The sequence below is a fragment of the Shewanella sp. 5_MG-2023 genome (assembly GCF_030547465.1).
GTDB lineage: Bacteria > Pseudomonadota > Gammaproteobacteria > Enterobacterales > Shewanellaceae > Shewanella.
Window position 1 is genome coordinate 1 of record NZ_JAUORC010000013.1, and the last position, 115,343, is coordinate 115,343.

The following is a 115,343-nucleotide window of genomic DNA, read 5'->3' on the forward strand; positions in this document are numbered from 1 at the left end:
ACCCTAACGCTGACTGATAGCGCTGGCACAGTGCAGGTCATCACTGGCGTCACTGTTGATGCCAATGGCGATTACAGTATTGCGGGCGTAGACATTTCAGGCCTGGTTGATGGCGACATTACTGTAGATGCCTCAGCTGTCGATCAAAACGGCCAAACAGTCACTAATGATGACACTGATAACATGGACGCCACTGCGGGTTCAATTGATGTAGCCCTCACCATTAATGATGGCGCTGAAACGGCTGACATTTCAGGTAGCACGACTGATGTCGCGCCAAACAGCACAGTCACCCTAACCCTGACCGATAGCGCTGGCACAGTGCAGGTCATCACTGGCGTCACTGTTGATGCCAATGGCGATTACAGCATTGATGGCGTAGACATTTCAGGCTTAGTTGATGGTGACATTACCGTTGACGCCTCAGCAGTCGACCAAAACGGTCAAACCGTTACCGATGCTGACACCGACAATATGGATGCGACACCAGGCTCAATTGATGTAGCCCTCACCATCAATGATGGCGCAGAAACCGCTGACATTTCAGGTACCACTACTGATGTCGCGCCAAACAGCACAGTCACCCTAACGCTTACCGATAGCGCTGGCACAGTCCAGGTCATCACCGGCGTCACTGTAGATGCCAATGGCGATTACAGCATTGATGGCGTAGACATTTCAGGCTTAGTTGATGGCGACATTACCGTTGATGCCTCAGCTGTCGATCAAAACGGTCAAACAGTCACCGATGCTGACACCGACAACATGGATGCGACTGCGGGCTCTATTGATGTAGCCCTCACCATCAATGACGGCGCAGAAACCGCCGACATTTCAGGTACCACTACAGATGTGGCGCCAAACTCAACCGTCACCCTAACGCTGACTGATAGCGCTGGCACAGTGCAAATCATCACTGGCGTCACTGTTGATGCCAATGGCGATTACAGCATTGATGGCGTGGATATTTCAGGCTTAGTTGATGGCGACATTACCGTTGATGCATCAGCTGTGGATCAAAACGGTCAGACTGTCACTAATGATGACACTGACAACATGGACGCCACGGCGGGTTCAATTGATGTGGCTCTTACCATCAATGACGGCGCAGAAACCGCCGACATTTCGGGTAGCACCACCGATGTCGCAGAAGATAGCACTGTCACCCTCATTCTCACCGATAGCGCCGGCAACATCCTTGAGGTGACGGGCGTCACTGTCGATGCCAATGGCGATTACAGCATTGCAGGCGTGGATATTTCAAGCCTGGTTGATGGTGACATCACAGTAGACGCTTCAGCAGAAGATAGGAATGGTAATACTGTTGTCGCTGATGCCATCGATAACCTGGATGCCACAGCGCCGACACTAGATATTACTATTGCCGATGCAAATTTAGGATTTGGAGAAAGCACTCTCGTTACATTTACATTTAGCGAAGAAGTCACAAACTTTAACCTTGTCGACGATATTATTGTTAATGGTGGCACATTAAGTGGCCTTGTGAGTAATGATGGTGGTGAGACTTGGACTGCTACCTTTACGCCAACTGATGGCTATAGTGGTTCTGCTAGTATCATTGTTAATGATGATAGCTACACTGATTTATCAGGTAATTTAGGTACTGGTGATAATGAATCACTCATAATTGCAGGCAACACTGTTGATGCTGTCGATGATGCTGTAGGGACCACTTTTTCAACCACTGCTGACTCAGCCAACGGTTGGGTAAGTCCTACAAATGCTGATGGCGAAGCTGATTTTGTGATTAGCGCCAGAAATGCTGACGGTAGCACTGGAACACTGACTTATAATGATGGCACTAATCAATTAGGTGTGGATGGGTCTCCAAGATCCACAGACCAAATTACAAGTCAGATTGAGTATGATTCTGCATCAGGAACATCAGAAGCGATTGTCATTGATTTCAATGGCCTAGTTAATGAAGCAACCTTTAGTGTTTCTAGAATGTTTGCTGATGAAAATAGTGGTGAGCAAGGTACTTGGTACGCTTATTACAATGGTCAATTGGTCGCAACCGAAACCTTTTCAACAACTAGTGGCACAACCGGCACATTTACAATTAATACTGGCAACCTTGTATTTGACCAGCTGGTATTTGAAGCTGCACCAACTATTAGTGAAGTAAATGGAGGGCCAGATCTCACTGACTCCTCAGACTACTACTTAGACTCTGTCACTGTCACAGGACCTGCACTGGTTGATGCTTATGTTGTTCAAGAGGATCAGATATTAACCATTAGTGATATCACAGAAGGTTTATTTGCTAATGATACTGATGCCCAAGGTCATAGCTTCAGTATTAGTCATGTCAATGGTTCGAGCTACACATATGGACAAGCAATCACGTTAACCAGTGGTGCTATCGTCACTATCAATGCTGATGGTACTTACAGCTATGATGTCAACGGTGCTTTTGATTCGTTAACTGCGGGAGAATTGGATACCGATACTTTCACATACACGATTACCGATCAATATGGTGCCGTAGATACTGCAACCGTTACCATTAATATCGTGGGGATTAATAATAACCCTGTATCAGGTAGCGATTCATTCTCAACGTCAGAAAGTGAGTTACTCACATTTACAACCAATGATTTAGTGAACAATGATACCGATGCTGAAAATGAGACTTTAACCATCAGTGGTTTTGCGCCTGATGCATCTGATACAAGTAAGATTGACGCGACCGAAGCGGGCGCCTCATTCACAACCACATTAGGTGGAACGATTACCATCAATGCTGATGGCACCTACAGTTATCAAGCGCCGAGCTTAGTGCACAATGCAGGCGATGTGATAGTGGATACTTTCTACTATCAGGTCACTGATGGAACAGGAAATTCAAGCTGGACAGCTATCACTATCGATGTGGTAGATACTGCGCCAACCGCTTTAGATGACTTAGATAGTATTGGTTTTGGTGGCACAGCCTATGGCAATGTCATCACTGGTGCTGGTACTGATGGCAGTGGAATAGATCAACTTGGTGCTGATGCTGCCTCAATTATAAGTTTCAATTTCCAAGGCACGACCTACTCCAATTTTGATCCTGATGGCAATATTACTATCGTAACCGACAAGGGTATTTTGATTGCCAATCAGGACGGAAGTTATACCTATGAATCGACTCAAACAGATACTATTGCAGAAAGTTTTGATTACAACGACCTACTCAATAGTAACGGTATTTCATTAAGTGGCATCAATAATGTTAACAATCTAGATTTAACCAATTTAGGCGCTCCTGGTAATAATATTGGAAACAATGGAAGCCGTGTTGGTGTTGGAGGCAATGTAATCAATGGCAACGAAGCCATGATTATTGATTTAGGCACCAACGACAGCTTTACTCAGGCGACTATTGGATTAAATGGTGGTACTTTCGAGGCCACTTGGACTGCTTATGCTGCCGATGGAACTACCATTGTCGCCACCGGAAGTACCACCAATAATAGTATCAACATTATTAGCAATACCGCATTCCAATACATTGTCTTAACATCTGCGAGTGGCAATTATGGCTTAAACAGCTTAACTGCGACATCTGTCGGTGACGGCATCCTCGTCTCTGAAGAATTCAGTTACATTCTCGAAGATATTGACGGAGATACTTCTGAAGCGACATTAACGGTAAACCAAGACTCTACTCCAATTGCAACAGCTGACAGTCAAACCGTTTCAGAAGCAGGGCTGGTTCAAGGTACAGAGGAAGGCAGTAATTCTCATATTGCTACGGGTAATTTATTCGACAATGACTCTGGCGTTAGTGCTTCGACTATCATTGCCAGCATTGAAGGCCAGAGCCCATCCGATGGCATCATTACAATCAATACCACTAATGGCACATTAACTGTCTATACCGAAGATGCAGTGGGTATACGTGCAGGTGATTATCAATATGAACTTAATAATACCAACAACACAGGCACTGATTTACTCGAAAACTTTAATTATATTATCGAAAATAGCAGTGGTGTTACCAGTGACGCTAATCTTGAAATAACCATTGTTGATGATATTCCTATTGCTAATGATATAACCCAAAATCTACAAACAAGTGCAGAACCTACCACTACTAACTTAACCTTTGTACTCGATGTTTCTGGCAGTATGGGCAATTCGGCGGGCAATGGTAAAAGCTATCTTGAAACTGCAGTTGAGTCACTCACCGCACTGATTAAAGAAGTTGATCAAACAGGTAATGTTAATTTACAAATCATTACTTATTCAAGCGGGACCGCAAACTCTGGTTGGTTACTGGATGATATTGATGGCGCGATTAATTACTTAAACAGCTTAGTCGCAAATGGCGGTACTAACTACGCAGCAGCCATTAATACTGTTATGGATAGTGGAGATTTACCCACTGGCGCCGATCAAAACTTTGTTTACTTTATCTCTGACGGTGTACCATCATCTGGGCAAGAAGTAGATACGGACCAACAAACTGAATGGCAAACTTACGTTCAAGATAATTATGATATTTCTTTCGGAATCGGTATTGGCAATGCCAGCTTAGATGAGCTGCTGCCTATTGCTTACCCTGAAATAAATGGTAATGAAGAATATGCCATTGTCGTAGACGACGCAGACGACCTTACTACTACCATTCTTAACTATTTCGATAACAGTACGATTGTTGGAGACTTAGGCATCATAACGGGAGATAGCACCACTGGCGTATTGATCGGCGCCGATGGCGGCCGTGTTGATAGCATCACCTTAGGGGGTGCCACCTACAATTATGACCCTGCTAATCCTGAGCAAGTACTCACCACAAGTTTTGGTGGCACATTTACCATAGATTTTGAAACAGGCGTATATAACTACTTCATTGATGTTGATGAAAATATTCTCAATCAACAAGAAAACATAGACATTGAAATTCTGGATAATGACGGAGATAGCAATTCACTCTCTTTGGTTATTGAACTTGATTACTATGCCGGACTTGATGCAAACGTAAATAATATCATTACTAATCAGGCTGATGGTTCAACACTCAATATTGATACAGCCTATCTAACTCATGGAGACGCAACGCCAAGTTCTGCGGCTATAACCTCCGTTGACGGTGGCGCGAGCTTATCCAATGGCGTCGTTACTGTAAATGCTGCCAATGATGGCGATAACTTTAATTACACCCTTGAAGGCAATGGTGCATCTGACAGTGCTGAAGTTACCGTTGATTATCAAAATTCAACCACACTTACAGGCACCCATGAAAACGATATCATCATTGCAAATTCAACCAATAGCGGCGGTACGCAAGCCATTGTTAATGCCACTGTAAGAGCGGGTGACACTTATAATGCGACTAACCAATTCGGATTCCAAGTCGCTGCACTTGCCGCAGGTTTATCAATTACTCAGATTCAAATTGATTTAAGAGCAGGCACAGATACAAATGCAGAATTTGATATCAGTGACACGACAATAGCTGTTGGTAGTGACTCGGTTGGTATTACTGATTCAGCTAATGATATTTTTGCTGCCATGACTAATGATAATTCGGTATTAACCATGAACTTTAGTAATGGAGACTTCACTGAAGGAGATTCATTCTGGTTTGCATTCGATACTGATAGCCTTGGTTCTGATAATGGTAGTGATCTAGCAGCGCAAGCCGCCACATTCACAATTACCCTCAGTGATGGTTCAACTCAAACAGCAACCTATATTAGCGATGGACAAAGTGGTTCAACTGGTCAGATATATGTCTCTGATAGTGTCTTAGATGGCGGCGCTGGCGACGATGTACTAATCGGTGGCAGTGGTAACGACTTGCTCATTGGCGGTGAAGGCGATGACCTGTTAATCGGTGGTTTAGGTGATGATTTACTCATTGGCGGCGAAGGTGATGATACTTATACCTGGTTAGCAAATGATATTGGCACCGACACCATTAGTGGTTTTGACATCAACGCTGACAAATTAGATTTGAGTGACTTATTGCAAGGGGAAGATACTGACACCCTAACAGACTTCTTAAGCATCTCTTTTGCTGATGGTAATACCACGATCACCATAGATGCCGATGACAACAATAGTGTTGATCAAGTCATTGTACTCGATGGGGTAGATTTATCTGATAATAGCAATTATGGCACCACTGATGAGGGTGTTGTTATTAGTGGTCTGTTAGCAGATGGGGCGTTAATTATTGACTCTGCTGCAGATGAAAGTGCTGCCGTAGCTAGTAATCAAGCTACAGGCATATTCCAGATACAAAGTGATGAAAATATTATTCCATAAATACAACACTTTGTTGGCGTCACGTTGTATCATAACGGCGCTAACAAGGTAGTTACTTTTATAACAATAATTCTAAAGGATAAGCATTAGGTGCCAGCAACTGCATCAAACAATCAAGAACAGTGGACTATTTCAGCGTCCCAACGGACCACTGTTGATCCATTACTTGATTGCTTAGTCTTAATGACTGAACATTTTGGTTCGCCATGCTCAAGTGACTCACTTGCGGCAGGCTTACCATTAACTGGCGCTAACATCACTCCAGATTTACTACCGCAAGCTGCCTCGCGTGGTGGTTTGTCAGCTAAATTAACCCGTAAAGATCTTAATCAAATATCAGCTATTTTACTGCCTTGTATTTTACTGCTTAAAGATAAAAAAGCCTGCATATTACATAGCCTTGATATCGATGCTGACAAAGCAACCATTCAATTACCCGAAACCGGTGGAGAAGAAGTTCTCACCATTGAAGAACTAGAAACCCTTTATGTGGGTTATCTATTTTTAGTTAAACAAGAGTTTCGTGGCGATAACAGCTTTGATGTTCACATTCACGATAATAGTACTCACTGGTTACTACAAAGCATTAAAGACTCAGCACCCATCTATCGAGATGCCCTGATTGCATCTGTGCTAGTTAACTTATTCGCATTGGTATCACCATTATTCATCATGAATGTATACGATAAAGTGGTACCGAATTTAGCCTTTGAGTCATTATGGGTACTCGCCATTGGCGCAGGAATTGCCTATTTATTTGATCTTATTTTACGTCAGTTACGCAGCTACTTAATTGATGTTGCAGGTAAAAAAGTCGATATCATTGTTTCTTCAAAATTATTTGCCAAAGCAATTGGGATTCCACTATCAAAACGCTCCCCTAGCGTGGGCGGCATGGCAAGGCAATTAAGTGAATTTGACAGTATTCGAGAAATTTTAACCTCTGCAACCATCACCACCTTAGTGGACCTTCCGTTCGCCCTACTGTTTGTCACCATTATTTATATTGTTGCCGGCGACCTAGCGGTTATCCCAGTTCTTGGGGGGATTATCATTATCGGCTTTACGTTCTACATCCAACCAAAACTTAAGGCCGCAATTGAAGAAAGTAACCGCTTTTCAAGCCTCAAGCACGGCCATTTGATTGAAAGCTTAACGGCATTAGAGTCCATTAAAGCTAATGGCGCAGAAGGCCTAGTACAAAAAAGTTGGCAGCAGATGATAGGCCACACCGCTAACTGGCAGCTTAAATCTAAAAAACTCACTAATGCCGTCAGTAATGTGGCTAACTTTATTGTGCAGCTTACCGTCGTCTGCGTGGTGATCCTTGGGGTGTATCGGGTGGCTGATAATGCTATCTCAATGGGCGGCATTATCGCAGCGGTGATGCTTTCAAGCCGCGCAATCTCACCGATGGCGCAACTTGCAGGGCTAATTACTCGAGGCAACCAAACAGCAAGCTCGCTACGCCAACTTGACGAGGTAATGAACCAAGAAGAAGAGTTTGAAAACAAAGGCCATTTGGTTAGCAAACAGCGCTTACAAGGTAAAATTGATGCTGACAACATCGCTTTCAGCTTTCCTGAAGCCGAAAGACCTGTGCTACATCCGCTTTCCGTCCACATAAAACCCGGTGAGCGTATTGCTATTATCGGCCGTAATGGCTCAGGCAAAAGTACCTTAGCAAAACTGTTAGTTGGCTTGTATAAACCCACTCAAGGCAGCCTGCGTTACGATGGCTTAGATGCGGGTCAAATTCACCCCAGTGATTTACGTAAAAATTTCGGCTATTTGCCCCAAGATGTGACCCTTTTTCATGGTTCTATTAAAGATAATATTCTTTTTGGCACCCGTCAGGTGACAGAGCATCAACTTATTCGTGCAGTGCAGCTTTCTGGGGTCAGTATGTTTACTAACCTTGAGTCTGAAGGTTTAGATCAGCAAGTAGGTGAAGGCGGCTTGTCATTAAGCCGAGGGCAACGTCAAACCGTTGCATTAGCAAGAGCAACCTTAAATGACCCGCCCATCTTATTAATGGATGAACCAACAGCCAGTTTAGATGCTCGCGCTGAAAAACAGTTTATTCGCTCAATGGAGCATGTCAGTAAAGACCGCACTTTATTACTGATCACCCATAAGATGCACTTATTACGTTTAGTTGATCGCATTATCGTACTTGATAAGGGCCATATTGTTGCCGATGGCCCCAAAGATCGCGTGCTTGAAAAACTCAATAATGGCTTACTTGCAGGAGGGCGCAGTTAATGACTAACAAGCTCTCTAACCATGATTTAGACATGGTCGATGATGTTTATGGTGCCATGATGACCGAGTCACCACGTGGTCATCACCTAATCATTTGGTCAATTGCGGCCATGTTTATCTGCTTCTTTATTTGGGCCTATTTTTCTGAATTAGATCAGGTAACTTCAGGAATGGGCAAAGTTATCCCCTCTTCCCAAGTGCAACTCATTGATAGTTTGGATGGTGGCGTACTACAAGAAATCTATGTCCAAGAAGGCATGATAGTCACCAAAGGTCAGCCATTAGTCAAAATTGATGACATTCGCTTCCGCTCAGATTTCGCTCAACAAGAACAAGAGGTTTATAGCTTACAAACTAATGTGATCCGCCTGCGAACCGAGCTAGATAGTATTGTTATTTCTGACATGTCTTCAAACTGGCGCGAGCAAGTTAAAATCACGAAGCAGCCATTAGTTTTTCCTGATGAGATTATCAATGATGAGCCTAACTTAGTTAAAAACCAACAAGCTGAATACAGCGGCCGTTTAGATAATCTCAGCAATCAGTTAGAAATTTTGGTGCGCCAAATTCAGCAGCGCCAACAAGAAACTGAAGAGTTAAGCTCTAAAATTATCACCCTAACCAAAAGCTATCAGCTGATTTCACGGGAATTAGAACTCACTAAACCCCTAGCACAAAAAGGTATCGTTCCTGAAGTTGAGCTATTAAAACTTGAACGTACTGTTAATGACATTCAAGGCGAGCTTAAAACCTTACGTCTACTGCGGCCTAAATTAAAAGCCACTATGGATGAAGCTATCCTTAAACGCCGTGAGGCGGTATTTGTTTACGCTGCTGATTTACGCGCCCAATTAAATGAAATGCAAACTAAGCTATCTAGGATGAACCAAGCGCAAATAGGCGCGTTCGATAAGATCAGCAAAGCCATTATTACCTCACCCGTTAACGGCACCATTAAAACCTTACACATGAATACCTTAGGGGGTGTGGTACAACCAGGTGAAGAGATTATTGAAATTGTGCCATCAGAAGATCAGCTACTGATTGAGACTAAGATAACCCCACAAGATATTGCATTTTTACACCCAGGATTACCCGCAATCGTCAAAGTGACCGCTTATGACTTTACCCGCTACGGCGGCCTCAAAGGCACCGTAGAGCACATTAGTGCCGATACCAGTTTAGATGAAGAAGGCAACAGCTTTTATACCATCCGAGTACGAACCAAAGAATCAAATTTGATAAAAAAAGATGGCACACAGATGCCAATTATTCCGGGAATGCTTACCTCAGTAGACGTAATAACCGGACAAAGAACAATCCTTGAGTATATTTTAAACCCTATTTTAAGGGCTAAAGAAACTGCACTTCGAGAGAATTAAACAAAAAACCTGGAGGGTTTTTTACATGAAATTGAATATAACCCAGTGTCGTAAGTTAAGTATTTTGGCATTGGCAATGTCTGCATTTTTTGCAGTACCTACTCTAAACGCGCAATCGTTAGAACAAGCTGTCGCCCATACTTTGGATACTAATCCAGAGTTGCGTATTGCCTTTAATCGCTTTAAAGCCCGTGAGGAGCAAGTTAATCAAGCTGTGGCAGGTTATATGCCAACAGTTGATTTAACCGGCGCCTATGGTTGGGAGCAAACGGACAGCCCCTCAACCCGACGTAAAAGCCAGCCTGGTAACGATAATTTAGATGATGGCGTTATGGAGCTCGAACGTGGTGAAGCAGGTTTTAGCATCAAACAGATGTTATTTGACGGCTTCTATACCAGCAGTGAAGTTGATCGCTACTCATTTGAAGCCAGTGCTGAACAGTGGGCATTATTTGCCGCTGCTGAAGATATCGCTTTAGAAGTAAGTAAGGTTTACACCAATTACATTAAAGCTGAGCAGCTATTAGTGTTATCGGAAAAAAACCTCAGAAGTCATGAAGAAATATACGACCAAATTAAGCAGCGCACCGAATCAGGCTTAGGCTCCATTGCTGATTTATCGCAAATATCAGGTCGATTAGCTCGTGCTAACGCTAATGTTATGGCAGCTAAAAATAACCTATTAGATGCGAAAGCACAGTATATTCGTATTGTCGAAAAAGAACCTGATAACTTAGTTGCACCAGTGCCAGATATGGATTTGATGCCTGATAATATCGCTGAAAGCGTGCTGATGGCCCAAGAAAATCATCCGATCCTTAAATCTGCCAATAGCGATATTAACGCCGCAGATAAAGAACGAAAATCAGCGCAGTCAAATTACTATCCAAAGTTCTCATTAGAATTAAATGGTAATTGGAATAATGATGTAGATGGTGAAGATGGTTACGGCACTGGCAGTGCTCTCAACCCTAATGTCGGCGGCCATAATAACGATTTAGTCGGCATGGTACGAGTTAAATACAACCTTTTCTCAGGTGGTAAAGATCTCGCACGGGAAAAGGAAGCTGCTTACAAAATCAATGAGGCCAAAGAAATTCGTCAACGGGCACATCGCCAAGTTATTGAAGGGGTGCATTTATCTTGGAATGCTTATGAGATGCTAGCACCGCAAAAACGCTATATTCGCGACCATGTGATTGCCTCTAAAGATACCCAAGTAGCTTATTCTCAACAGTTTAATTTAGGCCAACGTAGCTTGCTGGATTTACTCGATACTGAAAATGAGCTGTTTCAAGCCCGTAAAGATTACCTGCAAACTGAGTTTGACGAAACGGCGGCAAAATATCGGCTGCTAAATGCAACGGGTAGATTGCTTGACTCGTTGCGGGTCACACGTCCAGATATTTGGCAAGGTGAACGTGATTATGAAGGTGGAGTAAGATGATGAAATATTTGTTTTTGCTACTTGTAATAAGCTTAGCGACTGGCTGTTCGATGCGAGACACTGTCACTATGGATACGGCCACGCAACAAGAGTTTGATCTTAATGATAATGATAATGACGGTGTGATTATGGCCCGTGAGCGCTGCTTAGAAACGGTCATTGGTGCTGATATCGACAATTATGGCTGCGCCACCGTAAGCAAAATTAATGAGCGCCAGGAGTTACACATTCTGTTTGAAAATGACTCAGCAGACATTAACCCACGCTTTTATCAGCAAATTGAACAAATTGCGCAATTAATGAAGCTGTACCCTAGCACCAATGTCACCATTGAAGGCCATTGCAGTAAAACCGGTAGCTATGAGCATAATCTACACTTATCTCAAGCCAGAGCACAAAACGTTACCCAAATATTAGCTGACACTTTTGCTATTAATCCGTCAAGGCTCAATGCCATTGGCTATAGCTACGATAGACCTATTGATGAATCTGACTCAGCCGAGGCTAATGAGGCTAACCGCCGGGTTATTGCTGAAGTGACTGGCGATGATTCAAAAACAGATATGAAGTGGCACATTTATACTGTTGATCAGTAAAAATTGTCATTGAGGTGCTAACAGTTGCCTGATAATGGCCGTTCGAGGTTAGAACGTATAAAACAATGTTGTCATTATTCACTGCTAGCATCTGCTTTGATGGTATCGGGGCTTTTTGCCGCGCCACCAGCGCAAATTGATGCAAAAAAAACCATTAATGCTTTAACTGAGCATTACGGTGAAAGAGCTGGAAAACGCGCCACAGCTTGGTTCAACATCATCAATGAAGCACCGCAACTTGATGAGCTTGCCAGGCTAGAAAAGGTTAACCGTTTCTTTAACTTATTTAAGTTTGTTGACGATAAAGCCTTATGGGGCGAGTCTAATTATTGGGCTTCTCCGATGGAGTTTATTGGGGTCAATGCTGGTGATTGCGAAGATTTTTCTATCGCTAAATACTTTACCTTACTCCAAGTTGGTATACCTGAAGATAAACTCAGAATTACCATGGTAAAAGCCAAAACAGTAAACCAGTACCACATGGTGCTAGCTTACTATGAAACACCAGGCGCGGTACCACTGGTTTTAGACAATCTAGACCCGATAATAAAACCCGCGACAATGAGAAATGATTTAATACCTGTTTATAGTTTTAATGGTAAACAGTTATGGCTCAACAAAGAAAAAGGCCGAGGTGTGCTTGCTGGCTCCTCGTCACGTCTTGAAAAATGGAATGATTTAAAACTTAGATTGGGTATCGACCGCTTGCGTCAACCCAAACAAAAAATGGAGCAGTGACCAAGATGACCCTCTTTCGTCAAATCTATGCGTTACTTTTTGGTTTATTTTTACTGGTGGTGATCAGCTTAGGTTACGTGCAGTTTACTGAGACCCAAAGTTTCTTGAGTAAGCAGATGGAATCAGATTTAAATAATGCCAGTCATTCCCTTGGTATTATGCTCGTCCCTGCCCTTGAAAATGGTGATGATGTTGGCGCAGAAACCCTAGTCAATGTGATATTTGAAGGCGGTTATTACCAGCAAATTAAACTCACTTGGCTGGTTGATGGTAAGCAACAAGTGTGGAATAACGCCATCAGAATCGACGGTGTACCGCAGTGGTTTATTGACCTTGAGCTATTTAAAAGCATCACCAAAGAGACTGTCTTAACCTCAGGCTGGCTGCAATTAGCTAAAATAGAAATTACCGCTCACCCTGGGTTTGGCTACCATGAACTGTGGCGGATTATTTCTAATACCATTATCATTTTTTCCATTCTATTTTTATTGGCTATCGTCTGCGCTCGCTTTGGCTTAGGCTTTATTTTAAAACCGTTACACGACCTTTCAATTCATGCAAAAAAAGTGGCTAATCAGCAGTTTGGACCTGATATGCCAATGCCTAAAACTAAAGAGCTGCAAGAGTTAGTAAGTGCATTTAATAGCATGTCGGCACAACTTAAACAGGTATTTAACTCACTGGATGAAGAAGTCTCAGCCCTACGTAAGAAAAACCTCGTCGACCAGGTTTCAGGGCTGCCAAATCGACAATATATGGTCAGTCGAATTAATGGCTGGTTAGCAGAGCCTAGCAGTGGAGCAATATTCTTAGCCAAATTTGACTGGTTAGAAACAGTGCACAGTAAATATGGTTATCAAGTACGTGATGAAACCATTAAATTGCTGTCACAAAAGCTGCAGCACCATTTAGATGAGGTAGCACCTTCTGTTATTGGCCGTATTGCCGCCTATGAATTTGCTTTTTTGATCGCCGATGTTGAACATGAACAGCTAACTAAATACTTACAAACCTTACTCAGAACCCTTAATAAGGAAATATCAAAAGCAGGTTGTAAGCCCAACGAAGGCTTTGCGATTGGTGTTGCAGAGCGCATTGGTCAAATGACCGTCAGTGATATTTTAGCCCAAGCTGACAATGCACTGCAGCAGTCACTAAAAGACAATAAAGTGTTTCATTGGTTTGAAACCGACGAACAACAATTATTTAGCCGTGAGCAATGGCGCACTAATCTCACCGATGCGATTCGAAATAAAAAATTCCAGTTCAGATGGCAGCCTATTTTGCTCAATCGCAAAAAAGAGGTATGCCAGCGGGAAGTTTACTGCCAACTTACCGTCGACGACAAATTGCAACACGCAGGTCAATTTATGCCTTATGTTGAGTTATTGTCATTAGGCACCTTGCTGGATCAATGTTTAATTGAAACTGTGGTAGAAAACCGACTTTTAGAGCGAAATTATGAGCCACTCGCTATTAACCTCACCTTTCAAAGTATTAGTGATATTCATTTTCACACTTGGTTGCAGCAGTTTTTACGTCATTGCAATTTCCCTGAAAGGATCTGTTTTGATATACCTGAAGCCAGTGTTTATAGTGATTTAGAAAACTGTGAAAAGTTATGCCATATTATTCGTGATAACGGGGCAACATTTGGTATTGATCATTTCGGCCGTCAATTTGGTTCAATGGCCTATTTACAAAGCCTGCGCCCAAGTTATGTCAAACTGGATCAATCCTTTGCCTATATGGAAGATGACCAACACAATATTGAGCTATGTAGAGCCTTATCGAATGTGGCCAAAGGCTTAGATATTCAAGTCATAGTCACCGGAATACAGCAGCAAACACAGTTAGAACGTTTTGCCTCCATGCGACTTGATGCTTACCAAGGCTTTATTTCACCACCGGTTTCCATCAACATTTAATTTATCAGCCAATAAGGTAATTCATACCCAAAAAACCACATGCAAATGTGGTTTTTTATTATCTGTAACCTGCATTAATGTATAACAAACCCAGCGATGCTAACTAAACGTACCAACCATTGAGGTAACAAGGGAGTAGCTAAAGGGGATGATGCTGCACAAGGAGTTTATTTGAAATACAAAAAAGCCACTCATTGAGTGGCTTTTTTGTTAAATGTGGTCGGTGATAGAGGATTCGAACCTCTGACCCTCTCGTCCCAAACGAGATGCGCTACCGGGCTGCGCTAATCACCGAAATTTTTACTGATATTCTAAGTCTTATAAGGTCAACCCTTTGCTTCACTCTAAAAGAGTGAGTGACGCGTTATCAACAACGCTATTCACTGAATGTAACTTTTTATACGGTAGGCCAATCTGATAGGATCAAAATAAATCACTAATTGGAATACTAAAATTTGGTCGGTGATAGAGGATTCGAACCTCTGACCCTCTCGTCCCAAACGAGATGCGCTACCGGGCTGCGCTAATCACCGAAGATGTTGCAATTACGACACTTCTAAAAGAAGTTAAATTGAATGGGGTGACTGATGGGGCTCGAACCCACGACAACCGGAATCACAATCCGGGGCTCTACCAACTGAGCTACAATCACCACTGACCTTTCAATTTTGCTAACAAGCTACTGTACCGAATGGTGCGCCCAGAAGGATTCGAACCTTCGGCCTTACCCTCCGGAGGGGTACGCTCTATCCAGCTGAGCTATGGGCGCTCGCCTTGGTTAGCGACGCACATAATAGGGATAAATCAGCTTCACGTCTACCTTTGTTTTTAATTTTTTTTCTGTTTGCTCATGTTTTGACTGAATTGGGATATTTTTGAGCATTTTTAATTATAAACTCATGTTGGTTCACATTATTGGTTAAGTTTCATATACTGAAACGTCAGTAAAAAGTCTTAAAGGAATTAAGGGCGTGCTATGGAAAAGGGAACCTTCCCCATATTTAGTTCAGATAATGTTGAGCACCTCAAAAGAAGAGTGTCACGACTAAGGCGTTTGCTAAGCAAATACAAACGTGCTGAAGTAATCCAAAATGCATTACTGGAAATTTCCAACATTGCCACTAACGCCATCTCCCTTGATGCTTTTTATCATGGCGTTCACTCTCACCTGCAAAAACTTATCCACGCTGATAACTTCTTTATTGCTGAACTCGATACCGACAGCAGTATTATTAGCTTGCCTTTTTTTGCCGATGAAAAAGATCCCCATCCAAGTGAGCTTTATCCCGATGAAGAAATATCAGCGCTGCTCAAACGGGGGATTACTGGCTACGTACTGAGAACTGGCGAGCCATTATTGTGTGATGATCAAGGTTTTGAGTCACTGGTAAAAGCAGGCGAAATAGATGACTTAGGTTCAGCCTGCCTGCAATGGTTAGGGGTACCAATTAAGCATAATGATAAGGTCACTGGCGTATTAGTTGTTCAAAGCTACAGTGATGACATCATATATGGTGAATTAGAATTAGAATTAATGGGCTTTATTTGCCACCATATCTCTGGGGTAATGGAACGTTTGCGTCATAATGAAGAGCTCGAAATTGCCATTGTGCAGCGAACTAAAGAGCTCAGTGATGCCTACGAAAAAGTAAAACAAGAGGTACAAGAGCGCGTAAAAGCTGAAAAGTTGCAATCAGCACTGTTTCAAATTGCAGATCTGTCGACCTCTGATGTTAGCCAATCTGTATTCTATCCACAGATCCACAAAATCATCAGCCAACTTATTCCTGCAGAAAATTGTTTTATCTCTTTAGTTAATAAAGCAAGCAATACGCTTTCTTTCCCCTTTTATGTCTCTAAGATGGCTTCAGAGCCGCCTAAGCCTCGTCCAATGCAAGATGGGCTAACAGAATATATTCTTAAGCATAAAAAGCCGCTACTGCTGCGCCAGCAAGATATTCAAGCATTAATTAAAGCCGGTGACATCTACGGCCATAATCCAGACTTAAACCACACTCACGCAATGGTGCAATGGATTGGTATTCCATTATTCATCCACGGTGAAGTCACCGGTGGGTTAACGATATACAGCTTAAGCGATAACGACTCTTTTGCGGTTAAAGATCTTGAGTTACTGACCTTTGTGTCACAACACATTGCCAATGCCATAGAAAAGAAATTAGCCGCAGAGCAGCTAAAAAGAAGTCATGAATTATTAGAAGACAAAGTCCAAAAGCGCACCCATGCTATCGCTGAAATGAATGACAATTTGCAGCGACAAATTATGCAGCGTAAAAAGATCGAAGCCCAATTAGTCTTTGATGCCAAACATGATAATTTAACCGGCTTACCCAATCGTAGCTTCTTTATGGAGCGCTTATCCCAAACCATTAAACATCTTAGGCGTAATAAAAATGAACAATGTGCATTATTGTTTATCGACTTAGATGGCTTTAAACAAATTAACGATACTTTAGGTCATTTAGAAGGGGATCGATTTTTAATTGAAACCTCAAAAAGATTAAAAGCGTGTATCCGTGATAACGATACCCTTGCACGTTTAGGCGGTGATGAATTTGTGATACTGCTAGACTCAATTCATCGTAAACAAGATGCTGAAGATGTCAGTGAACGCATACTTAAAGCCATCGCTCAGCCGTTTACATTAACCAGCCAACAGGTAATCTCCGGCGCTAGTATTGGCGTGGCTTATAGCGCAAAGAACACCTCCTATGACAGCGAGTCTATTTTACGTCATGCTGACACTGCTATGTATCAGGCAAAAGCCAAAGGTAAAGGTTGTTATGTGGTGTTTGATCAGCACATTGAGCAACACTTTAATCAAAGAGTGAAATTAGAGCAGGACTTCCAGCAGGCATTAGAAAATCACCATATAAATGTTAATTTAATCCCCGTGGTCGATTTTGATGGTCTGAGCATTTTGGCTTATGAGCCCATAGCCTCTTGGCAACACGCTACACATGGTAGTATCAGTCACCAACAACTGCAGTCATTGGCGAGTAAAACCCAAACTATCACCATTTTTGATGACTATATATTTAAATATATCGATAGTGGCTATAAGGCGTTAACTGACACCCTGGGCCACGCGCCACAAATTCACATGTCACTATCAAGCAAGCATATTAAGTTGAAATACGACTTACGAAGCTTAAAAAACACCATCAAAAATAGCCAAATCAGTCCAAGCCATTTATGGGTATTTTTCCATGAAAAAGCCTTCGTTAAAGACCGAAAAAACCATATCACGGCCTTTGATACTTTAACTGAGCTTGAGGTTAATATCGGCATTAATGGTTATGGCACAGGTTATAGCTCGTTAAGCAGCCTCAGCTTCTTGCCAATAAAAGCCCTTAAACTCGATGCTGACGCGAGCCAACACTTACTGAATAGCAAACAATTGCAATTGGCTAAAGCATATTGCCTCATTGCATCGACCTTGGGGTTTGAAATGTTTGCTGATGGAGTTAATACTGACGAACAACTCACAGCGTTACGACAGCTGGGGTACTACCAAGGTCAAGGGCGCTTATTCTCTGCTAACGACATCTGTATAAAAACGCAGTTAGAGAAAATAGCTGACACCCAACAAGAAGCGGAGTGTCAGTTAGCTAAGCTTACTTCTTAAACATATCTCGCAAGTTAGCGATATTGCTTTTACCGGTTTGCAGCCTTTCTTGCTCAGTTTGCTTTGGTTTACGGTTTTCCCAAATCAAGTCATCTTGAGGCAGTTCCATCAAAAAACGGCTTGGCTCACAGCGCATGGTTTCACCAAATTGGCGCCGTTCACGACACATAGTAAACCATAACTCTTTCTGTGCTCGGGTGATCCCCACATAAGCGAGTCGGCGCTCTTCATCGACATTGTCTTCATCAATACTCGACTGATGCGGCAAGATGCGCTCTTCGGTGCCCACCATAAACACATAAGGGTATTCGAGGCCTTTCGATGCATGTAGGGTCATCAGCTGTACTTGATCGCCGCCTTCATCCTCTTGGTTACGTTCCATCATGTCACGCAAGGTCAAACGGGTAACGACTTCAGGTAAGGTCATTGGTTCGTCCAAATCATCACCTTCAAGCATTTGAGTCACCCATTTATACAGCTCTGAAATATTCTTCATCCGCATTTCAGCTGCTTTAGCGCTGGTGCTGGTTTCATACAAATAATCTTCGTAGTTAATTTTACGAATAAGCTGCTTAATGGCGTCTACCGGTTCACCGCGGCTAGCCACTTCGCCGGTATCGACTATGAATTTACCAAACTGATATAACGACCCCATTGCCGCTGGCGACAGATGATGGTTTAGCTCAGCTTGAAAAATAGCTTCAAATAACGAGATGTGCTTTTCATTGGCATAACTGCCTAAACGCTCCAGTGTTGCAGGGCCAATACCACGTTTAGGAAGGTTAACAACCCTTAGGAAGGCATTATCATCATCTGGATTCACCACCAAGCGCAGGTAAGCCATAATGTCTTTAATTTCTGCGCGTGCAAAAAACGAAGTGCCACCTGAAAGCTTATAAGGAATGCGGTTAGTCATTAATGCACGTTCTAATAACCGCGATTGATGGTTACCCCGATACAAGATGGCATAATCACCAAACTGAGTACGGCCAACGAATTTGTGACGAATAATCTCCGCTACCACCCGCTCTGCTTCTTGCTCTTCATTGGCAGCAAATAGCACCCTAAGCGGCTCACCATAGGCTAGCTCACTGAATAAGGTTTTTTCATACACATGGGGGTTATTAGCAATTAAGATATTGGCCGCACGTAAAATACGTTGGCTAGAGCGATAATTTTGCTCTAGCTTAATCAAGCGCAGTTGCGGAAAATCTTTCCCTAGTAACACCAAATTTTGCGGTTTAGCACCACGCCATGAATAAATCGATTGATCGTCATCACCTACCACGGTAAATCGCGCACGCTCGCCAACTAACAGCTTCACCAGCTCATATTGGCTAGTATTAGTATCTTGATACTCATCCACCAGCAAGTATTGAATACGGGTCTGCCAGCGGGTTCTTACTTCTTCATTATGACGCAACAATAACGTCGGCAATAAAATCAGATCGTCAAAATCCAGCGCATTGTAGGCTTTCATTTGCTGGGCATAGCGCTGATAAAGCTTGGCAAATAATTGAGTTTGTTCGTCACCGCCACGTTTGAGCGCTTGATCAGGTACGACTAAATCACCTTTCCAGTTTGAAATGGCGCTAGCAAGCGCTTTGATGAGGTCTTTATCTTCTTCAAGCTCATCTTCTGTGAGCTCTTTTAATAATGCAAAGGTGTCTTGGTCATCAAACAGTGAGAAGCCAGCTTTTAAGCCCACCACTTTATATTCACGTTTAAGAATTTCTAAGCCTAAGGTATGGAAGGTTGAAATCCACAAACCGCGAGCTTCTTTACGCCCCATTGACTGCGAGACACGCTCTTTCATCTCACGGGCGGCTTTATTGGTAAAGGTCACGGCAGCAATATTGCGCGCCTTGTAGCCACACTTTTCAACTAAGTATGCAATTTTGTTAATAATTACCCGAGTTTTACCACTACCCGCCCCCGCTAAAACCAAGCAAGGTCCAGAAACATAGTGAACGGCATCATTTTGCCCAGGATTTAACTTCATGCTAACTAGATCACCAATAACGAAAATAAAAGGATCGTGATCATACCAGAAACCGCCAAGCTGCAATTAAAAATATCGATCGTTATGGTATTTTCGATCGTAATACTAAAAGTGACAAATGAAGGAGCAAACAATGGTGATTGCTTTGGAAAACGCCTCCGCCTCAGGTACAATCGAGCTAACAAACAGCTAATTTTAATATGGAATTGATAATGATTAATCCTAAAAAACTTGAAGAAGTTGCCAAGCAACTGAGTGATAATCTTCCTAGTGGCGTAAAGCAATTTGCCGGTGAATTTGAAGAACGTTCAAAGCAAATTCTACAAAACCAATTAATGAAATTAGATGTGGTCTCTCGCGAAGAGTTTGAAGTTCAGCAACACGTGTTATTAAAAACCCGTGAAAAGCTTGAAGCACTGCAAGCCCAAGTGGATGAATTAGAGAAAAAGTTCTCAGCTGAGTAGAAAATCGCTGGTATTTTCAGCCATCACCATGGCTAAAAAGCAATAAAAATGGCATCCAATTGGATGCCATTTTTATATAACATTTACATCAGCCTGCTTAGTTCAGCGCTTCTTCTAAAGCACGTAAACACAAGGCAACATTTTCGCGTCTTGCGCCGTAGCCCATCAAACCAATGCGCCAGGCTTTACCCGCCAATGCCCCAAGACCAGCACCTATTTCTAGGTTATAGTTTTCCAGCAACTGTTTACGCACTGCAGCGTCATCAACACCTTCAGGGATAAACACCGCATTGAGTTGTGGTAAACGGCACGCTTCATCAACAACAAAAGTAAGCCCTAGTTTTTCAAGGCCGGCACGCAGTAACTGATGCATATCAGCATGACGTTGCCATGCGTTTTCTAAGCCTTCATTGGCCAAAATACGTAATGACTCATGCAGTGCATAAAGGGCGTTTACAGGCGCGGTATGATGATAGCTGCGTTTTGCGCCACTATCTTTACTACCCCAATAACCCATTACCAAGCTTTGATCGAGGAACCAACTTTGAACAGGTGTTTTACGTTGCTTTAATTTCTCAACCGCTTTGGCTGAAAAAGACACTGGCGAAATCCCAGGCACGCATGATAAACACTTTTGGCTACCTGAATAGATGGCATCAATGCCCCAATCATCCACTCGTAATTCAACGCCGCCCAGTGATGTCACCGCATCGACAATGCTTAAGCAATCATGTTGCTGCGCTAATGCGCATAAGCTTTTAGCATCAGATACTGCGCCAGTAGAGGTTTCGGCATGGACAAAGGCTAAGAATTTGGCATCAGGGTTGGCTTGCAGCGCTGCTTCAACTGCGGATACTGAAACAGGTTCGCCCCATTCGTTATCAACCACAATCGCAGTCGCGCCAACGCGTTCGACATTCTGGCGCATACGTTCGCCAAACACCCCGTTACGACAGACGATGACTTTTTCACCTGGCTCAACAAGGTTTACAAAACAGGTTTCCATACCAGCGCTACCTGGCGCAGACACAGCTAGGGTCATTTCATTTTCAGTTTGAAATGCATATTGAATCAGCGCTTTTAGCTCATCCATCATGGCGACGAATAAAGGGTCTAAATGACCAATGGTGGGTTTTGCTTGCGCAGCAAGCACTTCAGGATAGACATCTGAAGGCCCTGGCCCCATAAGGGTGCGGCGAGGTGGATTAAAGGCACTAATTTTTGTTACAACATTAGATGGTACAGATAACATCAAAGTCTCCTTGGCTAGGTCTCACTATTTTATTTTAAAATATTATTGGTCAAATAATTACCCTACATAGAAGTATTAATTACAACCCACAAGTATTTTCTCGTTTAGGCTGTCACTGATGAGAACTGAGTCGGTTATTGAGCCTCACAAGTAAAAGCACCATAACATACCGACATAGCAAAAGGTGATGCCATAGATAACTTTTAGTCACTTACATTAACGTTCACTACTTTAACTAATCAGAAATAGAGACTGATAAATTTAAAAAATACATATAACGATGCCTAAAAAATTTCAACTATAATCACTATAAGTAAAGCCTTAATATTAATTTAATTCATTTATATATTATCTGCTTAATTTCAGCCAACTGAGGATTATTTTCATTTTAAATTAATAAACCACCTATCCATAATAATTAATTCACTAATTATATAAAGTGCAATTACTATATTGAATTCGATAAAACTCCTGCAACTCTAAAATAAGTTGTTTAAGGTTTGCACGCATAAATTCTCGTGTTCTATACACTAAATATAAATCTTGACATTGATAAATTTGACAATCAAATAACGCTACTAACTCTCCTGATTTAAAATAATGATTTAACTGAGTACCAGGCAGAGAAGCGACGCCCATTCCTTTAATTGCTAGCGTTGCAGCAATATCTATTGAGTCGGTAGAAATTGCCGGAAGGATTTTAGACACCCCTTTATTCCCACATTTCGAATGCCAGTGCCAACTTTTTTCATTCTTATTTACCGATGAATTAACAATACATTGATGCTTAGTTAAATCATCAGGATGTTTAGGTAGCCCATTAATACGAAGGTAATCGGGAGATGCACAAAAGTAACGCTTAAACTTATGCAATTTTTTAGCTATTAAAGCTATATCCTCAGGCAGTATAGGTGAAACCATTAGGTCACAGCCTTCCATCTTAACCATATCTTTCGGGCTTTTTGATACTAAACTTAGGTAGGTATTGGGATGGCGCTTACTATAATCTTCGATAAAACTCTCACTAAGCCAACGCGCCATAGGATGGGTTAATCCCAATACAATATGGCCTTTAGTGTCATTTATGTCACTTGATATTTCATCTCTCACTGAATCATGTTCAGCTAAAATGCAATCTGCTGATTGTAAGAATCTTACCCCTTGCGGTGTCAGTTCAACTTTGCCACCACTGCGATGTAATAGTTTTACTGAAAGCTCGTCTTCTAATTGCTTAATCCGTCGGCTTAATGCTGGCTGACTAATATCCAATATAAGTGCTGCTTGAGTAATGCTCATATAATGCGTCACTGATTTAAACATTCTCATACTCTCTATATCCATAAAAACCCTCACAAAGTTAAAAAATTATAAAAAGCACTCCCCAGTTAACATAAACACACCAAAATGAGATATATCTCAAAATTTTTAATTCAACATTTGCATAGCGGCAATACAATTAACAATAAGCGGATACTTTTTATTATTCATACCATATCACTCAAGCATAATAATTAACAAAAAAAGTGATTTAAAATATGAATAATAAGAGATTGATCATGCTTGGTATGGCTACCTTAAGCATTACACCACAGGTCACAGTCGCAGCTGAAAATGCAAACTGGTTACCAACACTTTATGGTAGCACCCAAGCTCAGGTACGATACCAAAGCAATGAAAGCTTAAATGCGCAAATAGCCGAAGCCAACCTTGGCCTTAAAGGCTTATATAAAAGTGATGGTCTGACACTGAGTTATAACACTCGGCTGCAATACTCAGATAACTTTACCGATACCACCACTTTTAATGATATTGAGCTGTTAGATGCCGGCATGCGTATTGCCTATAAAAATTATGGTGGTATTTATATCGGTGAAGGCGTTACTGGAACGTGGAAAGATCTTTATTCAAAAGTAGACATCCATGCCAGCAACAATATGGAGCTATCAAGTGGCGGGAGTCTATTTGAAACAGGTAAATACGGTCATAATGCATTTGCCTATTCGACACCTAAAATCTCAGGCGACTTAGGCACTCTTTGGTTCAAGGCCGCCGTTATCACTCCCAATCAACACAATGATACTGATATCGATATTTTCGGCCTCCGCGCCTTATATCACGGTGAAAATTACAACCTGATCATCAACCGTGCACAAATCGATAAAAAAGTATTCGGCAGTGTTGATGAAAACTGTGTTCGCTGGACTATAGCTGCAGATTACCAGTGGGATAATGTCACCCTTGCCGCCCTTGCTGAACTGACTGAAAGCTCGCCAAGTCAAGCAAAAAGCGTTTACTCAGCTGCACTAACATATAACTACAATAACATTGATTTCGGTATCAGCTTTCAAACTAAAAGCTGGGAAGATGAAGCGCAAAACCCGGATCAAAACTTAACTATCGCCACCATTAAATATCACTTCAGTGACAATATCACCTTGTATACCGAAGCGGCACTCTACAAAGAGCAACCTGTCGATATCAATCCAAATGATGCCCATGATGACAACGTCAACATTGGTTTCATCTTCCATTTCTGAGGTAAATAATGAAAAAACTAATGATTTTAGGATCCTTGCTTGTTACAAGTATGAGTCATGCTAGCGTCAATATTGAAAACTGTGTCATTCGGGAGAGTATTCCTGGAGCTACATCAACTGCAGCTTATGTCGATATTAACTATGACACAAATGCCGATGCTAAAACTTACCGCTATCCAGGTGCAGAAATGCTACAACGCGTTGAAGTTAAAGGCTTATCAAAACAGGTTGAATTACACGATGTTAAAATGAAAAATGGCACTATGAGCATGTTTCAAATCACTCGTGTCATCTTGAATAAGCCACTTACCCAACTCAAACCAGGGGCAGAACACATCATGCTAATGGATCTAAATCAGCCTGCAGTAGTAGGCGAAACTTATCAGATGAATTTTATTTTTGCCTACGGTCCAGAGATAAGCTGCGAAGCCGTAGTCAAATCAGTGGCTGACATTAATCAAGCTTCTGCTCACCATAAAGGACATTAATTATGAAATTCAACCATCTGATTTCGTTATCAGCTTTAGCTGTCAGTCTGTCCATTTGCGGTAGTGTTTCTGCAGAGATGGCTCATGGGGATTATAAAGTCACTCGCACCTATAGCGACTTAACCCCAGAACAAATAGCCCGCGCTGAAAAGCTGGGCATGACTTGCTACCAGGGGTGTCATCGCCAAGCCCGCGAAAACGTTGTTGAAACCTTAAGCCCTAAATTAGAAGGCTTACCCGCACAATACTTTTTGGATCAATGGATCGACTATGATGCTGAAAGGTTTGGCGGCATTGCCTCACAAATGAAATTGACCGTGTATAAGTATCCAGTTGATGTAATGGAAGAAATTGCAATTATTTATGCCAATAAAGAAATGAGCTTTAACCCCAACCCTGAAGTTGTGGCTAGCGAGGCTTATAAACGCGGCAAAGTTAAATACGATAAAAACTGTAAAATGTGTCATGGCGAGCAAGGGCTAAGCACTAAAAAGGCAAATCCAACTATTCGTGGCCAGATGCCGACCTATGTATTTGAAACTATGCAAGCTTATCGTGATGGTATTCGTACCAATCGCAAAGCCAGTATGATGAAGCGCGTTGCGAAATTGCATACTGAAGATGATTGGCGCGACATGATCGCTTATACCAGTGGCGAGTTTGTAAAACACATCGACAGAGTCGAGTTCCCTACAGGTAAAGGGATGCCTGCAACCCCTGGATTCAAGCTGCCTGATAGCGGCCAAGTTCAAGACTTCACCGACACCAAAGGTGAAGATAACGATACGATAAAAAACCCGCTAAGTTACACCATCAGTGATTCTGGCTTAACGACTCTAGACAACAATACTCAGTTAACTTGGGAACGTAAACCCTCCCGTTTATGGATGAACGCCGCTGAAGCGGTAAATTATTGTGATTCATTAGAGCTCGAAGGACAAAGCGATTGGCGCTTGCCATTTATGAAAGAGCTCGTTTCCATTGCAGATTACGGTGAAACCCTCCCTGGAATTGATATGAATGCCTTTTTAAATATGCCTCGTTTTGCCTCTGGTACTTGGGCACTGCCTGTCAGCGACCACAAGGATCACGTCTGGCATGTGGGCTTCCATGATTCGCATATCATGGGTCAGCATAGCGCCTCAACCAAATTGGTTCGTTGTGTCAGAGCAGAGCAAGATAGCGGTTTCCATACTAATGACTTTATCGACAATAACGATAAAACAATTACTGACAAACTAACTAATCTACAGTGGCAGCAAGAGGTTGGAGCTAACCGTAGAAACTGGGAAGACTCTATCCAATATTGTGAAAATCTTGAATTAGCAGGTAAAAAAGATTGGCGTTTACCACAGGTGAAAGAGCTGGTGTCTATCGTCAATTACAACAAGTTTAATCCGTCTATTGATGAAGAATTTTTCCCTAATACGCCCTATAAGTACTACTTCTGGTCAAGTACATCCCATCTTGGTGGACCTATGTTGGTATTTAGGCCATTAACGGCAAGAAAATTAGAGCAGGCAACCGAAGAGCAAAAAATCCGTGGTGAACATGGGACACTTGCTTGGGGTGTCGGTTACCAAATTGGTGATGGTTTTGGCCAAGATAAAGGTTCTTTGTTCTGGAACCGCTGTGTACGCGACTTGTAATAGTACTCAAGCCTTCTGCATCCTCGCAGAAGGCTTTCTTCCTAAGAGATAACGACTATGCTCAGACAGCTAAAAGTGGCTTTAAGCCTTTTAACTATGCTCTTTTGTGCTTCGGTACAAGCCCAACAGACCTACGACGACGGAGCCCGCTGGGCCTTTGTCACAGATGCTAAATCAGCGCAATTAGCAATCATTGATACCTTTAATTTTACCTTAGTGGAACACAAGAAACTCGCGGGGATCCCCGTTGATATGGTTGTCAGTGATGTACAAAGTCTATTGGTATACGCCATTAAAAATGACCCAAGCCTGTATATTTGGGACTTAAGCAATAATAAAACATGGTCAATGGCATTAGGCTTTCAAGCCCAGTCGTTAAAGTTTCACTCAAATGGTGCAATGTTGGCTGTCGCAGGTAAAGATCAAGTTACTGTGGTAGAACCATTAACTCAAAAAGTGGTTAAACATATTAATAATCTTGCTAGTCCAATCTCACTTAATTTCTCGTCAGATGGATACCGGCTGATGATCACTCAAGAAACAAATGGCGCAACACATATTTGGAATGTTTATCACGATAGTTTGAAAACTATTACCATGGGTAATGGTAATCCCGTCAGCGAAATAACCCTAACCCCAGACTCACGCTTAGGTATGGTATCGATTCCTAAGGATCATAAAGTCCATATTTGGGACTTTATCAGTAATAAAGATTGGAAATGGCTTGATTTTGATGCCGAAGTCGCACGGCCATATGTAACCTCTGATAGCCAACATATCGTACTAGCCGCCAATAATGGCAACATAAAAATCATTGATTCCTATTCAAGAAATACTATCAAAGAGCTCAATATTGGCGCTAAAGCAAACAAAATTCGCACCGGCTGGTTAGAGCAAGTCGCTGCTGTTGAATCTCGTAAGGGCTTACATATTTTTAATCTAAAAGGAGATAATAAAATTACCCTACTACCTACTGAGGGACACACTCGCGACATGGTGGTGGTATCAGACAGTAAATCGATGTTTTCCTCCCATGACAACTCAAGCGACATTAAGGTCGTTGATTTACGTAAACTCAGCGGTAAAACCGACATCAAGACACAGCTCATCCAGCCCAATCATATTGTTATGGGCCTAACGAACACCATCTGCCATTAGTTAATTATAAGAGGCCAATATGCGTATAATTTTTTGCTTGTTAAGTTTTGTTTTTTACAGTGCAACTGTTGCTGCAGAGACGCTTGAGTTTAATATGCTCAATAAACATGGCGATCCTGTCACAGCACAGTCTTATCCGGATAAATATTTACTTCTGACTGTAGGTTACACAACTTGTCCGGACATATGTCCAACCACTTTACTTACCCTCAAGAGTATCTTGCAAAAACTCGGTGACAACGCCAAGCAAGTGACCCCAGTCTTTATCTCTATCGACCCCAACAGAGACACCCATCAAAAACTAAATCAATATGTGGGCTTTTTTGATGACGCCATAGAAGCGTTAGTGGGTAATAGCCAGCAAACCGCTGCGATCGCCAGCAATATTGGTGCTAGCTACGGCTATCAGATTGATGGACTTCCCGCCAGTGAGCCATTACCTAAGCGCTATGAAGTTTTTCACTCTTCTTATTTCTATTTATATGGTCCAGACCAACAACTTATTGATGTTTTTGGCTATGGCATGAATGGCAGTCGTATGGCTGAAGAAATTATTCAATACTTACCGAGCGTGGAGGCAAACCATGGTTAATCGTTTACTCGCTGGCGTAGTATTTAGCGTTATGAGTCTCGCGAGCCAAGCTACTGATGCAGATAGCATCAGCGGAGAGAAATTATTTCATGATTATGGCCGCGGTGGCTGCGTCAATTGCCATGGCGCAAATGGACAAATACCGAAAATGCCACTGATCCCAAAAGTTGCCGGCCAATCTGCAGCTTATTTGGATTCACAATTGCGTGACTATAAATACCAAAGACGGATTAATGGTTTATATATTCCAATGCAAAATGTGATGGAAACTTATAGCGACACTGAAATTATGGCGATGGCAACATATTTACAGGACATTAAGATCTGCGCCAGTGAATAACGGCTAAGTAGATAGTTAGAATCTATGCTGGCCTTTAAGGTTAAACAGGCACCATCAAGGTGCCTGTTTAATATCCTATTAACGGTTAGAATCTAAAAACAGCTGATAGGCTGGACTTTGGGTTTCTTCTTGATAAACAAAACCAAGCTCAGTTAAAAATTGCTGAAACGCTTCGCCGTCACTGGCGGGCACTTCAAAACCTGCTAACACACGACCGTAAGCGGCGCCGTGGTTACGATAATGGAATAGACTGATATTCCATTGGCTTTGCAGGGTAGTTAAAAACTTAAATAACGCCCCTGGATGCTCTGGAAACTCAAAGCTGAATAAGCGTTCATCAAGTGGCTCAGGCGGGTGACCGCCGACCATATAACGCACATGCAGCTTAGCGGTTTCGTCATGGGATAAATCTTGTACTTCAAAGCCATCGCTTTCTAGATTTGCGATAATATCATCAAGCTCAGCTTGGCCATTTGACAGGCGAATACCTGCAAACACCACCGCTTTATCACGGCTGGAGAAACGATAATTAAACTCAGTCATGGCACGTTTCTCTAACAGCTCACAAAAGCGTAAAAATATCCCCGGACGCTCAGGGACTTTAACCGCTAAAATAGCTTCTTTTTGCTCGCCTAGCTCGCAGCGCTCAGATACATAACGCAAGCTATGAAAATTGACATTAGCACCAGACAAAATCGAAGCCACTTTTAACGGCTTATCTGCATCATTGGCCACATGCTGTAGATACTTTTTCATCCCCGCGGTTGATAACGCCCCAGCAGGTTCAGCAATGGCGCGGGTGTCTTCAAAAATGTCTTTTACTGCGGCGCAGATTTCGTCTGAGGTAACGGTAATGACATGGTCAACATAGTCTTTGGCGACTCTAAATGGCTCTTCACCAATACGCTTAACCGCGACGCCATCAGCAAATAAACCCACTTGGCTTAGTGTTACTGGCTCGCCCGCAGCTAATGCTGCTTTTAAACAAGCTGCATCTTCAGGCTCTACGCCAATAATTTTAACCTGTGGCATAACAGCTTTATAATAAGCCGCAATACCAGCAATTAAGCCACCGCCGCCTACAGGTACAAACACCACATCAATATCACGCTGCTGTTGCAGCATTTCTTGAGCTATGGTGCCTTGACCTGCGATCACCGCTTCATCATCAAAAGGGGCAATATACACTCGGCCTTCTTTTTCAGATAAGGCTTTGGCGTAATCATTGGCTTGATCAAATGCCTGCCCGTGGAGCAGCACATTGCCACCTAAGCGCTTTACCGCATCGATTTTAATTTCAGGGGTTGTCGTCGGCATAACAATCACCGCACTAATGCCAACGCTTGCCGCCGACATTGCCACCCCTTGGGCGTGATTACCTGCAGAGGCGCATACCACACCTGCAGCAGCTTGCTCAGGGGTTAGCTGCGCAATACGATTATAGGCACCACGCAACTTAAAAGAATGCACTGGCTGCATGTCTTCACGTTTTAAATACACGTCACAGCCAAAGCGTGCCGATAGCTTTTTCATGCTCGATAGCGGCGTTACTTTGGCGACGTCATACACAGACGACAATAGGATCTTCTGTAAATATTGCTGAGCTAAGGGCATGGGCGTTAACTCCAGTTGCGTTGCTGATGCCAAGGATTGCATGGATTAACCTTCTAATTTACTGCGATCGCGCACAGCACCTTTATCGGCACTGGTGGCTAATAATGCATAAGCTTTAAGTGCCAAAGATACGTAACGCTCACGAGATACAGGCTTCCATGCAAGTGGCCCCTTTGCTTCCATAGCAGCGCGGCGACGCTCAAGTTCACTATCTGCAACGGCTAATTTGATTGAACGTGAAGGAATATCGATTTCAATGGTATCGCCATTTTCAACCAGTGCAATGGTGCCACCAGCAGCAGCTTCTGGTGAAATATGACCGATTGATAATCCTGAGGTACCACCAGAGAAACGACCATCAGTAATCAATGCACATGCCTTACCTAAACCGCGAGATTTAAGGTAAGTGGTTGGATAAAGCATTTCTTGCATACCAGGGCCGCCTTTAGGGCCTTCGTAGCGAATAACTACCACTTCACCAGCAACCACTTCACCACCTAAAATACCTGCTACGGCATCATCTTGGCTTTCATAAATGCGCGCTGTACCCACAAAGGTCAGGTTTTCTTCATCCACACCGGCCGTTTTTACAATACAGCCATTTTCAGCCACATTGCCTGAAAGTACCGCTAAGCCGCCTTCTTGGCTAAAGGCATTTTCACGGGTACGAATACAACCTTCTTTACGATCATCATCGACACTGTCCCAATAACAATCTTGGCTGAAGGCTGTTTGTGTTGGAATACCTGCTGGGCCTGCACTATAAAAGCGTCGTACAGCGGCATCTTGGGTTTGGGCAATATCATATTTAGCCAATACTGACTTTAAATTGCCGCCATTATCCGCTGCCACATGGGGAACGTCGGTATGCAGTAAGCCTGCTCTATCTAGCTCACCTAGAATACCCATCACCCCACCAGCACGATGAACATCTTCCATATGGTACTTTGGCGTTGAAGGCGCGACTTTACAAAGGTGCGGCACCAGACGCGACATTCTATCGATATCAGCCATAGTGAAGTCCACTTCACCTTCTTGTGCTGCAGCAATAAGATGTAATACGGTATTTGATGAACCGCCCATGGCAATATCTAGCGCCATGGCATTTTCAAAGGCTTTAAAAGAAGCAACATTACGCGGCAGAACACTGGCATCGTCATCACGATAATAACGGGTAGCGATATCCATGATGCGTGTGCCAGCTTCTAAAAATAAGTTACGACGCGCAGCGTGAGTCGCTAATAACGAGCCATTACCAGGTAGTGATAAACCTAAAGCTTCTGTTAAACAGTTCATAGAGTTGGCAGTGAACATACCTGAACAAGAACCACATGTTGGGCATGCACTACGTTCAATCTGCTTACTGTCTTCATCACTGACATTGGTATCAGCGCCAGCAACCATGGCATCGACTAAATCAAGTTTGATAATTTTATCTGAAAGCTTGGTTTTACCCGCTTCCATTGGCCCGCCAGAAACAAATATCACTGGGATATTGAGCCTTAGCGCTGCCATCAACATGCCAGGAGTAATTTTATCGCAGTTAGAAATACACACTAGCGCGTCTGCACAATGTGCATTAACCATGTATTCAACGCTGTCAGCAATCAGCTCACGAGATGGCAAGCTATAAAGCATGCCGCCATGACCCATGGCGATACCATCATCGACGGCGATGGTGTTAAATTCTTTGGCAATACCACCTGCTTCTTCAATTGCGCCAGCAACCAATTGGCCCATATCTTTTAAATGCACATGGCCTGGTACGAACTGAGTAAACGAGTTCGAGATGGCAATAATTGGCTTACCAAAGTCAGTTTCTTTTACACCTGTTGCACGCCAAAGGGCGCGTGCGCCAGCCATGTTACGACCTTCGGTACTAGTTGCTGAGCGTAGTTTAGGCATTGTCTTATCCTTTCCTTGTAATACTGCTTTAACCATTTTATTTGAGTCATTTACATGATGCGGTAACCATTGAAAGTAAACTGATTCAAATTGTAATAGTCGTTTAATTTATAATTATTTTAAATGGATTGAAGCTGTTTATTTAGCTCATAACTCTCGATTTAGCTCAAGGCTGCTTATTAAGCTCAAGGCTATTGAGTTAGCGGCTCTAGCCAGCCCCACTTATCTTCTGTCTCTCCGTTAAATAAACCAAAGAAACTTTGTTGTATTTGTTGTGTCACTGGGCCACGTTTGCCTGCGCCAACCTCAATACGGTCAACGCTTCTTACTGGCACTATTTCTGCGGCGGTGCCGGTCATGAAAATTTCGTCAGCAACATATAAAAATTCCCGCGCCATGGCTTCTTCAATCACTTCGTATCCAAGCTCTTTGGCTAACACCATAATCGTGTCACGGGTAATGCCTTTTAAGATGGCTGCGGTTGCAGGCGGGGTATATATTTTGCCATTTTTGACAATAAACAAATTGGCCCCAGCGCCTTCACTAACTAAACCGTTAGTATCTAATGCGATACCTTCATCAAAACCGTTACGCTTTGCTTCTGTAGAAATTAGCTGTGATGATAAATAATTACCGCCGGCCTTTGCCCCTGTCGGTATGGTATTAGGTGCTAGGCGCTGCCATGATGTCACTGCGACATCAACGCCGGCATCCATGCTCTCTTCGCCAAGGTAGGCGCCCCACGAAAAAGCCGCTACGACCATATCACATTGTGCGTCAATTGGCGGGGTGATCCCCATCCCTACATCACCCATAAATATTAATGGACGAATATAAGCGCTGGGTAAGTTATTTTTTAGCACAGAATCACTGCAAGCTTGCATGACTTGCTCAAAGCTAAAAGGCACATTCATTCGATAAATTTTGGCGGAATCAAATAAACGCTGCACGTGGTCGGTTAGCCTAAACCCTGCTGGGCCTAGATGAGTATCATAAATGCGAATACCTTCAAATACTGAAGAGCCATAATGCATTGCATGTGTCATCACGTGTACCTTAGCATCTTGCCAAGGCATAATTTCACCGTTAAACCATATAAGTTCTGATTGTGTCGCTGCCATAGTCTGTCCCTTAATCTATATCGATGAAATTGTTTATGCTTGCGCGGTCGTCTTTTGACTAGCTGCTGCGAATATTGGTGTATTAACATCGATAGCGGCAGGCACAGTCACTGCTTGGCAATCGATGACATCAATGAGTTTATTTAATTGATGGGTAAGCAATTCAATCACTCGCTCACTTTTGACATCAAAATGCAGTGTGACGCTACCTGCCTCGTTGAGCTGCATATTCATATTGATAATGCTAAAGCCCCGATGACGAGTCACTCTCAGCACTCGCTCCATTACTTCCGGTTGGTTGTGTAAGGTTAATTCAACTGAATGCATCATGTTTGCTTCTCCATTTGATCCATCATGTCGCTATTACATGCCCCTGGCGGAACCAATGGCCACACGTTAAACGCATCATCAATGGCTACGTGTAGCATGAAAGGTCCTGGGGTATTTAACATTTCATCGAGTGCGGCTTCGACTTGATCGGCGTGATGAATAGTTCTGCCAGGAATATCAAAAGCCGACGCCATTAACACAAAGTCTGGGTTATCTGATAAATCGGTTTCGCTATAACGTTGTTCAAAAAACAGTTGTTGCCACTGCTTAACCATGCCCAATTTTTGATTATCAATCAGTAATATTTTTACCGGCAATTTGCGGCGCTTAATTGTGGTGAGCTCTTGAACGTTCATCATAAATGAACCATCACCAGATACCGTCACCACTGTGGCATTTGGACGCGCCACTTGCGCGCCAATAGCCGCGGGTAAACCAAAGCCCATAGTGCCAAGACCTGCACTGGATAAATGATCTTCAGGGCGGCGAAACCACATATGCTGTGCCACCCACATTTGGTGTTGGCCCACATCGCAGCTGACAACACTGTCTTCTGGTAATTTGTTTGCTAGACGGCGTAACATTGCTGGGGCATAAATCAATTCACCCGGATGTTGATAATCCCATTGGTGTTGCTGATATAAATCTTCAATTTCTTGCTGCCATGGCGCTAATGAAAGCGGCATTGATAACGCGGGTAACACCTGTCTTAAATCTGCTGAAATTGATACATCAGCTTGGCGGAGCTTATTGATTTCTGCGATATCGATATCAAGGTGCAGCACTTTGGCATCTTGAGCAAAGGTGGCTAATCGCCCGGTGACCCGATCATCAAATCTTGCGCCAACGACAATCAATAAATCACAGGCTTGCACGGCTAAGTTTGCCGCTTTACCACCATGCATACCGAGCATACCTAAGTAACCTTTGCAGCCATGTTCAATACTGCCAAGACCTTTTAAGGTCGCCACTGAAGGCATACCCGTTTCATTGATAAATTGACGTAAATGATCAACTGCTCCCGCCATACCTACCCCGCCGCCAACATACAAAATAGGCTTTTTAGCTTGTTGTATTAAAGCTTTAGCAGCATCTATCGCGCTTAGCTCAGCTGCGGGTTCTTCAGTAAAGCTGAGTATTGGAGTTTTGTATTCAAGCTCAGCTATTTGGATATCTTTGGGAATATCAACTAACACAGGGCCGGGTCTGCCAGATGCGGCAATTTCAAAGGCTTTATAAAGCGTCGGGATAAGCTCATTGATATCCGTCACCATAAAGCTGTGTTTGGTGCACGATAATGACATACCAAGAACATCAATTTCTTGAAAAGCGTCAGTGCCAATCACTGCCGTTGACACTTGGCCTGTAATCGCCACCAAAGGCACAGAATCCAGTAATGCATCAGCAAGCGAGGTGATTAAATTAGTCGCACCTGGGCCTGATGTGGCAAAACAGACTCCCGTTTTACCGCTGGCTCTAGCATAACCCACAGCGGCAAATGCAGCGCCTTGCTCATGGCGACTCAGCAGGTGGGTAACAGGGCTACCATACAGAGCATCATAAATTGGCATAATAGCGCCACCTGGGTAACCAAATACTGTGGTTGCACCATGTGCGGCCAATACTTTAATGACTGCGTCCGCGCCTCTCATTTTTTGCCCTGATTCCATATGCATCTCTCACGCTCTGTATTGTTAATGTGCCCAGTATTTGCAGCCCTAAAACTAAAAAACCCCCGTTCCTTTCGGAGCGGGGGTTTTTGCAAATGTTGACTTTCTAACTCAGTCTTTTTGCCAAACTCCACCCCCGCGGTGATTTAATAATCACGACGGTAATAATCACAATAATGAGCTGGGCAGCTTGGTTAAACATAAATGACTGAATCCTAAAAATGTCTTAAAAAATATTTGTTAATGTTGCTATAAGGTCTCGCACTTTGCCAGACTGTTTATAATTCATCCTTTATATGAGTACCATAAAGCGATTTATAAACACAACATAAAATTGTGTTGTCAAAAAAAATTCAGCTTCCCTGCCGAGACAATGCAAACAACAACAAAATCTAAAACTATGATGGTCAACACAAATCCGTGATAACCACCCTAAGCTTTTGATTGATTGTTTCTACTTTATGCAAGTTTTAACTTTACAAAAGTTTGATGCCTGCCCGAAAACCTAGCTGAACAGGTACTTCACAACACAATCAACAAAAATTAGTTAGCTTCAACAATACCTTTCATATCAGTCATGTAACCGCGTAATTCTGCACCGATAAACTCAACATTGGTATGACGAATCGCTTCATTCACTTCAATTAAGCGCTTGTTATCAACGCTATTTGAACCCGCAGCTAAACCAGCACCTAATAACTCTGGTGACATTGCTTTTACGTAGTCACGTAATAGCGGCACCGCTGCATGGTTAAACAAGTAACAACCGTATTCAGCAGTATCTGAAATAACTACGTTCATTTCATATAAACGTTTGCGTGCAATGGTGTTAGCAATCAATGGCGTTTCATGTAGTGATTCGTAATAAGCTGACTCTTCAATAATACCTGCTGCAACCATGGTATCGAACGCTAGCTCTACACCGGCTTTGATCATGGCAACTAAGAAGATACCTTGGTCAAAATACGTTTGCTCATCGATGTGTTCATCTGATACTGGTGAATTTTCGAATGCTGTTTCGTTGGTTTCTGCTCTCCAACGAAGTAAGTTTGCATCGTCATTGGCCCAATCTGCCATCATAGTGCGAGAGAACTCACCACTAATAATGTCATCCATGTGCTTTTCAAATAATGGTTGAAGAATTTCTTTCAACTCTTCAGCAACTTCAAACGCCTTCACTTTGGCAGGGTTTGATAAACGATCCATCATGTTAGTGATGCCGCCATGCTTAAGTGCTTCAGTGACAGTTTCCCATCCTTGCTGAATTAACTTACTTGCATAACCTGGCTCAACACCGTCAGCGACCATTTTTTCATAACCAAGAATGGCGCCAGTTTGCAACATGCCACAAAGAATTGTTTGCTCGCCCATTAAGTCAGACTTAACTTCTGCAATGAATGATGACAATAAAACACCCGCTCGGTCGCCACCAGTTGCACTTGCATAAGCTTTAGCAATGGCAAGGCCATCACCTTTCGGGTCATTTTCAGGGTGAACCGCAATCAGTGTTGGGACACCAAAACCGCGTTTGTATTCTTCACGTACTTCAGTACCTGGACACTTAGGCGCAACCATAACAACAGTGATATCAGAACGAATCTGCATACCTTCTTCAACGATATTAAAACCGTGAGAGTAAGATAATGTGGCACCTTCTTTCATCAATGGCATTACTGCATTAACAACATTTGAATGCTGTTTATCAGGTGTTAGGTTAAGCACTAAATCTGCAGCAGGAACAAGCTCTTCGAAAGTGCCTACTTTAAAACCGTTATCAGTTGCTTGCTTCCATGATGCACGTTTCTCAGCAATCGCTTGCGGACGTAATGCAAAAGAGATATTCAAGCCTGAGTCACGCATATTCAGACCTTGGTTTAGGCCTTGTGCCCCACAACCTAAGATCACGATATTCCAATCTTTAATAAAACTACAACCGTCGCTAAACTCAGTACGATCCATAAAGCGGCATTGTGCTAATTGAGCTAATTGTTGACGTAAATTCAGAGAGTTAAAATAGTTAGCCATCTGAGATACCACCTTTAATTCAGAAATTTGAGACACTCCATTCTGGCAGCCAAACTATCCAGAAGTTGTGATTGAGATCACTATAGCGTAAGCTCATGATTGCTCAAAATGATATATTCGGCACACTATGTTTCACTTTTTGCAACGTTATTGATATATCCCGCATATCTGAACAAATTGATTTCAAGACACTGATTTTATTAAGGCTACAACATGGATATTCGTGCATTAAAACTGTATTTACACTTATGCGACAGCCTGCATTTTGGCAAAACAGCCCAGCAAACCCATGTGAGCCCGTCAACATTAAGCCGCGCATTGCAGCGCCTTGAAGAAGAAGTGGGTTGTAAATTGTTTGAGCGGGACAATCGCAGTGTCAGCATTACCCATGCGGGCAATGAATTTAAGCAATTTGCCGAACACACCTTAGCTGAGTGGTTAAGTTTGAAAAGCCGCATTGACCCCGAGCAGCCCTTACTTCACGGTCGTATCAACTTATATTGCTCAGTCACTGCCGCATACAGTCACCTACCTGCATTGCTTGACCGCTTTAGACGTGAGCACCCTCATGTGGAAATTACCTTGAACACGGGGGATGCGGCCAATGCAGTAGCAGAGATCCAACATAATCGCGCCGATGTTGCCATTATCGCCTTGCCAGACTCATTGCCTGCAAGCCTACATTTTGAAGAAATCGGCCAAGTGCCGCTGCATCTATATGCGCCCACCATAAAATGCCAAGCCCAAAGCATGATTAAGCAACAACCCATAGACTGGGCGCAGCTGCCTTTTATTGTCCCCGACCATGGGCCTGGCAGACGCCGCGCTGATAATTGGTTTAAAGCCATGGGCTTCAAGCCCAATATTTATGCGCAAGTCTCGGGGCAAGAGGCAATAACCTCGATGGTGGCCTTGGGCTGTGGCGTCAGTATTAGTCCTGATGTGGTAGTCGAAAATAGCCCAGTGCGAGAACGCTTACAGCGGCTTGAGTCGCCACAAAAAATAGCCCCATTCCAATTAGGTTGTTGCTGCAAAGAAAAACGCACTCAAGAGCCTATTTTAAAAGCTTTTCTTGAAGTTATTTAGGTGTAGTTTTAAAAATAACAAAAGCAATTCAATCGATAAAATTACCCCCTTGAACACTAATAGCCCTTGCAAGATGCAAACGAAACAGAAATAACACTTTAGTTGCATAAATATATTGATTTATTAATAATTTCCCTTTCTAATATGGCTCTTATTCCAACGGAAGGAAATTAACATGAGCCAATTAGACTCATCAGTACAAGGTAGTACCCCTAAATTTTCAACTACATCTTCAACTAAAGCTTCAACCTCATTTAAGTTTCACGGCATAGGCGGAGAATTCTTCGGGATTTGGATCGTCAACGTGTTACTCACTATAGTCACATTCGGTATTTATTCTGCCTGGGCTAAAGTTCGCACGAATAACTATTTTTACGGTAACACTGAACTTGGCGGCGATAGATTTGAATATTTAGCCAAACCCATGCAAATTTTAATCGGTCGTATTATCGCGGTTGTTCTACTTATTACTTGGTCAATACTCAGCAGTATTATGCCTCTAGTTTCTATAGGACTAGCAGTAATACTGATGTTGGCCATCCCATTTCTTGCAGTTAGAAATGCCCGTTTTGATGCTCGTATGACTCGCTTTCGTAATGTGCGTTTTGACTTTACCGGTTCTTACAGCGGTGCTTATATCAACTTATTATTAAAGCCGTTACTTGCCTATATTGTGGTATTTGCATGCGCCTTTGGATTTGGTTTTGTAGCAAGATTCATAACTGATGACCCTATCGTACTAGGCGTTGCCATTACTGCTGGTGTCGTATCTTTCTTTGTGGCCGCGATTTACAGCTATGCTTGGGTTAGCGCCAGCGTAGCTCAATATTTAGTGAATGGTTATCGTTATGGTGACAAAGCATTTGCTGCAAATATTGAAATACGCGAGTACGTAAAAATCGCACTGACTGCTTTAGGGTTGTTTTTTGCAGCCTCATTCGTTTTTTCATTAGTTGCATTCGGACTTGGATTTATGGGCTCAATTGTGGAGCTCATTCAAAGTGGCGCTTCTGAAGCAGCCTTGCAAAACAATGTCGCACTGATGGGAATGCTATTCGCTGGTTATTTCGGCATGTTTATTTTATCAATGTTAATTGCAGCTTATGTACAGGTGCGGGTTCGAAACTACGTTTTCAACCAAACCAAACTTAACGATAATCTACAATTGGCATCAACAATGAAAACATCAAGCTTCTTATTTTTAGTGGTCACCAATTTTTTAATTGTGGTATTTACTTTTGGTATGGGTGTCGCGTGGGCTGATGTACGTATGGCTAAATATTTAGCAGACGTTACCGCTATTGAAGGTGATTTAGCTCAGTTCAGTGCGCAAGATCATAATCAACAAAGCAGCGCTGCGATTGCAGATGAAGTCGCTGACGCCTTTGATATTAATATTGGTATTGTTTAATCACAGCTTAATATAAACCGGAATTTAATTGTGATAGAACAAGTAAGTGGGCATATTCTTGCCCCTAAACAAGCCACCAAATACCCAGCAACATTAGTGCTGGGTCAAAATGGCATGCTGACATTAGCTTCAGAAATCCACAGTGGTCAATTTCAACTTGATCAAACCTCTGTCACTGATGCTATTGGCAATTTAGCACGTAATATCACCTTTGCTAGCGGGCATGTTTTTGTATCAGCTGAACCTACACTGCTAAATAAGTGGTTAGCTATTCATACGAAAAAAAGCTTAATCGCCCAGCTAGAAAAAAATCTCGGTTTAATTTTTATCGCCACCATAGTGTCATTAGCGGTGCTGTATACCAGCATCGTTTATGGCGTTCCCGCAGCATCTAAGGCCATCGCTAATGTATTGCCTGATGCTATCGTTCAAGAAGTTGGCGAACAAACTTTCGCTTTAATAGAACCGATGGGATTTACTGAAAGCGAACTAACCAAACAACGACAAAAAGAATTACAGCAACTGTTTAAGCTCACTTTAGCTAAGCTGCAACAACAAGACATTGTATTCACTCAAGAACCTAGGTTACTCATTTATAGTAGTAAAGATGGCGCCAATGCTTTTGCACTCGCTGATGGGCATGTCATTTTAACCGATGCGATGATCAAGTTAGCCACTGATGACCTACAAGTTGAAGCGGTTATTCTGCATGAGCTTGGACATGTGCAACATCGTCATATTCTCACTAACTTAATCCAATCTTCTATATTATCCGTTGCTGCGGCATTAGTTGTCGGTGATGCTAGCGGCATATCAGACATGTTGGTCAGTGTAACGGTATTAGGCACTAGCTTAACCTACTCACGGGATCATGAACGCGAAGCTGACCAATTCGCCGCAATACATCTGAAGGATTGGTATCAAAGCACTGACTCAATCGTAGACTTGTATCAATTGCTCCAAGCTGAGCATGATTTTGATATTCCAGACTGGGCTAGCACCCATCCTAATATTGAAGAACGCATTAACACTCTAAAACAATAAGGTCACCCAAGAATACAAATATAAATACAAATCCTGTTACGAAATTCGGTTTAATCGCAGCTAATTTTTTACCTGCTACACTTAATGAGCTCAAACAAAATCATAAGTGTAAATAAATATCTGAATACGAAAACAAAAGGATTTGTTAATGGCTATTGCCTGCGTAAACACCCGCGCTTGTTGCGGCGTAGAAGCACCTAAAGTCACTGTCGAAGTACATCTTAGTAATGGTTTGCCTGCGTTTAATTTAGTGGGGTTACCTGAAACCTCAGTAAAAGAAGCCAGAGAGCGAGTTCGCAGTGCCTTAATAAACGCTGGTTTTGAATTCCCCATGCAGCGAATAACGGTCAATTTGGCTCCGGCTGATTTACCCAAGCAAGGTGGCCGTTATGATTTGCCTATCGCCATTGGTATTTTGGCCGCCTCGGGGCAAATTCCTAATACCCAGTTAGCCCAATGTGAGTTTATTGGTGAGCTAGCCTTGTCAGGACAAGTCAGGCCCTGCATTGGTATTCTTCCGGCAATTATCGCAGCTAAAAATCAACAGCATGAATTATTCATCCCTTTAGATAACCGCCATGAAGCAGAGTTAGTGGGTTACCCGCAAACCCACTTAGTCGCTCACTTGCAAAACCTCGCAGCCTTTATGCACGGCCAAGCAAAATTACCACTGGTTGATCAGCAATTGGAATGGTTTGAAGAACCTTTAGCAGAAAACGCACTCTGCCTCAGCGAAGTGATTGGTCAATACCAAGCTAAGCAAGGGCTGGAAATCGCAGCGGCAGGTGGTCACAACACCCTATTTATTGGTCCGCCCGGTACAGGTAAAAGTATGCTGGCCAATCGGATAATCCCGCTACTGCCCAAGCTTACCTATGAAGAGGCCATTGATGTTGCTGCGATTCATTCGGTTGCAGGACTTAATATTAAACCCCAAGCCTTTTTAGAGCGGCCTTTTCGAGCGCCACATCATACGTGTTCATCAATATCCTTAGTGGGCGGAGGCAGCGTGCCAAAACCTGGGGAAATATCCTTAGCCCATAGAGGCATTTTATTTCTTGATGAAATTGCGGAATTCCCTCGCAAAGTATTAGATTGCCTGCGTGAGCCAATGGAGTCTGGTGAAGTGGTTATCTCGCGGGCTGCCGCTAAAGTAACCTTTTCTAGTCGCTTTCAACTCATCGCGGCGATGAACCCTAGCCCTTGCGGTGATGTTGAAAACTCTCGCGCAACGCCTGACCAAATTCAACGTTACTTATCCCGTTTATCAGGGCCATTTTTAGATAGATTCGATCTCACGATAGAAGTCCCTAAACTGCCTGCAGGCACCTTAACGCAAACCCAAGAAATAGGCGAAAGTAGCCAATCCATTGCTAAGCGAGTGCAGCTAGCGCGGGAAAAACAACTCAGCCGTGCAGGCGTGATTAATTGCCAGTTAAGCCCAACCCAATTGAAACAACACTTAGCCATGAGCCAAAGCGATTTAGAGTTTCTCGAACAGAGTATTCATCAATTGGGCTTATCCGTCAGAAGTTTCCATCGAATTCAGCGGGTGTCACGCACCATTGCAGACTTGCAACAGTCTGAAACCACCGAAAGAAGGCATATAGCACAAGCACTTGGCTACAGGGCAATGGACAGGTTAATGAATCGTTTGAGCCAACAATAAATAGCTAACGCATTAAAATATCGAGTGATTACCTGAAAAATCACAAAAAGTTTCGATATTATTGTTCAGTGGATTGAGCCGAAGGCTATCACGGAGTAACATAAGCTTCCATTTACAGGAGAGCTAGATGCCGCTGTTAGCAAAAATTAAAGGATCTATAGCATTTATTTGCTATGTCATAAATACGATCGTCTGGGTTACACCCATTCTAATTTTTAGTATTTTCAAACTATTACCCATTAATGTTATTCGTAAAATATGCAGTTATATTTTAGATAACTGTGCCAGTGCGTGGATCAGTGTTAATGGTGTTATCGAAGCCATTTTTCATCCCGTTACCATAAAACTAAGCGGTGATGATCAGTTTTCTGAAAAAGAATGGTACATGGTTATAGCTAACCACCAGTCATGGGTCGATATTTTAGTACTTCAGCGTGTTTTTAATCGTAAGATCCCATTTTTAAAGTTTTTTTTAAAACAAGAGCTCATATTTGTTCCCATATTAGGGCTTGCTTGGTGGGCGTTAGACTTTCCCTTTATGCGTCGTTATTCGACAGCACAATTGAAAAAGAACCCAAAACTTAAAGGTAAAGACATTGAGATTACCCGTAAGTCGTGCAACAAATTTAAGCATAAGCCTGTCAGCGTGATGAATTTCGTTGAAGGCACCCGTTTTCATCCGCAAAAACACCAAAAGCAAGCTTCGCCTTTTCAGCACTTGCTGAAGCCCAAAGCCGGTGGAATGGCCTTTGCTTTAGATGCTATGGGTGAACACATCAACAAGTTAGTTAATGTCACCATTTACTACCCTAATAAAGTGCCAAGCTACTGGGAGTATATTTGCGGCGAGTTAACTGAGGTTTATGTCGATATTCACATCTCTGATATCCCAGCGACCTTAAAAGGTGACTATAGTAATGATAGGCAGTTTAAAATTGATTTTCAGTCTCAGTTAAATCAACTTTGGCAAGAAAAAGATAAAAAAATCAGCATTATGGCTGAAGAAAACAAATAAGAGGTATTTAGCTACATGCTAGGTTTTTTACCAGGTCCAGTCATCTTTTTTATTAGTAGCAGTTTATTGATCATCAATACCACACTATGGGCAGGTCTCATTAGTATTGGTGGCGTCATTAAGCTGGTCGTTCCTGTAGTTGCAGCAAGAAACGCACTTACTCGCTTAATGAACCGCTTTATGTGGGCATGGGCAAGCTGTAATGGCGGTATTTTATTTCTCATTGCTAAAATAGAGTGGGATATTGAGGGGCTTGAAGGCCTGGATGAACGCGGCTGGTATTTGTTGATCAGTAACCATGTCAGTGGCTTTGATATTGCAGCGCAAACCTATATCTTGCGTAACCATATTCCTATGTTGAAGTTTTTCCTTAAAAAAGAGCTAATCTTTGTGCCCTTTCTGGGTTTAGGCTGCTGGGCATTAGATATGCCGTTCATGAACCGAACTAGCCCTGCTAAGCTCAAGAAGAATCCAAAACTTAAGGGTAAAGATTTACAAACCACCCGCAAGGCATGTGAAAAATTTAAGCATTTCCCAACATCAATTATTAATTATGTGGAAGGCAGCCGTTTTACTGCAGATAAACACAAGCGCCAACAGTCGCCTTATAAATATTTGTTAAGGCCAAAGGCTGGCGGCATTGCCTTTACCCTTTCGGCAATGGGCGAGCAATTTACTGGGTTACTTAACATGACCTTAGCTTATCCTGATGCTGACACAGAGAAAGGCGCTTTGTATGAGGTCATGTCTGGGCGTGTTAAAAAAATTGTGGTCAGAATTGAGCAAATGCCAGTACCTAAAGTGGATGCTGAAGATTATTTCTCTAATCCTGAAACCCGAGTTGAATTTCAGCGCTGGTTAAACCAAGTTTGGTTCGAGAAGGATCAGCAGTTAGATGGTATTTATAAAAAATACCTTAATGACACATCTACGCCCAAATAGTACTGTTTAAAATCAGCCTAAAAACACGCTTAATTGCGTGTTTTTTGTTTTTAAACCAACAAGCTTCATCAAAACAGTTAAGCCAACAACAGTTTCTCAACAAGCATAAAATCAGCAAACTTAAATGTAATTTGAAAAAAACTATATTACTCGCGTAATATGGTTATAATTCAACAATAAAAACTTTAAATCGCTGGCAACATATACAAATAAACTAGCGGTACGCCCTGTTGTAAGCATGTTTATAAATTAGATATTAATTAACAATGTGCAATTTGGCATCATTCTTTACCCATTATAATTATTACAGGTGCAGATTGAATTTACGTTTTTCCTTAGCCTTGAAAACATGCTTATGCATTTTGGTGCTCTTCACCTCAATGTCAGCTTCCGTCTATGCAATTAGCCCACTTAATGACAATCACCTGTTAGCGTTTGAACAATTTGAAGCCTCTAACGACTTAAATCAAAACTCTGTCACTAAACTGTTCAAAGATAGCTCAGGCATGTTATGGGTTGGCACTCAAGATGGCTTACACAGTTATAACGGCATTCAATTTGATGTGTTTGTTAACGACAGTAATAATCCCACCAGTATTGCCGGCAATTACATTACCGATATATTGCAATCATCTGATAGTGACTTATGGGTGGCAACCTTTTCCCAAGGACTCAGCCGTTTAAACCTCAGTAATGGTGAGTTTACTCATTTTGGGAGTGCCCAAGGGTTAACAGACTTAAAGCTAACTAAACTCACGTTAATTGATAATAGTTTGTGGATAGGGACTCAATCAGGTTTATTCACCCTATCACTGCATACCAATAAAATAGCAAAAATAAGCTTAAATAATGCTATCGATCCTCATATCACCAGTATCGCCAATATCGATGACAAATATATTTTTGTTGGCACCCAAGCCAGTGGCACTTACGCCATTGATAGCAACAACATTATCCGCTTAGATATCCCACCCAACCTGCGGGTCAATAGTATAAAAACCAGTCATGATAAAAGCGTAGTGTGGTTAGCGATTAGCAATCGACTGATCAGCTACGATCTGATTAGCGGCGAACAAACCACAATTTGGATCAATAACCAAACTAAAAAATACAATCAAATAAAAGACTTTGTCATCAATGGTGATAAACAAATATGGGCCATTGGCGCAAACGCTGGGTTAATTCAATTGGATTTAATTGGTGATACATGGCGCAGCCGCATCCATAAATACGATCCCAATAGTCGCCAATCTATTAGCGAAGACAATCTACAAAGCATCATGCTCGCAGAAGACGGTAACCTATGGTTAGGCACTCGCTACTCAGGAATTAATAAGCTTAACCTCAATCAAGTGTATTTTAACCATATTTACGAACTCCATCCTAGCAAGCCTAAAATGGCCAATATGATCCGGGCGATTTTTCGTGATGATCAGCAGCGTTTATGGATTGGCACTGAAAGCGCAGGCTTAAAACTATTTGATGAGCAGCAAGGTAGTTTTTATTACTACAACGACCTATTTGCTCAGGCCCTTAATGTACATGAAGCAGAGTACCCGTTAACTGTACATGCCATCACCCAAACCCAAGACGGTAATCTGTGGTTTGGTACTAATCACGGGCTGGCACAATTAACGCCAGATCAGCAGCTGTCATTTGTGCCTTTAGCTGATAATAGCGCTTCAGACTCGCTGCTGATCCGTAAATTTGCTCAAGATGATAGCGGCCGACTTTGGATTGCTAGTAAGTACGGCTTATATTTTGTATTGCCAGGTGAAGAGGTTATTCATCAATACAATTTTGATTTTCAGACTGAATTTGTCCCCAGTAAGCGCCCAATATTGTCCCTTACTTACCATAACAACAGCCTGTGGCTCGGCACAATGGCAGGCTTAGTCAGACTAAAACCTGACACACAAGAACTCATTCTCAAAAGCCGCCAAGCAGCCGACACTAGCACACTCAGTGATAATCGTATTCGAGATTTTATTGTCACTGCCGCTGGTGACTTATTAATGGCAACCCATAGCGGCGTCGATAAAGTTATCGAAACCACTAATAACCAACTGCAATTTGAGCCCTTAAGTGAACCGTTAAAGCAGCACACGGTTTATGCCATGTTAGAAGACGATGCTCAAAACCTGTGGCTTAGTACCAATTCTGGTATCGCCAGAGTATCGACTAGTTTAGAGTATATGTTCTTCAACCCATTTGATGGAGTGCAAGCTGCGGAGTTTAACGGCGGGGTTAAATTTAACGATACTGATGGCCAGCTGTGGTTTGGCGGCGTTAATGGCATAAATCAATTTAATCCACTATTGGTTCCAGCTAAAAGACCTAACACTAGAATAGCCCTAACCAGTTATCATTTGGGTGAGCAGCATTTTCCATTATTAAATTTGCAACAGCCACCAGCATTACAAATGCCCTACTCTGATAAAACCATTGGTTTTACTGTCAGTGCACTCAATTTTGACTACCCAGGATTACAGCAGTTAAGTTACAAGTTAGTCGGCCAAAATGACGATTGGGTTGAGTTAAATCAATTAAATGAGATCAGCTTTAGCAACTTACCCCCCAAAGAATTTGAACTATTAGTGCGTTTTACCCTCGAGGATAATCCCTATACAGAGCCGCCTTTTAGCATCAAATTTACTGTGGTGCCGCCCTTTTACCTAAGTAAAGGCGCTTACGTCATTTATGGCATTGCGATGATGTTGCTAATGACGTTTTTCATATACCTAAAGCAATTAAAGCGTGAAAAACAACGTGAGTTTGAAATCAGTATCCGCGCTTCAGAAGAACGTTTAAAGCTAGCATTATGGGCTTCTGGCGATGGTATGTGGGACTGGAATATCCGCGACAATAAAGTTTACCGCACCAATACCGTGCCCTCACAACGGGTAGTAGCAGATGACGATCAAGCACTGATCACTCATATCCACCCAGAAGATAAAGCCCGCGTGACTCAACAGCTAAATGACCATTTAGCCGGAAAAGCTGAGTTTTTTGAAGCTGAGTACCGCGTAGAAAAGCAGCCAGGTAAATGGATATGGTTAATGGATCGCGGCAAAGTCGTTGAATGGGACCAGCAAGATAAACCGGTTCGCATGGCCGGTACCCATAAAGATATCACCGTCAGAAAAGCAACTGAAAATGAATTAAAACTCTCAAGCCAAGTACTACACAGTATGAACGAGGCCGTAGTGGTAGGCGAACTGGATTATCGAGTCCGCACGGTAAACCCTGCGTTTAGTCGTATTACCGGTTTTGAATCTGAAGCCATTGCTGGCAAACACTTTCTATATTTAGCTTACGGCAAACAGTCGCGCGCCTTTTATCATAATGTGGAATTACAACTGTTAAGGAAAAAGCATTGGGCTGGCGAAATTAATATTCGTACTAAAGATAAAAAAGGCATTTTGGCGTGGCTGGAGATCAATCAGGTCATCGATACTAAAGGTGAAACGAGCCACTTTGTTGCGGTATTTACTGATATTACCTCCCGTAAAAAAGCCGAAGAAGACTTACGCATATTAGCCAATTTCGATCCGCTCACCAGCTTGCCAAACCGCACCCTATTTCAAGACAGGCTTAATCAGGCGATCACCAAAGCCCATCGCTCTAAAGATATTGTGGCGTTATTCTTTTTGGATTTAGACCGCTTTAAGCACATTAATGACTCCATGGGTCATCATGTGGGGGATTTATTATTAAAAGCGGTGGCGATTCGATTGCAAAACTCGGTGCGCGATGGCGATACTGTTGCTCGTCTCGGTGGCGATGAATTTACCATTATTCTTGAAGGGCTCAGCAAAATAAAATCTGCTGCTGTTGTGGCAGAAAAAGTATTAAACGCCTTTAAGAGTCCGTTCTTATTGGATGATAAAAATATTACCGTATCACCTTCTATCGGCATTAGTTTGTACCCTAATGATGCCAGCGACAGTACCTCATTAATTAAATATGCAGATACTGCCATGTACCATGCTAAATCTTTAGGGCGTAATAACTTCCAGTTTTACACTGAAGATTTAAACCAATATGCCACCCGTCATGTAGAGCTTGAGGCAGGCCTTAAACAGGCGATTCAAAATAATGAAATGTATCTGGTATATCAGCCCAAGTTTGACATTAAAACCAAGCGGATTATTGGCGTTGAAGCCCTACTGCGCTGGGAAAGTAAAACCCTTGGATTTATCTCACCAGTGGAATTTATTCCGTTAGCGGAAGAAACCGGGATGATTAACGGCATTGGCCATTGGGCCATTGATCAGGCCTGCAATCAATTAGCTGAATGGCATCAACAAGGCTTTGAGCATATTTCTGTGGCTGTTAACTTATCAGCAAGACAACTTAAAGCCGATATTATTTCCACTATTGAAGTGGCCCTTGCGGTATCAGGGTTACCCGCCAGCGCTCTGGAGTTAGAGCTGACAGAGTCGATGATCATGGGTAACCCGCAAGACTCAGTCACAGTATTAGCCCAGCTAAAAGCCCTAGGCCTTACCATTGCCATTGATGACTTTGGTACTGGTTACTCAAGTTTAAGTTACTTAAAGCGCTTCCCTATCGATACCTTGAAAGTTGATAGAGAATTTGTCCGCGATATTATTGATGATCCTGATGATGCCGCTATTACCAGCGCCATTATTACTCTGGCCCACAGCCTTGAACTCAATGTCGTGGCAGAAGGCGTTGAAACTGAGGCGCAATTTGACTTCTTAAAGCATGAAGGCTGCGATCAAGTGCAGGGCTTTTTACTCAGTAAACCACTGACTGCTGAGGACTGTTTAGCAAGGCTAAGATTAGATAACCAGCAGGAAAAACTAGCATAGCATTAAAGCGATTCAATAAAAATCGACACAGCTAAACCCTATACTCCAAGCAATAAAAAAGGCTCAAATGAGCCTTTTTTATTGTCTGAATTTATTCAGTTTAGCTATGGCGCGACACGCTCAACACGCTTAACCCAGCCTTCAGGTCCTTCAAGCTCACCTTTTTGCAGTTGGGTAAATATTTGATAAATACGCTTGATGCAAGGGCCAACTTCACCATCACCAACTGTAACAATACGGCCATCTTCAAAGATGTACGAGCCCACTGGCGATACCACGGCTGCAGTACCAAATCCGCCCGCTTCAACAATTTCACCGGCTTCGATATCTGCGATAAATTTGTCCAGCATAATGGTTTCTTGGCGCACTTCACATCCCAATAAATGGCCAATTTCTAGCATAGATTGCGAGGTAATGGACTTTAAGATAGTGTCAGTAAACGTCGGGATAATTACAGTGCCATCTTTGAGGATATGGAAGTGGTTCATTGCGCCCACTTCCTCAATCTGCTTGTTGTTCGCATCAAGATATAACACTTGGGCAGCGCCATATTCAGCAGCGGCTTGCCCCGCTCTTAACGATGCTGCGTAATTACCGGCCGCTTTTGATGCCCCCGTGCCGCCTGATACCGCGCGGTGGAATTTTTTACTGATCAGTAATCGAATCGCTTTATTCACCCCATCAGCGTAATAAGCACCACTTGGGCTTAAGATCACGCAGAAAGTAAAGTTCAAGCTTGGGCTCACTGATAAACGATCTTCGGTAGCAAAAATAAAAGGCCGAATATATAAACATGCGCCATCTTGCATTGGAAACCACAGCCTATCGACATCAATAAGCGCATTAATGGCTTGCAGTTGAATGTCTTCAGCAAGGTTAGGAATACATAAGATATCTGCAGAGGTATTTAAACGTTGGGCATTCTTATCCAGTCTAAAGGTGTAGATTTCACCATCGTCATGCTTAAACGCTTTAGCACCTTCAAAGATGGACTGACCATAATGAAGCGCAATGGCGCCCGGGGCCATTTCAAACGGCGCATAAGGCTCAATGCGAGGGTCACACCACTGGCCATCTCGATAATCCATTAAAAACATATGATCGGTTCTGAGATTACCAAAGCCTACATTGCCTTCTGGTTTAAACTGCTCAGTACGACGCGACGATGCCGCTTTTAAATTATATTTGATGTCCATTTGCTACCACCTTAAAAACAATGCTAGCAGACTATGAATCATCAGATGTAATGTCAAGCAAATGGATAAAGTGGAGCACAATTAAGCGTCAATCGAAGTTCACAATAATTAAAACCATAAAATTAGCCGTTAAAGCATGGTAAACCGCAACAAATAAAGTTTTATCATTTCACTGAAAAAGCACAGGATGTGGCGGTTTTTAGCTTAAAACAAGCCACTCACACTGACAGATGGATAAAGCTTACAAAATAGTAGCCAAAGTCGTTCTTTTTTTAACCACTTAACGAATTTGGCTATTCCTTAAACCCCAGTCACTGCTAGAATCAGCATTCCATCCAGAAACTATTAGGACTCCCGATATGAGCCTTGAATTACTGTCCCAACTGGAAGCCAAAATCCAGGCAACTCTTGAAAATGCAGAGCTACTAAAAATGGAGCTTGAAGAAGAGAAGCAAAAGAATGCTCAATTGACTGAGACTAATCAGCAATTGCAACAAGACCTAAACTCTTGGAACGATAAAGTGAATGGCCTTGTCGGCTTACTCAATAGCGAAAGCTAAACTGTGTTAGTTTCAACATGCTGAGCTACTAGCATTTGGTTAAGCTCAGAAACAGCCTGCTTTACTTTTGGCAGGCTTTTTTTCGGCATTAAAAAACGCCCCTTTCTAAACTCTAAACACCCTAAGTCTTTTACCCAAATCACCCCAGTTAAAAAAATTCGCGCATGTTTAACGATGAGTTTAGGTGCATATACCGGAAACCTTCTCATGGAGACTCCTTTGGCTATATTTCATTTTACAACTCAAATTTGGACAAAAAAACCGCAAAAGAGTTTCATTAAAATCGATCTTTTTCCGCTTCAAAATAACTCAATGTAAACAAAACGTAACAAGCCAGTAAAATGACGCTTGCCATTTTTTTGACACCTTGGTAAAGTGACTTCGTTACTCAGGGTAAATAACGAGCCAATTGGCTCAACACCGCACTGTTTTAAAATGCAAATTTTAAAACATGCGGTTTTTTTTTGCTCTTTTTCAGCCACTAATAAATTAAAGATACAAAAAAGGAGCCATTGGCTCCTTTTGTCACGTGGGAGGTTAAACCCTCATGTTACTTGTCAGCTGTCGCTAAGTAATAAGCGATGTCTAATAGCTCATCGTAAGACTTAATCGCACCTGTCTCAACACGGTATTTACCGTTAACCACTAACGAAGGCACACCAGAAATTTTTGCATTCTGAGTATCACGCTTCATTTTAGACATTTGCGCATTCACCATGAAAGACTTAGCTGCTGCATCAAAATCTTTACCGTCAACACCGTTAGCAATAAACACCATACGGATATCATTTAAGTTGGTGAAGCGTTGCTTTTTGTCATGGATTGCAGCAAAAATAGCTGGTTCAACTTTCTTTTCAACATTGAGCTGATGAGCAATAGCGAAAGCACGTGACATTTCTACGCCCATATCTGCGCCAATAAACTCAACGTGTGCCTGATTAAAAGCCACACCTTCTGGAAGGGTCGCTTCAATTTTTGGTACTACAGTTTTTGAGAAGTTGTAACAATGCCCGCAAAAGAATGAGAAAAACTCAGTAATTTCAGGCTTTGATGTGGCTGGGCCTTCGTTAATCACAGTGTAGTGCACACCTTCTTTATAGTCTGCTGCGGTTGCCGCCATTGGGGCTAATAGTAACGCTGCAGCCATTAATAATGCTTTTTTCATCTTGTTTCCTTTAGTATGCAATCTCAATTATGCCGTAGCATAGTTAACGCTAATTTATCTAAATCTATAATAATGTAGATTATCTCTTATGCTCAAGACCTTATCAGGATCATTTGTAACAATCTACGTTATGGTTTGCCAATTACTCAATTAAAAACTCATCAAGCTTAATGGCTCTTCATCCAGCGCTGAAAGTTGCTCTTTAAACGCTAATGTTTGCTGTTCCCAGTATTTGATATCACCAAACCATGGAAAGTTCCTTGGAAAAGCAGGATCTTGCCAGCGTTTTGTTAGCCAGGCATTGTAATGGATCATTCTCAATGCCCGCAGCGGCTCAATCAGCTTAAGTTGCTTGTGGTCAAAATCACAAAACTCCTCATAGCCTTCAAGTAATACATCTAGCTGTAATAACCGTTGGGCTCTATCACCAGTGAGCATCATCCAAATATCTTGCACCGCAGGTCCTTGGCGAGCATCATCTAAGTCAACAAAACCTGGGCCATCTGGGGTCCATAAAATATTGCCTGGATGCAAATCACCATGAAGCCGTAATGTCGGAAATTGATGCTGCGCCAATACAGACTTGGCCTTGGCCAACACTTGCTGCGTGACAGTGAAAAACTGCTGACTAATGGCCTCAGGCACTTGCCCTGACTGCTGTAAATATTGCAGCGCATCATCCCCTAAAATTTGGCAGCTTAAGGGCTCACGATATTGAAAGCTCTCTTTACTAGCATATTGATGTATCCGGCCAATAAAGCGACCAACTGCTTCAAGTTGATCAAGGTTATCCACCTCAAATGCGCGGCCACCAATAGAGGGAAATAAAGTAAAACGATAACCTTTAAATTCATGCAGGGTTTTACCCTCAACAATCACAGGTACTGCAATGGGGATATCTTCAGCAGCTAACGCGAGTGCGTAATCATGCTCCTCTTGAATTTGATTATCACTCCAGCGATGGGGGCGATAAAACTTCACCACATAACGATTACCGCGATCGCAGCGAAATTGATACACCCGATTTTCGTAACTATTTAACGCCAGCAACCCCGTTTCAGGATAGATGTTAACACTCTCAATGGCATCGAGAATTAAATCAGGCGTTAAGGCTTGATAATGAAAGCAAGCCTCGTCAGCACTAGCCTTTGGCGCGATATCGTTAAGATGTGATTCCGGTTCTATTACATTACCCGACTTTTCCTGACTATCGATATCTTCGTCATTATCTAGATAGTCGTTGTCAGCATTGTCATTATTCATGTGTATCCTTTACCGCATTGGCAGTGATCAGCGGTTGTAGCAAGGTGATTAAATATTCTAGCACTTCAAGATCGGCTTCTACTTCCGTTGATATCCAACAAATATCGCCGTAAAACTCATAGTTAAGCCACAGCTGACTGCCTTCAAAATTAAGCTGCCATTGGTGCCTATCTGCGCCCCATAAGCGATCGCTAATATCACAATCCATTGCCAAGGCTAAGGGCTCAGCAAACGCTTCAAACTGCTCAAAATCTATTTCTGCTGAAATTAAAATGCTCAGCGAGGCTTTATCTAATTGCACCGAACGCAATAACATGATGTTCCTTTAAATAAGTTGCTTAAATACCTTGTTACTATGACTGACTAGCTACTACAAGACATGATTAAGCCTTGTCCCCATTGGGGTGGTCTATTGGCATAATGGTCTAATTCTGGTTGCTCAGCATAGGGCTGAGTTAACAGAGTATGCAGCTCTAACAATTTACTATTGTCGCCTTCTTCCACCGCCACTATGGCTTCTTGGGCTAAGTAGTTGCGTAAAATATACTTGGGATTCACACTATTACGCTGTGCTTGCCATTGGTCAATATCATCAACCTTTCCAACCCGCTGCTGATAACTTTTATACCAGTCGTCAAATTTGGGTCTATCGATTATCTCATCACTAATATTGGCGTGGACACTGGTTATGTCTAACTGACCAAACGCCCTGAAAGTATTGGTATAGTCCAATAAATTATGCTGTAACACATGGCAAAATCGGCCAATGAGATCTAAGTCGGTTTTATCTTGCTCTTGGGCTTGCGCCGTGGTTTGCTCACTGACACTCAAGCCCATTTTAGCGCGCATGAGCAGTAAATATTGCTGCACTAACTCAGCTTGATAAGTATTCAGCACAGCCACTAAATCATCTGACTCAATGACGGGCGTTAATGCTTGGGCTAAACGTTGCAGGTTCCACAGGCCAATGCCAGGTTGCTGACCAAAGGCATAACGGCCCTGGGGATCGGAGTGATTACAAATAAAGTCTTCTTTAAAAGTATCTAAAAAGGCAAATGGGCCAAAATCAAAGCTGTCACCAAGAATCGACATGTTATCAGTATTAAGTACCCCATGAGCAAAGCCTACCGCTTGCCAGTGGCCGATTAAAATAGCAGTATCTTTTACTACTTGGGTAAACCAGGTTTTATAGCCTTGATAATCTTGAGTTAAATGCGGGTAATGCTGCTTAATGGTGAAGTTTAGTAACTGAATTAGTTTATCTTTACCACCTTGGTCGCTATGGCAAAAATACTCAAAGTGACCAAAACGAATATGGCTTTTGGCTAAACGCACTGTAATCGCCGCAGTTTCTTGTGATTCACGCCATACCGGTAAGTTAGAGCCAATCACCGCTAATGCTCGGGTGGTCGGAATCGATAATGCCGCCAAGGCCTCGGATGCTAAAAACTCCCTTACCGCGGAACGCATAACCGCCCGACCATCACCACTGCGAGAATAAGGTGTTGGCCCAGCCCCTTTTAAGGCCACATCCCAAGCTGACGCGTTATTAGCTGTTTTACTTGTAGCATTAGGGTTTGCCTGCGCTTCGCCGAGAATAATTGAGCGCCCGTCCCCTAATCGTGGGCTATAACCACCAAATTGATGGCCACTGTAAACTTGCGCATAGTAACTTGCCCCAGGCATAGCGTGATTACCTGACAGTTGCAGCAGTAATTCATCATCACCTTGGGCGTTAAGTTGGCCTCTTTGCGCGCCAATTAATTTGGCGGCGTCATCACTCCAAGCCAGCCAATGGGGTTGACTGATAGGCAATGGATAGACCTGCGAATAAAAGCCTTCCAGTTGTTCAAAATAATCCTGTTTAAACTGCATTTAACCTGTTCCTTGGGTCTACAATAGCCTGATGGCGAAGGCTAATAACTCACTACTGGCAAGGTTTTATTGACAGATAATGACATTGTCATCATTGACTTGGCATAACTGTTTGCATTGATAGCCTTTATCAATGGCAACCGGTATTGCGGTGGCATTTTCTAGCTGGTTAGCATCCAGTGGATGGCTGTTTTTGCCGCTTAATCTCAGCATGCCCTTGGCTTTAGCTTGGCATTGTTCAAGCGTATCGTAATAACCTGCTATAAATTTGGCGTTGATGGGTTGCTGCGGCGCTTTGGCTTCATCCGCATAATAAAACAGTGTCCATTCTGGGGTACGAATACAGCCGGTTAGCCCCATGATAGCCATGAATAAAAACAGCGTATTACGCATTTTACGATTCATCATTTAAACCTCTTTAAGCATGCTTATTTTCACCCTAAGTTGCACTTTTAATCTCAATATTTAGCTACAGGATTCCAGTAGCTACATTCAGTTCCACACTTTTAGGGCAATAAAAAAGCGAACCTAAGTCCGCTTTTCCATACGATAGTGCCATTGTACTAGATCATGGTAAAACCTAATAACCTAAATCATGGTTAAAGCCAATTACCTAGTCTTATTCAATTCACTTAATTACTCGCTTTAGATTTTGCTTTCTCGATACGCTTAATTCGACCTTCAAAACCGGTAACAGTTCCATCTGTTAATTGATAATCAATGGCCTGCTGACAGACTTCAATGGCTTTATCAAATTGCTTAGTATCATTGAGCATGGTTGATAATTGCATAAAGCCTATGCCTTTATCATCTGCAGCAGTGGCGTTTTGCTGGCGATACTGTTGATAAGCTAACTGATAACGCTGGGTCAAACCTGCGCCGTATTGGCAGTAATCAGCTTGTTTACGTAACTTGTAACTGTGACTAATAATACTGAGTAAACTCAGATGCTGGGCCTGTAGTTCAGCACTTGCATCATATTGGCAAACTAAAGCCGTAAATGCATCACTTGCCCATGCACCTGTTGCAGGTAAAGCCGCTGTAATAGGTTTATTCTCTGGCTCTGGCTCTGGCTCTGGCTCTGGCTCTGGCTCTGGCTCTGGCTCTGGCAGCTCATAAGACTCAGTCTCGACTATTTGTTCAACTGTTGCTTCAACTTCATCTACGGCAGTGACTACAGTATCTTCATCTTGCACAGGGCTTGGTTCTAATTCTTGAGCTATTGATTCAGTCTCAAGTTCAGTATTATCTTGGGGTGCTGACTCAATCTCAGATGGGGCTGAGGCTATATCTGTTATCTCAGCTTCTGGCTGCGGATCTGCCTGAGTTGGTTCTTTCTGCTCTAGCTCTTGCTTAGCAACGGTTTGGGTTCGACGATAAAGATAAATACCCAGCCAAACCAATAAAACAACGACAATAATTTTAATAATCATTTATAACACCATATTTGTGTCATGCTGTGTGCATTTGAATAGTTTTGGAGTTTACCATTCCTAGCCTATCCGAAGAAGGAAGCTTCATTTTTCTGCTTGAAAATCAAACAAGCTGAACTAATATTAATAAGCTATTCTTAGGACAAAAATCAAGTGTTTATGTCGCTTTTATGCTCGTTAACACAATAAGCTGACATTATTTTTAGCTTTTGTTTTTATGTGCTCTAGTTCAAGCTTATTAAGCATTTAATTGAATAAACAGACTGTGATTAGGTAAACTAGCCATACCCGAGTGATTTACTATGGTATTAACACATGACAATAAGCGCGATCCTATCAGGCAAGCTGTTATATGAATTCAACACAATGAATGCTATGGCAAAAATTTATTGCCGGGCTCATCATCAAATTGCGTTACAAACGGAAAATAGCCAAGGCTTGTGCCCAGATTGCATTGAATTGCTTGAATACGCAGAAACACGCTTAGATCGCTGTCCTTATGGTCAACAAAAGCCGACATGCAACAAATGTCCTGTGCATTGCTACAAACCGCACATGAAACAAAAAGTGCGTGAAATCATGATTTACTCTGGCCCAAGAATGCTGCTTCCCCATCCTATTATGGCGATAACGCATTTGCTCGCAGAAAGAAAGCCCGCACCTGGCAAACCGCCCGAAGCGGCGTCAAACCGTCATATGAGAAAACAGAAAAAACATAATAATGCTGCTTGATAAAGCGTGATTTAAGATATGACTTAACGATAAACAAAGGGATTGGCCATCGTAATTAATCAGTTTTTTTCACAGGCGTATATTTGGCTATCATTACTCGCTGGCATACATTGCTTGGGAGTAGGTTTTTACGTCCGCTATATTTTTGCTAATAACGACAGCAGCACCAGCCATAGTAATCGCTTACTGGGCGCCTTATTTATTCTGATCTCGCTATTCTTTTTTTCAGCCAGTATCACCCGCGAAAATGCCCCAATTCAAATTCATTTTATGATGACGTTAATGGTGCCATTTTACTTCTTACTGATGCCCTTACTGTACAGCTATTGCAAAGCGTGTTTACAAATTAAAACCTCTGACCTCAATTTCGTCAAACATATACTTACTACGCTAATTTCCATGGCGGTTATTGTTGTCACTGTATCGTTCAATATTGGTATGGTTCCCGATGCATCCCATATTCAAGTCAACAACATCAGTGAATTAGTCACCATTAATAAAATAGCCCTAGTCATGCCTGCCATTATTTTAATTCAAAGCGGGATCTATTTTTTCCTTATCATTAGCGCGTTAAGTCGTCATAGAGTCGACAAACATCAAAGCTTAAAAAATGTTAGATTTAGGTGGTTATTACTGCTTACTGGCGGCATTTTACTTAATTGGGTTTTACGATTGGTATTGGTGTTATTACCCTTCTATTTTGGTGACACTATTTCTAGCTATGCTGTTGGCATCGTCAGATTATGTCTATTAGCGACCATTTATGGGTTTGCCATATACGGACTACACCAAGTGACCCGACTGGTATTTTTACGTATCAAGGTCAATAAAACACCCCAGCATCATAGTGCCAAGCTGCTACTGGATAATGAAGAACTTGATTATTTAAGAAGTGTTATCAGTGATGACAAAGCCTCAGATCAGGGTTTAGAGAACAAGTCAGTCCCAAAAACTAAGTGAAATTAACTTCGCCAGATAAAGGCCACAGCCTGAGCCAACACCTGTACAAACAAGCTCAATTAAAGAGGATATTAAGTGAGTTATTTACTCACTGCTAGATTTAAATAACAACACCACTCATTTAAATACTCAGCACCAACTGAACTCATGTTAGTTTTAAGCACCTAGTAGCAATATTAGGCGTTTTTATTACAGCTTTGTTCAGCTTGGGTTTGCTATGCTAAAGCTATCATCACTAAAGTTTGCTTATCACAGGAGTTTTTATGAAAAATATATTGTCATTGCTAGCGGTCACATTCGTGCTTATCGGACTGACATTTTCCAGCTCAGCTCACGCTGACAAATACGCCGAAGCCATTGCCGATTTTAAAAAGGCCCCCGAAGTACAAGGTTTTTTTGATAGTGCCTACGGCTATGCGATTTACCCAACCGTGGGTAAAGGCGGCTTTGGTATCGGTGCGGCCTACGGCTCAGGCAAGGTATATAAAGGTGGTGTTTATAGTGGTGATTCAAGCGTGTCACAACTTTCTATTGGCTTCCAATTAGGTGGACAAGCTTATAGCGAAATTATTTTCTTTAAAGATGCTGAAGCCTATAACGACTTTACCAGTGGTACCTTTGAGTTTAGCGCCCAGGCATCTGCAGTGGCCATTACTGTTGGCGCCAATGCACAAGTGGGCTCAACAGGTAACTCAGCAGGGGCTGGCAATGCAGGCAACCGTACAACAGCTAATGCTGCTTATATGAATGGCATGGCGGTTTTCACTGCCGCGAAAGGCGGATTGATGTATGAGGCGGCTATCGCAGGCCAATCATTTAGTTTTGATGCTAAATAGCCATGACTATCAAAAAACTAAATTTACATAGACTTTAAATCACTGCCCTTTCAATTAATCATGATCAATAAATCAGGCTACCTTGGCAGCCTGATTTATTGCACTTCAAGTACTTGCCACTGTAAGCAATGTATGGCTTCAGCGATACTTACTCATGACCCCAAGGCGTTGGCGGCAGCGCCACTGGCTTGGTTAAATCAAAATCCACTCTAAAATCACGATTTTCGCGGGTTAAACGATAAGTGAAGACTGTTGGCTCAATGTACATATGCCACACGTTAGTCACTGACGCTGTTAAGCCATTTTCATTAAAGTTAGCAATTGATTCAGCATCGACAGGAAATGATTGCTCAGTTGCAGTGCCCATGTCAGCAGTGTCGCCACCGTACATGGTGACTTTGTCTTCAGTGCCATCTTCATGACGGTGATCATGCTTTAAGCGCAAGCCTGAAGTGGTTTTGGTGATAACCCAAGTACGAGAGTGATCGTCACCCACATGAAAAGGAATTTTAAGCTCAGTATCGCTGCATTCACGTACGTGCATGATTAATGCTTTATTGCTAAAAGCTGAATCAGCTTCGTTGCCCGCAGTCACCTCACCCGCATACGCTTTACCACAATGCACAGCAAGCGCATCAAAGTAACTGTCTTGTACACTAGCGTAAGTGGTAGATTCATCATGATCATGACTGCCATGTGCCATAGCAGTAGCGGGGATCAGATAACTCAATACAGCAGTGGCCAATATTTTTTTCATTATTATTCCTTGGGGTATTTATTTTATTTTTTAATCATTCATTTAAACCATGGGCGATACCCTAAAGCAAATGAACTAGGCTTGCAGACTAACAGTGATTGTTTAATTTAACCTGAAATAAAAAAACCGCCTATTGGCGGTTTTCTAGTTAACAATTTCAAATTAGCTCAGCGGCTTATCTAGCGCCCTTACTATTTGAAGATTTATTTTTTGCATTCGCCTTATTGCTAAATGGCTGCTTCTTCTGTGACCAGCCTGTTTTAGCTTTGCCTTTGTTAGCGCTATTGGCATTAGCTGGTTTTTTAGCTGAAGATGACTTGCCGCCTTCTTGCTTTTCGCCAGCCGCTTTGGCTTTGTTGGCTTTGGTCGGTTTTTTACCGCTGTCTCTATCCGCAAACTGATTACCAGAAAAACGGGTGAAAGCCGTCTTACTACCATCATTTTTGCCACCACGGTTTTTAGCCCCAAAACCTTGGCGCTCATTACGTGATTCTGGTGGCACAATATGTTGCACCCCATTACCAATTAAATGCTCTTTACCCATGGCAGCTAAGGCTTCACGAATAAGTGGCCAGCCTGCAGGATCATGATAGCGCAGCAGCGCTTTGTGTAAGCGGCGCTGACGGCCTTTCTTAGGCACGGTCACTTGTTCACTGGTGTGCTTCACATTCTTCAATGAGTTAAGCTCAGTGTGGTAAATGGTGGTGGCATTGGCCATTGGCGATGGATAAAAATTTTGCACTTGATCAAGCTTAAACTTCTCTGATTTAAGCCACAGGGCTAGATTCAGCATATCTTCATCGGTGGTCCCCGGATGTGCTGAGATGAAGTAAGGAATAAGATACTGCTTCTTACCCGCTTCTTTAGAGTAATGATCAAATAGCTCTTTAAACTTATGATAACTGCCCATTCCCGGCTTCATCATTTTGCTTAGTGGACCATCTTCAGTGTGCTCTGGGGCGATTTTTAAATAGCCGCCCACATGATGCTTAGCCAGCTCTTTAATGTAGCGAGGATCTTCTGTGGCTAAGTCATAACGCACACCTGATGCAATCAGAACCTTTTTAATCCCCGGCACGTCACGGGCGGCGCGATATAAATCAATGGTGTGTTTATGATCGGTACCTAAATGGCCACAAATTGAGGGATATACGCAGGATAAACGTCGACAAGTGGTTTCTGCTTTGACGCTAGTACAGCCGAGGCGATACATGTTAGCGGTTGGGCCACCTAAATCTGAAATAACCCCAGTAAAGCCCGGCACTTTGTCTTGAATATCTTTAATTTCTTTGATGATAGATTCTTGCGAGCGACTTTGAATAATGCGCCCTTCATGCTCGGTAATCGAGCAGAACGAACAGCCACCAAAACAACCTCGCATGATATTAATCGAGGTTTTAATCATGTCGTAAGCAGGGATCACCGCTTTACCATAACTTGGGTGCGGTACGCGCTGATACGGCAAATCAAACACCGCATCCATTTCATCAGTATTTAATGGCCACGCTGGCGGGTTAACCCACACAGAGCGATTTCCTTGAGCTTGAAATAACGCGCGGGCACAACCCGGGTTTTGCTCTTGATGCAAAATACGTGAAGCATGGGCATACAAGAATTTATCGTCAGCCACTTTTTCATAAGCTGGCAGTAGCACATAGGTTTTTTCCCACGGCTTAGGTCTTGGCGGCTGCACGCTGATGGCTTTAGGGGCATCATTATCAAAAATCTTTTTATCGGTTGGGCCGGATAATTTTTCACAGCCGACATCATCAGCACCATAAGGATTGGGGATAGGATCAATCTTGTGTAGTTGATCTAATTTGCGCGAATCCATGCCTTTCCAGCCGGGCAAAGGTTCATGACGAATAACTGCGGTGCCACGAATATCGTGCAAATCAGCCATTTTTTCGCCATTAGCGATGCGATGTGCCACTTCCACCAGCGGGCGCTCGGCATTACCGTAAATTAAGATATCGGCTTTAGCATCAAATATCACACTGCGGCGCACTTTATCAGACCAGTAATCATAATGAGCGATACGGCGTAAACTGGCCTCGATACCACCGATCACCACGGGCACTTCTTTGAAGGCTTCTTTACAACGCTGGGTATAAACGGTTACCGCGCGATCTGGGCGTTTACCGCCTTCATCGTTTGGGGTGTAGGCATCATCACTGCGAATGCGACGATCTGCGGTATAGCGGTTGATCATCGAGTCCATGTTGCCGGCGGTTACACCGAAAAACAGGTTCGGACGACCTAGCTTCATAAAGTCATTTTTATTTGACCAGTCTGGCTGACAAATAATACCGACTCGAAACCCTTGTGCTTCAAGCATACGGCCAATAACCGCCATGCCGAAACTTGGGTGGTCCACATAAGCATCGCCACTGACGATAATAATATCGCAGCTATCCCATCCAAGTTGATCCATCTCTTTGCGAGACATCGGAAGAAAGGGAGCTGTGCCGTAACACTCTGCCCAGAACTTTGGATAATTAAATAACGTGGATTCAACTTGCATGTGTGTAACCTAAAATTGATGGATACGTCGATAAACGGTCGCGGAGTATACCAGTTGGCGATGAGTAAGTGTGACTAAAAAAGCAGCAGATGTGAAATTTTTTTATTGATGACTAAAAATAAAAAACCTTATAAATACAGTGGGAATAGTAAAACTCCCACCTTATCAAGTACTCAGTCATAAGCCTAAAAATAAACCGATATTAACCACGGCTAAGCTGACAATAATTATCCAGGTGATTAATACTCCCCAAAAGCGGCCAAAATGATAACCGCCTTTGCCCTGCGTTAAGCCAATGGCATGTAACAAGCGCGCGAATAACCACAAACTGCCAAACAAATGTAAAAACGGTGCTGAAAGCCCATTCACTTCAGCCACCAAGATTAATAGCAGCGCAAATGACGCGTTCTCCACAAGGTTAGCGTGCACGCGATCTGCAATAATTAACTCTTGATTACCCTCATTGCCAATACCAATCTTCAGCCCTTTTCTAAGCTTTACCACTCGTAAACTAAAATAAATGGCCATTATGGCCGTTAAAGCGATATATAACCCCGATACACTGGCGATCATTTGAACTCCTTTTAAATGCTGTTAAGGCTTCACTATATGCTAAATATCGGCTTTGTTTAATGAAAAAAGCGATTTTTATCATCACAGCGGCAAGGCTTACAAAAGCCTAATTTTGAATTTATTTAACAAATGTCACCTATATTGCAGTCATCATAATTCACATGTTCTAACCTAAAAATCGATTGATAACACCAAATATGACTCGAAGGAACAGAGCAGATGAAACATAGTGACATCACTTTAGAAGATAAATATAACAACACATCTGGTCGTATCTTTATAAACGGCAACCAAGCTTTAGTTCGATTACCGCTAATTCAAGCGCAATTAGACAAAAACCAAGGCTTGAATACCGCGGGTTATATTTCAGGTTATCGAGGCTCGCCACTAGGGGCATTAGATAGTTATATCTGGAAAGCCAAAAAGCGTTTAGATCAACATGACATCACCTTCCAACCTGGGGTCAATGAAGACCTAGCTGCAACGGCGATTTGGGGCACCCAATTACTCGACACCATACCCGAGCCTAATGTCGATGGCGTATTTGCCATGTGGTATGGCAAGGGCCCCGGTGTTGATAGAAGTGGCGATCCATTTAAACATGCAAACTATGCTGGCACCCATGAACATGGCGGCGTGTTGGTGGTTTACGGTGATGACCATCCTGGTAAATCATCGACTATTTCACATCAAAGTGAACAGGCCTTAGCGGCAAATCTTATTCCCTCACTTTACCCTGCCGATGTCAGCGAATTTATCGATTATGGTATTTTAGGTTGGGCGCTGTCTCGTTATAGCGGCTTATGGGTAGGCTTTAAATGTGTGAATGAATCAGTGGAACAAACCGCTACCATTGATATTAATCTCGACAATATAGATATCAAACGTCCTAGTCGAGATGACACCCCCACAGACAGCATCAATCTCAAAACCAGTGGCTTTATCCCGCCGCAAACCAATGAAACCAATGTCATTACTCACCGCTTGCCCTTGGTGCATCGCTTTATTAAAGCCAATAATCTTGATCAGGTTCGCGTAGCCAAAAATGACAACGCCTCACAAAGAAGTCTGGGTATTGTCACTGCCGGTAAAGCCTATAACGATGTAATGTCGGCCCTGGCATTATTAGAGATCGACAATGATCTTGCGCAAACACTGGGGTTATCGGTATTCAAATTAGGTTGTATCTGGCCCATCGAGCCCAGCAAATTAACCGACTTTGCCCAGCAGCAACCTGAATTACTGGTTATTGAAGAAAAGCGCGCCTTTATTGAAGAGCAAATAAAATCAATCCTGTTTGGCAAACAAGGTGCCACACGGGTTATTGGTAAACAGGATGAAAATGGCCTCGCGCTCGTCAGTGCCGATGTGCAGTTAGAGCCACTCACACTGGCCTTTATCATCGCTGAGCGCCTGCGCATTAATGGTCAAACTCACCCCAAGGTTGACGCCGCAATTGTGCGTTTACGCTCAAAGCTTGACCCTAAAAGTTGCGCCACCAGCTTACCTAGAACCCCTTACTTTTGCTCTGGTTGCCCCCATAACACCTCCACAAAAGTACCTGAAAACAGTATCGCTATGGCTGGTATTGGCTGTCACGCCATGGCAGCATTTTATCGCAAAGACACCATGATCCCTTGCCATATGGGCGGTGAAGGCATGCAGTGGGTGGGCTTAGCCAAATACACTAACACCAACCACGTGTTTCAAAACCTAGGCGATGGCACCTATTATCACTCTGGCTTAATGGCAATCCGCGGAGCCATCGCGGCCAAGGTCAATATCACCTATAAAATTTTATATAACGATGCCGTTGCCATGACTGGCGGTCAGCCAGTGGATGGGCCAATCTCCGTCGCTGAAATTAGCCAACAAGTGACCCATGAAGGCATTAGTAAATGTGTGATTGTCACTGACTCGCCACAGGCATACGCCAATAACCCAGACATCGCCAAAAACGTTGAGATTTATCATCGTGACCGCTTAGACATGGTGCAAACCATGCTCAGCAAAATAGCAGGTTGCACCGTATTAATTTACGAGCAAACTTGTGCAGCAGAAAAGCGTCGCCGCCGTAAACGTGGCTTAATTGCTGATCCAACTAAACGCTTATACATTAATGCTGACGTGTGTGAAGGCTGCGGCGATTGCTCAGTTCAGTCAACCTGCGTGAGCTTGCAGCCTAAAGTGACCTCGAAAGGCATCAAGCGTCAAATAGATCAATCCAGTTGTAATAAAGATTACAGCTGTAATAAAGGCTTTTGTCCTTCGTTTGTTACCGTCATTGGTGGCACCCCGAAAAAGGCCGCTGCCACCGCGATTTCAGCAGATGTGTTTGCCACGATTCCCGCGCCTACCGCATGTAACATTGATGATAACTACAATGTCATGATTGCAGGGATTGGCGGTTCAGGGGTGATCACTGTCGGGGCGATATTAGGCATGGCAGCTCATATTGATAATAAAGCCTGCTCAATTTACGATATGACCGGCTTGTCGCAAAAAAATGGCGCGGTTTACAGCCATCTTAAATTTGCCAACTCACCTGAGCGATTATTTAGCCCTAAAATTGATACTGGCAGCGCCGATTTAATTTTAGCCTTTGATTTACTGGCCACATTAGATCAGCACATTATTAAAATCATTACTTACCAACAAACTCGCCTGATTGGTAATGCTGCCATTGCGCCACCAGCAATATTTCAATTAAACCCACAAGCGATCCCCACTGAGTTTAAAGAGCAGCAATCGTTAGCCCAATTATTAGGCAGCGATAATGTCGATTTTATCGATGCTTCTAACATCGCCAAAAAACTCATGGGAGATACCATAGGCGCTAATTTATTTGTGGTGGGCTTTGCCCTGCAAAAAGGGGCGTTACCGCTTTCAGTTGCCTCAGTTGAACACGCTTTACGCCTTAATGGTGTGAGTGTTGACTTTAATCTCAACGCGTTAAATTTAGGCCGATTATTGTGTTTTAATCCTGAATTTTTCTCGCAATTACTGACCACTGACAGCCAGCAAAATATTGCGACCACCGCCTTTAGCGCCATTGAAGATGGGGCTGAGCATCTCAGTCATTATCAAAGTAATGCCTATGCCGAACAATACCGTGAGTTTATTGAGCAAGTCAGCCAAGCAGAAAAAGCTGTGGCTGAAAATTCTGACCGCTTAACCTTAGCGGTAGCCACTAATCTGAGTAAATTAATGAGCTACAAAGACGAATATGAAGTGGCGCGTCTGCACAGCTCAGCGACGCTAATGCAAAATTTACATAACGATTTTGACGGCGACTTTAAGGTTAAATTCTCTCTCGCACCGCCTTTGTTTAGCAAAAAACACCCAGATACTGGTTTACCGATTAAGCGTGAATTTGGCCCATGGATCTTAACGGCGTTTAAAGTGTTGGCTAAATTTAAGTTTTTGCGCGGCTCTAAACTAGATATGTTTAGCTATACCAATGAAAGAAAGATGGAAAGGCAGTTAATTAAAGATTATCAAGCAGATATAAAGCATATCATCGAAAACCTGAATCATGATAATTTACCACTCGCCATTGAAATCGCTCAGCTACCGCAAATGATTAAAGGCTTTGGCCATATTAAAGAAAACAATATTAGCGCCACACTCATGGCCAAAGGAAATCTATTACATCAATTTACCCATGGCCCAGATAAATCAGCCATTCAATTTAAAGAAGTTAGCTAATACATAGCTACAGAGAGTGAATATGATAGATATTATAAAAAAGATAACCGCTATCGTAGGTGATAAAGGCATTATCCTTGGGGATGATGTTGCCAACAGGCCTGCTTACTCTTATGGCAAAGGACAATGCCAAGCACTGGCCATAGTGCGCCCTGCTTCAACCGAAGAGCTATCTAAGGTGATGAGCCTTTGCCACCAGCAGGATCAAACCACCATCCCTTGGGGCGGGTTAACCGGATTGGTCAATGGTACCTATGCAACAGCTGACGATATTGCGATTTCGTTAGAGCGCATGACTCAGATTGAGTCCATCGATAATCAAGCGGGCACTATGACAGTGCAAGCGGGCGTGCCGCTACAAGTAGTGCAAGAAAAAGCCGCCGCACAAGATTGGTTATTTGCTCTGGATTTAGGCGCCAGAGGCAGCGCCACTATTGGCGGAAATATTGCCACCAATGCTGGCGGTAATAGCGTGCTTAAATATGGCATGATGCGTGAACAAGTCTTGGGCTTAGAAGCGGTTTTAGTGGATGGTACGGTTATTTCGTCATTAAACAGTATGCTAAAAAATAACGCCGGTTATGATCTTAAACAGCTATTTATCGGCACCGAAGGCACCTTAGGTATCGTCACTAAAGCCGTGTTACGCCTGCACCCTTTGCCCAGCAGTCGCAATACTGCCATTGTCGCCGCAACCCAGTTTGATGCTGTTGCCAAGCTACTGAAATTACTCAACAGTCACTTAAATGGTCAGCTATCGGCATTTGAAGTGATGTGGGGCAATTTTTATCAATTAATGACCGACTCAGACAAGCACAATACGGTTATCGACAGTGGCTATCCATATTACGTGTTAATTGAAGCCACAGGCCATAACGCCGAGCGCGACGCCGTGCAATTTGAAGAAGCGCTAATGGCTGCGTTAGAGCAAGATATTTTAGTGGACGCCGCAATTGCTAAGTCAGAAAGTCAGCGTGAACAGTTATGGGCCATGAGGGATGATATTGACACTGTCATCAGCGAGTTAAACCCACTGTTTGCCTTTGATATTAGCCTGCCTATTGCCAACATGGAGCAATATATTCAGCAAGTTGAAAGCCAAATTATGACGCAGTGGCCCCATGCAAAATTCATTGTATTTGGTCACTTAGGTGATGGTAATTTACATTTAGGCATTTGTGTTGGTAGCTATGATGAGCAGACTAAGCATCAAGTGCAAAGCATTGTTTATCAGCAGCTAAAACCTTACGCTGGCTCGATTTCTGCTGAGCATGGCATTGGTTTAGATAAGCTTAAATACTTACATTGCTCCCGCACTGACAACGAAATAGCCTTAATGAAACGCTTGAAGCTCGCTTTTGACCCTAAAAATCTTCTCAACCGCGGCAAGGTTTTCCCTTAGAGGTGGTAATAAATATCAGCCTAGCAAGCCATTCAGGTTTGCTACCCTGTCCAATTAACTCAGCAATTAACTCAGCAATTAACTGCGTAATCAGCGAGAGATATTTCAGGGCGCTCGCCACTAATAAGGTCTGCAAGCGCCTTGCCAGAGCCTGCCGCCATCGTCCAGCCTAAATGCCCATGGCCAGTATTAATATATAAATTATCAATTTTTGAGCGACCAATTAGCGGCACACCAGATGCTGACACCGGTCGTAAACCCGTCCAACTTTTGGTGGTTTCAGGGTTCACAAAAGCGCTAGATTCAGGATAAATCGCCTGCAATAAATCATAAAGATTCTGCAACCGCCCAGGATTTAACTGGGTATCATAACCGTTAAACTCTGCCGTACCCGCCACCCGAATTCGATTCCCTAGCGGCACCACCCCAGCGTGCAGCGAATGATCTATCACAGGCATGCTAGGCCCGCCCTGCCAGCCATCAAGCGCTAGGGTTAATGAATAACCTTTACAGGGGCGAACCGGAATATTAACGCCCACTTGTTTAGCTAATAACGGCGTGTAACTGCCTGCAGCCAATACAAATGCATCGGCATCTAACTGGCCTTGGCTAGTGTTAATGTGGGTGATTTTGCCCTGGTGCTTAATAATATCGTTCACTGTGGTGTTATATAAAAACTGCACCCCTACTTTTTCAAGGTAAGTTGTTAGCTCAACACAGTATTGATGGGCATCGCCAAAGCGATCTTCAGGAAAATAAATACTCCCCGCAACCTTACCGTTTAGCGGGGCCAATGCAGGCTCAAGTTTAAAGGTGCCATCACGGCTGAGCATAGTAAACTTAACCGCTTCAGGCTGAAGAAACTCGGCCATGGCCAGCACTTCATCCAGCTCCTGTTGCTGACGACAGACCTTAATGGTGCCACTGCCACCACCCAGATCAGTCAAACCGATTGCTTGGGTCATATCATCAAGCACATCTAGGGTGTATTTCGCCATGCGGGTGTTACGAAAAATACTTTGCTCGTAGGTTTTACGGCGAGAGTTTTTTAGAAAGGAGAGCCCCCACAATGCCAGCGAGGGTAATGCTTTAGGTCTGAGTAGTAATGGCGAGTCTTCTTTGCCAATCATTTTTAGCATATTAAAGAACACACCTGGTGCATTCCAAGGATCTGACAAACTGGGGGTCAGTAAGCCGCCGTTGGCAAAACTGGTTTCAAGGCCTGCACTTTCACGTCGATCAATCACTGTGACTTGATGCCCTTGAGCATGTAGCTGATAAGCGGTGCTCAAGCCCAACAGTCCACTACCAATAATAATGATATTCATGTTTTCCCCTCAAGCATTACAGCGCTAATTGGTGGCTAATCTTTTATCGCTAACGCTTCAATTTCAATGCGCGCACCCGGGATCAATAAATCAGATCTCACAGTCGCTCTAGCAGGAGGATTATTAGGGAAAAATTCAGCATAGGCCTGATTAAAGGCGGCAAAATCTTCAACGTGGGTTAACCAAATGGTATTTTTTACAATGGCGTCCAGCGTTAAATCTTGCTCTGCCAATAAGTTTTTGATGTTGGTTAGCACTTGCTTGGTCTGCACGGTGATATCACCATCCACTAATTGATTGTTCTGATCAAACGCCATCTGCCCAGATAAAAAAATAAACCCACCAGCAGCAACTGCTGGAGAGAAAGGTAAGCCTAAGGCATTGTTACCTAATACTTGTTTAGCCATTTAAATTCAACCTTATATCAATGATGTCATGATGATTAAAAATCATTATAGGAGTAATTATTTGGCCAACACTGCAATCAAGATGACACTTGGGTAACTCTTGTTAATAAAAAGTATCCCGCTAAGTCTACAGGTAACAAATTAGCACCATTTATTACTATGCTGTCAGCGCCAGCCATGGTAGAAATAATCAGCAGCCTTTACGGTGATGGCTAAATTTTTTACAAGAAAAAGGCCAATATAACAATAAAATATGGCCGTCAATTTCAGCATAAATACTAAAAATAATAACCAAAGTGAGCTCTAGTATGTCGAATACAGCTAATTGGATTGCGTTATTGCCGCAACACATTCAAGACGAAGTAACCGCTACATTTAAAATAAAACACTTTAGTGATGGAGAGCACATTTACAGAAAAGGTGAATCAGGTGCTGGCGCGGATCAATATCAAATACTCAGTGGTACGGTCCGTCTAAGAGTTATTGCCGACAATGGTAAAGAAGCCACTTATGTGATTTATGGTGAGGGTGACTGCATCGGTTTTTTATCCGCTATTGATAATGATGTACGCCCGCAAGATGTTATCGCCATTGGTGAGGTCAAAGTCGGTAAAATTTTATCGAAGGACTTCGAGCAATTAACTGAAAAATATCCCATTATTTATAAAACACTGTGTGAGCATGTGGCCTATCGTATTCGAGAGGTGTTTAACATGTATGAGTATGGGTTATTTTTTAATTTAGAGCGCCGCTTAGCCAATCAAATATTATTTTTACTGGCCTTTTCAGCCACTAATGTTCCTAACTCTGCTTGCCAAGAGCTTGAATTTACCCAAGAGATGTTAGCCTCTTCAGTAGGTGCGACCCGTCAGGCCATTAACAAGTTACTGAAAGATTGGTCAGATGCCGGATTTATTGAATATCACTATGGAAAAATCCGTATTTTAGATTCTAAGCCGTTAGTCAAAATATCTGGGGTGGATAAAATGATCACCTCTCAAGTGGCTGTTAAAGCCATCGCGTCATAGGCGTAAATAGGCTTAATTGCCCGCAAGTTATGGGATGAGTTAATGACTGCAGTGACGAGTTGAAGTTAATAGCTCACTTTAAACATTAAGTTAAATAGCATCAAAAAAGCGCAGATTATAAAATAATTTGCGCTTTTTATTTATCGTCAAAACCAAGGTTAAGCGTTAGCTAGACCAAGGTTACACCTGCAAGGCTAAAACTTATATTGTCCTTTAACGCCATAGGTTCTTGGCTGGCTGTACTGAGCACGTCCTATGCCCAAAAATGAGGTCGAGTTATGAATTTGCGACACATCATCTGCCAGATTTTTACCCCATAAGAACACATTCCATGCGCCTGACTCAGCTTCAAAGCCAATTCTTGCAGCGCTTTCACCGCGCTCTTGGTTTAAGTTACTGACGGCATTATCTGGGTTTGAGTAAAACTTATCCCGTTTGAAGTAATCAGCCTGAACCACAAAATCGCCATAGTTCAGTGAATAACGATACTCAGCGCCAATGCCATAGGTATATTTAGGCGCTTCAGCTAATTGATTACCCGAGAAGTCAGTACCAGGGCCTGCTGGCTCTGGAAAAGCTTTAAATTCAGCATCAGTGTAACCATAGTTTGCCCACAACTGTAGACTGTCGATAGGTTGCCATTGCAGCTCAAGCTCAAAGCCTTTACTTTCAACTTCTGCGGCGTTGGTTATGGTGATAGCCGTGCCACCTGATGGCAGTTGGGTAAAGCTTTGCACCTGATAATCATCATGTTGTGAGATAAACACATTGGCATTTAGATTTAAGGTGTTATCTAAAAATGGCGACTTAAAGCCAATTTCATAAGAATCAACTGACTCATCTTCAAAGGGTAACGCTTCGGCATCATTGATTAAGTCGGCATTATAACCACCGCTTTTAAAGCCGCGAGAATAGCGGGCAAATAGCAGTAAATCTTCAACAGGGATCCAATTTAAGCTCACCGTAGGTGATACATCTGATGCGTCACGTGACTCTTTGGCTGATAAATTAGTAAACAAGCCTGAAGTATCAACAATGGTGTAATCAATAGCTTTCTCTTCATAGGTGTAACGAAGACCTGCGGTGATACTCCACTGATCAGTAAATCGATAATTACCGTGGGCAAATAGCGCATATGAATCGGCATCAACATCAGCTACACGGCTAGCACCAACATACACTGGTGGCGCAGCTGGGTTAAGTGCAGGTGCAAAGGCTTGGACATCTGAGTCACCCTCAATACTTTGGGTTAGGTAGTAAGCGCCAACAATGTAATCAAAGCTTTCATAGGCAGGAGAAGCGAGTCTTAACTCTTGAGAGAAGTGAGTTGAGTCTTCTGTTTGAAATTCAGTAAAGGCATAGGGCAGTGGCGAATAGTCTTCATCCACATCACTTAAGTTCCATTCTGAGCTACGTAGGCCTGTAACCGATGTTAATTGGAATTCATTGGCAAAGGTATGATCAATGGTCAGCCCGCTGCCTTTAATGGTGCTATCTAACCTTTGGCTTGAATCTAATGACACCACATTGACATCCGGTGCGAGTGGATCATCGACTTTTTCACCCAGTAATACGTTGGCTTTATTTTCAACATAATCAAAGCTTAACGACACGTTGGTATTCTCACCCGCATGCCAATAAAATTGCGCTCGGGTTGCCAGCTCATCTTTATTATTGAATTCATCAACAAATTTATCTGCTGGGATCACCCCCAGCGGATCGCTGTTTTCAACAAAACCATCACGATCGGTTTTCGTCACTGACAAGCGCCCTGAAAAATCTTCAGAAAATGGAACATTAATACTGCCGTTATAGCTTTGCAGGCCAAAATTGCCAATATCCACACCTAAACGCCCGCTCAGCTCATCTGAATGTGGTCGTTTAGTAATAATATTAATCGCACCAGCAACGGTATTTTTACCAAATAGGGTTCCCTGAGGGCCGCGCAATACTTCAACACGTTCAACATCTAACGCGGATTGGTTAGCAGCTGATGAGCGCCCAACCCAAACGCCATCAATATATACCCCAACGCGGTTATCGTAACCTGGGTTACGTGAGCGATCACTAATACCGCGAATACCAAAAGATGGTGACGACTCTATGTACCCAGTGACAATCATGTTCGGCACACTAAATTGCATGTCTCGCACATCTTGCGCGCCTAGCCTTTCAATATCGGTCTCGTTCATGGCACTGATGGCAATAGGGACTTCATTAATTGATTGGGCACGTTTTTGTGATGTCACCTGAATGACTTCAATACCTGTGGCGTTGTCTTGTTGCGTAGGGTCATTTTCTTGTGCATAGCTTGGAGCACTAAGCCCCAGCAAAACCACACTAATTGCGATACCTAATTGTGTTCTCTTCATCGTCGCACCTGTTTATTTATTTTTGTTTATTGGATTATTTTTATAAGCAAAAAACAGCACGCTCCCAAACTGCGCAACTCAACAACTTTGCCTTTATCTAGGGGTAACAAACTGATTAGAGGCAATCTGTCACCTAGATTACAAAGTGGTAACTTTCACGCAACGAACAAAAAGATTTCATCTTAACATTTGCCAGCAGCGTCTTTGTCACTGGACTGACAACTGCTGTTTCGGCGCATAATGTTCAGCAAATGTAATCAATATGACAGTGTGGTGATTGCTTAAGCCCCTATCTTAACGTTAACGTTTTGATTACAAATTGGTGGTGGCATGAAAGATTCAAATAAAATTCGCGTGGGGATCGGTGGGCTATTTCATGAAACAAACACCTATGCCACAGAGTTAACTGGGCCGACAACCCTTAAAGATTTAGTGGTGTATGAAGGTGAAGCGCTATTAAAGCTTGCGGGTACTGCCATGGGCGGCGCTATTGATGCCTGTCTCGAAAATGACTGGGAAATCGTCCCAACAGTATTCATGCACGTTAACACCACATTCGGCACAGTTACCGACGATGCTTATGCCGCCGTCAAGCAGCAGCTGTTATCAACATTAGCCAATGAGCCAGTCGATGTATTTTATTTGATGGTTCATGGCGCAGGTATCGTCCAAAGCACCTCAGATTTAGAAGGCGATCTGGCTAAGTCCATCCGCGAGGTCGTTGGGGTTGACACCAAAATCGTTGCCTCAACTGATTTACATGGCAAAGTGACAGATCTTATTGCTCGTGAATATGACTATTACACCACCTGTAAAGAATATGCCCACGTAGATTTTAATCCTTGCGCCAAAGAAGCACTACTCACTGGGGTTAGCGCCTTTTTAAATCAACTGACGCCCACCATGAATTACCAGAAAATTCCGATTTTATTGCCGCCTTCAACCACCATGGAGGCAGGTACCTTTGGCACCTTAATCCGCGATAAGTGCCTTGCCTATGAAGAAAATCCTCAAATACTCAATTGCTCGGTAATGCACGGTTTTCCCTATCAAGACACTGAATATTGCGGCATGTATGTATTAGTGACCACTGACAACGATATTGTGTTAGCTGAGCAAATTGCCACTGAATTTGCCCAATGGATTTGGGACAACAGACAACTCAGCCTTAATCTGCCACCTAATGTCGATCAAACCATTGCCATCACAACCGATATTCTTGCCACTAAAGGTCGTTATCAAGCCCCTGCCGCTTTTTGGGAAAATGATAATAAACCGATTGTGATTGCAGATATCGGTGACAATCCCGGTGGCGGCTGTACCGGTGACACAACCCATTTGCTGAGTAAAATTCTCACCACCGACTTGGGTAAAGTGGCCTTTTTTAACATTCGCGACCCCCAAGTGGTAAAGCAAGCGATTGAGGCGGGTGTTGGCGCAACGATTAGTGTCAATTTAGGTGGCAAGTTAGATCCACTTCGCAGTGGCAATCCTATTGCGTGCACAGCTTATGTAAAGTCGATTTCTGATGGCATAGAAACCATTCGTGGGCCGATGTTAAACGGTGTCAGCTTCGATTTAGGTCCTTCGGTAAGACTCAGCATTGGCCAAGTGGATGTGATTGTGCAAACAGGCTTAGGCCAAGCTTTTGACGATGTATCGGGGCGTGCCCACGGAATTGATATTTATGAATACGATGTGGTTTGCGTTAAATCATCAGCACATTGGCGCGCCTTCTACCAAAAAGTCAGTGATCACTTACTGATGGCTGACTCACCCGGGCTTACCACCGCCAGAGTGGGCGAATTTGCGCATACCAAGCTCACGCACCCTATATATCCCATTGATAATGATGCCAGCTTTCCCATTGGCGCGTAAACGCTTCGCCGATAACAATAATAACAAGGATCATTTATGAAAAGTTCCAGCAATGTCATCAGCGACGATGGCGCATTAAATGCCGAAAACCTGCCCACAACTGCCGAAGATAGCAAGGCGACCAATCGCTATTATGTGCTGTTTATGCTGGCGCTAGTGTGCGCCTTGGCTTATATGGACCGCTTCGTATTGTCGGTGTTAATCGAACCAATAAAGCACGACTTAAGCCTTTCTGATACGCAACTAGGTTTGTTAACCGGCTTTGCGTTCGCCTTTTTCTATGCTGTGTTTGGTATTCCCATTGCCAGACTGGCAGATAAATATAATCGTCCGCTGATTATCTCAGTGAGCGTGGCGCTGTGGAGTGCCATGACCGCAGCTTGCGGTATGTCAGTTAACTTCATTCAACTACTATTAGCCAGAATTGGCGTCGGAGTGGGTGAGGCAGGCTGTATTCCAGCCAGTCACGCCATGCTGGGGGACTTATTTCCCGGTAAACAAAAAGCCTTCGCGATTGGTATTTTTCAAGCTGGCGGCACCGTTGGTATTTTAGCGGGATTAATTTTAGGCGGCTTACTGGCCAACAGTGTGGGTTGGCAAATGACCTTTATTTTTATGGGCCTACCCGGTTTAATCGTGGGCTTGGTGGTTTGGCTGACAGTAAAAGATAACAGAGGCCTAGATAGTGTCAGCAATCCGCTCACCAATGCTGATAATGATAAGCTCAACCTTATTGCGACCATCAAACATCTGCTAACACAAAGAACCTATCGAAACCTGATGTTAGGGCTATCTATGGGCGCGTTTGGTAATTATGGCATTGTGCAGTGGCTACCGTCATTTTTAATCCGAACCCATCACATGAGCCTTGAAGAAGTCGGTGTTCTTTATGGTTCGGTAATGGGCTTTGGTACCTTGTTTGGTACCTTGGCAGGGGCGTTTTTAGCCCCTAAGATTATTGCTAAAGATCAGCGCTGGGAAGTCAAATGGGCCGCATGTTGCTTTGTGATTGTCATTCCAATCTTTATCGGCAGCTTTTTAGTTGCTAACTCAACGCTAGCACTGGGGCTATTATTTTTAGGGGTATTTACCTTATCAACTGGGACTGGGCCATCATTTGCCGCAGTGCAAACCGTTGCAGGGCCTAAAATGAAAGCCATGGCCGTGGCACTAACCATGCTGTGTATGGCAATTTTAGGTCAAGGCTTTGGACCATTAGTGGTTGGCATGGTCAGTGACGCTTTAGTACCACAGTTTGGCGAGCAATCACTGCGCTATTCCCTCAGTATCTCAATGATTATTTTGGCATGGGGTGCGATTCATTTATTTAAAGCATCTAGCACTATCGTTAAAGACAGTCAGTCGCTTTAATTAACCTGTCATCAACGGCTTAGGTAATACCTAGGCCGTTAGCTATAACATTGCCATCATAGATACCTGTCTGCTTGCTGGTTTTACAGCCAAAAAATCAACATGGCTCGTCGCTAACCTCTGCCTTTAATCCCCCTTTGACCTGCGCTTTGAGCGTTAATACCTCAGCTTAAACATTTCTGGTCTACAGTATGTATAAACTAAATTATGCCAATGCTTTTTAACCGACTGATAAAATCGTAAAAATAGCCAAATGTAGGTATTCAGTAAAGCACATTTCGGTTACTATGCGCGCCAAATAACGACTCCCTTTTACCCTAGAGTGACCATGCAAAATGAACGATGACAACTTCATTGAAAAACGCCGATTTATCATAAGATTAGGTAAGGCGTTGCACAAATTTGGCACCCCAGCATATCGCCTTGAGTCCCATTTACAAACGGTCTCTACTACCTTGGGGATTGAAGGCTATTTTTTGATCTCGCCCACTTCAATGACCTTCGTGTTACAGCATGATACTGAGCAAGAATATAATCATGTGGCGCGGGTCAAACCAGGGGAGTTAGATTTAGGCTCCCTTGCCCGCACGTTTGATTTAGTTGAAGAGCTAACCACAGGTCAGCGCACCTTAACCGAAGCCCTTAATCGCCTAGAAGAAATTGCCAACAAGCCTAACCCTTACGGCCATAAATTAACCTTGCTGTCTTTTGGCGTCAGCGCCGGCGCTTTTGCGATGCTGATGGACACCAGTTGGAATGATGTGTTCTGGTCAGCCATGCTAGGGCTACTGGTTTATGGCATGGTTTTTTGGGCTGAGCGCTCGTCACGAATGGCAGAAATGCTTGAGCCCCTTGCGGCGGTGATATGTGCGATTCTTGCCTGCGGTATTGCCATATTAGACCCCAGTATTAATATTCCTGTGGTGATCCTCTCTGGGATTATTATTTTTATTCCCGGTTTAGCATTAACACTGGGGCTTGCGGAGTTAGCCGCGCGGGATCTCATCTCAGGCACAGCCAGAATTATGGATGCGATGATGCTGCTGTTTAAGCTGTATTTTGGCGCCGTATTAGGCATGACACTGGGTAAAGTCATGTTTGGCGAATCAGTGCATATTGAGCCTTACGCGCTACCAATTTATGCCTCGTGGGCGGCGGTGCCATTACTCTCAATGGCGTTAGTGATTATCTTTAAAGCCCGCCTTAAGGATTCACCTTGGGGCATTTTTGCCGGTATCGTGGCGTATTTTTCAGCCATGATTGGCGGCTTATATTTAGGCGAGTCTATTGGTATTTTTGTCGGCGCACTGGCGGTGGGCATTTACTCCAACTTATTTGCCCGTTGGATGAAAGCACCGGTATCCATTGCCCTACTTCAAGGCATTGTTATTTTGGTGCCTGGCAGTAAAACCTATATCGGCTTAAACGCAATGATTTCAGGTGAAACCATGCTCAATCAGGCCCATATTGGCTCACAAGTGTTCTTGATTTTTATGTCACTGATTGCTGGGCTTATATTCGCTAACGTCATCGTACCGCCAAAGCGAAGTTTATAGCTTCTTAAATAATAGCCTCTTATATAACCGCCCTTTTAAAATGGCCCTCTAAAAAAGGCCCTCGGCAACACCAACAAGGGAGCACATCGCTCCCTTGTTGATTTTTACGCAAAAAAGCAGCGAAATTCAAAATACCCGCCATACTAAGATAAGGCATTTAATTTCAGCTGTTGAAATTTTAAATGCTATTTACTCAATAGCTTAATTAGCTATCCCTTCTATAAATAATTGAGTAGGTACCATAATAAAAACTAATAATATTGTGATAATTCGCGCTAATTGCGCTTTAGCCATTATCCTTGTTATTACCTTGATTATCTCTATCGCCGCGGCACATGCTGAGCAAATTAACAACCTGCAGCATTCAGCCTCGGCATTGGTAATGACAAACAGCAAAAACCAGTCAACCCCCTTTACTGTCGATAACATTATCGTGCAGAGCAATGCTATTTTTGATGAATCAGACCCTGATGCCTTCTTTATTCACCACTGGGCCAACTGGCTACATATCAACACCACTGAAGCAACGATCCTCGATAAGCTTACGTTCACTGAAGGCGATGAGGTAAATCAAAAAACCTTTGCAGAATCCCAGCGCTTACTGCGAGCCGAGCCATACCTGCGAGAAGCCAAAATTTATCTCGCAGAAAAAGATCCTAGCGCAGAGAATGAGCAAGATACTGTGGTGGTGGAAACCTGGGATAATTGGTCACTCTTGCCCACCTTCAGCTTAAGCTCTAGCGGTGGTGAAACTAAGTTTTCTGTCGGGATAAAAGAAGATAACTTGATGGGACGCGGCATTAAAACCCGCTTTAAATATCAATCAAATGCTGATCGAACCGGTTATAAGTTTGGCATTTCAGCACCACTAAAATTCATCAAACACGCCACAATTGCTGCCAATTGGTATGATAATAGTGATGGTCAAGCAACCCAACTGTATTTTAATAAGCCGTTTTACTCACTAGATACCCCCGATAGGTATTTCGCAGAATACTTAACCGATCAACGTATTGATACCTTAAGACAAAATGGCCAAGACGTTAATGAGTTTGAGCATAATGTCGATTATGCCGCTATCGGCTATGGCTGGCTTATTGATAAAACAGAGGCGGATTTATCGCGAATTAGCTTAGGTTTTACCCAAGATAAACACCAATTTGAGCCCAGTGAGACCTTCCCAAATCAAGCCTTGCCTGAAGACAGAGACTTTTTATACCCTTGGGCAAGTTATGAATACTTACAAGATGATTATAAGGTATTTACCAATATCCATCTGATTAATAATCATGAGGACTTTAACTTAGGCTGGCGTCACTTTGTGCAATTAGGCATTGAGACTCGCGATGTCGCCGAAGAGTCTTCTGTAGGCTATCACCTAACGGTCAGTAGCAGTCGAGGCTATCAACAACAAGATAATTTATTCTTATTTAATCTTACTGGTGAAGCCAGCTTTAACACCAGCCAAGCCGATTACTATAATATCAGCATCCAAGGTGAATACTTCCACCACATTAACCCTAAATGGACCGCCTACGCTAAAACCCGCTTAGCCAGCTCGCAAAATAATTACCTCGATGACCCCTTTGCCCTAGGCGATGATACAGGGGTAAGAGGTTATCCTAACGACTATCAATATGGTGATAATCAATGGTTGCTCACGGGAGAAGTCCGCTATTATCCCAACATCAATTTATATCAACTTGCTGAACTTGGCTGGGCCACCTTTGTGGATATTGGACAGGCGTTTGGCGGGCCTGATGACAATAATGAAGTCAACGCCCCCATTGGCAGCATTGGCATTGGTGCCAGAGTGTATTCATCAAAATCCAGCTACGGTAGTGTCGGCCATATTGATTTCGCGGTGCCCTTTACCAGCGGCGAATATGTCGATGATTGGGAGTGGCGCTTTCAAGTGAAAAATCGTTTTTAAACTGACACTTGTCGTTACTGCTGCAAGCTTAATTTTACTCTCTAACCACTAAGGCTTTTTAACCGCTGAAAAGCCTGCTATTTTTTGTTTCACTTGCTGTTCTTGCTGTTTATCATCAATGCGATAGATGCTTTTTATTCGGGTGGTGAATTGCGGCTCTGCCGCGGTCGATACCGTATCAAAACCCGCTTCAACTGTCCCCAGTTTCGATGAGACCAATAAGGCTTGTGCAAACTGCAAATTATTATCAATGCCATCAAGCACCAGTAAATAACTTTGCCTTGGGCGCACGTCAATAAATAAACTACGGCTATCGATACTGCGCCAACTATCAAGTCGAAAATGACTAATCGAGTTAACCTGCTGTAACTCATCAAACTGATACATGGCCGCTTTTTGCTTACTGGCTTGCGTTGCGGCGCAGCCAGTAAGTAATAGCATGAATCCTAAGCTCATCAACTTGTTTACAGACATGGTATACCCTCCTTTTAATTCATTGCGGCTGAAAACAAACACTTTCAGCAACAACTACTTACGCCACATTTTTCACTTACAATGAATAACCATCACTAAAATTAGTTTCAGTTTATTTATACAAGTTTTTATAATTGGGTACGTGTTCAACCCACTTAGGTGGCGTGCCAATATATTGCTGCACCGCTTTAATAAACTCACTCACTAGCAGGGTTTGCTTACGATGCGGATAGACAGCATATATGCCAGTATCCATAGTGGAAAGTGAATAGCGGGTTAATAATGGCACTAATTTAAGCTCAGTAATCGACTGATTTAAATTAAATAAATCAATATGAGTGTAACCTAAGCCATCCTTCACCGCTTCAATAATGGTTCTGACATCGCTGACTTTATAATTCCCCTGCATTTTATAGTTTTTAAACTGTTCGCCATGGGGCTGCTGGGATAAGCGCATCTGATCTAAGATGACATTACCATTGCTATAAATAACCGCAGGCAATTGAATTAACTCTTCTGGGGTTTGCGGGTGACCATGCTCTGCCAAAAATGCTTCTGATGCCAAGATGGCAAAGTGGGTCTTGGCAATTTTTTTTGCAATCAAATTCGACTCTGTGAGCTTGCCAATCCTAAAAGCCACATCAAAGTGATCAGAAATAATATCGGCGCGTTTATCATCCAATGACAGGGTAACTTTTACATTGGGGTATTGCTTCATAAATTGGCTGATGACAGGTTGCAGATACTCCTGACCAAAGAAGATAGACGAGGTAATTCTAATAATCCCTTTTGGCTCAGACTGGTATGAATCGGCAATATTTTGGATTTGATTTAGGGTATCTAATAACGTCAGGGTTTGTTCGAGGATCTCTTCCCCTGCTGAGGTTAATGAAAACGAGCGCGTTGAGCGATTCAGTAATTGCACCCCTAACTCGGCTTCTAACTTTTTGATTTGCTTTGACAGTAACGAGTTATCCATATCGTGCAATGCCGCCGCTTTAGTAAACGAACCCTGCTGCACCACATCAAGAAAAAGACTCAGCTGTTTAGTAATCGATTGCATTTATCATGTCCTTGGAAGCTTCAAGCAACTTCAAATAAGCTTGAATAAGCTTGAATAAGCTTGAATAAGCTCGAATAAGCTCGAATAAGCGTACTCAGCTAACTTTGATTAAACTAATCATAGCTTGCTGCCAAACTGAATCCAATCAAAGTCGCCGCCTAATAGTTGATATAAGCTTCAAGTTTACGATTGCTCAGTATCAATAACTTCCCTCAAGCCCTTATGCTTATCTTTGCCCTGAGAAAAAATGGCTATCACTCAACAATTACGTCGAGAAATTAAACTTAAATCTACGCTTTTTCAATGCATTAATCGCAAAACACTTTTTATTTTGAACAATCGTTCAAAATAAATCTTGAACGATCGTTCAATTAAGTCTATATTTATTTCACACAATGAAGTTACCCCCTATTTTTTACTAGAGCTAACTGACTTGAACTAAATTATTTATAAGAAGATTCAAATTCGGAGCATCATCATGAGCAAATTTACTATTCACACTATCGAGTCTGCACCACAAGCAAGTAAAACGATGTTAGAACAGTCTTTAAAAAGCTTTGGCATGGTGCCCAATCTTCATGGAGTGCTTGCTGAATCGCCGAATACCTTTGAGGCCTATCAAACACTGCATAACCTATTTGAAAGCTCATCTTTCAATGCCGAAGAATTAACGGTAGTGTGGCAAACCATTAATGTTGAACATGGTTGTACATACTGTGTACCAGCCCATACTGGCATCGCCCATATGATGAAAGTGGATGGCGCATTAACTGAAGCACTGAGAAATCGCACCGCAATGCCAACCGCTAAATTACAAGCACTACATGACACCACATTGTTGATGGTGCGTAACCGTGGCTTGTTATCTGATGCTGAAATGGAAGCCTTCTTTACAGCAGGTTATGGTCAGCAACAGTTACTGGAAATCGTTTTAGGTCTGTCACAAAAAGTCATTAGCAACTACGTAAACCATGTTGCTCATACTCCGGTGGATAAGCCTTTTCAACAATTTGCTTGGGAAAAGTAGCCGCTAATTCAGCGCTCACCAATAAGTAAGACGTTTACGGTTAACATTAAAGCTGATAATTATCAGCTTTAATCATTTTCAAAGCTAAATCCAAGTACAATTCTAAATTCGAACCTAAGTACAAACCTAAGTACAAGCCCAAGAAAAGCATAAGTCCAAAATCACATAGCAAGGCAGGTGTAATATGTCAGATAAAATTAAACTCGATATCGTTTCAGATGTAGTTTGTCCATGGTGTGTGGTCGGTTACAAGAGTTTGCAGCAAGCCATTAAAGAGCTGGGGATAGAAGACAAAGTTGAACTTGAGTGGCAACCTTTTGAACTCAATCCTGATATGCCTACAGAAGGTGAAGAATTACGTGCACATGTGGCGCGTAAATATGGTTCAAGTGCTGAAGATAGCGCCAAAGCCAGAGAAAATATTGCCCAGCGCGGCGCCGAATTCGATTTTGAGTTTAACTTTGGCGACGATATGCATATCGTTAATACCTTTGATGCTCATATATTGCTGGATTACGCCAAAGGTTTTGATAAACAAACTGAATTGAAATTACGTTTGTTTAGCGCTTACTTTACTGAGCATAAAAATGTCTCAGATAGAGCAGTATTGGCCAATGAACTGGCAGCTATTGGGCTTAACGTCGATGAGGCTATGGCATTATTAGACAACCCCGACATCAGAGAGCATATCAGCGCTGAAAAAAACCAATGGACCGCTGCGGGGATTTCTTCGGTACCGACGGTTATATTTAACCGCACTAGTGCCTTAAACGGCGCTCATCCGGTTGAGTCATATAAACAGGTACTGACGCAACTATTGGCAGAGTTAGAAAGTAACTAATGGTGAGACTTTTTTAAAGCCGATGACATAATAAACGGATGATAAATATCATCCGTTTTTTAGTTTATGAACCCGCTGTTGATGGGATTTATCCCGTTCTGCTTTAAGCTTTTAGAGCACGGCTCATTAACTTCACTGCTAAATAAGCTTTGGTAAATGTTATCACTGCGGCGTTAAGTCTCTTTAATCGCAAATTGGCTCATCATATTATCTAATGCTAGTAAATCAGTGGCAATTACATTGGGTTGAATCTCCCAAGGGTCAAATATCGCCGTTGGTGATCGCTTAACCCAAGCTGCTTTAAGCCCTGCCGATATAGCCCCCGTCACATCAAAAGAATTACTGGAGATTAACCAAGTTTGACTGGCGACTGAGCCTGACACTTGCAAAAAATGCTGATAAATAGCCGGATTAGGCTTAAAGGTATTGATCTCATCGGCGCTCACTATCGCTTCAAATAACTCAATAAGGCCTGCTGTTTGCAATAATTGCTCAACCGCTTTGGCAGTACCATTTGAAAAGGCAAATAACCGATAACCTTGGGCTTTAAATGCCAGCAAGCCTTGCTTTACTTCTGCAAATGCTGGCAAGGTTTTATAGCGTTCTAGTAAGGCTTGTTTTTGGCTTGAAGATAAAGATATTTGATAATACAGGCAGGTATAATCTAGCGCTTGGCGGGTACACTCACTAAAAGGAACATAATTGTTCATCAAGCCTCTGCGAAACGAATACTCTAATTGTTTCTCGCGCCAAGTAGTTGAGAACCCAAAGGCTTTATCACCCACCAGCGTTTGCAATTGTGCCAACAGCCCATGGGTGTTAATTAGCGTGCCATAAACATCAAAAGCCAGTGTAATAGCCATATTCATCCCTTAAAAATAAAATCATTTATTTAGAGGTTTTACTTTAGTGCTCTTTGTCCCTAGCCGCTGCATTGCCATTGCAACAATCAAACGCTTTTTAATGGCCAGGCATTAATTGCGAACTTTCAAATACACCATCAATGAGAGTTTGAATGGTATCGTCATCTTGATTGGCATGGGCATAAGTACGAATACCAATTATCTGCACTTGAATAAAACGTGCTAACGCCTGTGGATCTTGAGTCGTATCTAACTCACCTAACTGCTGCGCTTCAGTGAGTAGTGCGGCAAATTCAGCCTCAACCATCCCTAAGGCACTTTTAGCTTCAGCTAATAATTCGGCATTGTCTTCAGTTAATTCTGCCACTGTTTTCACCAACATACACATACCGCTCGGGGCTGCAGATTTATTACAAATGACAGAGCGTTCAATAAACAGTTTTAATGCTTTCAGTGGCGAGCCGGCATCGACGCGACATCTCGCTAGCATCTCAACACCCGTTTGAGCATAGTACTGTAAAGCCTCTTTAAACAGCCCTTCTTTGCTGCCAAAGGTGGCATAAATACTACCAGGACGGAGATCGATCACTTCTTGCAGGTTGCGCATCGAGGTGGCGTGAAAACCTTTTTGCCAATATAGGTTGGCCGCTTTTTGAATCGTGTCTTCACGATTAAACTTGGCTAATTTACTCATAAACTTACCCTTATTACGGACGCTAACCACGGACTCTCATCACGTATTTAGGTTACTATATTGAACGATTGCTCAATTTTACAATGAACGACTGTTCAAGTCTAGTTTGCCCTACTTAAGCGTGCCAATAATCACTGTACTGGCAGTTTTAGAGGTTATCTGATTTAATCAGCTGAATAAATCAGCTGAATAAATGACGCAACTTGGTGCCAAGGCTTAAACAACTGAACTCCAATAACCATCAGGCCAAACTTCCATTTCAATCTAGGCCATTATCCCCAATGACACTGTCGATAGTGTTAGTGGTATTGCTGTGTCAGTTATTTACCATGAGCAGTGCATTCTCAGTGCAATATCCTCACGGAGAACATCCATCAGGTGTTGTGCTTGCTCATCATCATGCCCATTTATCACGGCACTCTCATCCTTACCATGACGCTGACATTACGCTTAACCTGCTCTTTAATGCCACTGAGTCACAGGCAGAAATACTGACGGCGAATCACCCTGCTCAGTCCGCTGCAGATCATGAACATTCTAGCCATTCGCACTCAGCAGCTCATCCACCGTTCGAATCCACTTTTACCGCTGAATTTTCTCATTCGAGCACCCTTTCAGATAATCCAGTCAATTATCAAAGTCACCAATTTTCTCCCCCAATCCCGCCACCACATCAATAAGTCAGCGACTTTATAATCATATTCGTAATAAGAGTGATTTAACTGACTGCGCATTCATCAAGGCCAAACTGAGTTATTTCAGCAGAGCTTCAATGATTGAGCTCAGTCGTAAAGCGATATTTATAACGCGCATTTGTGCGTGACTTATTGGAGTTACAACAATGAGCCAACCACTGGCCACTGCCATAAAAATGGTGGTGATATTCATGGGGCTTTTCGCTTCATTTTCTTTATTTGCCCATGGTGTTGATGAAGACACTCGGCAATTTCTTACCTTAAATCAGGGCGTTTCCATCTTCCCTTTCATTTACATTGGCGCTAAACACATGGTCACTGGATACGACCATTTACTGTTTCTCGTCGGGGTGATTTTCTTTCTATTTCGCACTAAAGATGTGCTGATTTACGTCAGTTTATTCACCATCGGCCACAGTGTAACCCTGCTATTTGGGGTGCTAAATGATGTGCAGATTAATGCTTATCTTATCGATGCCATTATTGGATTTTCAATTGTGTACAAAGGCTTTGATAATCTCGGCGGCTTTAAACGCCTATTCGGTTTTCAACCTAATACCAAGGTTGCAGTGATGATCTTTGGACTGTTTCACGGCTTTGGCTTAGCCACCAAGATCCAAGAGTTTCAGCTACCCAGTGATGGACTTGTTGCCAACATCATCGCCTTTAATGTCGGCGTTGAGATCGGCCAATTCTTAGCATTAGGGTTAGTACTGATAGTGATGAGTTTATGGCGGCGTCATAAAAGCTACCTGCAGTTTTCTACCGCCGCCAATACCTTGCTAATGAGCAGCGGCTTAATGTTAGTGGGCTTTCAATTAACTGGCTATTTTATCAATTAATCAGCCGGAATATGCATCATCATTTACCGCATTTTTTAAGGAACAAACATGAACAATAATGAACAACAGTTGCAGCCAATAGCTATTCCGGTGCACTCCATAACTATTCCTGTACACTCCACAGCAACGCTTATTAAAGCCAGTATCGCTGCAGGTGTTATTGCCGCGATTGTACTGCTCACAGCCATATTACCTGCTGAATACAATATCGACCCGACGGGTATTGGCAAAGCCTTAGGGTTAACCAAAATAGCTCAAGCAGCTGAAATAGGGACTGTTGAAAATACAGAAAGTGTAGATGATATAGATGATATAGAGAGTGCAGCGTTAGTCATTGTCACCGCGCCCTTAGTTGCCGACATTAAACAAGCCCGAAAAACGGCAGCGGTAAGATCGGATAGCGTCAATGTGGTTATTCCTGCAGGCAAAGGCTTGGAATATAAATTACTGCTCAATCAATTTACTCATTTAACCTATCAATGGCACACCCTTGATGAAGCGCCGTTGTTTTTTGACTTTCACGGTGAGCCCCAAGGCGATACCACTGGCTACTATGAAAGCTACAACATCAGTACTGCAGATAAAGTGACAGGCTCATTAACCACCCCTTTTGCAGGTGCCCATGGCTGGTATTGGAAAAACACCAGCGATGCTGCCATTACCGTGGTACTCAACACGACTGGGGCCTATAAAATTAAAGGCTGATTGGCTTAATGGTTAATGGTTAATGGTTAGTGGTTAGTGGTTAGTGGTTAGTGGTTAGTAGTTAGTGGTGATGAGTCATCAAACTAAATCAAAAAACTGAATCAGAAAAATCCACTGTCGATTATCTTAACGATACTCTGATAGTGGATTTTATTTATTAGAATGCCCCTATTTCAAAGCCAAACCATCAACAGCTTCAGTTAAAAAAGCTAAAAATATCTAAAATCAGGCCAAACCCTCTAAAAAACTCTATTTTTAAAACAGTTCACTCATCAAATCTGCGCATCTTTAGCTAATGTCCTCGGCGGAAGCAATACTAATAATCCTAAAATTAAGATGATCATGATGAACAATAAAAAGCACATATGGGCATATAGCATGTCACTAGCCGCTCTTGTTATGGCAGGGTGTGGTAACGATGGCCGTGATGGTGAAGACGGTATTTCACCACCACCTAGCAGCCCTTCAGCGAAGGTTTTATCCCTCGATATTGAAGATATTTCTGTCTCTGAAGGTAATATTACCCTTAAATTCTCTGCTGAAAATGAACAAGGGACGCCAGTCACAAAAATTAACAGCATTAGAGTTGAAGCCGCTCAGTTACTCGCACCAATTAATGGTGATAGCTCTGCTTGGCAATACCTGCTCAACGAAACCTGCAATGAAGAGTGCCCAGGAGAGCTAACCGACTTTGCTAACGGCCAATACCAATACACAATGGGTACCAACTTAGCCGATAGCAGTTACTTTCCAAATGGCTATGATGCAAGCTTACCTCAACGCGTTATCCTCCGCGTAAATGGCACTGAGTTAGTGCCGACCACATATCAAAACACTGATTACATGGTCGATGGTTCTGAGCTATCGTTCACCCGTAATATTGTTGATAGTCAAACATGTTTAAGCTGTCATGAAGACATTGCCAGCATTAAACATGGCGGTGATAGCCTAGAAAACTGTGCCGCTTGCCACTCTGCAGGCAGAGTCGATGATGATAAAACATGGCCTATCATTGCTCATCAAGCTCATATTGGTGTTAGCTCTGAGACCGTTGGTAACTGTTTAGCTTGTCACAACAATGAAGAAACAACCGAACACACTGAAGCGTTAAACTGGCAAACAATGCCAACTCGTGAAAATTGCTCTAGTTGTCATAACTTAGAAGAAGCCAACATAGATCATAGCGGTATGAGTGATAACAGCCAATGCTCAAGCTGCCATAGTGCCGAGCATGTCTATGATAAACACCGAGGCAAAGCCGATGCCGGTATCGCTGGCCGCAGCCTAATGAATGTCAACATTAGCGATGCGAAGATTGTTGATGTTGAAGGTGAATCATTTGCAGAAATCGTGGTTGGACTTGAAGATCAACAAGGCCAAGCGCTGCCTTTTACTAGCACAGAAGCAAAAGATTGGGATTATTTAACCGGGCTTGAGTTGTACGTAAACTGGGGCATTGATGTTAATTTCACCCAAGGGCAACAAGACGGTATAGGGCTTGCTGGTCACATGGGACAAGGCCGCGGCTATACCGTTTACGGTAAAACCACCAAGCGAATGACGTCAGAGCAAAGCGGATTACGCCCCTTAACGCCTGTGCATGCATTAGTTGATGGCAACCTTGTTTACCGGGTCGGGCCAATTGAGATGAATGATACCTTTGCAGGTGATACCTCAGACAATTATGGCTTTATCTCGAATCGAGTCTTTTTCTGTACGGATGATTTAGGTCAAGCAGCGACCTGTGGTGCCGAAGGCGTTAAGAGCAATGCTACCTATAACAAACGTTGGTTCTTTGATGCCAATGGCCTGCGTGATGAAATTAAACGTCGCCCAATTGTGTCAAACAAAAATTGCGGTTCTTGTCATGGTTACAATGAAGAAACGGATACTACCGAGCTAAATTGCCGTGGTTGTCACTCTCGTAAGACCGAATCAAATCTTGAGCTGGCGAATACGACCTGTTTCTCCGGTAATGATGGTGAAGAAGCTATTGCATTTAAGCCTATGATACCTCGCGGTAAAGGCTACGGCACCTCAACTGCTGATATCGTTGATGCGTGTGTCGCATGTCATAATCCCAATACTCCGCCGACCCAAGCCATTCGCGAACGTCATACTGTGCAAGGTGACAAAGACTTTGTTGAGCAACTCGTTGTGAGTCACCCAGATCATAAAATCTGGATGCATTCATTACATAACAACCAGCGGGCAACTCAGAAACAACCGGATTGGATCCGCTCAGTAAATTACCCCGCTAACCAAGCCAACTGTTACCGTTGTCATGAAGGTGACACTTTTGGTGCAGAGCGTTTAACTGAGGAAGGTAAACCTTTAGCATTGGATCTGACTTATGATCCTGATAGTAGAGCGTATCCGGCCACTGATGTTAACGTCGATGCTTATGTGAGCCCAGTGTCGGCAACTTGTTATTCATGCCATGCCAAGCGGTATGACGAAGACAGCAATACCATGGTAATTAAGCCCCATGTACGTGCGCATATGGAGCAAAATGGCGGTCGTTTTGGTGTCCCTAAGGATGAACTGGAAACAGAATCCTGTGTGACTTGCCATAAATTAGACAAACTCAAACAACAGCATAAATTGAATTAATCCCCAAATTCATCATCACTCCACCAAAGGGGCATTTATGCCCCTTTTATTTGAGGAAGGTCATTTTTTTTGACCACTTTCACATCAACATCAACCACATTCCGCTATATTATATCTCTTCTTAACCACTCAGGAATTTTCATGTTGTTGCTGGCCAACTTGCTATTCGATTCTGACAAACAAACCCTGACGGATGCTAGAACAGGTGAGCAGCACTCATTATCGTTTTCAGAAAATGCAGTATTAAAACATTTAATACTGGCTGAAGGTGTCGCCACTAAAACCGATTTACAATCAGCTGGTTGGCCTAACCGCAATGCGACTGATGCATCTCTCAATCAATGCATCAGTACCTTAAGACGAAAGCTTGCCAGCGATGAGTCAATAGAGCTTAAAACCATTCCGCGTCATGGTTACGCATTAAACGCGCCACAGGCCACAAAGCAAAACAAAAATCCCCGTACAACCCTAACCATCAAAGCTATGGTTATATTGATATTTTTGAGTATCATTATCGCCGTTATAGGGTATAGACAATGGCAACCGTCTTCAGTAAACCTGCCTTTTACGTTATGCAAACAGCATCCATTAACAGCAGTTATTGAGGCGACCTCAGAAGATCACTGTGATTCATTGCCGCTGCCCATCATTAATCCATCCCAGCCCCAATGGCTAGGACAACACAATCATTACTACAGTTTAGCAATGTGCCCAGAAGGTGATTGCGCTCAAACAGGCTTGCTCAATACCGTTAGCCATAACGCCTTAATATCTTCAGTACAACTACAGCAGCTGACGCAAAAGATACAGCTCACCACCACGCCGTCCAGAAATCAATTAACCTTACCCAAAGCGGCTGTACAAACAACTGAATTAACCGAGCAACATTATAATAATTATATTTATTATCCGACTGAATCTGGTGACATCGTAAGAGTCGATTTTAGGATGGCCTTGCTCTACAACGAAGACAAAGCAGGTATTATGACGGTTGATGCCTGTATTAGCCTGTTAAATTGCGATGGGGCATCGATACAGTTTCAAGCTCGTTATCAATTTAATGAGCAACAAATAGAGCAAGAAGGTCACAACATAAGTGTATTTTTCATGACCGTTGACCATCAACACCTCACTCCAGATCAACATTTAGGAAAACAAGGCGAACTGTTCACTTTCTACAGCTCGTTGCGCCGCAGCCTATTGTTCGATAATGATATTCGCTACTACCGCCTACAAGATGATGAGCATTATGGTGTATGGCAGTTACCACTGTTAGGCAATCCGGTAGCATGGCTGCATCGGCAACAATTAGCGCTATAGCACCTATTGATGAGCCCATTTCACATTGTTGAGTGTTGATGATTGCAGGTTGCAGAGTACTCAGTACGGCTAAGCACAACGCGATATAGGAACTTGGTCATCTTGTCTTGCCCGTTTCTATTAGAAACAAAACTGCGATGCCGTTGTTGCCGGGGTAATTAACATTACTCGGAGTATAAAATGAGACACTTGATAGGGCTTAATCGTCAACACCAAGATAATTAACGATAAAAAAATCCACTGTCGATTATCTTAACGATACTCTAATAGTGGATTTTTTAAATCATAATCTTGCGCTGTGCAGCAACAGGTTTACTTTTGTGTTTTACGGTAATGGTCAAAGTTTTGGATGTAATCTTCCATGTTGCCTTCAAGCAGCTTGCGGTACTCTTCAGTGTAATAGGCCACCATGTCAGCTTTTTTCTGCTGCATCTCTTCGGCATTATCAAAACCAGTAGAAGCAAACCAAGCATTGTAGCGGGTTAAGGAATACATGAATGAAGCGCTTACCTCACCCGTTTTTACCTTGGGATTTTGATTGAACTCATTAGCAACATTAATAAACTGACTAGCGCGATCGAAAAAAGCTTTATCTGGTTTTGAATCAAACATGATAGATCCTTGTACTGAAAGTTGCCTGTAGCGGCAAAGTAAAATAGCAATGGTAATAACCTACGTGCTTTTACGCTGGTAAACCTTAAGGTGGTTCACACTCTGCAATAATGATGCTCCGTAACTGTGAGCAGCATCAATATGTCGAGAAATCACTGAATTTAACACATAAAAAAACCCTACTGATCATTAAGTAGGGTTTTATACTTTCTATACTTTAACGCTAAACTTTAACGCTAAATCAGCATTACTGACCTTTAGCTTTACAGTTAAATTCACCGCTGTAATCAAAGTTAAAGTTGTAAATAGTGAAACCTTCAGTACCTTCTTTAGTACCGTCTTCACCGTCTGTAGACAAACCAGTGATTTCATTAGTTGCACAGCGAATACCTTCTTCAAGTTTAGCTGAGCTAAATGAAACACTTTCTGTCGTTGGCGCGATAAGCTCAAACACTTTAGCGTTCGGGAAGGCTAAGGTGTTATCACCTTCTTGCTCAGCTAAACGATCAGCTAAGTAGAACTGCACCAATTCACGGTTATTAAATGCCGCTTCTTCTTTAACTAGCTCAGCATTATCAACACCTGGCATACGCGAGTTAGATGCACGGTAGTTGTTAGTGATCACATAGATTTCTGCGTCATCAGCAATTTCAACACCGTTATAGGTAAGCTCAACTAACTGCTTGCTGTCTGTTGTATCAAATTCCCAACCATTAATGTTGGTGTACTTTGATTGGTTTTCAACGTTGATTGTGTACTTAAGTAGCCCTTCACCTGACTGGTTAAAACCAGCGTAGAAGGCATCAAAGTTATAACCAGGGAAGCCTTCAACAAGGAAAGTCTCACCTTCAGCTAATGGTAAGCTGTTATAAGCATTTGAGTTAACCCACTCAATCCAGTTTTTCATATCCGCACCGGTCATTTTTAAAACGGCAGGGGTATTGTTATCAAATACATAGATATCAGCAACTGAAGCGTTAGTTAGCTCACCAGTTTGAATGTTGGTGTAATCGGCGCCGCCATTACGACCAGATTTAAATGGCGCAGATACAGACATGAAAATAGCGTCTGCAGATGCATCAGCAAACTCGCCTTCTGCTTTCCATTTATTCAGTTGATGAAGCTGTGCTTGGTTAACCACTTGCATGGATAAATCTGGTACCACTTGTGGGAAGAAGCTGTTCATGTTGACATCGATTTCAGCAATCATTGCTGACATGTAATCAACGGTACCTTCATGCTCTTCAACTACTAGATCTTCAATAAGAACATCAGACTCATTTGGAATTAGTGAGCGCAGCTCGGTTGTAGAGTGAGAATGGTCAACAGTCCATGTCTCGCCGTCATCGCTAGATTTAAGTTTAAGATCAATCACCCCTAACTTAGCACCCCAGAAACCTGGCATGATGGCTGGAATACCATTAATTAAACCAAGCTCAGGATCAACCCCTGGAATTTCACCGTATTCATTATTTGCATTCGGGAATTCACGGTGGTCGTGACCAAACATAATGGCATCAACACCGTCTACATAAGCAAGGTGTAAGGTTGCGTTTTCAGCAAACTCATCATTATTGTCATTGAGGCCTGAATGCGGGATAGCAACAATAACGTCTGCGCCTTCAGCCTTCATCATAGGCACAAAATGTTCAGCGGTTTTCTTGATATCTGAAACCATCACATTACACACTAGATGCGAAGCATCCCAGCCCATAATATCTGGTGGTGTAAAGCCAATGACACCGACTTTAACATTGTATGATTCACCATTTTCGGCAATAAACTCACGGTCTAAAATGACATATGGGTTATACATATTTTCTGCGGTGTCATAAAAATCTTCAGTAATGCGTACTTCACATTCATCTGCTGCATTGCTGACTTTTTCAAGCGAGCTATCAGCTTTCCATACGTTTGAGCTAACATAAGGGAAATCTGAACCTTTAAGCGCTTCATCTAGGTATTCAAGGCCATAGTTGAACTCATGGTTACCTAAGTTAGCTGCATCATATTCTAAATAGTTCATCGCTTTGTAAACCGGATGCTTTTCACCTTTAAGATGCTCAGCACCTAGCGCTGCCATGTAGTCGCCCATTGGGCTACCTTGGATTAAATCGCCATTATCAAATAACATGCTATTGGCGACTTCTTCACGCGTTTCAGCAATCACTAAAGAAGTACGTGCTAAGCCCCATTCAGGCAGGTTGTTTTCGTTGTGTTCTGCGCTCTCAAAGTAATTGTATGGCATCACGTTTGTATGGATATCAGTGGTTTCCATCAAACGGACTTCCATGCTAATGGTATCGTTTTTTGGTTTATCGTCTGATGAGCTATTACAACCTGTAAGTACTGCTGCAACACTGGTAGCAAGCAGAAGTTTCTTAGCATTCAATTTCATATTTATTCCAGATAATTATTTTATTTATGTCTGTATGCCGAATTATTGCCACAGATTAAGATTGGTCAATTAATCTCAAGCAATATTTCAGCATCAGTAAAGGCGGGAGTAAATTAAATAAAACATACAAATAAGTAAAGTGAAGATTTTATTTCAAACAACAGTAAAAACAAAAAACAGCTTTGAATTTAAAGTCAAAAAAATAACAACGCAGAAAACAAGCAACAAACGTAAAAATAAAAATTACAGATATAGTTTGAAAAACAAGCTTAAGACTCACGGCTAAAAACCTTAAGTCTTAACTTACCCCTCATAAATATTTCAGTTAATATAAAAACAGCACATATATTCAACAAGTATCTCTTAGGATAAAAAATATCCCTCAAGATATGAATAAAAAACAACACTCTGAATTGTTTCGACAGCAAGACACTGCCACAATCAAAAACATAAAATAATTAAAGTACAGACAGATAAGATAAAACCAAAATTTCAGACCTCTATTTTACTCTAGCCTTTGGCACCATGTTTAATTACAAAACCTTAGCTTTTATGGTTGTGATGATTGGTAGAGCTTATGTCCCAGTCAATTGAAATGACACTTGTTCTTGAAATGATCAATAAATTTCAAATCTGACCAAAATAGAAAACAATTCAGTACTACTCACCTACTGCTACTGATAACATTATAAATATAGAATTAGTTTTGAAAATTTAAATTAAAAACTTGGCTGCAACAAGTGTTTCTCACAAAATAAACACCAATCAAGCCACAAACAAACACCTGAGCAACAACAAATAAACATCTTACGCCTCGCCGCGACACTTTAAATTACCAACAAATTAAATGGTAATTAATAAAAATAGTTTTTTAAATTATTCAAACCCTAATTATTAATAACCTACAGCAGTTACAAAATGATTAGATTGTTAATAAAGACATAAGCAAAGATAAAATAGCAACACTATTTGTAAAATACAGGCATAGAGACAACCCAATATAAACAGTGTAATCAATTATCAGTTAAATATAATTTTATTATCGAAAAGTGCTTAATTAAAAGTGTAAGAATTATAACTAAGTCCCTGGTAGATGATATTGACTACTACTGAATTCAATAGTACTTATAAAGGTAAGAGCACATATAAACTGATTGCCAATTAATATGTGCTTAAGTGTCTGATTGACGATTAAAAGCCCGAGCCTAGGTTAAAATACAATGCCCGCTCCTCTTCACTGGCGGCGACATCCACCCCCATATGAATGCCGTAACGTCTGGCAATTTGATAGCGAAAGCCAACACCATAAGCATTAACGGAGTCGCTGCTGTCTTGTATTGATTCCGTCCCTGTCTCTGTTTGGCCGTAACCGTAAAAGGTCGATACCGTCCAGCGGTGATCTATGTGATACATCAACTGCGCTTGTAAGGTGCCGACTTGATCACCTTGATAGCGAAATGCTGATACACCACGAAGATCAACATAAGGCTTAGTGGTAGGTGAAAGGCTGGTGTCTTTCTCATACAATTCCTGATAACTAGCAGCGACCGCAAAGGTCCACTTTTTAGCAATAGGGAAATAAAACTCGCCACTGGTATCTAAGGTACCGTAATGACTGTCAGAACCTAACGCCTCATCATATAACATGTATTCAGCCGATAAAATGTAACCCTTTTTCGGGAAAAACATATTATCTCGAGTGTCATACTCGGCCACCAAACCAAGACCTGAGGTGGTATGTTTATCACCCAGTGCGGTTTGCAAAAACCAATCAACTACAGCGTTTGATGATGAGACACTGGACACTGACCATAGCTGTTTTAAGCCCAACAATAATGGCGTATCAGCCACTCTAAACTGCAGTTTTTGCATCGCAAAGTAAGCTTCGGTAGTGGTATCAAATTTGAGGTTTTTCCCTTCAGGTAGTAAGCCACCTAAATTAGTATAAATATCTAAATTCGCCTTAGCAGCACCTGCGCCGCCGGTATAACGAATACTATCGTTTAACCAAGAATGACGGTGCCCCGCAAAAGCAAACCAAGTACCATTGGCTGTCGCGCCGCCGCCCACCAAGGTCATTGCTGCAGGAATTAACTGGGCGCCGCCATCAATAGACTCAAGGGCTTTTTGTTTACGTAGTTCTTTTTCTTCATCGGTTTCGTGCAAAAACAAGCCCATCAAACCACCACCAGCACCAACTGCAGGCTCAGTAATTAAAATAGGAACCGGTAAAAAACCATAGGCATTTTCAGCGAGGTGATAGCCAAGATCAAATTGGCCATCTTGCTGGTCAAAAAAATAAGACTGTTCAGCAGATGCTTGCCAAGAAGCCATCGCTAAAATGCATAATGAGATTTTTTTAAACATGAAGTACCTAACCAAGTAAAAAGAGTACCAGTACTGAATCGGCCGTCCCCAAAAATACCAATATGGGTTAGCACAATAAAACTCAGCAGCATTAACGATAAAAATTATGACTTAATTAAAGCAGTTTTTCGACTCACTGTTGAAGGATCGAACCATTCAATCCCATCACAACTAAGGTTCAGTGCAGTGTGAATACAAAAAAGCCTATCTATCACAGGATAAATAGGCCAATTCTAATTCTAATTTAAGCAAATGATTTAACTCATTTTTCTGATAACACTCACAGGTGCAATCCGTAATGCCCAATGCAATATTGCCCATGGCCAACCTGGCACAAAAGCGTTGGCTTTTTCTTTATTAATCGCTTTTACTAACGCCTTACAACCGGTTTCGGTATCGACAATAAAGGGGATTTTTTCAACCCCTTCATTGATCTCACTTTGAATAAAACCAGGGTGAATACAGCTTACTTTTATCGGCGTATTCATTACATCAATACGTATGCCTTCACTAAGAGATGTTAGCGCTGCTTTAGTGGCTGCGTAAACTGTCATTGCCCGTCTAAAACCACGTACTGCACTGACTGATGATATGGTGACTAAATGCCCTGAATTTTGAGCCCTAAAGATAGCCATTGCCGCCTCAGCTTGTGCAAGTGCGGCAATAAAATTGGTTTCTGCGGTTTGCTTATTGGCATGAAAATACCCAGTACCAATAGAAGCACCTTTACCCATGCCCGCATTAATAATAATGCGGTCTAACGGCCCCATTTCAACGTTAAATTGGTCAAAAATACTAAAAACCGCATCATGATCATTCACGTCTAAGGCTTTTATAAGCACGTTAATTTGCGGGTTAATTTGTTCTAACTCAGCCTTGAGCTCAACTAACCTATCCATTCGGCGCGCACACAGTGCTAAGTTAGATCCCTGTTTTGCAAATTCAATGGCCATTCCTCGACCTAAACCCGAACTTGCCCCGGTGATCAAAATATTTTTTCGCATCTTATTATCCATTTTATGATGAGTTATTTTTATTATTTACATGGGCTATTTAAGCCCATTTTAGGCGCTGTTACAGCAAAAATAAGCACTTAGGTGTAAGTAATTATCCTTTTATCCCCTTGTTGCTCAAATATATCGTGCTCATTTAATGAAGACAATGACCACTGTTTATCCTGACCTCTGGCCACCACTTTGGTCACGCCGCCATTGACTAATGACCAATTAATATCGACAAACTGTGTTAGCGGCAATCCCAATAATAAACTGGCAATCACGCTAATCGGCCCACCTGATGAATAGACAAAAATGGTTTTACCGTGATGTTGACTCGTTAACTGCTTAAAGGCACCAGTGACCCTTTGCTGAAACTCTGCCCAAGATTCGGTATATGGACCACTGTCATTATGCTTGGCCGTTGCAGATGCCTGTATCCACTGCTGCATAGCGCCGAAAAAGTGCTGCTGAAAAGCCGCGAGAGGATCGGGCTCTTGAGCTAAAAATGCGCGCATTTTACTGGGGCTGGTAAACTCAGGATGATACGCACCGAGAATATTTTGATGGTCATATTCATTCCAGCCAGCATCTTGCTCACTTAAACTTATCAGTGCATCATCGGCCAAACCAAAGGTATCTAGGCTATGCTGCGCGGTTTGCTGATGGCGTAACATTGAGCCTGTTATCACGAGATCTGGCGTAATGGTTTTATTGGCTAAATATCGCCCCACCAGCTTAGCCTGCTCAATGCCTAAATCAGATAACTGATCATAATCATCGGCATGAAAACTGGCTTGGCCGTGACGAATTAGAAAAATTTTACTCATGGTGAGTCCTATCTCTAGGGCCAGAAATGGCTCGTTAAGCGCCTTAAAGAATACTCATAAAGCGTTTGTACAGTGTAAGGGTAAACAAGGCGAAAATACGAAAAGTGTTTACCCCCAAAAGGCCGTGCTAATTATTTAATTAACATAGCGTATTTTTAGAGGAGATTCGACAGTCTTTAATAATGATATAAAAGAGGAATTGCTAGTTGCGTCATCAAAAATATAGTTATTTATCAATAAAGGGAGCGAAAAAGTATGTATATTATTTTATTCCCATGAAGAAGGTTAATAACGTCACTTTAAACTAAGTACAATTAAACAACAAAGATCATCTAAGAGTAAGCTGTGAGCCAATTGCAGCTTTATCAGCCTCCTTGGGCAGTAACAGCTTAGCGGTGTTTCTAAGCTCTAACTTGCTAATAGAGTAACAAGCGCTGAAGAGTTCACCACACAATTTCGGCCTTTGTTTTTCGCTTCAAATAAGGCTTGAGCGGCGTGGTTAACCAAAGATGAAAAACTTATTTATGTACTAAATGTGAGACGCCAATACTGACCTAGGCTGAATAGCTAACCAGTGCAGCAAACTCTGTTGTTTAAATGGCAAATCGAACTTGCTCAGCAAATTGCAGTAGCATTAATCCTTAAGAATTATACTATCCAGGTTGGGTTGCAGTGCCAAGCTTGCACCCACTTAGGCACCTGTGCTGCTGGCATAGGTTTAGAAATACCATACCCTTGAGCTACAGTGCAGTTAAGCGATAATAACTTATCAGCTTGCGCCTTAGTCTCTACCCCTTCGGCAACGACCCCAAGGTCAAAGATATCTGCTAGGCCTATGATAGCCTTCACAATAGCAAGATCAGACGTATCGATTAACATATCCCGAATAAAGCTCTGATCTATTTTTAATTTAGTGGCAGGCAAGCTTTTAAGGTAGGTAAGTGATGAGTAACCGGTACCAAAATCATCTAAGGCAAACTTAACGCCCATTTGTAAACAGGCGTTCATTCGCTGACTAATTTTAACCATATCTTCTAAGGCACTGGTTTCTAATATCTCCATTTCCAATAGCTCGGGAGAAATATTAGGGTAAGCGGTTAAAGCTGCAGCTAAGTTGGCGACAAAGTCACTACTTTGCAATTGGCTGGCGCCAATGTTGACACTAACGGGAATCGTTAAGCCTTTTTCTTGCCACTCATCTAGTTGTTTAAGTACAGTATCAATTACCCACTCGCCTATTTTAATGCTAATTAAGTGGTCTTCAATCATGGGTAAAAAGACTTCTGGCAGCAATAATCCTTGTTGCGGATGCTGCCAGCGCAGCAATGCTTCAACCCCCACTACTTTCCCTGTGTTCATATTTACTTTAGGCTGAAAATAAAGAACAAACTCTTGGTTTTCGTAAGCCTGAATAATACACTCAAGGCTCTTTCGTTTCGTTTTCGAGGCTTCAGCAGAGTCCTTATCAAAAAATAAATAACAGCTTTTGCCTGCGTCTTTCGCTTGATACAGCGCATGATCAGCTTGTCTTAGCAATAAGTCTGGATCGGTGCCATTTTGCGGGTACAGTGTTACCCCAATACTGGTTGAAGCTTGCAGTATTTCTTCATTGCAAATAATACTTTGCGATGCAGCCACCAGCATCCGCTGTAATACTGGTTCACAATCACTGGCCTGTTCTAGGTCACTGAGTACTGCAACAAACTCATCACCGCCAATACGCGCTAAAAAGTCTCCTGCACGCAGCGCACTTTTTAGCGCCTGTGAAATTAAAACTAAGAATTGATCGCCAGTGCTATGGCCGTGGATATCGTTAATGGCTTTAAAGCCGTCTAAATCAAGATAAGCCAGTGCCAGCTTTTTACCGCGTCGCAGGCTCTGTTTTAGTGCCTGCGCTAACTTATTGGCCAGTAATGCTCTATTGGGTAAACCTGTTAACATATCGTGATGGGCGGTATGCTCTAGTTGCTGCTGGTGCGCTTTTTTATCGGTTATGTCAGTAAACATTGAGACATAGTGCATGACCTTACCATACACATCACGCACCGCACTGATTGATTGCATTTGCGGATAAATTTCGCCGTTTTTGCGTTTATTCCATATTTCATCACACCAATAGTTATGCTGTTTCAGCGTGCTCCACATACCGTCGTAAAAGTCTGCAGACTGTCGACCCGATCTGAAAATTCGTGGGTTTTTACCAATGGCCTCTTGACGGCTAAAGCCCGTTATCTGAGTGAAAGTGTCATTAACTTCAAGGATATTGCCCTTTAAATCGGTGATCATGATGCCTTCATGAGCATGACTAAAAACACTGGCGGCAAGTTTTAATTTTATTTCAGATTTTTTAGTGGCGGTAATATCTGTCAGTGCGCTAAGGCATTCAAGGCCATCTTCGTTAATAGTAAGCTTTAACTGTACCGTGCTTAGCTTATTATCGATGTTAAGTTTTATCTCACTGTCTGGAGAGTCAACGCCTTGAAAAGTATTGCCAAGGTGAGCGTTATATTGCAGTAGGGAGTCTTCAGTTAAGTATGCTCCAAGGCGTTTACCCAGTATATTTTTACGGGGCATACCTAACATACTTGCAGCGGTAAAATTAGCCTGAGTGATATGCCCAGTGCGATTAAGCGAAACATAACCTACTGGGGCTAAATCATATAATGCTTGATAGTTTGCAGCGGCTGATTCGGCGATATCTCTGGCCACTATTAGCTCTTTTTGCTGCATCTCTAATTCGATTTGATGCACCTGTAACTCATGTAGTAATCGATCAGCTGCAACCTCATCCGCTAGTGAGCAGCGCTCATTGCACTCATTGCAATCATGTTTATGCTGACACTGCATAGAATCCTTACGCAATGAATTCAGGCTTTGAATAGTTGGCTTTATACCCTTGTTCATTGCGTGCACTTGGTCATGGCTATCTTCCTTTGCCTTTGGATATCACTTTGCTATTCCATCTTGCAAAGTTTCTCCAGATTATTTTGTACATCCACCAATAAATTCCTAAGCTCTGCTTCAGAGGAGTTATTCCCCCGCTTAAGTATTTCCCTTACATTATTTAAGGTTTTTAAGTTGTGCTTTTTATCGGTAATGTTTTTAGTCACACAAACAAACAGACCTTGTTGTTGTGAGTACATTGAACATTCAAACCATTGCTTAGTTTCTTTTACGTAATACTCAATTTTTTCTGGCTTGCCAGACATAGCGACGCGACCACAAGCAGCCATAAAATCACTATTCGATTGGAGGATATTTGGAATGACTTCACTGCCATTTTTTCCAATTACGTCATGTAGTTCGGTTATGCCAACATAAGCGTTGTTTACTTCAAGATAGTTGAAGTCTACCGCTTTGTCATTGTTCAAAATGATTCTTTTATAGGCAACTGCATGGGAGGAATTTTCAAATAATAATCGGAATCGCGATTCCGATTGCGTCATGGCAATACTCGCCATTCTGTTTTCAGTATTGTCACTAAAGGTGATCACTACGCCATCGATGAGGTTTTCTTGGGTGCGATAAGGCATGATGCGCACGATATACCAGCGACCATCATGGGTTTGCACCTCTGTTTGCTGAAATATCAGGCTCCGCAGCACTTCGCAGGCATCATCAGCCAAGGCGGGATAAATTAACGAGCTAACTAAATCAGTGATCGGACGACCAACATCACTGGCAATGAGTTTGAAAATACTGCGTGTTTCAGTGGTATAACGGCGCACCTTAAGATCGCTATCTAAAAACAAGGTGGCAATATTGGTGCTATTAAGCAGGTTTTTCATGTCATCACTGGCTTCTGACAACTCATTAACTTTAGTGTTTAGCTCATGATTGACGGTTTGTAATTCCTCATTCATCGACTGCATTTCTTCTTTAGAGGTGGTCAGCTCCTCGTTAGTACTTTGCAGCTCTTCATTGGTGCTTTGTAATTCTTCATTAGTCGACTTGAGGTTTTCTTGTGCAAACTGCATCTCATTGGTGGTGATCCTTAAATCATCCCGAGCCTGTTGCAGGACTTGGTTTAAGGCAACTATTTCATCAGTATCAGTAGCGCTATCAACGCCATCAGCGCTACTGTGCGTGCTTAAAGCCGAAGTCTGCATTGATGATTCACTAAACAGCACCAATACCATGCCACACAGACTTGCAGGTTGCAGCAATGGTTGCACACTCACATCCACTTGCACTGTATTGCCATTAGTCCCCACACTAATATTTCTTAGTTCAGCCTTCTTCTTTTGGCGCACAGCCCGATTAAACACTTCACTTATGGGCGCAGTTAAACCTTCACGAGCCATTGCAAATAGATTGTGATTTACTTTACCGGCTGCGGGCTCTAAATAATTGCCAGTTTTACCATTGATATAGACGATATCCGCTTGCTCTGTGGTCAGCAACGCCGCTGGCACAAAGTGCTCTTGCAACAGCGATTGGGTCAAGTCTTCTAAGTTCAAATCATCAACTCCTTGGGTTTTAGCGGGCACCAGTTTTTCAAACATTTGCTCAGGTGAATAGCCACCTGAGGTTCTGCTTGGAAAGCTCATTAAATTAATCGGTTCAATTGTCTCGCATCGCTGATAAATACGCAGTTTTTCATGCACAGCACTAAACAGGACGTCGTCTTTACCTATGGTTTCAGAGGTGCCTAACACCAGCACCCCACCAGGATTTAAGCTGTAATGAAATAAGGGGATCAGCTTTTGCTGTAAATCCGCTTCTAAATAGATAAACAAGTTTCGACAACTGATTAAATCAAGCTTAGTAAATGGTGGATCGGTGACCAGATTTTGCTGGGCAAAAATAACCATTTCCCGTATTTCTTTACCGATGCGGTAACCTGCCTTATTGGCCACAAAATAATGATCTAATCGCGTTTGAGCAATATCATCTGCAATACTCGCCGGGTAGATCCCAGCTCGGGCTTTTTTAACCGCGTCATTATCAAGATCGGTGGCAAATATCTGCAACTCAAAATGCTGGGGATAACTCCCTTGCTTTAAGGCTTCTTGAAACACGATTGCCAATGTATAAGCCTCTTCACCGCTAGAGCAAGCAGGTACCCAAGCTCGCAAGGTGCCGCCTTCTGGGTGTTTAGCCAGCAATGCTGGAATAACCTCATCCTGAAGCTGCAGCCAAACCTGACTGTCACGGAAAAAGTGTGTCACACCAATGAGTAACTCGTTAAACAGCAGTTCATTTTCTTGGGCATTACTGCGTAAATACTGAGCATAGTCAGCAATGCTGGTGAGCTTATGCAAAGCCATGCGCCGCTCAATACGTCTATAAATGGTGCTTTTTTTGTAACGGGAAAAATCATGCCCTGTATGGGATCGCAGCAAGGCGATGACTTTTTTAATGTCGTGGTGATCTTGTTCAGTATTTTCAACCTGAATAGGCATGTGGTTGAGGTAATTAACCACATTATCCATTAACACATCTGCGGGTGCTACAGCATCAACTAGTCCGGTATCAATGGCACTTTTAGGCATACTGGCAAATTTGGCCGTATCAGGGCGCTGTACAAACACTGCACCAAATTTTTCTTTGATAGCCCGTAACCCAAGCGTGCCGTCTGAGCCCATTCCCGACAGAATCACCGCAATGCTTTGAGCCTGTTTATCAGCCGCTAAAGACTTAAGAAAATAATCTATCGGTAAATGTAACCCATGGGGCTCAACACGAGGAAATAGCAGTAATGTCCCATTTAAAAGAGTTAGGTCATAAGCGGGCGGGATAACATATACATGATTGGGCTTAACCATCATGCGATCGCTAATTTGTAGCACCTTAAGCGGGGTTACACGCTGCAACAGCTCACACATAATGCCTTTATGGTGAGGGTCTAGATGCTGCACCACCACAAAAGCCATACCGCAATCAGCTTTAGCCTGGCTTAAAAACTGCTCAATGGCCTCAAGGCCGCCAGCAGAAGCACCAATACCAATAATAGGAAAGTCAGCCTTTGTCGCCGACGTTTTTACATCAGTTGTCAGCGGAGTCGGCGCGGTAGCAGCATTGGGCTTTTTCATTATTTGAAGTGATTTTATGTTAAAGAAGTCGAGTTTAGATAATGCGCCCCATGAGCAAGAAACTCAATAAACTTAGCCTCATTACTGATTAATAAGGACTTTAATACATATATTGGTCGTAATTACAGACGATTCAATCATAGAGGTTAGCACTAAGCACCTCTATAACGGATGATTTAGCTATTGTATAGTGGCCATTAATATTCACCTTATCGCATTAGTTATTATTAAATAAAGTGCCACCCATTGTTAATGTTTGAAAGTCATGATAACAATAGCCTTCATCATTAACGATTAGCAGGTTGCTGCACCTGTGTTTTTCGGCCGCGAAAGTGCTTAACCCAATACACTAATAAACTAGGGCCAATGTACATAGTTAAACCATATACCCCTGCGGCAATAGCATACTCAGGTTCATGCAAAAAACTGATCGCAATTAATATTGCCAAAGCCGCATTTTGCATACCAACTTCAATGCCTAACGTTAGTCCATCAATAATGGATAATGAGCACAACCTAGCCAGTAATAGCCCCATCATTACCGATAATATATTCAGTGAAATACTCGCCAGAAAGACTTGTTCAAATGATTCGAGTAACAACTCACGCTCTTTGATTATCAGGGCAATAATCATAGTGAGCATAAAAAACAGTGAAAACCGCCTAAAATACACTGCCACTTTTTGTGCCCAAGATGCGTAATGGTGCCGAATCACTATGCCTATCAATACAGGCAGTAAAGTAATCAGCACCAGCCCTAAGGCCGCTGCCAAAATTGAAAACTCTGTCGCTTGATCACCTACAAATAACAGCACCGAGTAACCAATAATAAACGGCGTGGTAAACACACAAATTAATGTGGATAACGCCGTTAAACTGACTGATAGTGCTAGATTTGCTTTAGCTAAATGACTAAAGACATTAGACATAGTGCCGCCGGGACAAGCTGCAAGGATCATCAAACCTACCGCCAATGCAGCATTAAGGTCTAACGCGATACAAATACCTAGCGCCAACAAAGGCAGCAGAATCACTTGCCCAAGCAAACCCACTATAATGGGTTTAGGTGTGCGCCATAAGCGCGTAAAATCTTGCTGAGTTAAACTCAACCCCATACCAAGCATAATAAAGGCCAATGCCAGCGGTAATAACACCTCAGTAAAAATTGACGCTTCCATACATCCCCCCCTGATGTCCATTGATGTCCATTAATGTCCATTGATGTTATTTATCCCTGCAGGTACTTTCTACTGGCACTTTTTGCTGACGCCTATAATCACTGTTTGCTCTCGCTTTAATCAAGAAAACGACTATCTTGAGCAAGCACTTGTTGGAACAAGGGCTGAAAGTTACCCCATGTCACCAAGTCAGAACCATTAAACTGACGGGTTTTAGTGGCAATTTCATCGCTAATAAGCTGCATATTGCCCGCTGCTTGTGCCAATAATTGACTATGGCAACAACTGTCCATCATCACAAAGTTAGCCACCGCAGCATCTACTGATTTAGCCACGGTTAACAGCCCATGGTTTTGTAAAATAACTGCGGTATTATCAGCTAATGATTCAGCAATCATATCGCCTTCACTTAATTCAGCGACAACTCCTGTGAACGCATTAAACACACTGTGATTTTGATAAAACATACAAGCATCTTGGGAAATTGGCGCTAATAACTCACCCGAGGCAGAAAAAGCGCGACCATAAGTGGTATGCGCATGAGCAATGGCATTCACATCCGGTCTGGCATGATGGATCCTAGAATGAATGGCAAAAGCGGCATTATTAATGGCAGAGTTCCCCTCAATAATATTACCCTGGTGATCAACCCTAACTAAGTCAGAGACTGTAATGTGGCCGAAGTACATCCCAACAGGATTGACCCAAAAAGTCTCTGGTTCAATGCAGTCACGCAAGGTAATATGCCCTGCTAATCCTTCATCAAATCCTTTAAGGGCAAACGCCCTAAAACCTGCCGCTAAGCGCTGCTTTTCATATTCACGTTGCTCTAGCGGATCGCTAAATGTCGCTGGCATTGGTAGCTTATATTTCTCACTACCTATGGTCATGCGCTTCGCTTGTTCCATCATATGACTATTCATTAACTGTTCCTTTTTTAACTCATGTTAATCTAATGTAAATAGTCGTAAGATAAATAAAAGTGATATAAATTTATGGCGAAACATTAATATGATGCATAGTAAGATTGATTTAAATTTGTTCTTAGTGCTCAAAGCTGTCTATCAAGAAGGCAGTATTACCGCCGCTGCGACTAAACTGCATCTTACCCAGCCAGCGGTTAGCCACGCACTAGCACGATTACGAGACAAATTTAACGACCCACTGTTTATCCGCCACGGCAGAAAAATGGTGCCTTCATCCGTTTGCCAGAACATTATTCCCCAAGTGATTGACGGATTAGCAGTGTTAGAGCAAACACTGTCAGACAATACTGCCTTTGATGTCAGTCAACATCAGCGGGAGATTAAGTTTGGTTTTCGCGATATTTTAGAATCGATATTTTTCCCAGTATTGGTCACTGACTTACTGACAAATACCCCTAATATCACAGTAAATAGCCGTCAAGTTACACAGGTTGAAATGGAGCCCGCGTTAATGCATCAAGACTTAGATATTGTCATTGATGTATTAATGCCAACCCATGACGATATTCGCCACACACTAGTGTGTAATGAGCGGTTTTCGTTAATATGCCGCCAAGGTCATCCGATATTGCAAGACTTAACCTTAGCCAACTATATTAATTTTCCCCACGCCTTGGTCACCTTAAAAGATTCCAAAGTTGACCTCGTGGATATGGCGTTAGCTAAGCACGGGCTTACTAGAAAAATAGCCTTGCGATGTGAGCATTATTTTGCCGCCACCAGCGTGATCAGTCGCAGCGATATGTTACTGACTATGCCAAATGCTTACGCCAATCTACTCAAAGATAAAATGCCCGTGAGTGTGGTAGAGCTGCCCTTTGAAGTACCCGATTTACCTGTCTATATGTATTGGCATAAACAAGCGGAGCAAGACCCATTAAATGGTTGGATGCGAGATAAACTGTTAAAAATCGCAAAGGAAGAGTTAGACTTAAGAGTTGAGCACAAGCAGCCATAAAAGAACCCGTAACTCACGCACTCCTTATTCTCCAAAAGGGGGCTTTGTGATGTAATAACACGCTGACTTACAATCACTATAGCGCCTATTTTATTATCGTCTAGACACTCAATACTCTATTACAGCCAATGACTAACGCCTCAAATATTGAGTCATAACCAATAACAAGCCAATGAAAAGCCAATGAAAAGCCAACCAACATAACGGCCATGTTATTTTGATCCATATGCTAATAAATGAATCGATAATTGAGCTCTTTCATGGTTTAGACATTAAATAATTATCATCATAATTCACTTTATTGCATGAGTTATGACAAAGCAGTCTATTTAAAACAACGGTTGACGATAGACAGCAACAAGCGGGTTCACCATAATCGCCCTAAAAATAGCAGATGCACTTAAACACTTGAAAATAATGTCATTTGTTTAATTTCTGTTTTGAATTTGTTATCAAATGTAGTGGGTTGGTCTAGTGGAAATAAATAAAAATCAAGCGGTGATGGCCGTTGCCATTTTGCTATTAACCTTAGTGGTTGGTGCGACTCAATTAGCCAATGACGGGCTGTTTTTACGCTTGTTATTAGGCCTTAGTTTAGGCTTTGCGTTAGCCAAAGGCGCCATCGGTTTTGCAGGCAGTATTAACCGCGCTTACCGCCGCGGCTCTACTCAATTATTGCAAACCCTGATGTTCATGTTTGTGATCACTGCCATCATCAATGCCGGTCTATTGCTTAACGCTGATAGCCAGCACTATGATTTATGGATTAACCCCATTAATGCAGGGCTATTGATTGGCGGCATCATGTTTGGTGCAGGCATGAGCTTATCCAGCTGCTGCGCAACGGGGATGATGGTGGAGTTTGTCAGTGATGTGCCAAGAGCGGCAATTACCTTAGTGTTTTTTGGCGCGGGAGTCTTTTTTGGCTTTCCATTACAAAGCAGCCAAAGCTGGATAACTGATAGCTGGTTTTCATCAGCAAGCTATCAAGGTAAAGGGGTATTTTTACCCGACCTGTTTGCTGGTACGCCGCTGAATGGTTACTTCATGTCAATTTTAGTGACCATAGTTTTAGCGTTAACCGTGGTAATTATTGCCAAAAAATATGAAAACTATCGCCGCCGTAAAGGCTCATACTTAGGTGTCGCCAGTGAAATTGAGCGTCAACAGCTTCAATCCCAAAGCGTTAACCGTGATGCAGACACACAGTTCACGTTATTTAGCCGTAAAACATATCAAAACTGGCTTGCCAGCCTGTGGCAAATGCGCACCACGGCATTAGTTATTGCCGTTATTTTTGGCATCATGATGGCAAGTACTGGCTCAGGCTGGGGCGCATCGACCCCCTTTGGTATTTGGTTTGCTAAAGGTTTGATGTTGTTTGGGGTTGAAATGAACACCATTACCGAAATAAGCCAGCGCCCTGAAGCTATGTTCAGCACGCCTTTTTTTGAACACGGGGTATCAGTACAAAACTTGGCGATTTTCTTAGGCACGCTCATCGCGGTGTTATTTATGGGTAAATTTAAATTCTCATTTGCCATAAACCACTCCACAAAACAGCTGGCATTGTTTGCTTTAGGTGGACTGTTAATGGGCTTTGGTACACGCTTTGCTAACGGCTGTAATGTCGGCGCCTTGTTCACCCCAATTGCTAATTTCTCATTATCTGGTTGGGTATATTTACTGGTACTTGTCATCGGCGCCATTGCAGGTAACCGTTTCCAACAAGCGGTAATGAAATAAGTTACTGATAGACTAGACAGCAAAAAGCCCGCTTATCTTTCGATAAGCGGGCTTCGTACTATTAGGTGAGCTGGCCGATAAGCCGGGTCCTGTCTTGGACAGTTATTCATCTAGGCCTGCAATCGCTCACAGGCTCAAGCGACCTACCCGGTCCCAACGCGAGCAGCGCCATACGGGACCCTATTTGGTCTTGCTTCGGATAGAGTTTACCTTGCTACGAACTATTACTAGCCGCACGGTGCGCTCTTACCGCACCCTTTCACCCTTACCAACCGAAGTTGGCGGTCTCCTCTCTGCTGCACTTGTCGTCGGTTTACACCGCCCAGGCGTTACCTGGTATCCTGCTCTTTGAAGCCCGGACTTTCCTCCCCGTTCTTGCGAACGCAGCAACTGTCTGGCCAACTCGGCGCGGATTATAGCCTAAGCCACTGCAACACACCAACTAAAATATGGCTTTATGGCAAACCATATGAAGCTGAGGTAAACAGGTTGAGCTAACTACTCAACTCAACCTATTCTCTATAGACCGATTTCTAAACCGTATTTGTAAAGCGCATTCTTTTTAAGGCCGTAGATTTCGCCAGCCAATGCCGAGGCTTTTTTAAGTGGCAGTTCTTTACATAGCAATTTTAAAGTATTGATCACCACTGTGGGTATTTCTGAATCACTGTCACTGCGGTGACCATGGATCATTAATACGATTTCGCCTTTTTGCTGATTTAAGTCATCTTTAACTTGTTGCAGTACAGCGCCTGCTGCGCCAGATAAAAAGGTCTCAAAGGTTTTAGTCACTTCACGGGCCATGACAATTTCACGGTCTTCGCCTAATGCCGCCACAATTGACTCTAAACTGTGCACTATGCGATGTGGTGATTCATAGAAGATTAAGGTTCTTGAGTCTTCTTTAAGCGCTGATAATTTGTCTAAACGGCCTTTTTCTTTTGAAGGTAAAAAGCCTTCAAATGAAAAACGATCTGAAGGTAATCCTGATGCACTTAAGGCGGTAATTGCTGCGCAAGGGCCCGGCAACGGAATAACATTGTAACCTGCTTCACGCACCTGTTTGACCAAGTGGTAGCCAGGATCTGAAATGAGCGGCGTCCCCGCATCTGAAATAAGTGCCACAGCTTCACCATTACTCAGCTTTTGAATAATCCACTGGGCTCTGTCACGTTCATTATGATCATGCAACGCCGTCTTACGGGTTTCAATGCCAAAATGACTGAGCAATTTGCCACTATGACGCGTGTCTTCACAGGCAATAAGTTTAACGTTATTAAGCACCTCGATTGCACGGCTGCTGATGTCTCCTAAATTGCCTATAGGAGTGGGAACGATATAAAGTGCGACCGATAGGTCCATAACTACCTCTGTATTGACTATCATCAAGACTTTCGCCAAGTGAAAGAGCAGGTTAAACTAGAGTCAGCATCTTACCAGAGTGAAGCCCTGTGTTAAAAAGACTGAATACAACTAAATTTGTTTTCGCCGCCATTTTATCAGCCGTGTTATTTGGTTGTGCGACTCAACCTACTGAAAATAAACAGGCTATTGATAGCTCAATGGCATCCGTTGAACAAACGGCTAATGTTTATTTATCTGCAGCAAGCAATGCTAAACAGCCGCAAATTCGCGACCGCTATTTGCTACTTGCCGCACATGCTTATATCAATGATGGCAATTTTGTTGCCGCAAACAAGCTTTTGACCTCGATGAAAGCTGATTTGCAAAGTGATTCAAGCATTCAGGCTGAGTATATTTACCTTTCTGCGCGGGTGGCTGAAAACACCAGCTCAGATGCCGATGCATTAGCAATTTTACGCTATCCTAGCCAATGGAAATTACCCCAGTGGCAAAGAGTCACTTATCATCAATATAAAGCCCGCTTATTTAATCAAACTAAGCAGCCTATTGATGAGCTTAGACAATTAAGTTTACTCAGTTTATATCTTCCGCAGCAGCAAGCCTTTGAAGTGAATGACACTATTTGGCGTACGCTACAGCCACTGCATGAAGAAACCATTAAAAGCTTTATGAGTGACAACAGCAATCCCACTTTTTCAGGCTGGTTACAGTTAGCCTATATTGCCAAACATTATGCGGTTGACCCATCACAGCTAGTTCGCTACTTAGGCGAATGGCAACAAACCAATCCTAATCACCCAGGTGCGAGCAAGCTACCTTCTGATTTAGAGCAAGCCTTAAATGCCAAGCCGTTTAAACCGCAAAATATTGCGGTGCTATTACCGCTTACGGGCAGCCGCGCTGATGTTGCTGAGCCTATTAGACAAGGTCTGTTAGCCAGCTATATGGCCGCAATTGAAGACAATGTGGAGCTTAATTTTTTTGACACCAACCTTGGGGTTGAGCAGGCCTATCAAGCTGCTATTGCTGCAGGTGCTGAATTTGTGATTGGGCCGCTATTGCCTTCAGCAGTTGAAGAACTGCAAGCCCTCAATGAGCAAGGCTTACTCAGTGTGCCGCAATTGTACTTAAATCAAACCGACAGCTTTACCCCAAAAAATGATCAGTTTTACTTTTCATTATCACCAGCACAAGAAGCTAGCGATGCCGCGCAAAAACTGTATGAAGATGGCATCACGCTACCGTTATTGTTAGTCAGTAATGACTCAACGGGTAAACGTATGGCAGAAAGCTTTAATAAAAAGTGGCTTGAGCTCACTGAAGACAATGCTGAAGTCCACTTTTATGATCGCGGCGATCAGATGAAGCTAACAGTACAAGAAGCCTTAGGTGTTAAAGACAGCCAAGCGCGAATTGCTAGAATGAAAGAGCTGATTGGCAACAATATTGAAGCTGATTTTCGCTCACGTCGTGATATTGATGCTATTTACATGATCTCAGCCGCAAAAGATTTAGTGCTATTAAAGCCCTTTTTAGACGTCAATTTTAGTGTGTTTGCCGATCCGGTTGCCCTGTATACCACCAGCCGCAGCCGTTTAAGTGGCAGCTCGACTCAATCGGCTCAAGAGCTTAACAACCTGATGATCAGTGATATCCCTTGGTTAATGGGCACGAATACTGAAACCACCATGGTCAAAAAACTCTGGAGCAATTGGAATAACAGCCAGAAGCGTTTATACATCATGGGTTATGACGCCCTTGATTTAGTCAATCGTTTAGCGCAAATGCGCGCCTTTCCTGGCTACCAGTTCAATGGCCGTAGTGGCGCATTATCGGTGGATGAAAATGGCGTCATTGAGCGTAAACTCAGTTGGGGCAAATACCAACGAGGCCAGCTGCGCCCATTATGATGTCGTCAACTGTGGGTCAAGGCCAACAGGCTGAATTAACCGCGCGCACTTACCTTGAACAGCAAGGCCTTAAGTTTGTGGCTCAAAATCAGCGTTACCGCTTTGGTGAAATTGATTTAATCATGCGCGACCAACAAACTTGGGTCTTTGTTGAAGTAAAATTTCGCTCATCAACCCAATTTGGCGGCGCACTCACCGCCCTGTCTGCAGCACAGATTTCTCGCATCAGAAAAGCAGCCCAACAGTATATACAAACCCATAAAATCAATGCCCCATGCCGTTTTGATATGGTTGCCATTAACACAACCGACATTCAATGGCTTCAGGGGTGTTTTTAAACAGCCATTTTTAGCTATAATGCTGCTCAATTGAAGAAATAAAGCATGCTAGCAACACTTTACCTTGTAAGGATTTAACCCATGTTAGAACGTATTAAAGATAGCTTTACAGAGTCAATTCAAACCAAGATTGATGCTGCTGAAGCATTACCAGAGTCGATTGAGAAAGCGGCTGAAATGATGGTGCAATGTCTTTTAAGTGGTAACAAGATCCTAGCCTGTGGTAATGGTGGCAGTGCAGGTGACGCGCAGCATTTCTCAGCTGAGTTATTAAACCGCTATGAAATTGAGCGTCCACCGCTACCTGCTATCGCGTTAAGTTGTGACACTTCAACCATTACAGCTATTGCTAACGATTACAGCTATGACGAAATTTACTCAAAGCAAATCATGGCACTGGGTCAACCAGGTGATATTTTATTAGCAATTTCGACCAGCGGTAACTCAGGTAACATCATTAAAGCCATGGAAGCTGCATTAAGCCGTGACATGACTATTGTGGCATTAACCGGTAAAGACGGCGGCGCTATGGCGGGCTTGATGAGCGCTGGCGATGTTGAAGTACGAGTTCCATCCAATGTCACTGCGCGTATTCAAGAAGTTCACTTATTAGCAATTCACTGCTTATGTGACAATATTGACCGCACTCTGTTCCCACAGGACGAGCAAGCATGATAAAAACGGCTCTTGTCATAGCAATACTTTTCCTTCTTCAAGGCTGCGCTGGCGTGGTGATGGTTGGTGCTGTTGGCGGGGCCAAAATGGTCAATGATGAGCGTAGTATGTCGACACAAATCAGTGATACCAATGCCGACTTTGAAATTACCAGCGCACTGTCTAAGCATGAAGATATTCATAACCAGACCAATATTACCGGTGTGGTGTTAAACAGTAATGTATTGATGATTGGTCAATCTCCTAACTCAATGTTGCGGGATAAAGCCATTAAAACGGTACAAGAGCTGGAAATTGGCGGCAAATTACATAATCAAATTCGCATTGGTAACCCTACCTCATTTACCACTCGCAGCAACGACACTTGGGTAACAACCAAGGTTAAAACGCGGATGCTAAATGAGAAGTCTTTGGATGTGACCCGAGTTAAAGTGATCACGGAAAACGGCGAGGTATTTTTACTGGGGTTAATCGATCGCGAACAAGCGGATATTGCGGTTGATATCGCCCGCAATACTTCTGGTGTACGTAAGGTAATCAAAGTATTTGAGTACGTCGATAAAGATGACTAGCTCAATAACTCATCATTAGACTGCCAATAAAAAGAGTTTGTATAGACTATTTTTATTGGCTGCTGCTAATGAGTAACCTTCTATTATTGCGTTTCGACCAACCTATTAGCCAATACTTTACGCTTGGCTATCAAGACTTTTCCACATATTGAAACGAGTGTTGTCGGCAGCACAATCAACCCAGCTCCCAGCCAACCGAGCCCATCTAACCATTCCCCAAACCATACCCATCCAAACATGACACAAAATAGTAATCCTGAGTATTCAGCCACGGCGATTTCAAACCATTAGCCTTTATTGGCAGCTAACAAAAAGCCAGCTTGATGCTGGCTTTTTTTGTCTTAAAAAAACAGATACTACACAATCATACCGATTTTCTCGTAGACCTTTTTGATCGTCTCTTCTGCACGAGCTTGTGCCTTTTCAGCACCGGCTTTAAATACTGCATTAAGATAATCTTCATCGGCTCTAATCTCACGGTAGCGCTCTTGCAGCGGCTCAAGCATAGCGACAACTGCTTCACCGGTAGCGACTTTTAAGTGACCGTACATTTTGCCTTCAAAGTCTTTTTCAATTGACTCGATTGACTGACCATTACAACCTGACATCAGGCTTAATAAGTTTGAAACGCCTGGTTTTTCTTCAACGTCAAAACGCACCACTGGTGGCTCTTGGCTATCGGTCATGGCTTTTTTCACTTTCTTCATAATCGCTTTAGGATCATCAAGTAAACCAATAACGTTGTTACGGTTTTCATCCGACTTAGACATTTTCTTAGTCGGCTCTTGCAGTGACATGACTTTTGCGCCCGTTGGCGGAATAAACGGCTCTGGTACGACAAACGTATCACCATAGGCATTATTAAAGCGCGTCGCGATATCACGGGTTAGCTCTAAGTGCTGCTTTTGATCTTGACCAACAGGTACTTCGTTAGCTTGATATAGC

At 42.6% G+C, this 115,343-nt stretch carries 84 protein-coding genes, 4 tRNA genes, 1 other RNA gene and 1 pseudogene (1 of these 90 running past the window's edge); 46 read left to right on the forward strand and 44 right to left on the reverse strand.

Going from position 1 to position 115,343, the window contains the following annotated elements; translation table 11 throughout:
• The first annotated feature begins 30 nt into the window (after positions 1 to 30).
• The 7 genes from Q4557_RS09165 (at position 31) to Q4557_RS09195 (ending at position 14,638) form a co-directional block, all read left to right on the forward strand.
• The gene (locus tag Q4557_RS09165; RefSeq protein ID WP_303412239.1) at positions 31 to 6,282 is read left to right on the forward strand and encodes an Ig-like domain-containing protein; all 6,252 of its coding nucleotides are present in this window, start codon (positions 31 to 33) and stop codon (positions 6,280 to 6,282) included.
• Positions 6,283 to 6,372: 90 nt separating this feature from the next.
• Complete coding sequence (locus tag Q4557_RS09170) at positions 6,373 to 8,547, forward strand: type I secretion system permease/ATPase (RefSeq protein ID WP_102519698.1); 2,175 nt, start codon at positions 6,373 to 6,375, stop codon at positions 8,545 to 8,547.
• Positions 8,547 to 9,929: an HlyD family type I secretion periplasmic adaptor subunit gene (locus Q4557_RS09175; protein WP_102439728.1), complete on the forward strand. Its 1,383-nt coding sequence runs from the start codon at positions 8,547 to 8,549 to the stop codon at positions 9,927 to 9,929. The genes Q4557_RS09170 and Q4557_RS09175 overlap by 1 nt, the downstream gene beginning before the upstream one ends.
• 25 nt (positions 9,930 to 9,954) lie before the next feature.
• A complete protein-coding gene (locus Q4557_RS09180; protein ID WP_102439729.1) occupies positions 9,955 to 11,376 on the forward strand; it encodes a TolC family outer membrane protein in 1,422 nt (473 codons plus the stop codon).
• Complete coding sequence (locus Q4557_RS09185) at positions 11,376 to 11,972, forward strand: OmpA family protein (RefSeq protein ID WP_303412365.1); 597 nt, start codon at positions 11,376 to 11,378, stop codon at positions 11,970 to 11,972. Before Q4557_RS09180 ends, Q4557_RS09185 begins: the two co-directional genes overlap by 1 nt.
• 99 nt (positions 11,973 to 12,071) lie before the next feature.
• A complete protein-coding gene (locus tag Q4557_RS09190; RefSeq protein WP_303412367.1) occupies positions 12,072 to 12,710 on the forward strand; it encodes a transglutaminase-like cysteine peptidase in 639 nt (212 codons plus the stop codon).
• 5 nt (positions 12,711 to 12,715) lie between these two features.
• Positions 12,716 to 14,638, forward strand: a complete 1,923-nt coding sequence (locus Q4557_RS09195) for an EAL domain-containing protein (RefSeq protein WP_102439731.1) — start codon at positions 12,716 to 12,718, stop codon at positions 14,636 to 14,638.
• 217 nt (positions 14,639 to 14,855) lie between these two features.
• Here Q4557_RS09195 and Q4557_RS09200 read toward each other — a convergent pair.
• The 4 genes from Q4557_RS09200 to Q4557_RS09215 form a co-directional block, all read right to left on the reverse strand.
• Positions 14,856 to 14,932: transfer RNA gene (locus Q4557_RS09200), tRNA-Pro, on the reverse strand.
• A 162-nt stretch (positions 14,933 to 15,094) separates the two neighbouring features.
• Positions 15,095 to 15,171: transfer RNA gene (locus Q4557_RS09205), tRNA-Pro, on the reverse strand.
• Positions 15,172 to 15,214: 43 nt separating this feature from the next.
• A tRNA-His gene (locus tag Q4557_RS09210) sits at positions 15,215 to 15,290 on the reverse strand.
• A gap of 40 nt (positions 15,291 to 15,330) precedes the next feature.
• Positions 15,331 to 15,407 (reverse strand) — tRNA-Arg (locus Q4557_RS09215).
• 207 nt (positions 15,408 to 15,614) lie between these two features.
• Between Q4557_RS09215 and Q4557_RS09220 the strand changes: the two genes are divergently transcribed.
• Positions 15,615 to 18,287: a diguanylate cyclase gene (locus Q4557_RS09220; RefSeq protein WP_303412247.1), complete on the forward strand. Its 2,673-nt coding sequence runs from the start codon at positions 15,615 to 15,617 to the stop codon at positions 18,285 to 18,287.
• Here Q4557_RS09220 and rep read toward each other — a convergent pair.
• Positions 18,277 to 20,289, reverse strand: coding sequence for a DNA helicase Rep (rep, locus tag Q4557_RS09225; protein WP_102439733.1), 2,013 nt, complete (start codon positions 20,287 to 20,289; stop codon positions 18,277 to 18,279). The two genes, Q4557_RS09220 and rep, sit on opposite strands and share 11 nt — an antisense overlap.
• 212 nt (positions 20,290 to 20,501) lie before the next feature.
• Here rep and Q4557_RS09230 point away from each other — a divergent pair, with 212 nt between their 5' ends.
• Positions 20,502 to 20,753, forward strand: coding sequence for an accessory factor UbiK family protein (locus tag Q4557_RS09230; RefSeq protein WP_076541888.1), 252 nt, complete (start codon positions 20,502 to 20,504; stop codon positions 20,751 to 20,753).
• Positions 20,754 to 20,850: 97 nt separating this feature from the next.
• Here the strand turns inward: Q4557_RS09230 and Q4557_RS09235 are convergent, their stop codons facing one another.
• Complete coding sequence (locus tag Q4557_RS09235; RefSeq protein ID WP_303412250.1) at positions 20,851 to 22,005, reverse strand: alanine--glyoxylate aminotransferase family protein; 1,155 nt, start codon at positions 22,003 to 22,005, stop codon at positions 20,851 to 20,853.
• Between the two features lie 426 nt (positions 22,006 to 22,431).
• Complete coding sequence (locus Q4557_RS09240; RefSeq protein ID WP_303412251.1) at positions 22,432 to 23,331, reverse strand: LysR family transcriptional regulator; 900 nt, start codon at positions 23,329 to 23,331, stop codon at positions 22,432 to 22,434.
• Positions 23,332 to 23,540: 209 nt separating this feature from the next.
• Between Q4557_RS09240 and Q4557_RS09245 the strand changes: the two genes are divergently transcribed.
• From Q4557_RS09245 to Q4557_RS09270, 6 genes are read left to right on the forward strand one after another with little or no spacing between them, the layout of a single operon-like run.
• Positions 23,541 to 24,542 (forward strand): porin, encoded by a 1,002-nt coding sequence (locus tag Q4557_RS09245; RefSeq protein ID WP_303412253.1) that lies wholly within the window; start codon positions 23,541 to 23,543, stop codon positions 24,540 to 24,542.
• 8 nt (positions 24,543 to 24,550) lie between these two features.
• On the forward strand, positions 24,551 to 25,030 hold the full coding sequence (locus Q4557_RS09250; protein ID WP_303412255.1) for a copper chaperone PCu(A)C: 480 nt from the start codon (positions 24,551 to 24,553) through the stop codon (positions 25,028 to 25,030).
• 2 nt (positions 25,031 to 25,032) lie between these two features.
• Positions 25,033 to 26,679 carry a DUF1566 domain-containing protein gene (locus tag Q4557_RS09255; protein WP_303412258.1) on the forward strand — a complete coding sequence of 549 codons (1,647 nt, stop codon included), beginning with the start codon at positions 25,033 to 25,035 and terminating at the stop codon, positions 26,677 to 26,679.
• 57 nt (positions 26,680 to 26,736) lie between these two features.
• Entirely contained in the window at positions 26,737 to 27,837 is a 1,101-nt protein-coding gene (locus Q4557_RS09260) for a WD40 repeat domain-containing protein (RefSeq protein ID WP_303412260.1), read from the forward strand.
• Positions 27,838 to 27,856: 19 nt separating this feature from the next.
• The gene (locus Q4557_RS09265; protein WP_102440064.1) at positions 27,857 to 28,429 is read left to right on the forward strand and encodes an SCO family protein; all 573 of its coding nucleotides are present in this window, start codon (positions 27,857 to 27,859) and stop codon (positions 28,427 to 28,429) included.
• A complete protein-coding gene (locus tag Q4557_RS09270) occupies positions 28,422 to 28,769 on the forward strand; it encodes a c-type cytochrome (RefSeq protein ID WP_102440065.1) in 348 nt (115 codons plus the stop codon). Before Q4557_RS09265 ends, Q4557_RS09270 begins: the two co-directional genes overlap by 8 nt.
• A 78-nt stretch (positions 28,770 to 28,847) precedes the next feature.
• Here Q4557_RS09270 and ilvA read toward each other — a convergent pair whose 3' ends face one another.
• The 6 genes from ilvA to ilvC all read right to left on the reverse strand — a co-directional run bounded on the left by ilvA (position 28,848) and on the right by ilvC (position 37,434).
• On the reverse strand, positions 28,848 to 30,425 hold the full coding sequence (ilvA, locus tag Q4557_RS09275; protein WP_303412263.1) for a threonine ammonia-lyase, biosynthetic: 1,578 nt from the start codon (positions 30,423 to 30,425) through the stop codon (positions 28,848 to 28,850).
• Between the two features lie 3 nt (positions 30,426 to 30,428).
• The gene (ilvD, locus tag Q4557_RS09280; protein WP_303412265.1) at positions 30,429 to 32,288 is read right to left on the reverse strand and encodes a dihydroxy-acid dehydratase; all 1,860 of its coding nucleotides are present in this window, start codon (positions 32,286 to 32,288) and stop codon (positions 30,429 to 30,431) included.
• A gap of 191 nt (positions 32,289 to 32,479) precedes the next feature.
• On the reverse strand, positions 32,480 to 33,409 hold the full coding sequence (locus Q4557_RS09285) for a branched-chain amino acid transaminase (RefSeq protein ID WP_102440068.1): 930 nt from the start codon (positions 33,407 to 33,409) through the stop codon (positions 32,480 to 32,482).
• 33 nt (positions 33,410 to 33,442) lie between these two features.
• The gene (gene ilvM, locus Q4557_RS09290; protein WP_102475779.1) at positions 33,443 to 33,739 is read right to left on the reverse strand and encodes an acetolactate synthase 2 small subunit; all 297 of its coding nucleotides are present in this window, start codon (positions 33,737 to 33,739) and stop codon (positions 33,443 to 33,445) included.
• Complete coding sequence (gene ilvG, locus Q4557_RS09295) at positions 33,736 to 35,409, reverse strand: acetolactate synthase 2 catalytic subunit (RefSeq protein ID WP_102519703.1); 1,674 nt, start codon at positions 35,407 to 35,409, stop codon at positions 33,736 to 33,738. The genes ilvM and ilvG overlap by 4 nt, the downstream gene beginning before the upstream one ends.
• A 543-nt stretch (positions 35,410 to 35,952) precedes the next feature.
• Complete coding sequence (gene ilvC / locus Q4557_RS09300; protein WP_303412269.1) at positions 35,953 to 37,434, reverse strand: ketol-acid reductoisomerase; 1,482 nt, start codon at positions 37,432 to 37,434, stop codon at positions 35,953 to 35,955.
• Between the two features lie 213 nt (positions 37,435 to 37,647).
• On the opposite strand from ilvC, the gene ilvY reads away from it, so the two are divergent.
• From ilvY to Q4557_RS09335, 7 genes are all read left to right on the forward strand, one after another.
• A complete protein-coding gene (ilvY, locus tag Q4557_RS09305) occupies positions 37,648 to 38,520 on the forward strand; it encodes an HTH-type transcriptional activator IlvY (RefSeq protein WP_303412271.1) in 873 nt (290 codons plus the stop codon).
• Positions 38,521 to 38,695: 175 nt separating this feature from the next.
• Complete coding sequence (locus Q4557_RS09310; RefSeq protein WP_303412274.1) at positions 38,696 to 39,931, forward strand: YjgN family protein; 1,236 nt, start codon at positions 38,696 to 38,698, stop codon at positions 39,929 to 39,931.
• A 30-nt stretch (positions 39,932 to 39,961) separates the two neighbouring features.
• On the forward strand, positions 39,962 to 40,975 hold the full coding sequence (locus Q4557_RS09315) for a M48 family metallopeptidase (RefSeq protein WP_303412275.1): 1,014 nt from the start codon (positions 39,962 to 39,964) through the stop codon (positions 40,973 to 40,975).
• Between the two features lie 148 nt (positions 40,976 to 41,123).
• A complete protein-coding gene (locus Q4557_RS09320; RefSeq protein WP_303412276.1) occupies positions 41,124 to 42,644 on the forward strand; it encodes a YifB family Mg chelatase-like AAA ATPase in 1,521 nt (506 codons plus the stop codon).
• A gap of 127 nt (positions 42,645 to 42,771) precedes the next feature.
• Positions 42,772 to 43,659, forward strand: coding sequence for an acyltransferase (locus tag Q4557_RS09325; RefSeq protein ID WP_102440073.1), 888 nt, complete (start codon positions 42,772 to 42,774; stop codon positions 43,657 to 43,659).
• A 15-nt stretch (positions 43,660 to 43,674) separates the two neighbouring features.
• On the forward strand, positions 43,675 to 44,601 hold the full coding sequence (locus Q4557_RS09330) for an acyltransferase (RefSeq protein ID WP_303412278.1): 927 nt from the start codon (positions 43,675 to 43,677) through the stop codon (positions 44,599 to 44,601).
• 380 nt (positions 44,602 to 44,981) lie between these two features.
• Complete coding sequence (locus tag Q4557_RS09335; protein ID WP_303412280.1) at positions 44,982 to 49,439, forward strand: EAL domain-containing protein; 4,458 nt, start codon at positions 44,982 to 44,984, stop codon at positions 49,437 to 49,439.
• Positions 49,440 to 49,543: 104 nt separating this feature from the next.
• Here Q4557_RS09335 and Q4557_RS09340 read toward each other — a convergent pair whose 3' ends face one another.
• Entirely contained in the window at positions 49,544 to 50,635 is a 1,092-nt protein-coding gene (locus tag Q4557_RS09340) for a branched-chain amino acid aminotransferase (RefSeq protein ID WP_102440076.1), read from the reverse strand.
• A 359-nt stretch (positions 50,636 to 50,994) separates the two neighbouring features.
• Here Q4557_RS09340 and zapB point away from each other — a divergent pair, with 359 nt between their 5' ends.
• Positions 50,995 to 51,195: a cell division protein ZapB gene (gene zapB / locus Q4557_RS09345; RefSeq protein WP_055026159.1), complete on the forward strand. Its 201-nt coding sequence runs from the start codon at positions 50,995 to 50,997 to the stop codon at positions 51,193 to 51,195.
• Here the strand turns inward: zapB and Q4557_RS09350 are convergent.
• The 7 genes from Q4557_RS09350 to Q4557_RS09380 form a co-directional block, all read right to left on the reverse strand.
• Complete coding sequence (locus tag Q4557_RS09350) at positions 51,192 to 51,404, reverse strand: DUF1107 domain-containing protein (RefSeq protein WP_102440077.1); 213 nt, start codon at positions 51,402 to 51,404, stop codon at positions 51,192 to 51,194. The two genes, zapB and Q4557_RS09350, sit on opposite strands and share 4 nt — an antisense overlap.
• Before the next feature lie 341 nt (positions 51,405 to 51,745).
• A complete protein-coding gene (locus tag Q4557_RS09355) occupies positions 51,746 to 52,360 on the reverse strand; it encodes a thiol:disulfide interchange protein DsbA/DsbL (protein ID WP_102440079.1) in 615 nt (204 codons plus the stop codon).
• A 150-nt stretch (positions 52,361 to 52,510) separates the two neighbouring features.
• Entirely contained in the window at positions 52,511 to 53,623 is a 1,113-nt protein-coding gene (locus Q4557_RS09360; protein ID WP_102440080.1) for a serine/threonine protein kinase, read from the reverse strand.
• Positions 53,616 to 53,939, reverse strand: coding sequence for a DUF3630 family protein (locus tag Q4557_RS09365; protein WP_303412285.1), 324 nt, complete (start codon positions 53,937 to 53,939; stop codon positions 53,616 to 53,618). Before Q4557_RS09365 ends, Q4557_RS09360 begins: the two co-directional genes overlap by 8 nt.
• 47 nt (positions 53,940 to 53,986) lie before the next feature.
• A complete protein-coding gene (locus tag Q4557_RS09370) occupies positions 53,987 to 55,498 on the reverse strand; it encodes a YdiU family protein (RefSeq protein ID WP_303412286.1) in 1,512 nt (503 codons plus the stop codon).
• Positions 55,499 to 55,564: 66 nt separating this feature from the next.
• Positions 55,565 to 55,906: a hypothetical protein gene (locus Q4557_RS09375; protein ID WP_102475785.1), complete on the reverse strand. Its 342-nt coding sequence runs from the start codon at positions 55,904 to 55,906 to the stop codon at positions 55,565 to 55,567.
• Between the two features lie 224 nt (positions 55,907 to 56,130).
• Positions 56,131 to 56,931, reverse strand: a complete 801-nt coding sequence (locus Q4557_RS09380; protein ID WP_102475786.1) for a hypothetical protein — start codon at positions 56,929 to 56,931, stop codon at positions 56,131 to 56,133.
• Positions 56,932 to 57,246: 315 nt separating this feature from the next.
• On the opposite strand from Q4557_RS09380, the gene Q4557_RS09385 reads away from it, so the two are divergent.
• The 3 genes from Q4557_RS09385 to Q4557_RS09395 all read left to right on the forward strand — a co-directional run bounded on the left by Q4557_RS09385 (position 57,247) and on the right by Q4557_RS09395 (position 59,459).
• Positions 57,247 to 57,663, forward strand: coding sequence for a nitrous oxide-stimulated promoter family protein (locus Q4557_RS09385; protein WP_102440295.1), 417 nt, complete (start codon positions 57,247 to 57,249; stop codon positions 57,661 to 57,663).
• A 42-nt stretch (positions 57,664 to 57,705) separates the two neighbouring features.
• Positions 57,706 to 58,623, forward strand: a complete 918-nt coding sequence (locus Q4557_RS09390; RefSeq protein WP_102475787.1) for a hypothetical protein — start codon at positions 57,706 to 57,708, stop codon at positions 58,621 to 58,623.
• A gap of 263 nt (positions 58,624 to 58,886) precedes the next feature.
• On the forward strand, positions 58,887 to 59,459 hold the full coding sequence (locus tag Q4557_RS09395; RefSeq protein ID WP_102475788.1) for a YSC84-related protein: 573 nt from the start codon (positions 58,887 to 58,889) through the stop codon (positions 59,457 to 59,459).
• 148 nt (positions 59,460 to 59,607) lie between these two features.
• Here Q4557_RS09395 and Q4557_RS09400 read toward each other — a convergent pair whose 3' ends face one another.
• The 3 genes from Q4557_RS09400 to Q4557_RS09410 form a co-directional block, all read right to left on the reverse strand.
• Positions 59,608 to 60,162: a hypothetical protein gene (locus tag Q4557_RS09400; RefSeq protein ID WP_241901006.1), complete on the reverse strand. Its 555-nt coding sequence runs from the start codon at positions 60,160 to 60,162 to the stop codon at positions 59,608 to 59,610.
• A gap of 229 nt (positions 60,163 to 60,391) precedes the next feature.
• On the reverse strand, positions 60,392 to 62,740 hold the full coding sequence (locus Q4557_RS09405; RefSeq protein WP_102440299.1) for a YgiQ family radical SAM protein: 2,349 nt from the start codon (positions 62,738 to 62,740) through the stop codon (positions 60,392 to 60,394).
• A 177-nt stretch (positions 62,741 to 62,917) separates the two neighbouring features.
• Positions 62,918 to 63,313 (reverse strand): MAPEG family protein, encoded by a 396-nt coding sequence (locus Q4557_RS09410; RefSeq protein WP_303412290.1) that lies wholly within the window; start codon positions 63,311 to 63,313, stop codon positions 62,918 to 62,920.
• A 219-nt stretch (positions 63,314 to 63,532) separates the two neighbouring features.
• On the opposite strand from Q4557_RS09410, the gene Q4557_RS09415 reads away from it, so the two are divergent.
• Both Q4557_RS09415 and Q4557_RS09420 read left to right on the forward strand, forming a co-directional pair.
• Positions 63,533 to 67,021 carry an indolepyruvate ferredoxin oxidoreductase family protein gene (locus Q4557_RS09415; RefSeq protein ID WP_303412291.1) on the forward strand — a complete coding sequence of 1,163 codons (3,489 nt, stop codon included), beginning with the start codon at positions 63,533 to 63,535 and terminating at the stop codon, positions 67,019 to 67,021.
• Positions 67,022 to 67,043: 22 nt separating this feature from the next.
• Complete coding sequence (locus Q4557_RS09420) at positions 67,044 to 68,423, forward strand: FAD-binding oxidoreductase (RefSeq protein ID WP_102519712.1); 1,380 nt, start codon at positions 67,044 to 67,046, stop codon at positions 68,421 to 68,423.
• A gap of 71 nt (positions 68,424 to 68,494) precedes the next feature.
• On the opposite strand, the gene Q4557_RS09425 is transcribed toward Q4557_RS09420, so the two are convergent.
• Positions 68,495 to 69,751, reverse strand: coding sequence for a D-amino acid dehydrogenase (locus tag Q4557_RS09425; RefSeq protein ID WP_303412294.1), 1,257 nt, complete (start codon positions 69,749 to 69,751; stop codon positions 68,495 to 68,497).
• 35 nt (positions 69,752 to 69,786) lie between these two features.
• Positions 69,787 to 70,158 (reverse strand): RidA family protein, encoded by a 372-nt coding sequence (locus Q4557_RS09430; protein ID WP_102475793.1) that lies wholly within the window; start codon positions 70,156 to 70,158, stop codon positions 69,787 to 69,789.
• A 308-nt stretch (positions 70,159 to 70,466) separates the two neighbouring features.
• Here Q4557_RS09430 and Q4557_RS09435 point away from each other — a divergent pair, with 308 nt between their 5' ends.
• Complete coding sequence (locus tag Q4557_RS09435) at positions 70,467 to 71,186, forward strand: Crp/Fnr family transcriptional regulator (protein WP_102530831.1); 720 nt, start codon at positions 70,467 to 70,469, stop codon at positions 71,184 to 71,186.
• 194 nt (positions 71,187 to 71,380) lie between these two features.
• On the opposite strand, the gene Q4557_RS09440 is transcribed toward Q4557_RS09435, so the two are convergent.
• Positions 71,381 to 73,558 (reverse strand): TonB-dependent receptor, encoded by a 2,178-nt coding sequence (locus Q4557_RS09440; RefSeq protein WP_102475796.1) that lies wholly within the window; start codon positions 73,556 to 73,558, stop codon positions 71,381 to 71,383.
• A gap of 330 nt (positions 73,559 to 73,888) precedes the next feature.
• Here Q4557_RS09440 and Q4557_RS09445 point away from each other — a divergent pair, with 330 nt between their 5' ends.
• From Q4557_RS09445 to Q4557_RS09460, 4 genes are all read left to right on the forward strand, one after another.
• The gene (locus Q4557_RS09445; RefSeq protein WP_303412299.1) at positions 73,889 to 75,436 is read left to right on the forward strand and encodes a M81 family metallopeptidase; all 1,548 of its coding nucleotides are present in this window, start codon (positions 73,889 to 73,891) and stop codon (positions 75,434 to 75,436) included.
• Between the two features lie 36 nt (positions 75,437 to 75,472).
• Positions 75,473 to 76,807, forward strand: coding sequence for an MFS transporter (locus Q4557_RS09450; protein ID WP_303412301.1), 1,335 nt, complete (start codon positions 75,473 to 75,475; stop codon positions 76,805 to 76,807).
• 335 nt (positions 76,808 to 77,142) lie between these two features.
• The gene (locus tag Q4557_RS09455) at positions 77,143 to 78,363 is read left to right on the forward strand and encodes a threonine/serine exporter ThrE family protein (protein WP_102440310.1); all 1,221 of its coding nucleotides are present in this window, start codon (positions 77,143 to 77,145) and stop codon (positions 78,361 to 78,363) included.
• 382 nt (positions 78,364 to 78,745) lie between these two features.
• A complete protein-coding gene (locus Q4557_RS09460) occupies positions 78,746 to 80,296 on the forward strand; it encodes a ShlB/FhaC/HecB family hemolysin secretion/activation protein (RefSeq protein ID WP_102440352.1) in 1,551 nt (516 codons plus the stop codon).
• 48 nt (positions 80,297 to 80,344) lie between these two features.
• On the opposite strand, the gene Q4557_RS09465 is transcribed toward Q4557_RS09460, so the two are convergent.
• Both Q4557_RS09465 and Q4557_RS09470 read right to left on the reverse strand, forming a co-directional pair.
• Positions 80,345 to 80,770 (reverse strand): DUF6491 family protein, encoded by a 426-nt coding sequence (locus Q4557_RS09465; protein ID WP_102440311.1) that lies wholly within the window; start codon positions 80,768 to 80,770, stop codon positions 80,345 to 80,347.
• Positions 80,771 to 80,882: 112 nt separating this feature from the next.
• Positions 80,883 to 81,833, reverse strand: a complete 951-nt coding sequence (locus Q4557_RS09470) for a LysR family transcriptional regulator (RefSeq protein WP_303412306.1) — start codon at positions 81,831 to 81,833, stop codon at positions 80,883 to 80,885.
• Between the two features lie 478 nt (positions 81,834 to 82,311).
• On the opposite strand from Q4557_RS09470, the gene Q4557_RS09475 reads away from it, so the two are divergent.
• Both Q4557_RS09475 and Q4557_RS09480 read left to right on the forward strand, forming a co-directional pair.
• Positions 82,312 to 82,860: a carboxymuconolactone decarboxylase family protein gene (locus Q4557_RS09475; RefSeq protein ID WP_102440313.1), complete on the forward strand. Its 549-nt coding sequence runs from the start codon at positions 82,312 to 82,314 to the stop codon at positions 82,858 to 82,860.
• A gap of 184 nt (positions 82,861 to 83,044) precedes the next feature.
• The gene (locus Q4557_RS09480) at positions 83,045 to 83,701 is read left to right on the forward strand and encodes a DsbA family oxidoreductase (protein WP_303412310.1); all 657 of its coding nucleotides are present in this window, start codon (positions 83,045 to 83,047) and stop codon (positions 83,699 to 83,701) included.
• 173 nt (positions 83,702 to 83,874) lie between these two features.
• Here the strand turns inward: Q4557_RS09480 and Q4557_RS09485 are convergent, their stop codons facing one another.
• Together Q4557_RS09485 and Q4557_RS09490 are read right to left on the reverse strand one after the other, a co-directional pair.
• Entirely contained in the window at positions 83,875 to 84,564 is a 690-nt protein-coding gene (locus Q4557_RS09485) for a haloacid dehalogenase type II (RefSeq protein WP_102530826.1), read from the reverse strand.
• Positions 84,565 to 84,661: 97 nt separating this feature from the next.
• The gene (locus tag Q4557_RS09490) at positions 84,662 to 85,258 is read right to left on the reverse strand and encodes a TetR/AcrR family transcriptional regulator (protein ID WP_303412313.1); all 597 of its coding nucleotides are present in this window, start codon (positions 85,256 to 85,258) and stop codon (positions 84,662 to 84,664) included.
• 281 nt (positions 85,259 to 85,539) lie between these two features.
• Between Q4557_RS09490 and Q4557_RS09495 the strand changes: the two genes are divergently transcribed.
• The 5 genes from Q4557_RS09495 (at position 85,540) to Q4557_RS09515 (ending at position 91,433) form a co-directional block, all read left to right on the forward strand.
• On the forward strand, positions 85,540 to 85,938 hold the full coding sequence (locus Q4557_RS09495; protein ID WP_303412315.1) for a hypothetical protein: 399 nt from the start codon (positions 85,540 to 85,542) through the stop codon (positions 85,936 to 85,938).
• Between the two features lie 161 nt (positions 85,939 to 86,099).
• A complete protein-coding gene (locus Q4557_RS09500; RefSeq protein ID WP_303412317.1) occupies positions 86,100 to 86,795 on the forward strand; it encodes a HupE/UreJ family protein in 696 nt (231 codons plus the stop codon).
• 48 nt (positions 86,796 to 86,843) lie between these two features.
• Positions 86,844 to 87,500, forward strand: a complete 657-nt coding sequence (locus tag Q4557_RS09505; RefSeq protein WP_303412319.1) for a hypothetical protein — start codon at positions 86,844 to 86,846, stop codon at positions 87,498 to 87,500.
• 378 nt (positions 87,501 to 87,878) lie between these two features.
• Entirely contained in the window at positions 87,879 to 90,113 is a 2,235-nt protein-coding gene (locus tag Q4557_RS09510; protein WP_303412321.1) for a cytochrome C, read from the forward strand.
• A 141-nt stretch (positions 90,114 to 90,254) separates the two neighbouring features.
• Complete coding sequence (locus Q4557_RS09515; protein WP_303412323.1) at positions 90,255 to 91,433, forward strand: winged helix-turn-helix domain-containing protein; 1,179 nt, start codon at positions 90,255 to 90,257, stop codon at positions 91,431 to 91,433.
• A gap of 312 nt (positions 91,434 to 91,745) precedes the next feature.
• Here the strand turns inward: Q4557_RS09515 and Q4557_RS09520 are convergent, their stop codons facing one another.
• The 9 genes from Q4557_RS09520 to Q4557_RS09560 form a co-directional block, all read right to left on the reverse strand.
• A complete protein-coding gene (locus Q4557_RS09520) occupies positions 91,746 to 92,045 on the reverse strand; it encodes a DUF3144 domain-containing protein (RefSeq protein ID WP_102475801.1) in 300 nt (99 codons plus the stop codon).
• Positions 92,046 to 92,292: 247 nt separating this feature from the next.
• Positions 92,293 to 94,443 carry a bifunctional 2',3'-cyclic-nucleotide 2'-phosphodiesterase/3'-nucleotidase gene (locus Q4557_RS09525; RefSeq protein WP_303412327.1) on the reverse strand — a complete coding sequence of 717 codons (2,151 nt, stop codon included), beginning with the start codon at positions 94,441 to 94,443 and terminating at the stop codon, positions 92,293 to 92,295.
• A 1,191-nt stretch (positions 94,444 to 95,634) separates the two neighbouring features.
• The gene (locus Q4557_RS09530) at positions 95,635 to 96,810 is read right to left on the reverse strand and encodes a BamA/TamA family outer membrane protein (RefSeq protein ID WP_303412329.1); all 1,176 of its coding nucleotides are present in this window, start codon (positions 96,808 to 96,810) and stop codon (positions 95,635 to 95,637) included.
• Between the two features lie 257 nt (positions 96,811 to 97,067).
• Positions 97,068 to 97,814 (reverse strand): SDR family oxidoreductase, encoded by a 747-nt coding sequence (locus Q4557_RS09535; protein WP_303412331.1) that lies wholly within the window; start codon positions 97,812 to 97,814, stop codon positions 97,068 to 97,070.
• 89 nt (positions 97,815 to 97,903) lie between these two features.
• Positions 97,904 to 98,635 (reverse strand): histidine phosphatase family protein, encoded by a 732-nt coding sequence (locus Q4557_RS09540; protein ID WP_303412333.1) that lies wholly within the window; start codon positions 98,633 to 98,635, stop codon positions 97,904 to 97,906.
• Positions 98,636 to 99,283: 648 nt separating this feature from the next.
• Positions 99,284 to 101,539 (reverse strand): GGDEF and EAL domain-containing protein, encoded by a 2,256-nt coding sequence (locus tag Q4557_RS09545; protein WP_303412335.1) that lies wholly within the window; start codon positions 101,537 to 101,539, stop codon positions 99,284 to 99,286.
• A 50-nt stretch (positions 101,540 to 101,589) separates the two neighbouring features.
• Entirely contained in the window at positions 101,590 to 104,670 is a 3,081-nt protein-coding gene (locus Q4557_RS09550; protein ID WP_102519730.1) for a chemotaxis protein CheB, read from the reverse strand.
• Between the two features lie 287 nt (positions 104,671 to 104,957).
• A complete protein-coding gene (locus tag Q4557_RS09555) occupies positions 104,958 to 105,848 on the reverse strand; it encodes a bile acid:sodium symporter family protein (RefSeq protein WP_102440326.1) in 891 nt (296 codons plus the stop codon).
• 116 nt (positions 105,849 to 105,964) lie between these two features.
• Positions 105,965 to 106,771 carry a class II aldolase/adducin family protein gene (locus Q4557_RS09560; protein WP_102440327.1) on the reverse strand — a complete coding sequence of 269 codons (807 nt, stop codon included), beginning with the start codon at positions 106,769 to 106,771 and terminating at the stop codon, positions 105,965 to 105,967.
• Between the two features lie 88 nt (positions 106,772 to 106,859).
• Between Q4557_RS09560 and Q4557_RS09565 the strand changes: the two genes are divergently transcribed.
• Together Q4557_RS09565 and Q4557_RS09570 are read left to right on the forward strand one after the other, a co-directional pair.
• Positions 106,860 to 107,792 carry a LysR family transcriptional regulator gene (locus Q4557_RS09565; protein WP_303412338.1) on the forward strand — a complete coding sequence of 311 codons (933 nt, stop codon included), beginning with the start codon at positions 106,860 to 106,862 and terminating at the stop codon, positions 107,790 to 107,792.
• Between the two features lie 474 nt (positions 107,793 to 108,266).
• Positions 108,267 to 109,538: a YeeE/YedE family protein gene (locus Q4557_RS09570; protein ID WP_303412340.1), complete on the forward strand. Its 1,272-nt coding sequence runs from the start codon at positions 108,267 to 108,269 to the stop codon at positions 109,536 to 109,538.
• A 62-nt stretch (positions 109,539 to 109,600) separates the two neighbouring features.
• On the opposite strand, the gene rnpB is transcribed toward Q4557_RS09570, so the two are convergent.
• An RNA gene (gene rnpB, locus Q4557_RS09575) (RNase P RNA component class A) lies at positions 109,601 to 109,944 on the reverse strand.
• Positions 109,945 to 110,057: 113 nt separating this feature from the next.
• On the reverse strand, positions 110,058 to 110,900 hold the full coding sequence (rsmI, locus tag Q4557_RS09580) for a 16S rRNA (cytidine(1402)-2'-O)-methyltransferase (protein WP_102440330.1): 843 nt from the start codon (positions 110,898 to 110,900) through the stop codon (positions 110,058 to 110,060).
• 89 nt (positions 110,901 to 110,989) lie between these two features.
• Between rsmI and Q4557_RS09585 the strand changes: the two genes are divergently transcribed.
• From Q4557_RS09585 to Q4557_RS09600, 4 genes are all read left to right on the forward strand, one after another.
• The gene (locus Q4557_RS09585; protein ID WP_303412342.1) at positions 110,990 to 112,813 is read left to right on the forward strand and encodes a penicillin-binding protein activator; all 1,824 of its coding nucleotides are present in this window, start codon (positions 110,990 to 110,992) and stop codon (positions 112,811 to 112,813) included.
• Positions 112,814 to 112,824: 11 nt separating this feature from the next.
• A complete protein-coding gene (locus Q4557_RS09590) occupies positions 112,825 to 113,151 on the forward strand; it encodes a YraN family protein (RefSeq protein ID WP_102440355.1) in 327 nt (108 codons plus the stop codon).
• Positions 113,152 to 113,232: 81 nt separating this feature from the next.
• The gene (locus Q4557_RS09595; RefSeq protein ID WP_076541969.1) at positions 113,233 to 113,826 is read left to right on the forward strand and encodes a phosphoheptose isomerase; all 594 of its coding nucleotides are present in this window, start codon (positions 113,233 to 113,235) and stop codon (positions 113,824 to 113,826) included.
• A complete protein-coding gene (locus Q4557_RS09600; protein WP_102440332.1) occupies positions 113,823 to 114,398 on the forward strand; it encodes a BON domain-containing protein in 576 nt (191 codons plus the stop codon). Before Q4557_RS09595 ends, Q4557_RS09600 begins: the two co-directional genes overlap by 4 nt.
• Before the next feature lie 83 nt (positions 114,399 to 114,481).
• On the opposite strand, the pseudogene Q4557_RS09605 reads toward Q4557_RS09600, so the two are convergent.
• Positions 114,482 to 114,679 (reverse strand): annotated as a pseudogene (locus Q4557_RS09605) (EamA/RhaT family transporter); the annotation flags it as partial.
• A gap of 75 nt (positions 114,680 to 114,754) precedes the next feature.
• On the reverse strand, positions 114,755 to 115,343 hold the 3' portion of the coding sequence (gene trpS / locus Q4557_RS09610; protein WP_102440333.1) for a tryptophan--tRNA ligase. It continues 413 nt past the right edge of the window; 589 of the gene's 1,002 nt are visible here — the last part of the coding sequence; its start codon lies off the right edge, out of view; the stop codon is at positions 114,755 to 114,757.

Bases quoted from the DNA above. Each gene is read 5' to 3' on its own strand.
- Q4557_RS09310 (WP_303412274.1), top strand. From the start codon at position 38,696: ATGAGCCAATTAGACTCATCAGTACAAGGTAGTACCCCTAAATTTTCA.
- Q4557_RS09415 (WP_303412291.1), top strand. From the start codon at position 63,533: ATGAAACATAGTGACATCACTTTAGAAGATAAATATAACAACACATCT.
- Q4557_RS09500 (WP_303412317.1), top strand. From the start codon at position 86,100: ATGAGCCAACCACTGGCCACTGCCATAAAAATGGTGGTGATATTCATG.
- Q4557_RS09520 (WP_102475801.1), bottom strand. From the start codon at position 92,045: ATGTTTGATTCAAAACCAGATAAAGCTTTTTTCGATCGCGCTAGTCAG.
- rsmI (WP_102440330.1), bottom strand. From the start codon at position 110,900: ATGGACCTATCGGTCGCACTTTATATCGTTCCCACTCCTATAGGCAAT.
- Q4557_RS09505 (WP_303412319.1), top strand. From the start codon at position 86,844: ATGAACAATAATGAACAACAGTTGCAGCCAATAGCTATTCCGGTGCAC.
- Q4557_RS09425 (WP_303412294.1), bottom strand. From the start codon at position 69,751: ATGAATATCATTATTATTGGTAGTGGACTGTTGGGCTTGAGCACCGCT.
- Q4557_RS09405 (WP_102440299.1), bottom strand. From the start codon at position 62,740: ATGCAAGTTGAATCCACGTTATTTAATTATCCAAAGTTCTGGGCAGAG.
- Q4557_RS09525 (WP_303412327.1), bottom strand. From the start codon at position 94,443: ATGAAATTGAATGCTAAGAAACTTCTGCTTGCTACCAGTGTTGCAGCA.
- Q4557_RS09265 (WP_102440064.1), top strand. From the start codon at position 27,857: ATGCGTATAATTTTTTGCTTGTTAAGTTTTGTTTTTTACAGTGCAACT.
- Q4557_RS09560 (WP_102440327.1), bottom strand. From the start codon at position 106,771: ATGAATAGTCATATGATGGAACAAGCGAAGCGCATGACCATAGGTAGT.
- Q4557_RS09320 (WP_303412276.1), top strand. From the start codon at position 41,124: ATGGCTATTGCCTGCGTAAACACCCGCGCTTGTTGCGGCGTAGAAGCA.
- Q4557_RS09540 (WP_303412333.1), bottom strand. From the start codon at position 98,635: ATGAGTAAAATTTTTCTAATTCGTCACGGCCAAGCCAGTTTTCATGCC.
- Q4557_RS09175 (WP_102439728.1), top strand. From the start codon at position 8,547: ATGACTAACAAGCTCTCTAACCATGATTTAGACATGGTCGATGATGTT.
- rep (WP_102439733.1), bottom strand. From the start codon at position 20,289: ATGAAGTTAAATCCTGGGCAAAATGATGCCGTTCACTATGTTTCTGGA.
- Q4557_RS09450 (WP_303412301.1), top strand. From the start codon at position 75,473: ATGAAAAGTTCCAGCAATGTCATCAGCGACGATGGCGCATTAAATGCC.
- Q4557_RS09325 (WP_102440073.1), top strand. From the start codon at position 42,772: ATGCCGCTGTTAGCAAAAATTAAAGGATCTATAGCATTTATTTGCTAT.
- zapB (WP_055026159.1), top strand. From the start codon at position 50,995: ATGAGCCTTGAATTACTGTCCCAACTGGAAGCCAAAATCCAGGCAACT.
- Q4557_RS09530 (WP_303412329.1), bottom strand. From the start codon at position 96,810: ATGTTTAAAAAAATCTCATTATGCATTTTAGCGATGGCTTCTTGGCAA.
- Q4557_RS09460 (WP_102440352.1), top strand. From the start codon at position 78,746: ATGACAAACAGCAAAAACCAGTCAACCCCCTTTACTGTCGATAACATT.
- Q4557_RS09495 (WP_303412315.1), top strand. From the start codon at position 85,540: ATGACACTGTCGATAGTGTTAGTGGTATTGCTGTGTCAGTTATTTACC.
- Q4557_RS09395 (WP_102475788.1), top strand. From the start codon at position 58,887: ATGAAAAATATATTGTCATTGCTAGCGGTCACATTCGTGCTTATCGGA.
- Q4557_RS09350 (WP_102440077.1), bottom strand. From the start codon at position 51,404: ATGAGAAGGTTTCCGGTATATGCACCTAAACTCATCGTTAAACATGCG.
- Q4557_RS09335 (WP_303412280.1), top strand. From the start codon at position 44,982: ATGTCAGCTTCCGTCTATGCAATTAGCCCACTTAATGACAATCACCTG.
- Q4557_RS09380 (WP_102475786.1), bottom strand. From the start codon at position 56,931: ATGATTATTAAAATTATTGTCGTTGTTTTATTGGTTTGGCTGGGTATT.
- Q4557_RS09600 (WP_102440332.1), top strand. From the start codon at position 113,823: ATGATAAAAACGGCTCTTGTCATAGCAATACTTTTCCTTCTTCAAGGC.
- Q4557_RS09545 (WP_303412335.1), bottom strand. From the start codon at position 101,539: ATGAACAAGGGTATAAAGCCAACTATTCAAAGCCTGAATTCATTGCGT.
- Q4557_RS09370 (WP_303412286.1), bottom strand. From the start codon at position 55,498: ATGCAGTTTAAACAGGATTATTTTGAACAACTGGAAGGCTTTTATTCG.
- Q4557_RS09445 (WP_303412299.1), top strand. From the start codon at position 73,889: ATGAAAGATTCAAATAAAATTCGCGTGGGGATCGGTGGGCTATTTCAT.
- Q4557_RS09555 (WP_102440326.1), bottom strand. From the start codon at position 105,848: ATGGAAGCGTCAATTTTTACTGAGGTGTTATTACCGCTGGCATTGGCC.
- Q4557_RS09420 (WP_102519712.1), top strand. From the start codon at position 67,044: ATGATAGATATTATAAAAAAGATAACCGCTATCGTAGGTGATAAAGGC.
- Q4557_RS09190 (WP_303412367.1), top strand. From the start codon at position 12,072: ATGGTATCGGGGCTTTTTGCCGCGCCACCAGCGCAAATTGATGCAAAA.
- Q4557_RS09355 (WP_102440079.1), bottom strand. From the start codon at position 52,360: ATGAAAAAAGCATTATTAATGGCTGCAGCGTTACTATTAGCCCCAATG.
- Q4557_RS09435 (WP_102530831.1), top strand. From the start codon at position 70,467: ATGTCGAATACAGCTAATTGGATTGCGTTATTGCCGCAACACATTCAA.
- Q4557_RS09180 (WP_102439729.1), top strand. From the start codon at position 9,955: ATGAAATTGAATATAACCCAGTGTCGTAAGTTAAGTATTTTGGCATTG.
- ilvG (WP_102519703.1), bottom strand. From the start codon at position 35,409: ATGGAATCAGGGCAAAAAATGAGAGGCGCGGACGCAGTCATTAAAGTA.
- Q4557_RS09195 (WP_102439731.1), top strand. From the start codon at position 12,716: ATGACCCTCTTTCGTCAAATCTATGCGTTACTTTTTGGTTTATTTTTA.
- Q4557_RS09375 (WP_102475785.1), bottom strand. From the start codon at position 55,906: ATGATGAATCGTAAAATGCGTAATACGCTGTTTTTATTCATGGCTATC.
- Q4557_RS09385 (WP_102440295.1), top strand. From the start codon at position 57,247: ATGACAATAAGCGCGATCCTATCAGGCAAGCTGTTATATGAATTCAAC.
- Q4557_RS09330 (WP_303412278.1), top strand. From the start codon at position 43,675: ATGCTAGGTTTTTTACCAGGTCCAGTCATCTTTTTTATTAGTAGCAGT.
- Q4557_RS09250 (WP_303412255.1), top strand. From the start codon at position 24,551: ATGAAAAAACTAATGATTTTAGGATCCTTGCTTGTTACAAGTATGAGT.
- Q4557_RS09455 (WP_102440310.1), top strand. From the start codon at position 77,143: ATGAACGATGACAACTTCATTGAAAAACGCCGATTTATCATAAGATTA.
- Q4557_RS09510 (WP_303412321.1), top strand. From the start codon at position 87,879: ATGTCACTAGCCGCTCTTGTTATGGCAGGGTGTGGTAACGATGGCCGT.
- Q4557_RS09515 (WP_303412323.1), top strand. From the start codon at position 90,255: ATGTTGTTGCTGGCCAACTTGCTATTCGATTCTGACAAACAAACCCTG.
- ilvM (WP_102475779.1), bottom strand. From the start codon at position 33,739: ATGATGCATTCAGTTGAATTAACCTTACACAACCAACCGGAAGTAATG.
- Q4557_RS09220 (WP_303412247.1), top strand. From the start codon at position 15,615: ATGGAAAAGGGAACCTTCCCCATATTTAGTTCAGATAATGTTGAGCAC.
- ilvA (WP_303412263.1), bottom strand. From the start codon at position 30,425: ATGCAATCCTTGGCATCAGCAACGCAACTGGAGTTAACGCCCATGCCC.
- ilvD (WP_303412265.1), bottom strand. From the start codon at position 32,288: ATGCCTAAACTACGCTCAGCAACTAGTACCGAAGGTCGTAACATGGCT.
- Q4557_RS09465 (WP_102440311.1), bottom strand. From the start codon at position 80,770: ATGTCTGTAAACAAGTTGATGAGCTTAGGATTCATGCTATTACTTACT.
- Q4557_RS09260 (WP_303412260.1), top strand. From the start codon at position 26,737: ATGCTCAGACAGCTAAAAGTGGCTTTAAGCCTTTTAACTATGCTCTTT.
- Q4557_RS09255 (WP_303412258.1), top strand. From the start codon at position 25,033: ATGAAATTCAACCATCTGATTTCGTTATCAGCTTTAGCTGTCAGTCTG.
- Q4557_RS09475 (WP_102440313.1), top strand. From the start codon at position 82,312: ATGAGCAAATTTACTATTCACACTATCGAGTCTGCACCACAAGCAAGT.
- ilvC (WP_303412269.1), bottom strand. From the start codon at position 37,434: ATGGCTAACTATTTTAACTCTCTGAATTTACGTCAACAATTAGCTCAA.
- Q4557_RS09230 (WP_076541888.1), top strand. From the start codon at position 20,502: ATGATTAATCCTAAAAAACTTGAAGAAGTTGCCAAGCAACTGAGTGAT.
- Q4557_RS09235 (WP_303412250.1), bottom strand. From the start codon at position 22,005: ATGTTATCTGTACCATCTAATGTTGTAACAAAAATTAGTGCCTTTAAT.
- Q4557_RS09360 (WP_102440080.1), bottom strand. From the start codon at position 53,623: ATGAATAATGACAATGCTGACAACGACTATCTAGATAATGACGAAGAT.
- Q4557_RS09565 (WP_303412338.1), top strand. From the start codon at position 106,860: ATGATGCATAGTAAGATTGATTTAAATTTGTTCTTAGTGCTCAAAGCT.
- Q4557_RS09340 (WP_102440076.1), bottom strand. From the start codon at position 50,635: ATGGACATCAAATATAATTTAAAAGCGGCATCGTCGCGTCGTACTGAG.
- Q4557_RS09270 (WP_102440065.1), top strand. From the start codon at position 28,422: ATGGTTAATCGTTTACTCGCTGGCGTAGTATTTAGCGTTATGAGTCTC.
- Q4557_RS09490 (WP_303412313.1), bottom strand. From the start codon at position 85,258: ATGAGTAAATTAGCCAAGTTTAATCGTGAAGACACGATTCAAAAAGCG.
- Q4557_RS09430 (WP_102475793.1), bottom strand. From the start codon at position 70,158: ATGGCTAAACAAGTATTAGGTAACAATGCCTTAGGCTTACCTTTCTCT.
- Q4557_RS09245 (WP_303412253.1), top strand. From the start codon at position 23,541: ATGAATAATAAGAGATTGATCATGCTTGGTATGGCTACCTTAAGCATT.
- Q4557_RS09470 (WP_303412306.1), bottom strand. From the start codon at position 81,833: ATGCAATCGATTACTAAACAGCTGAGTCTTTTTCTTGATGTGGTGCAG.
- Q4557_RS09410 (WP_303412290.1), bottom strand. From the start codon at position 63,313: ATGATCGCCAGTGTATCGGGGTTATATATCGCTTTAACGGCCATAATG.
- Q4557_RS09440 (WP_102475796.1), bottom strand. From the start codon at position 73,558: ATGAAGAGAACACAATTAGGTATCGCAATTAGTGTGGTTTTGCTGGGG.
- Q4557_RS09595 (WP_076541969.1), top strand. From the start codon at position 113,233: ATGTTAGAACGTATTAAAGATAGCTTTACAGAGTCAATTCAAACCAAG.
- Q4557_RS09285 (WP_102440068.1), bottom strand. From the start codon at position 33,409: ATGGCAGCGACACAATCAGAACTTATATGGTTTAACGGTGAAATTATG.
- Q4557_RS09535 (WP_303412331.1), bottom strand. From the start codon at position 97,814: ATGCGAAAAAATATTTTGATCACCGGGGCAAGTTCGGGTTTAGGTCGA.
- Q4557_RS09400 (WP_241901006.1), bottom strand. From the start codon at position 60,162: ATGGCACATGGCAGTCATGATCATGATGAATCTACCACTTACGCTAGT.
- Q4557_RS09480 (WP_303412310.1), top strand. From the start codon at position 83,045: ATGTCAGATAAAATTAAACTCGATATCGTTTCAGATGTAGTTTGTCCA.
- ilvY (WP_303412271.1), top strand. From the start codon at position 37,648: ATGGATATTCGTGCATTAAAACTGTATTTACACTTATGCGACAGCCTG.
- Q4557_RS09485 (WP_102530826.1), bottom strand. From the start codon at position 84,564: ATGGCTATTACACTGGCTTTTGATGTTTATGGCACGCTAATTAACACC.
- Q4557_RS09240 (WP_303412251.1), bottom strand. From the start codon at position 23,331: ATGAGAATGTTTAAATCAGTGACGCATTATATGAGCATTACTCAAGCA.
- Q4557_RS09185 (WP_303412365.1), top strand. From the start codon at position 11,376: ATGAAATATTTGTTTTTGCTACTTGTAATAAGCTTAGCGACTGGCTGT.
- Q4557_RS09365 (WP_303412285.1), bottom strand. From the start codon at position 53,939: ATGTTATTGCGTTCGGTGCAATTAGATAAAGCCTCGCTGAGCATTTTA.
- Q4557_RS09550 (WP_102519730.1), bottom strand. From the start codon at position 104,670: ATGAAAAAGCCCAATGCTGCTACCGCGCCGACTCCGCTGACAACTGAT.